At 34.3% G+C, this 91,010-nt stretch carries 74 protein-coding genes, 1 tRNA gene and 1 riboswitch; of the genes, 42 read left to right on the forward strand and 33 right to left on the reverse strand.

Features of this window, described 5'->3' with window-relative positions:
* The first annotated feature begins 677 nt into the window (after positions 1 to 677).
* The 4 genes from RT228_RS11105 (at position 678) to RT228_RS11120 (ending at position 5,007) form a co-directional block, all read left to right on the forward strand.
* Positions 678 to 1,661 (forward strand): DUF6266 family protein, encoded by a 984-nt coding sequence (locus RT228_RS11105; protein WP_071306873.1) that lies wholly within the window; start codon positions 678 to 680, stop codon positions 1,659 to 1,661.
* A gap of 287 nt (positions 1,662 to 1,948) precedes the next feature.
* Positions 1,949 to 3,799, forward strand: a complete 1,851-nt coding sequence (locus RT228_RS11110; RefSeq protein WP_006261796.1) for a SusC/RagA family TonB-linked outer membrane protein — start codon at positions 1,949 to 1,951, stop codon at positions 3,797 to 3,799.
* A 63-nt stretch (positions 3,800 to 3,862) separates the two neighbouring features.
* Positions 3,863 to 4,129 carry a transposase gene (locus RT228_RS11115; RefSeq protein WP_006261795.1) on the forward strand — a complete coding sequence of 89 codons (267 nt, stop codon included), beginning with the start codon at positions 3,863 to 3,865 and terminating at the stop codon, positions 4,127 to 4,129.
* Positions 4,130 to 4,161: 32 nt separating this feature from the next.
* Entirely contained in the window at positions 4,162 to 5,007 is an 846-nt protein-coding gene (locus tag RT228_RS11120) for an IS3 family transposase (RefSeq protein WP_230456762.1), read from the forward strand.
* On the opposite strand, the gene RT228_RS11125 is transcribed toward RT228_RS11120, so the two are convergent.
* Entirely contained in the window at positions 4,993 to 5,238 is a 246-nt protein-coding gene (locus tag RT228_RS11125; protein ID WP_286418791.1) for a hypothetical protein, read from the reverse strand. The genes RT228_RS11120 and RT228_RS11125 overlap by 15 nt on opposite strands.
* A 234-nt stretch (positions 5,239 to 5,472) precedes the next feature.
* Here RT228_RS11125 and RT228_RS11130 point away from each other — a divergent pair, with 234 nt between their 5' ends.
* On the forward strand, positions 5,473 to 5,862 hold the full coding sequence (locus RT228_RS11130; RefSeq protein ID WP_006261792.1) for a hypothetical protein: 390 nt from the start codon (positions 5,473 to 5,475) through the stop codon (positions 5,860 to 5,862).
* A gap of 212 nt (positions 5,863 to 6,074) precedes the next feature.
* Complete coding sequence (locus RT228_RS11135; protein ID WP_230456745.1) at positions 6,075 to 6,293, forward strand: hypothetical protein; 219 nt, start codon at positions 6,075 to 6,077, stop codon at positions 6,291 to 6,293.
* A gap of 113 nt (positions 6,294 to 6,406) precedes the next feature.
* On the opposite strand, the gene RT228_RS11140 is transcribed toward RT228_RS11135, so the two are convergent.
* Together RT228_RS11140 and RT228_RS11145 are read right to left on the reverse strand one after the other, a co-directional pair.
* The gene (locus tag RT228_RS11140) at positions 6,407 to 6,955 is read right to left on the reverse strand and encodes a YbhB/YbcL family Raf kinase inhibitor-like protein (RefSeq protein WP_006261791.1); all 549 of its coding nucleotides are present in this window, start codon (positions 6,953 to 6,955) and stop codon (positions 6,407 to 6,409) included.
* An 88-nt stretch (positions 6,956 to 7,043) separates the two neighbouring features.
* Entirely contained in the window at positions 7,044 to 7,880 is an 837-nt protein-coding gene (locus tag RT228_RS11145) for a helix-turn-helix domain-containing protein (protein WP_006258662.1), read from the reverse strand.
* A gap of 409 nt (positions 7,881 to 8,289) precedes the next feature.
* Here RT228_RS11145 and argS point away from each other — a divergent pair, with 409 nt between their 5' ends.
* The 4 genes from argS (at position 8,290) to RT228_RS11165 (ending at position 14,674) form a co-directional block, all read left to right on the forward strand.
* Complete coding sequence (gene argS / locus RT228_RS11150) at positions 8,290 to 10,068, forward strand: arginine--tRNA ligase (protein ID WP_006258661.1); 1,779 nt, start codon at positions 8,290 to 8,292, stop codon at positions 10,066 to 10,068.
* Between the two features lie 62 nt (positions 10,069 to 10,130).
* The gene (locus RT228_RS11155) at positions 10,131 to 11,591 is read left to right on the forward strand and encodes a membrane protein (RefSeq protein WP_006261790.1); all 1,461 of its coding nucleotides are present in this window, start codon (positions 10,131 to 10,133) and stop codon (positions 11,589 to 11,591) included.
* Positions 11,578 to 13,008: a LysM peptidoglycan-binding domain-containing protein gene (locus RT228_RS11160; RefSeq protein ID WP_006261789.1), complete on the forward strand. Its 1,431-nt coding sequence runs from the start codon at positions 11,578 to 11,580 to the stop codon at positions 13,006 to 13,008. Before RT228_RS11155 ends, RT228_RS11160 begins: the two co-directional genes overlap by 14 nt.
* Before the next feature lie 4 nt (positions 13,009 to 13,012).
* The gene (locus tag RT228_RS11165; RefSeq protein WP_006261788.1) at positions 13,013 to 14,674 is read left to right on the forward strand and encodes an MBOAT family O-acyltransferase; all 1,662 of its coding nucleotides are present in this window, start codon (positions 13,013 to 13,015) and stop codon (positions 14,672 to 14,674) included.
* A 71-nt stretch (positions 14,675 to 14,745) separates the two neighbouring features.
* Here the strand turns inward: RT228_RS11165 and RT228_RS11170 are convergent, their stop codons facing one another.
* Both RT228_RS11170 and RT228_RS11175 read right to left on the reverse strand, forming a co-directional pair.
* Complete coding sequence (locus RT228_RS11170) at positions 14,746 to 15,219, reverse strand: DUF4265 domain-containing protein (protein ID WP_006258657.1); 474 nt, start codon at positions 15,217 to 15,219, stop codon at positions 14,746 to 14,748.
* 119 nt (positions 15,220 to 15,338) lie between these two features.
* On the reverse strand, positions 15,339 to 16,310 hold the full coding sequence (locus RT228_RS11175; protein ID WP_006261787.1) for an SMP-30/gluconolactonase/LRE family protein: 972 nt from the start codon (positions 16,308 to 16,310) through the stop codon (positions 15,339 to 15,341).
* A 252-nt stretch (positions 16,311 to 16,562) separates the two neighbouring features.
* Between RT228_RS11175 and RT228_RS11180 the strand changes: the two genes are divergently transcribed.
* Complete coding sequence (locus RT228_RS11180; protein WP_006261786.1) at positions 16,563 to 17,684, forward strand: SPFH domain-containing protein; 1,122 nt, start codon at positions 16,563 to 16,565, stop codon at positions 17,682 to 17,684.
* A gap of 105 nt (positions 17,685 to 17,789) precedes the next feature.
* Complete coding sequence (locus RT228_RS11185; RefSeq protein WP_006261785.1) at positions 17,790 to 18,878, forward strand: hypothetical protein; 1,089 nt, start codon at positions 17,790 to 17,792, stop codon at positions 18,876 to 18,878.
* Positions 18,879 to 18,999: 121 nt separating this feature from the next.
* Here RT228_RS11185 and RT228_RS11190 read toward each other — a convergent pair whose 3' ends face one another.
* The 7 genes from RT228_RS11190 to RT228_RS11220 all read right to left on the reverse strand — a co-directional run bounded on the left by RT228_RS11190 (position 19,000) and on the right by RT228_RS11220 (position 28,747).
* Positions 19,000 to 19,491, reverse strand: coding sequence for a hypothetical protein (locus tag RT228_RS11190; protein WP_006258652.1), 492 nt, complete (start codon positions 19,489 to 19,491; stop codon positions 19,000 to 19,002).
* 187 nt (positions 19,492 to 19,678) lie between these two features.
* Positions 19,679 to 23,350, reverse strand: a complete 3,672-nt coding sequence (gene purL, locus RT228_RS11195) for a phosphoribosylformylglycinamidine synthase (protein WP_006261784.1) — start codon at positions 23,348 to 23,350, stop codon at positions 19,679 to 19,681.
* Between the two features lie 149 nt (positions 23,351 to 23,499).
* Positions 23,500 to 24,264, reverse strand: coding sequence for a glycosyltransferase family 2 protein (locus RT228_RS11200; RefSeq protein WP_006258650.1), 765 nt, complete (start codon positions 24,262 to 24,264; stop codon positions 23,500 to 23,502).
* A gap of 55 nt (positions 24,265 to 24,319) precedes the next feature.
* A complete protein-coding gene (locus RT228_RS11205; protein WP_006258649.1) occupies positions 24,320 to 25,063 on the reverse strand; it encodes a glycosyltransferase family 2 protein in 744 nt (247 codons plus the stop codon).
* Positions 25,064 to 25,113: 50 nt separating this feature from the next.
* Positions 25,114 to 26,982 carry an LTA synthase family protein gene (locus RT228_RS11210; RefSeq protein WP_006261783.1) on the reverse strand — a complete coding sequence of 623 codons (1,869 nt, stop codon included), beginning with the start codon at positions 26,980 to 26,982 and terminating at the stop codon, positions 25,114 to 25,116.
* A 78-nt stretch (positions 26,983 to 27,060) separates the two neighbouring features.
* Positions 27,061 to 27,876, reverse strand: coding sequence for a 2,3,4,5-tetrahydropyridine-2,6-dicarboxylate N-succinyltransferase (locus tag RT228_RS11215; RefSeq protein WP_006258647.1), 816 nt, complete (start codon positions 27,874 to 27,876; stop codon positions 27,061 to 27,063).
* Positions 27,877 to 27,907: 31 nt separating this feature from the next.
* Positions 27,908 to 28,747: an NAD(P)-dependent oxidoreductase gene (locus RT228_RS11220; protein ID WP_006258646.1), complete on the reverse strand. Its 840-nt coding sequence runs from the start codon at positions 28,745 to 28,747 to the stop codon at positions 27,908 to 27,910.
* A gap of 197 nt (positions 28,748 to 28,944) precedes the next feature.
* Between RT228_RS11220 and RT228_RS11225 the strand changes: the two genes are divergently transcribed.
* The 4 genes from RT228_RS11225 (at position 28,945) to RT228_RS11240 (ending at position 36,562) form a co-directional block, all read left to right on the forward strand.
* Entirely contained in the window at positions 28,945 to 29,808 is an 864-nt protein-coding gene (locus RT228_RS11225) for a helix-turn-helix domain-containing protein (protein ID WP_006258645.1), read from the forward strand.
* Between the two features lie 997 nt (positions 29,809 to 30,805).
* Entirely contained in the window at positions 30,806 to 31,927 is a 1,122-nt protein-coding gene (locus tag RT228_RS11230; RefSeq protein WP_006258644.1) for an efflux RND transporter periplasmic adaptor subunit, read from the forward strand.
* Positions 31,928 to 31,941: 14 nt separating this feature from the next.
* The gene (locus tag RT228_RS11235) at positions 31,942 to 35,076 is read left to right on the forward strand and encodes an efflux RND transporter permease subunit (RefSeq protein ID WP_006258643.1); all 3,135 of its coding nucleotides are present in this window, start codon (positions 31,942 to 31,944) and stop codon (positions 35,074 to 35,076) included.
* A gap of 94 nt (positions 35,077 to 35,170) precedes the next feature.
* Positions 35,171 to 36,562 (forward strand): TolC family protein, encoded by a 1,392-nt coding sequence (locus RT228_RS11240; protein WP_006258642.1) that lies wholly within the window; start codon positions 35,171 to 35,173, stop codon positions 36,560 to 36,562.
* Between the two features lie 276 nt (positions 36,563 to 36,838).
* Here the strand turns inward: RT228_RS11240 and RT228_RS11245 are convergent, their stop codons facing one another.
* Complete coding sequence (locus tag RT228_RS11245) at positions 36,839 to 37,300, reverse strand: Lrp/AsnC family transcriptional regulator (RefSeq protein ID WP_006258641.1); 462 nt, start codon at positions 37,298 to 37,300, stop codon at positions 36,839 to 36,841.
* Between the two features lie 162 nt (positions 37,301 to 37,462).
* A riboswitch (cobalamin riboswitch) is annotated at positions 37,463 to 37,650 on the forward strand.
* A 177-nt stretch (positions 37,651 to 37,827) separates the two neighbouring features.
* Between RT228_RS11245 and metE the strand changes: the two genes are divergently transcribed.
* Positions 37,828 to 40,137 carry a 5-methyltetrahydropteroyltriglutamate--homocysteine S-methyltransferase gene (metE, locus tag RT228_RS11250; RefSeq protein WP_006261782.1) on the forward strand — a complete coding sequence of 770 codons (2,310 nt, stop codon included), beginning with the start codon at positions 37,828 to 37,830 and terminating at the stop codon, positions 40,135 to 40,137.
* A gap of 49 nt (positions 40,138 to 40,186) precedes the next feature.
* Here metE and RT228_RS11255 read toward each other — a convergent pair whose 3' ends face one another.
* Positions 40,187 to 40,798, reverse strand: a complete 612-nt coding sequence (locus RT228_RS11255) for a hypothetical protein (RefSeq protein WP_016648903.1) — start codon at positions 40,796 to 40,798, stop codon at positions 40,187 to 40,189.
* A 122-nt stretch (positions 40,799 to 40,920) separates the two neighbouring features.
* Positions 40,921 to 41,754, reverse strand: coding sequence for a helix-turn-helix domain-containing protein (locus RT228_RS11260; protein ID WP_006258638.1), 834 nt, complete (start codon positions 41,752 to 41,754; stop codon positions 40,921 to 40,923).
* A gap of 79 nt (positions 41,755 to 41,833) precedes the next feature.
* Here RT228_RS11260 and RT228_RS11265 point away from each other — a divergent pair, with 79 nt between their 5' ends.
* From RT228_RS11265 to RT228_RS11285, 5 genes are all read left to right on the forward strand, one after another.
* Entirely contained in the window at positions 41,834 to 42,784 is a 951-nt protein-coding gene (locus RT228_RS11265) for an NADP-dependent oxidoreductase (RefSeq protein ID WP_006258637.1), read from the forward strand.
* Between the two features lie 210 nt (positions 42,785 to 42,994).
* The gene (locus RT228_RS11270; RefSeq protein WP_006258636.1) at positions 42,995 to 45,550 is read left to right on the forward strand and encodes a WG repeat-containing protein; all 2,556 of its coding nucleotides are present in this window, start codon (positions 42,995 to 42,997) and stop codon (positions 45,548 to 45,550) included.
* Between the two features lie 249 nt (positions 45,551 to 45,799).
* Positions 45,800 to 46,222: an HPP family protein gene (locus tag RT228_RS11275; protein ID WP_006258635.1), complete on the forward strand. Its 423-nt coding sequence runs from the start codon at positions 45,800 to 45,802 to the stop codon at positions 46,220 to 46,222.
* Between the two features lie 352 nt (positions 46,223 to 46,574).
* Positions 46,575 to 46,775: a hypothetical protein gene (locus RT228_RS11280; protein ID WP_029988608.1), complete on the forward strand. Its 201-nt coding sequence runs from the start codon at positions 46,575 to 46,577 to the stop codon at positions 46,773 to 46,775.
* 218 nt (positions 46,776 to 46,993) lie between these two features.
* Positions 46,994 to 47,194, forward strand: coding sequence for a hypothetical protein (locus RT228_RS11285; RefSeq protein WP_006258632.1), 201 nt, complete (start codon positions 46,994 to 46,996; stop codon positions 47,192 to 47,194).
* A 67-nt stretch (positions 47,195 to 47,261) separates the two neighbouring features.
* Here the strand turns inward: RT228_RS11285 and RT228_RS11290 are convergent, their stop codons facing one another.
* The gene (locus RT228_RS11290) at positions 47,262 to 48,188 is read right to left on the reverse strand and encodes a bestrophin family protein (RefSeq protein ID WP_006258631.1); all 927 of its coding nucleotides are present in this window, start codon (positions 48,186 to 48,188) and stop codon (positions 47,262 to 47,264) included.
* A gap of 520 nt (positions 48,189 to 48,708) precedes the next feature.
* Here RT228_RS11290 and nhaC point away from each other — a divergent pair.
* The 10 genes from nhaC to RT228_RS11340 all read left to right on the forward strand — a co-directional run bounded on the left by nhaC (position 48,709) and on the right by RT228_RS11340 (position 58,914).
* Positions 48,709 to 50,163: a Na+/H+ antiporter NhaC gene (gene nhaC, locus RT228_RS11295; protein ID WP_006258629.1), complete on the forward strand. Its 1,455-nt coding sequence runs from the start codon at positions 48,709 to 48,711 to the stop codon at positions 50,161 to 50,163.
* 575 nt (positions 50,164 to 50,738) lie between these two features.
* Positions 50,739 to 51,377: a peroxiredoxin gene (locus tag RT228_RS11300; RefSeq protein ID WP_006258628.1), complete on the forward strand. Its 639-nt coding sequence runs from the start codon at positions 50,739 to 50,741 to the stop codon at positions 51,375 to 51,377.
* 37 nt (positions 51,378 to 51,414) lie between these two features.
* Positions 51,415 to 51,723: a thioredoxin family protein gene (locus tag RT228_RS11305; protein ID WP_006258627.1), complete on the forward strand. Its 309-nt coding sequence runs from the start codon at positions 51,415 to 51,417 to the stop codon at positions 51,721 to 51,723.
* Between the two features lie 20 nt (positions 51,724 to 51,743).
* A complete protein-coding gene (locus RT228_RS11310; RefSeq protein ID WP_006258626.1) occupies positions 51,744 to 52,001 on the forward strand; it encodes a DUF6952 family protein in 258 nt (85 codons plus the stop codon).
* 221 nt (positions 52,002 to 52,222) lie between these two features.
* On the forward strand, positions 52,223 to 52,723 hold the full coding sequence (gene tpx / locus RT228_RS11315) for a thiol peroxidase (RefSeq protein WP_006258625.1): 501 nt from the start codon (positions 52,223 to 52,225) through the stop codon (positions 52,721 to 52,723).
* A gap of 110 nt (positions 52,724 to 52,833) precedes the next feature.
* Positions 52,834 to 55,344, forward strand: a complete 2,511-nt coding sequence (locus RT228_RS11320) for a DNA translocase FtsK (protein WP_006258624.1) — start codon at positions 52,834 to 52,836, stop codon at positions 55,342 to 55,344.
* A gap of 9 nt (positions 55,345 to 55,353) precedes the next feature.
* Complete coding sequence (locus tag RT228_RS11325; protein WP_006258623.1) at positions 55,354 to 55,992, forward strand: LolA family protein; 639 nt, start codon at positions 55,354 to 55,356, stop codon at positions 55,990 to 55,992.
* Positions 55,993 to 56,000: 8 nt separating this feature from the next.
* Positions 56,001 to 57,461, forward strand: coding sequence for an LptF/LptG family permease (locus RT228_RS11330; RefSeq protein ID WP_006258622.1), 1,461 nt, complete (start codon positions 56,001 to 56,003; stop codon positions 57,459 to 57,461).
* A 25-nt stretch (positions 57,462 to 57,486) separates the two neighbouring features.
* A complete protein-coding gene (gene ribB, locus RT228_RS11335; protein ID WP_313138675.1) occupies positions 57,487 to 58,620 on the forward strand; it encodes a 3,4-dihydroxy-2-butanone-4-phosphate synthase in 1,134 nt (377 codons plus the stop codon).
* A gap of 209 nt (positions 58,621 to 58,829) precedes the next feature.
* Positions 58,830 to 58,914 (forward strand) — tRNA-Ser (locus RT228_RS11340).
* A gap of 83 nt (positions 58,915 to 58,997) precedes the next feature.
* On the opposite strand, the gene RT228_RS11345 is transcribed toward RT228_RS11340, so the two are convergent.
* Positions 58,998 to 59,837 (reverse strand): tyrosine-type recombinase/integrase, encoded by an 840-nt coding sequence (locus tag RT228_RS11345; protein WP_253114210.1) that lies wholly within the window; start codon positions 59,835 to 59,837, stop codon positions 58,998 to 59,000.
* 322 nt (positions 59,838 to 60,159) lie between these two features.
* On the opposite strand from RT228_RS11345, the gene lnu(H) reads away from it, so the two are divergent.
* The 3 genes from lnu(H) (at position 60,160) to RT228_RS11360 (ending at position 63,348) form a co-directional block, all read left to right on the forward strand.
* Positions 60,160 to 60,930, forward strand: coding sequence for a lincosamide nucleotidyltransferase Lnu(H) (lnu(H), locus tag RT228_RS11350; RefSeq protein WP_313138676.1), 771 nt, complete (start codon positions 60,160 to 60,162; stop codon positions 60,928 to 60,930).
* 215 nt (positions 60,931 to 61,145) lie between these two features.
* Positions 61,146 to 62,312, forward strand: coding sequence for a tetracycline-inactivating monooxygenase Tet(X2) (locus RT228_RS11355; protein ID WP_008651082.1), 1,167 nt, complete (start codon positions 61,146 to 61,148; stop codon positions 62,310 to 62,312).
* A 175-nt stretch (positions 62,313 to 62,487) separates the two neighbouring features.
* Positions 62,488 to 63,348 (forward strand): AadS family aminoglycoside 6-adenylyltransferase, encoded by an 861-nt coding sequence (locus RT228_RS11360; protein WP_025069680.1) that lies wholly within the window; start codon positions 62,488 to 62,490, stop codon positions 63,346 to 63,348.
* Between the two features lie 238 nt (positions 63,349 to 63,586).
* Here RT228_RS11360 and RT228_RS11365 read toward each other — a convergent pair whose 3' ends face one another.
* Complete coding sequence (locus RT228_RS11365) at positions 63,587 to 64,684, reverse strand: IS91 family transposase (protein WP_313138677.1); 1,098 nt, start codon at positions 64,682 to 64,684, stop codon at positions 63,587 to 63,589.
* The gene (locus RT228_RS11370) at positions 64,663 to 65,565 is read right to left on the reverse strand and encodes a tyrosine-type recombinase/integrase (protein WP_073028679.1); all 903 of its coding nucleotides are present in this window, start codon (positions 65,563 to 65,565) and stop codon (positions 64,663 to 64,665) included. The genes RT228_RS11365 and RT228_RS11370 overlap by 22 nt, the downstream gene beginning before the upstream one ends.
* Positions 65,566 to 65,853: 288 nt before the next feature.
* Here RT228_RS11370 and RT228_RS11375 point away from each other — a divergent pair, with 288 nt between their 5' ends.
* The gene (locus tag RT228_RS11375) at positions 65,854 to 66,519 is read left to right on the forward strand and encodes a hypothetical protein (protein WP_313138678.1); all 666 of its coding nucleotides are present in this window, start codon (positions 65,854 to 65,856) and stop codon (positions 66,517 to 66,519) included.
* Between the two features lie 236 nt (positions 66,520 to 66,755).
* Here the strand turns inward: RT228_RS11375 and RT228_RS11380 are convergent, their stop codons facing one another.
* From RT228_RS11380 to RT228_RS11425, 10 genes are all read right to left on the reverse strand, one after another.
* A complete protein-coding gene (locus RT228_RS11380; RefSeq protein ID WP_313138677.1) occupies positions 66,756 to 67,853 on the reverse strand; it encodes an IS91 family transposase in 1,098 nt (365 codons plus the stop codon).
* Entirely contained in the window at positions 67,832 to 68,734 is a 903-nt protein-coding gene (locus RT228_RS11385; RefSeq protein ID WP_073028679.1) for a tyrosine-type recombinase/integrase, read from the reverse strand. The genes RT228_RS11380 and RT228_RS11385 overlap by 22 nt, the downstream gene beginning before the upstream one ends.
* Positions 68,735 to 69,083: 349 nt before the next feature.
* Complete coding sequence (locus RT228_RS11390) at positions 69,084 to 69,572, reverse strand: hypothetical protein (protein ID WP_253114194.1); 489 nt, start codon at positions 69,570 to 69,572, stop codon at positions 69,084 to 69,086.
* Between the two features lie 3 nt (positions 69,573 to 69,575).
* Positions 69,576 to 70,490 (reverse strand): relaxase/mobilization nuclease domain-containing protein, encoded by a 915-nt coding sequence (locus RT228_RS11395; RefSeq protein ID WP_253114191.1) that lies wholly within the window; start codon positions 70,488 to 70,490, stop codon positions 69,576 to 69,578.
* A complete protein-coding gene (locus RT228_RS11400) occupies positions 70,487 to 70,786 on the reverse strand; it encodes a plasmid mobilization protein (RefSeq protein WP_313138679.1) in 300 nt (99 codons plus the stop codon). Before RT228_RS11400 ends, RT228_RS11395 begins: the two co-directional genes overlap by 4 nt.
* Before the next feature lie 95 nt (positions 70,787 to 70,881).
* Positions 70,882 to 71,835, reverse strand: coding sequence for a toprim domain-containing protein (locus tag RT228_RS11405; protein ID WP_036496816.1), 954 nt, complete (start codon positions 71,833 to 71,835; stop codon positions 70,882 to 70,884).
* A gap of 218 nt (positions 71,836 to 72,053) precedes the next feature.
* On the reverse strand, positions 72,054 to 73,289 hold the full coding sequence (locus RT228_RS11410; protein WP_313138680.1) for a DUF5906 domain-containing protein: 1,236 nt from the start codon (positions 73,287 to 73,289) through the stop codon (positions 72,054 to 72,056).
* A gap of 96 nt (positions 73,290 to 73,385) precedes the next feature.
* Positions 73,386 to 73,685 carry a DUF3853 family protein gene (locus tag RT228_RS11415; protein WP_006260872.1) on the reverse strand — a complete coding sequence of 100 codons (300 nt, stop codon included), beginning with the start codon at positions 73,683 to 73,685 and terminating at the stop codon, positions 73,386 to 73,388.
* A 214-nt stretch (positions 73,686 to 73,899) separates the two neighbouring features.
* Positions 73,900 to 74,802 (reverse strand): hypothetical protein, encoded by a 903-nt coding sequence (locus RT228_RS11420; RefSeq protein ID WP_286397900.1) that lies wholly within the window; start codon positions 74,800 to 74,802, stop codon positions 73,900 to 73,902.
* Positions 74,799 to 76,070, reverse strand: a complete 1,272-nt coding sequence (locus tag RT228_RS11425; protein ID WP_313138681.1) for a tyrosine-type recombinase/integrase — start codon at positions 76,068 to 76,070, stop codon at positions 74,799 to 74,801. The genes RT228_RS11420 and RT228_RS11425 overlap by 4 nt, the downstream gene beginning before the upstream one ends.
* Before the next feature lie 512 nt (positions 76,071 to 76,582).
* On the opposite strand from RT228_RS11425, the gene RT228_RS11430 reads away from it, so the two are divergent.
* Positions 76,583 to 77,650, forward strand: coding sequence for a 2,3-butanediol dehydrogenase (locus tag RT228_RS11430; protein WP_006258620.1), 1,068 nt, complete (start codon positions 76,583 to 76,585; stop codon positions 77,648 to 77,650).
* Between the two features lie 400 nt (positions 77,651 to 78,050).
* Here the strand turns inward: RT228_RS11430 and RT228_RS11435 are convergent, their stop codons facing one another.
* Both RT228_RS11435 and RT228_RS11440 read right to left on the reverse strand, forming a co-directional pair.
* Complete coding sequence (locus RT228_RS11435; RefSeq protein ID WP_006258619.1) at positions 78,051 to 79,046, reverse strand: IS110 family transposase; 996 nt, start codon at positions 79,044 to 79,046, stop codon at positions 78,051 to 78,053.
* 244 nt (positions 79,047 to 79,290) lie between these two features.
* Positions 79,291 to 80,058, reverse strand: coding sequence for an XRE family transcriptional regulator (locus RT228_RS11440; RefSeq protein ID WP_006258618.1), 768 nt, complete (start codon positions 80,056 to 80,058; stop codon positions 79,291 to 79,293).
* Between RT228_RS11440 and dinB the strand changes: the two genes are divergently transcribed.
* Both dinB and RT228_RS11450 read left to right on the forward strand, forming a co-directional pair.
* Positions 80,059 to 81,300, forward strand: coding sequence for a DNA polymerase IV (gene dinB / locus RT228_RS11445; protein WP_006258617.1), 1,242 nt, complete (start codon positions 80,059 to 80,061; stop codon positions 81,298 to 81,300).
* Positions 81,301 to 81,890: 590 nt separating this feature from the next.
* The gene (locus RT228_RS11450; RefSeq protein WP_006258616.1) at positions 81,891 to 84,947 is read left to right on the forward strand and encodes a DNA polymerase III subunit alpha; all 3,057 of its coding nucleotides are present in this window, start codon (positions 81,891 to 81,893) and stop codon (positions 84,945 to 84,947) included.
* 55 nt (positions 84,948 to 85,002) lie between these two features.
* Here RT228_RS11450 and RT228_RS11455 read toward each other — a convergent pair whose 3' ends face one another.
* Positions 85,003 to 86,313: a DEAD/DEAH box helicase gene (locus RT228_RS11455; protein ID WP_006258615.1), complete on the reverse strand. Its 1,311-nt coding sequence runs from the start codon at positions 86,311 to 86,313 to the stop codon at positions 85,003 to 85,005.
* A gap of 136 nt (positions 86,314 to 86,449) precedes the next feature.
* Positions 86,450 to 87,007, reverse strand: coding sequence for a hypothetical protein (locus tag RT228_RS11460; RefSeq protein ID WP_006258614.1), 558 nt, complete (start codon positions 87,005 to 87,007; stop codon positions 86,450 to 86,452).
* Between the two features lie 787 nt (positions 87,008 to 87,794).
* On the opposite strand from RT228_RS11460, the gene lgt reads away from it, so the two are divergent.
* From lgt to RT228_RS11475, 3 genes are all read left to right on the forward strand, one after another.
* Positions 87,795 to 88,655 (forward strand): prolipoprotein diacylglyceryl transferase, encoded by an 861-nt coding sequence (gene lgt, locus RT228_RS11465; protein WP_006258613.1) that lies wholly within the window; start codon positions 87,795 to 87,797, stop codon positions 88,653 to 88,655.
* 24 nt (positions 88,656 to 88,679) lie between these two features.
* Complete coding sequence (locus RT228_RS11470; RefSeq protein ID WP_006258612.1) at positions 88,680 to 89,408, forward strand: GNAT family N-acetyltransferase; 729 nt, start codon at positions 88,680 to 88,682, stop codon at positions 89,406 to 89,408.
* A gap of 376 nt (positions 89,409 to 89,784) precedes the next feature.
* On the forward strand, positions 89,785 to 91,010 hold a 1,226-nt coding region (locus RT228_RS11475), incomplete at its 3' end, for a hypothetical protein (protein WP_313138682.1).

A 91,010-nucleotide genomic window follows, 5' to 3' on the forward strand; every position in this document is an offset into this window, starting at 1 on the left:
TCATAGCACAAAGATATTATTTTACACTTTCCTCCCCAACTTTTAACGTTGATCCAAAATATAGACTCCCTTTTTTATTATTATCTTCTTCGTAGAGCTATATAGCCTTCAGAAATAGCTTTTCTATATCCTTTTTTAATAGCTATTCTATTGATATTGTCTTTTGTATGAGAGAAAGGTAAAAAACTACTACACTTTTTTTGTACCTCTTTTTTGTTTATTGAATTGTTTTTCAATGCTATACGTTTTTTAGTGTTGATGTTTTGTTTCACATATACATTGTTCTACCCCTTGATAAGTCTGTGTTTTCCTTTATTCCCTCGACAATCCGTGGAGTATAGTCCATAAATAGTGGATTAGAGAATTAGTAGTCGACGAATACTTCTTGTATTGATAGAGTGTTGTTCTAGAAGTAAAAGTGTAGCTAGTGTTAGCATGAATATTAATCTGTCGAAAAGAATTATTTGTTAATTGTTATTTCGAAAGTTTATTGAGGTTTATACATGATAAATAGTGTAGATCCTTTTTTAAAAGCTATTTGATTAGTTAAATAGTTGTGTCTCTGTTTTTTATATCTTGTGATAAGAAAAATAGAGAGAAGATAACTAGAGAAAGGTTGAAGACAATTGTAATTAGCCTTGACAAACTAATAATATCACAACTAAACAGTATTAATCATGGCTGAGATAAAAGATGGAATATTAGGAGGTGTACATGGTACAGTGGGCACAGTAGTAGGATTTATGTGGAGAGGGCGTTATTTTATACGTTCTAAGCCTCGTAAGTCTCATAAACTAGCTACAGAGGCTCAAGTACTTCAACGAAGTAAACTAGGGGTAGTATCTAGCTTTGTGAGTAAGTTTAAAGACTTTATAAATGAGCATTACCCACAGGCTTTATTGAATAATAAAATGGCGACAGGAAAAGAGCAATTGATCTCTATGCTGATGAAAGAGGGAATCGTTAATGTAGAAGGTGAGCCATGTATTGATATCGCTAAGGTACTAGTGTCGATAGGACCATTGCCTCCTGCTGTAATTAAGAAAATAAACCAACTTAAGACTGGACGTATAAAGGTACAATGGGATAATAGTATCACAAATGTACTGACGAAGAACACGGATAGATTATCTATTATAGCCTATAGCGAATCGTTAGATTTAGTAGCAGAGATAAGTGCGATCGCAAAGAGGGAGGATAGGTATGTTCACTTTGATTTACCTAAGGAGTGGAAAGAAGGGAAGGTTCATTTCTGGAGTGTGTGGAAATCAGCAGATGATAGAGTAATCAGCACAAGTGCGTATCACGGGATAACACAGATAGGAGGGGATAGTGAGCAGCACACTGAGGAAGGAGAACTACAAGCAGGTAACAGGGAACAGGAGGTAGAGAATGAAGAGCTAGTAGCTGAGAAAAGAGAGGTGATAAAGCTAAGTGTGTCTACTAAAAGAGAAGATGTAAAAGAGAAAGAACCACTAGATATAGAACAGCATAAAGAGCCTGAGAAAGTTGGGCTAATAGAGAATACATCTAAGAAGAAGTGGGCTCCACCTGGCTTCTATGGAAGTGAGAAGAGCAGGGATAAAGAAGTAGTACCTCTAGGTGAAAACGCAGCTCGATCTGTATTAGAAGCGATGCCTCCATCGCAGGATTCTGATTAGGATTTTTTGTATCAATACTAATAGAAATATTATCTATTGTTGATAGATAATACACAGTAAATATTGTATAAATAAACTTATATAATGTTGGTGTTCTTACATTAAAATTAATAAATGTTGATTAGTTTTTATAGTATGCTACTCTATATGAAGTAGTTTATTTAGTTGTTTTTTTTGTGAAATGTTTCATTTATTGTAGTATATGTGATTTATTGTTTGAATTATGATATTAATGAAGTTTTAACTGTGTTAATTTTGGCAAAATGATATTCTTAAATTAATGTTGTATGAAACTTAAAAATTACTTAACGTTTGTAGTCTTTATGATACTAGGTGTAATGTATAGTCAGACAAGAAATATTGTTACAGGAAGTGTTAAAGATATTAATGGAGTTCCTTTAATAGGGGCTAGTGTCATCGTAGAAGGTACTAATCAAGGAACGATTACCGATGAGCAAGGTCTTTTTTCTATTAATATTATAGGGGGGGATACGCTAATAATTAGTTATGTATTCTATGAAACAAAATCAGTAAAGATTGATGCTAATTCAAAGTATGATATCGTATTACATCAATTAAATGAAACTTTAGAAGATATTGTAGTAGTTGCTTATGGTTCATCTACAAAAGAGTCTTTAACGGGATCTTTATCCTATGTAACTAGTTCAGATATTGAAAAACGCCCTAATACAAATGTATTAAATGCATTAGTAGGTGCTGCACCAGGCGTACGCATTAATAATAGTTCAGGTCAGCCAGGTTCTGAACCCTCAATAAGAATTAGAGGTTTTTCATCATTAACTAATAATGAACCATTAATAGTCCTTGATGGAATAGTATACGTAGGACCTGTTGGAAATATTAATCCGTTAGATGTAGAAAGTGTTACAGTTTTAAAAGACGCCTCTGCTACGACACTATATGGGAATCGTGCATCAAATGGAGTAATCTTGATAAACACAAAAAAAGCTTCTAAGGGACAAGGTTTTTTAGGCGTTGGTTTTAAACAAGGGCTTTTTTATCGTTCTCAATTAGAATATGATAAATTAGATCCAGATGGATTTATGGAGACAATGTGGAAAGGGTATCGCAATTCTTTAGTAAGCAACGGAAACTCTTTAGCTGATGCGAATAGACTTGCAACAAAAAATTTGATTCCAGATGTATTAGGAATGAATATTTATAACTTATCTAATGAGCAGTTGTTCGATTCTAATGGGCGTTTAATGTCCAACGCATCTGTTTTGCCTGGTTATAGGTCAGATTTGGACTGGTATAAACCTGTAGAAAGAGTAGGGACTTATCAAGATTTAAATTTGAATGCAAGGATTTCTAATGAAAATGGTGGAGCTTATTTTTCGACAGGTTTTTTAAATAACGAAGGATATTTTAAGGGTAGTGATTATAAAAGATTTACTACACGTATTAATGCTGATTACAATGTAAATGAATTTGTTAAGATAGGAACTAATGTATCAGGTTCACATCAAATAACTAATTCTAATGTTTTTAATCCAGTACATGTAGCTTCAAATATGGCTCCGATTTATCCAATCTATTTGCACAATCCTGATACTGGCGATTTTATTTATGATGAGTTAGGAGATAAGATTTTTGATTTAGGAGATAAGACACGTAAATCTCAAAGATTTAGGAATATGGTTTTAGAGAATAAGTTAGATGTTAATGAAAGTATTTCAACAACACTTAATTCACAGATTTATACTGATATTAATTTTTTAAATGATTTTACTTTTTCTATAAAAGGAAGTTTAGCTCTAGGCTATAATGATATAAGAAATTATAGAAATAGTGTAGGGGGAATCGGAAAGAGAACTAATGGGGAGTCGGGTAGAAATAGTAGTAGAAATAAAACCTATAGTTTTCAACAACTCCTTAATTGGAAAAAAGATTTTGGTAATCACAATTTTGATGTGATGTTAGGACATGAGAATTTTAATACAGACGCAGGTACTTTATATGGAGTTAAAAGTGACGAGACTTTTAAAGGGCTTATCGAATGGTCTAATTTTAATAAATTAGAAATAGCAAATGAGAGATTAACTAAATATAGAACAGAGGGATGTTTTTTTAGAGGAAAGTATAATTATAAAAATAAGTACTTTATAGAAGTGTAGGCTTCCCTAAAAATCGGACAGTTGTTAATTCGAAATTATTAACTTTAAACAAAACTGTCAAATATGAAAACAAGTAATTTTAGTGAGAGTCAAATAATTAAAGCTCTCAAAGAAAATGAACAAGGAAGATCAGTAAGTGAAATTTCTCGAGAATTAGGAATTGACAAGAGCACGTTTTACTATTGGAGAAAGAAGTATGGTGGAATGGAAAAACAAGAGCTGAAACGTTTAAAAGAACTTGAAGAAGAGAATCGCAAGCTCAAACAGATGTATGCTGATGTTAGTTTAGACAATAAAATGCTCAAAGATATTCTGTCAAAAAAGTTCTAAGCTCAGCAGATAAAATAGAAAGGGTAAAGTATCTGTTAGAGCAATATAAGTTATCCATTGTTCGTATTTGTTCATTAGTTGGACTATGCCGATCAATGTGGTATTACCAAAGTAAAAAAGATGATACAGAAGTCATTGATAAACTAAGTGAATTAGCAGAACAATACCCTACTCGTGGCTTTGATGAGTACTATCATAAGATACGCAGAGAAGGACTTATATGGAACAGAAAAAGAGTTCTACGCGTTTATCGCTTAATGAAACTAAGTCTAAGAAGAAAACATAAGAAACGTTTAATAACAAGAGTTAAACAGCCTTTAGAAACGCCAAAAGTGCTCAATGAGTGTTGGAGTATGGACTTTATGAGTGACTTACTTACAGATGGCAGAAAAGTAAGAGTTTTTAATGTATTAGACGACTGTAATAGAGAAGCAATAGCTATTGAAGCTGGATTAAGCTATCCTGCAAGAGCAGTAATAGAAACATTAGAAAACCTAAAACAAGAAATAGGTACTCCAAAGTACATTAGATGTGATAACGGTCCTGAATTTATCTCTAAAACCTTTGTAAATTGGTGTGAGAAGAATTTTATAGAAATTAAATATACCCAGCCTGGCAAACCAATGCAGAATGGATATATAGAACGTTTTAATCGATTTTTTAGAGAGGATATATTAGATGCTTTTTACTTCAATGATATCTACCAGTTACAAAGATTGGCTGATAAATGGAGAGAGGATTACAATTTTAACCATCCTCATAAAGCATTAGGAAATAAATCTCCTAAAGAATATAAGCCCAGATTTGATGAAGAATTTAAATTCTTCATCAAATCTGAACATAATAAGAATTATTTATCGAATTTAGAGGTGTCCTAAAATGGGGAAGCCTACATCATCTAATTCAGTAAAAGGATTTTCTAAAGTTACTTTACCATTTAAAACCTCTCCAGTTACAAGAACTTTTTTGTCCTTTATTCCAATAGGGTGTGTAAAGATTTCCACTTTTGTATGATCAGGTACTCCCTCTGCAATTACTTCAATTGTATTCTTTTTTTGGCATGAGATTAATATGGTCATTACCAAAAGTAATAGACTGATTTTTTTCATAATTGTATTGATATATGTTAGTTAAAGGATTAAAAGTACTAATTTGATAGATTGTAAGATTAGCGATGTTTGATTCTATTTAGCATTAATTGGTTTTATTTGATATTTGAAATATTTGTGTTGTTTCTTAGTTTACTCTTATTATTAATTAAATATGATGTTGGTATTTAGTTTTATTTACTTGTATTTAGTATTTCTAATGAATTATGTTATTTTTGTTTATAATATTAAATTATGAAAAACCTGTATTTATATCTATTATTACTGATTGGGATGCCTTGGGTATATGGGCAGGCTGTTCTGTCTAAGCCTAGTTTTGCTAGTTCTGCTTCTATCGTTTATCTCAATAGTAATCCCAGAATGTATTTAGAGGATTCTCAGGTGAGATTTTTTACTAGTTTTAGAGCTAAGCATACTTCTGCTAAGACTAATAGGTATGAAGAGAAATATGAGTTAGAAGAACTGATGTACAATAAATATCGTTTATTAAACAGGAATATTAAGTTTAATAACGGAGTAGCTGTGGATGTGTCTCCAGATAAGGGGTATGTAAGAGAGTACGATCAGGATTTAACCTTTTTACAGAACCTATTTCTTGATCTTCTTATCGGAATATTGCCCTAATTGTGTGTTAATATAATTACATTATGGGTAAAGTATGTTTTTATTTGTTGATTTTACTAGGAATACCCTGTATGTATGGATAGTCAGCCCTATCTACTATTCACTTTGCGAGTCCTGCATCTATAATATACTTAGAGGGAAGTCCTGAAGTTTATTTAATAAATGCAGATGTGAGGTTCTATGCGAATTTTAAGGTTAAACAGAAGTCATCTGTGAGGGATAGATACGAAGAGATGTATAGTGTAAGAAGATCTATGATGGATAAGGAGCTAGAGGAAGAAGAGAAGGTGTATGTGAGAGTTCCTGCTAAACGAGCATTCAATAAAGAGATGACAGGTTGGTTAGATAAAAAAGAAAGAGCAGATGTAGTTCGCAAAGGCTTTGAAAAAACTGTAGGTAGAGTATTAGCTAGGGTGATGGGAGGAAGATAAGATGGTATGTTGGTAGATAAAATAATTAGTTAGTATATGGACTCTGTAATAAAAAAATAAGCAAAGCGACTTCTGGTGTATCAGGAGTCGCTTTGCTTATTTATAAATATGTATTATCGTTTATAGTACGCTATAATACTCGCTTTTGCGATGGTGTTTGCCCATAAGTTAAAACCTACAATGGCAGGAGTAGTATTTCCATCTAGTCCTAGTTTATCCGTTTTAAGGGCATGTACTGTTATGATGTATTGGTGATATCCATGATCTACAGGAGGACATGGTCCACCAAAACCTTTTATTCCATAATCTGTAAGGCTCTGTATAGCACCTTTAGGTAATAGAGGAGAGTTGACTTTTCCTGCATCAGTTACTAGTTCGTTTATATTGCTAGGAATATCAAAGACTACCCAATGCCAAAAACCACTTCCCGTAGGTGCATCTGGATCATACATCGTGATGGCAAAGCTCTTGGTATCTTTAGGAGCATTGTGCCAAAATAACTGAGGAGATTGATTCTCTCCATCGCATCCAAAACCATTAAATTCGTGTTGTTTAGTTGTTTCTCCACCTAGATCTTTACTAGATAATGTAAAGGTGTTCTGTCCAAAAACACTAGTCGATAGTGTTAGTACTAGCCCGATTATAAAATTTGCAGCTTTCATTGTGTTATGATTAAATGTTTAGGGCAAATTTATAGTAAGGTCTATAGTAGGAGTTAGCGGGATTGGGTCAAAAAATGTTGCTAGAAGCTCATTGTTTTTGACTTTGTTTAGGTGTGATATTATACTTGGATTTATACGCTTGTATAAAGCTAGATACATTCTCATAACCTACCTTTAGATAGATTTCTGATGCAGTAGTTGTATGCTGTGTAAGTAGGGTATGTGCATATTCTAATCTTCTGTTTTGAAACCATCTGCTAGGAGAATCACCATAGTGTTTTTCAAATTCTCGTTTGAAAGTAGATACGCTCATATTGCACAGAAAGGCTAGCTCAGATAGAGTGAGCTTGTTTAAGATGTTCTTTTCTATTGTCTGTGTGAACTTTAAACTTTTATTATTGTTGTTAGTTATAAAGGATTGAAGAAATGCTGTTCCATTGACCTCAGTGAGGTATAGCATGATCTCTTCTAGTTTTATATTTAGTAATCTCTTTTGAATAGAAAGGGAGAGTTTAGCTATATCCATTAGACTTTCTACAAAGTGCTTACTGAAGTTATCGTAGTTAAAAGTATGGATAGAGTGAGTACTTTTATTTTCTACTAGTTCTATATTGTATTTAGAGATAAAGTTAAGTATCAATTCATTGTCAAAGAACAAGAGAATACTTCTGTAATTAGCAGTGTTAGATAGTTTTTCGGTCATTAAACAATGACCAGCTTTCATTAGGATGAATTTGGAGTTATCTAGTGCTTCAAAAGAGTTGTCAGACCATACTTCCTTTGTTCCTTCAACTAAAAAACTAAAAGTGTTTTGATTTAAAATTACTTGTTGTTTAGAGATCTCCTGTTTAGTATGATAATCAAATATAGTTATCTGTTCAGTGACGTCAGTGATGAAGTCGTTGGGAAGAAGGATGCTTTTCATACTATCAGTTTTAGGCTATGTAGGTCTTTTTATTTCACTATTATAAATAGGATTTAATAGGTAGGGTAAATGTAGTGAAATAAGCGAAGTGAAAAGAGGTTGAATAGTCAAGGAGAATGTAATTGTATTTATGAGGACTTTTTATTTAAGCAGTAGTGAGGAGATTGGTGTTACTTTATGAATATTGTAAGCAGAATTTTGATAAGGATGTGAGATGCTTTAACAATTTTTTGTTTGTTTTAAAGGAGATAAAGAGGTTGTTTTTTAAGATAAAATATTGTATTTTAGATAGTTGTTTTTAAGAGGAGATTGGTAATAAATTCTAAAGGAAATGTTTAAATTCCTTCTATACTCTTCTTTAAATGAAGAAATATAAATTATCTTTGCTCCTTTAATTAAATTAATCAAAATGACATTAAATCAGATTTTAACTCCGCAGATAGAGAAGGCGATTCAACAATTATACGGTGCTACTGTAGATAAAGTTGAGTATCAGGCGACAAGAAAAGAGTTTGAGGGTGATATTACTGTAGTTATCTTTCCTTTTCTAAGACAGATAAAAGGAAACCCAGTAGAAATCGGTACTAAGATAGGTGAGTACTTAGTAGAGCATACTTCTGTAATAGAACGGTTTAATGTAGTAAAAGGATTTTTAAATTTAGTCGTTTCAGATAGTTACTATATCGATTTCTTTAATGCTACACGCAAAGAAGAACACTTCGGATATGTGACACCTACACCTGGTGATAAGTCAGTGTTAGTAGAATATTCTTCTCCTAATACAAATAAACCTCTTCACTTAGGTCACGTTAGAAATAACTTATTAGGATATTCGGTAGCTGAGATATTAAAGGCTTCTGGTAAAAAAGTTTATAAAACACAGATCATTAACGATAGAGGTATCCATATCTGTAAGTCTATGTTGGCTTGGCAAAAGTATGGTAATGGAGAGACTCCTGAGTCTACTGGACTTAAGGGAGATAAATTAGTAGGAAACTACTATGTGAAGTTTGACGTGGAGTACAAGAGCCAAATCAAAGAATTAATGGCTCAAGGTATGTCTGAAGACGAAGCTAAGAAAGAAGCTCCAATCATTAAAGAAGCAAAACAGATGCTTGTAGATTGGGAACATAATAAACCTGAGGTTATTGAATTGTGGAAAACAATGAACCAATGGGTCTATGATGGTTTTGCGGTATCGTATAAAAACTTAGGAGTAGACTTCGATAAAGTATACTACGAGAGCAATACTTATTTATTAGGTAAAGATGAGGTAGAGAAAGGTCTAGAGCAGGGAGTATTCTTCAAAAAAGAGGATAACTCTGTATGGATAGACTTATCAGAGGAAGGATTAGACGAGAAGTTGGTACTTCGTGGAGACGGTACTTCTGTATATATGACACAGGATATCGGTACTGCTATACAGCGTGTGAATGATTTCGGCGATGTAGGTGGTATGGTGTATACTGTAGGTAACGAACAAGATTATCACTTTAAGGTTCTATTTTTAATACTTAAACGTCTTGGTTTTGACTGGGCTGAGAGTTTATATCATTTATCTTATGGAATGGTAGAGTTGCCATCAGGTAAGATGAAGAGTAGAGAGGGAACTGTAGTAGATGCAGATGAACTAATCCAAGAAATGACTGACACAGCTAAGTCTATCTCAGAAGAATTAGGTAAACTAGAAGGGTACTCTGAAGAAGAGCGTACTCAACTATTTACTACAATAGGCTTAGGTGCATTAAAATACTTTATCCTAAAAGTAGACCCTCGTAAAGGAATGATGTTTAACCCTAAAGAATCAGTTGATTTTGCAGGGAATACAGGGCCGTTTATTCAATATACATATGCTCGTATCCAATCTATCTTAAGAAAGGCAGACTTCGATTATACATCAGAAATAAAAGGAATCACATTAGATCCTAAAGAGAAAGAATTATTAAAGTTATTAGAGGAGTTCCCTGTAGTGATTCAGGATGCTGCTCGTACACATAGCCCTGCTCTTATAGCTAATTATGTATATGAATTAGTAAGAGAGTATAACTCTTTTTATCAAACGGTATCTATTCTAGGAGAAGAAGATGCTGTATTAAAAGCGTTTAGAGTACAATTGTCAGAAAAAGTAGGAATGGTGATTAAGGATGCGTTCTCATTATTGGGAATCGCTGTACCAGACCGAATGTAATCTTATATTTTTTTGTGAAAGTAGAGAAATCATACCTATACCAGTCACTTGCCATTATAGTAATGGCAAGTGGCTTTTTTTTATTCTTTAAAGGAAATTTGCCTAAAAAGTTATTTAGTGAAGAAGCTCTTCCTACGAGTAATATTGTAGTGGATAGTCTGATGTTAGAAGCACTAGAAGGCATAGAAAAAGAGAAGCTAGTAACTAAAGATAGTCTAAAGACTGAAAAAACAGGAATAGATGATGAGAATGTAATCATCGTTCCAGAAGATGTGTTTACTAGTGATGAAGAATCTAGTTCTTTTAAAGGAATGGCGTATCTGGAGAATTTCTTTGCTAAACTATATGCTCTAGAACAACAAAAAGGGGGACGTGTTCGTATCGCTTACTATGGAGATTCGATGACTGATGGAGACTTAATCGTGCAAGATCTGCGTAAGAATTATCAGAGTAAATATGGGGGTATGGGAGTAGGTTATGTGCCTATTATGTCTGAATCCGCACAGTCTAGATTATCTGTTATCCATAAGTATTCGAATAACTTCAAGATGCAGTCTTATCTAAACGTCAAAAAACCTCAGAAGCCTTTTGGGGTATCAGGACAGGTGTATTTCGTGAAAGATACAGTTAAATCTACTTGGGTGAGTTATACAGCAGGTAAGATGCAAAATATGACAATGCTTTATAATCCAACACTTTATTATGGAAGTTCTAATAATAAAAGAGGAGAAGTAGCAGTTATTATTAATAAGGATACTATTGTCAAGAAATTAAGTGTCAGTTCAGAATTAAATAAACTGAAGATAGCTGATGGTAATATTAAAGATGTTAAACTACTATTTAAACATGCTGATTCTATTCCAATATATGGTGTAGACTTTAGTGCAGGCGGTGGAGTGCAGGTTGATAACTTTTCTAGTAGAGGTAATTCAGGATTGCCACTATCGTTGTTTAAAGTGAGTTTAATGCAGAAGTATCAAAAGAATTTAGATTATAGTCTAATCGTATTACACTATGGTGCTAATGTTTTAAATTACGGATCTCTAGATTACTCATGGTATACGAAGAAGATGGGGGATGTAGTGAAACATTTAAAACAATGTTTTCCTAATGCTAGTATTCTAGTAATATCTACTGCGGATAAATCATCTAAAGTAGAAGGTGTGATGAAGACAGATGCTGCTGTAGAACCACTGATGAAGGCACAGAGAAAATATGCTATGGAAGCTCATGCTGGATTCTTTAACCTATACGAGGCTATGGGAGGAAATGGTTCTATGGTCAAATGGGTAGAAGAGGTACCTGCAAAAGCGAATAAAGATTATACACACTTTAATCATAGAGGAGCTTCTGATATCTCAGGTAAGATCTTCGCTAGATTAGAAGAGGGGTATACAGATTATAAAAAGAAACACGCAGGACAAGTGCCTGTTAAGAAAGTAGATTCTCTTCAGCAACCAGATAAAGAAACTGTTGTAAGAGAAGATAGTTCTAAACAAAAAATAGAAAATGAAAAGGAATAAAATTGCTGTTTTTGTTGTAGGTATTTTATTTCATATTGGTTCTTTTGCTCAGGTTAATTCACTTCTTACTAATGAGTTTAGTGATGAAGAGGTAGAAAATGTGAATGAAGAAGGAATAGGAAATAAGATCTATTACGCAGAACAATTAAAAACTTTCTTTGAGAAAGTTCAGAAGATGACTCGTTCTAAGGAAGGGAAGATAAACATTGTTCATATAGGTGATTCTCATATTCAAGCTGATTTTTTTAGTGGAAGAATGAGATCTTTACTTCAAGATAGATTTGGAAATGGAGGATTGGGATTTGCCTTTCCTTATAAATTAGCTAAGACTAATGGTAACTCTCTTGTTAGGTATTCTTCTAATGCAGAATGGAGTAGTTACAGAAACATATTTCCAGTAAAAGATGCACAAGTAGGATTAAGTGGAATAGCGCTGTCTACAAATAATAGTAATGCTGTCATAGAGCTTAGTGTACGTGATGCTTCATATGGTTTTTCTCGCATGAAAGTTTTTACACCTTCTAATAAAAAGGAGTTTAATGTAGGAACGGCTAGTCAAAAAGTTTTCTTAGAATCAACTGCCCCTAAGAAGATTTCTCATCAGATTAAAAGAGGAGAGTCTCTAGGAGCTATCGCTAATAAGTATAATACTACTATTACTGAGATTAAGAAAGCGAATAATATGAAGACGAATACCATTCATGCGGGTAAGAGGCTTAGTATTCCTACTAAGCAGAGGGAATCTGTAGTGGTGTCTAATAATATGTTTAATGAGCTATCAGGGGAGAAGAATGACGTATTCTATACCTTTGAGTTAGGAGAAGAGCTAGACCGTATCTATTTCTACTCTAATCAACAGGCTGAAGCGTATGACCTAAATGGTGTAGTATTAGAGAATGATAAACCTGGAATACTATATCATACAATAGGTGTGAATGGGGCGAGGTTCTCTGATTATACTAAATACGATTTGTTCTTTAAGCAACTTAGAGGATTAGAGCCAGACTTAGTAATTGTATCTATGGGAACTAATGAGTCCTTTGATAGAATGAGTGGAAGAGATTTTCAAGAGCAAGTCAATATGTTCTTAGCTAAGGTAAAGAAAGTAGCACCTCATGCAAGTGTGTTATTGACTACACCTCCACCATCTTATTTCTCTAAAGATAAGCCTAATACTGTAGCAGCAGAATTATCTAATGAATTAATCATTAATGGAATAGATGGGAAGTATGCTATCTGGGATTTATATTATAATCTAGGAGCAACGCTAGGTTTGCCTAGTTTAAGAGAGAACGGAATGCTATCAAAAGATCTTGTGCACTATACCGTGAAAGGGTATGAATATACAGGAGATTTATTCTATGAGGCTCTTATCGATGCTTATAACCAATTTGTCAAACAAAATAGTGCTTTTTAATTAAATGAGTCTATTTAATATTGAAATACCAAGTATAACTATTGATCAAGTAATCAATTGGTTTACTTTTAATCCTAAAGAGCCTTTGTTGTTTAACTCAGGTTTGTTTTTAGGGATATTTATTGTGTTTTACCTCTTCTATATCTTGATGAGAAAAACCTTCCACATTCGTTTATTGTATGTGACCTTATTCTCTCTATTCTTTTATTATAAGTCTAGTGGAATGTATTTTATTATCTTGATAGGATCCTCTTTAATGGATTACTATTTTGCTAATATTATTAATCATACCTTGAATGCAGCGAAGAAGAAACTACTCTTAACGATTAGTATTGTTGTAAACTTAGGGTTACTAGGTTACTTTAAGTACACAAACTTCTTTTTAGATGGAGTTAATTTCTTTGCGAATACGAAGTTGCATTTAGATGATATTATACTACCTGTAGGGATCTCTTTCTTTACGTTCCAATCTATTAGTTATATTATAGAGATTTATAGAAAAGAGATAGAGCCAACGAAGAACTTTTTAGATTATTTATTCTTTATTTCGTTCTTTCCACAGTTGGTTGCGGGGCCTATCGTTCGTGCAAAAGACTTCTTGCCACAGATATATAAGAATATTTATGTGTCTAGAGATTATGTGAATGAAGGGTTGTTATTAATCATCGGAGGGTTATTGAAGAAAGCAGTTATTTCTGATTATATCTCTATTAACTTCGTAGATCGTGTATTCGATGCTCCGAATAGTTATACAGCATTTGAAAATCTAATGGCATCTTATGGGTACGCTATTCAGATTTATTGTGACTTCTCAGGATATTCAGACATGGCTATTGGTATAGCATTGTTGATGGGATATAGATTGCCAGTTAACTTTGATGTACCTTATCAGTCTATGTCTATTACAGAATTCTGGAGAAGATGGCATATATCGCTTTCTACTTGGTTAAAAGATTTCTTGTACATATCAGTAGGAGGAAATAGAAAAGGAAGTTTCGGAGGATATTTCTTTCCAGGATTATTCTTTGCAGGTATCTTAGGATGGGGGATTTACTATATGAATGAAAGTATTATTCCATTAATTCTAGCTGTAGCATCTATTGTTGTTTTCGGCCTAACCTTCTTGTTAGCAAAAGACAAAAAGAAAAATATGTATACTAACTTTAACCTATTAACGACTATGTTATTAGGAGGGTTATGGCATGGAGCTAGTTTGCGTTTTATTGTGTGGGGAGCCTTACACGGTATTGCTTTAGCGATACATAAGATTATCATGGAGCTGTTTCCTAGAGCAAAAGGAGTTAAACCTCACTTATTATGGAGAATTTTCTCTATATTCTTAACCTTTAACTTTGTAACGTTTTGTTGGATATTCTTTAGAGCGACCTCTTTTGATACCGCATTAAATGTTATCAATAATATTGCAAGTATAGAGTTTGATTGGGAAGCTTGGACTACTATTGCTATGGGGTATAAAAATGCGTTTATGTTGATCGGTATTGGATTCGTATGGCATTATATACCTAAGTCATGGATGGCAGTGCCTCATCAGATGTTTAATGTTGCGCCAATGTTTGTAAAGGCAGTAGTACTTGGCTTTGTGTTTTGGATTGTTTATGCAACTGCTACAGCAGGACCACAACCATTTATTTATTTCCAATTCTAAAAGTATTTGATTTAAGATAAAAAAAGCCCGATTCTAATGAGTCGGGCTTTTTTGTATTATTATAATAAAGATTATTTCTGTCTTAAATCAGCACTGTGTTTAGGAGACAATAGAGGTTCTGCGAATTCTATTACTTTTTCTTCTTCTAATGCTCCTAAGATAGCATATACATTTCGATAGTCGGTTTTGCTAGGAATGTTAATCACGAAGTATTGCTCACTACACACTTCTATTTCTGTACCTGCATAAAGGATTTCATTGTATAGATCTTCTCTGTTATATTTTTCTTTTTGAACGATAACTTGCACAGTAGAGTTCCCTGAAGCAGTATCTACATATCGATACGTAAGTGTGTTTTCTGTTTCGTCAAATTCTGCATAGATAATATCATCACATGAAAAATCAGGTCCATAAAAAGGAATATTATCAACTTGGTATAACCCTTTTTCTTTATCTATGGTCTTTCCCCAAAAAGTCTCGACCGTATTTTCTTCTAAGACATCACTATAATATCTAACTAAGATTTGTTGATATTGCTCTTCCATTGTGTATTAATATTTGTTCTATTTGTTTTAATCATTGAATAGATACATTATATGTTTCTATTCGATGTCAAAGATAATGCAAACTGTAAAATATAATACCAAAACAGTTGTTTTTGTGCTTAGTTTCGCAATTTAAGTTTGAGTAGTTTAGTATTAGTTGTGATATATAAGGTCTTAAAGTCATCTGAGAATACACAATTAGTAGCTAATTCTGAGAAGTGTACACGAGCGGTTAGTTCAAGGTCTTTATTGAATATCCATAAACCATTAGGCCCTGCAGTAAATATATTGCCAAATCGATCTACTTCAATGCCTCTAGGTTTATCTTCTATTTCACTGATGAATGGTGTGTAATCAAATACTTTAGGTGTGTCTGATTGTATTTTGCTTTTATTTAAGTTATACTGATATAGATAGTCTTTCTTTTGGTCTGAATAGGTGATATAGAGAAGTTTATTATCAATAGATAAAGTTATTCCTTGTGGTGTTAAATCACTTTGAAAGAGCAATTCTAGTTTGTTTTTGTTTGTTATTCTATATAAACCGTAAGTAGTAGTTTTTTTCTGTTTTGATTTACTTTCTGTAAGAATTGTATCCGTAAAATAGATATTACCAGAGTTATCTTCTGTAAAGTGAGAAGGATTGATTAATTTGATTTTTTGAGGGTTATTGATCCAAGAGGTGAAGTTAAACTTTGGTTCTCTAATAATGGCACTCATTTTAGCTATTTTATCTTCTCCATAAAGGAAAAGAGTAATCTCTCCTTGGTTATTAAAGTGTAAAGCACTTGAGTTTAGGTCTCCATTCTTTGTGTTTTGACCTATAAAATCGATGGCTTCTAAGTAAGTTCTAGGCTCGTTATAATGTTCTTTCCAATAGTGTATTTTCTTATTGGGGAAGTCTGTAAAGAGCAATAAGTTTTCTGCTTGAATCCACAAAGGTGAATCAGCATATTGAAAACCTTTAGCGATTACTTCTATGTATGCGTTGTCATCAAATACTAATTGTGCTATAGGATTGATGATTTCAATTTTGCCTATACGTTTACCACTTTTAGTATTAGTGTTATTATGTTTAAGATTCTTATTCATAATGAGTTAATTGATAATTATAGAGATAAATATAGTAAAAAATGTAATATAAGGTCTTGTGATAATAAATTTAAATACAGTCTTTTTGCTGTATAGATATTATATCTTTTTCAAAATATAGATAAATACAAATTCTAAAGTATTGTTATATGAATAAGTGATTTCGTTTTTTAAAGAATACTTTGTGATAATTATAGGATAAAATCTGTTACATTTACTTAGATATAACTACTAATAAGAAAAAGAAAAGATATGAACTTGTTTAAAAAATTAGCAGGAGAATTCATTGATATCATTGAGTTCTTAGACCCAACTCAGAATACTATAGTACACCGTTTTGAGCGTTATCAAAACGAGATAAAGAATAATGCAAAGTTAGTTGTTCGCGAAGGACAAATGGCTGTGTTTATTAATGAGGGGCAGCTAGCAGATGTTTTTAGTCCTGGTACACATACCTTAAATACACAAAACTTACCTATCCTAGCAACTTTAAAAGGATGGAAATACGGATTTAATAGCCCATTTAAGGCAGAGGTTTATTTTGTAAGTACAAAGACTTTTATCGATCAACGTTGGGGAACTAAGAATCCAATTATTCTAAATGACAATCGTTTTGGAATGATAGAGGTGCGTTCTTTTGGTACGTATACATTTAAAATAGCAGATCCAGGTAAGTTTATTAAAGAAATAGTAGGTACATCAGGAACTTTTACAACAGATCAAATCAATGATCAGTTGAGAAGTGCTATTGTTACTCGTTTTACGGATTCTATTGGTGAAGCTAATTTACCTATTGAGACGTATGCTGCAAACTTAAATGAACTTTCTACTGCGATTTTCGCGTATATGAAAGACGATTTCGAAGTTTATGGTATGGATGTTACGAAGTTCTTAATTGAGAACGTATCGATGCCTGAAGAGATTAAGAAAGAGATCTTTGAGTTGAGTAGATTGAATCATGTTGATTTGAATAAGTTGATGCAGATGAAAGCAGCTAAAGCGATGGAGGCAGCAGCTAATAATCCATCAGGTGTTGCTGGAGCAGGAGTAGGTATGGGAGCAGGATTCGCTATGGCGAATCAGTTTGGACAAGCAATGGCGCAAGGACAAACTACTACACAGCAACAACAACCTGCGGCAAATACACCGCCACCAATACCTGGTACTATAGCTGTAAGTTATTTTGTGGCTGTGAACGGGCAACAAGCAGGGCCTTTTGATTTAGAAGGATTAAAGCAGATGGCAACTAATGGCCAATTGCAAAGAGATACTTTAGTATGGAAGAACGGAATGGGGAATTGGGAGAAAGCAGGCGACCAAAGCGATTTAAGTGCTGTATGGGCACAAACACCTCCACCATTACCAAATATGTAATACGATAAACAAAGGTGCTTCAGAGGCTTTAAATCTTCTTCAGCACCTTTTTTGTACAGGATTAGAATAAAGAGAAAGTTAATAGCTATTTAATTAGAATAAGAAGTGTCGTCAGGAGAAGAGATAAAATTAAATACATCAGAAGCTACACCATGTAGCTCATGTGGTGGGGCAATGACCTATAAGCCAAGTGCTCAAGCATTAGTATGTGAGTATTGTGGTACTGTAAAGGAAATAGAGCAGGGGACAAAAGATTTGAATGAGCATGATTTCGCCAGTTTTATGGAGAGTTATGAAAAAGAGAGCTTTAGTACTACGAAGGTTGTAGAATGCAGTAGTTGTCATGCTACTTCTACCGTAGATGAGAACCTGAAGTCGATGGCATGCCCTTATTGTGCAAATCCTTTAGTAGAACAAGATATACACGAAGAACGATATATTAAGCCGGAGTATGTATCTCCTTTTGCTGTAGATAGGAATCAAGTGTCAGGTATATTACAGAAGTGGATAAAAGATTTATGGTTTGCCCCTAATAAAATACAGAGAGGGATATTCTCTGCGGATAATCTAAGAGGAGTATATGTACCTTTTTGGACCTATGATATGCAAACTCATACTGATTATAGAGGGGAGCGTGGAGATGTCTATTATGTGACAGTAGGTAGTGGAGATAATAAAAGAAGAGAACGTAGAGTTTCGTGGTCAAGAGTAAGTGGTAGAGTCTCTAACTTCTATGATGATATCTTAGTGACAGGAAGTAAAACACTGAAGATGGATTTACTTAATTCTATCTCTACAGGTTGGGATCCTAAAGGCGTACAAAAGATAAAACCAGATTATTTAAGTGGGTTTATTACAGAGAAATACCAAGTAGATTTAAAAGAAGGATATGATAAGGCCAGAGATATCGTCTATCAATATGAAAGAGAAAGTGTAAGAAGAAATATAGGGGGAGATGAACAGCGTATACATAATATGAATACAGATCTGTCCGATATTACTTTTAAGCATATTCTTTTGCCTTTATATGTAAGTTCTTTTTCTTATGGCAATAAGCAGTATACTTTTTATGTCAATGGAGTAACGGGTAGAATCACAGGTGAACGACCTTATAGTACATGGAAGATTGCTTTTGCATGCTTTATTGGTTTACTCATACTTATCTTTCTTGTTTATTTATTTAAAGATGCATAGGTATGAACGCAAAACAGCGGAACCGATGATGAAGCCTGATAAAGCAAGAGTTTTTAGATATACTTCTTATGAATTTGTAAAGAAGAAATAAAATAACAAAGCCTCCTAATGGGAGGCTTTGTTATCTTTTAAAAGTATATTTTATGGTTTGTGTGCCTTTAGGGTAATCTAAACTAAGAGTTATTTCTTCTTTATTTACTTTTTCTACTAAATGCATTTTATAATGGTAGAAATTTGAAATTTCTATTTTTTTAAATGTACTTGTAGATTGTGAAGGAACCATGACAAGTAAATCTCGTTCAACTACTTTGTAACTTAGTTTGTCTGTTGTTTCATTACAATTTCCTGCTTGATTTGTAGAAGATATTTTTCGATTAACTTCTTCTTTGTTAAAAGTCCATTTTTCAGTTGAACATTTTTTTTTCTTTGTGTAATCAATACTTAGAATAACTTTTCCTTTATTATCAAGAAATTCCTTTTTTTCGATTGTCCATTCTTTTATAATTTCCTCTTTAAAATTAGCTACTTCGTAAGGGACATTATCATCGCTAGAACATGCTGTAAAATTATAACTTGTAATAGCTATAATTATAAGTACTACAATTTTTTTCATAATAGTTTCTTTAGTTGGTTAAGAGACTAAAGGTATAGTAAAGCATATTTTTTTAAATATACAATTCAAATTGTTTAACTCAAATTATGTATTAAATCAAAGAGTGTAATGTTTTTTAAATTTATTATATACTAAAGAAGGGCTGTCTATTTAAGACAGCCCTTCTTGTTATTTATAAGCCATTTGATTATTTAGCGTTGTTTTCTTCAATCCACTTGCGTGCATTAACGAATGCTTCCATCCAAGGAGAAACTTCATCTTTTCTTCCTTCTGGATAGTTAGCCCAGTGCCATTGGAATAATGAACGCTCGATATGAGGCATCATTACTAAATGGCGTCCTGTAGTATCACACATCATCGCTGTGTTAAAGTCAGAACCATTAGGGTTAGCAGGGTAAGCATCATAAGCGTACTTCGCTACGATATTGTATTGATCTTCTGTCTCAGGTAAGTTGAATTTACCTTCACCGTGAGAGATCCACACTCCTAATGTACTTCCAGCTAAAGTAGAAAGCATGATAGAGTTGTTTTCTTGGATTGTTACAGATGTAAAGTTACTCTCGTGTTTTTGAGAGTCATTGTGTTGCATCTTACCATGTACTTTGTGTTCAGGGTTGATTAATTCTAACTCCATAAACAACTGACATCCATTACAGATACCTACAGATAAAGTATCTTGACGAGCAAAGAAGTTTTTCAGTGCTGTATTCGCTTTCTCGTTGTACATAAATGCACCAGCCCATCCTTTAGCGGATCCTAATACGTCAGAGTTAGAGAATCCACCTACAGCTCCGATAAATTGGATGTCTTCTAATGTTTCTCTTCCTGAGATAAGGTCAGTCATGTGAACGTCTTTTACATCAAAACCAGCTAAGAACATAGCATTAGCAACCTCTCTTTCAGAGTTACTACCTTTCTCACGGATAATAGCCGCTTTAGGTCTTGGTTTAGAAGCGTCAACTACAGGTTTTTTACCGTCAAACTGAGCAGGGAAGCTGAAGTTTAAAGGCTGTACTTTATAGTTGTTATAACGATCTGTTGCTTTGTTGTTTTTCGTTTGTTTTTGGTCTAATAAGTAAGACGTTTTAGCCCAAGTATCTCTGATAGCAGGCACGCTAAATGTAAAGTGATCTGCGCCATTAGTGAATGATACTTGTTCATCTGTAGTTACAGTACCTATCTTAGTAGCGATAACACCTTTAGTAGCTAAAGCTTGTTCTAAAGTAGCATCGTCTTTTGCTTGAACGATAAGTGCGATGTTCTCGTTGAATAACGCTTTTACAGTATCTTTTTCGTTAAGAGCATTTAAGTCATACTTAGCTCCTAAGTTTACATCTGCAAACGTCATTTCTAAAAGAGAAGTAACTAAACCTCCACTTCCGATATCGTGTCCAGCAGCGATTTGCTCATTCGCTACTAATTCTTGAATAGCATTAAATGCATTCTTAAAGTAAGTAGCATCAGTGATAGTAGGAACTTCTTGACCGATTTTGTTTAATACTTGTGCAAAAGAAGAACCTCCTAATTTGAAGCTATCTTTAGACAAGTTGATATAGTAAATAGAACCAGCATTTTTCTTTAAAGTAGGTTCTACTATTTTCGTAATATCAGTACAGTTAGCCGCTGCAGAGATAATAACCGTACCAGGAGCGATTACTTCATCATTTGGGTACTTCTGCTTCATCGATAAAGAATCTTTCCCTGTAGGGATATTGATTCCTAATTCGATAGCGAAGTCTGAACAAGCTTTTACGGCTTTGTATAGACGAGCATCTTCTCCAGCATTGTTACATGCCCACATCCAGTTAGCAGATAAAGAAACGTTCTTGATACCTTCTTTTAGCGGAGCCCAAACGATATTAGATAAAGCCTCTGCGATAGCGTTTCTACTACCTGCAGCAGGATCTATGATTGCTACGATAGGAGCGTGTCCTACAGTAGTAGCGATACCTTCTTTACCTTTGTAGTCAAGTGCCATAGCACCTAAATTGTTTAATGGCAATTGTAATGGACCAGTACATTGTTGTTTAGCCACACGACCACCAACACAACGGTCTACTTTATTTGTTAACCAATCTTTAGAAGCTACAGCCTCTAATTGTAATAATTGGTTTAAGTATTCTTCTACTTTGTTTACAGAGTAATCTAAATCAGCATATACACGGTTGATAGTTTTATCATCCATGATTGTTTTAGGAGAACTACCGAACATATCTTCGATAGCGAAGTCCATTGGTTTATCACCTTTAGTTTTAGACTCTATCGTAAAGCGGTGATCATTTGTAATCTCACCTACAGTGTACATCGGAGCACGTTCTCTCTCAGCAATCTTCGCTAAAGTATCGATGTCTTTTTGACCAATAACTAATCCCATTCTTTCTTGAGACTCATTACCAATAATTTCTTTAGCAGATAGAGTAGGGTCACCTACTGGTAAAGCATCTAAGTTGATGTTTCCACCTGTTTCTTCTACTAACTCAGAAAGACAGTTTAAGTGTCCACCCGCACCGTGATCGTGAATAGATACGATAGGGTTGTGTTCAGCTTCTACCATCGCACGGATAGCATTAGCAGCACGTTTTTGCATCTCAGGGTTAGAACGTTGGATGGCATTTAACTCAATACCTGAACCAAAAGCACCTGTATTAGCAGAAGATACTGCTGCACCTCCCATACCGATTCTGTAGTTCTCACCACCTAAGATTACCACTTGGTCACCTTCAGATGGCTTGTGTTTTAATGCTTGGTCAAGTTTACCATATCCAATACCTCCAGCTTGCATAATCACCTTGTCAAATCCAAGTTTACGAGCGTCTTCTTCATGTTCGAATGTAAGGATAGAACCTGTGATTAATGGTTGTCCAAATTTGTTACCAAAGTCAGAAGCACCATTAGAAGCTTTGATTAAGATATCAATAGGAGTTTGGTATAACCACGCTCTTTCGTCCATCGCTTGTTCCCAAGGGCGGTTTTCTTCTAAGCGAGAGTATGATGTCATATAGATAGCAGTACCTGCTAATGGCAATGAACCTTGTCCACCAGCTAAACGGTCGCGAATCTCTCCTCCTGATCCAGTAGCAGCACCGTTAAAAGGCTCTACTGTAGTAGGGAAGTTATGCGTTTCTGCTTTTAATGAGATCACAGAGTCAAACTCAGTCTCTGCGTAGAAGTCAGGCTTGTCTGCTGATTTAGGAGCAAACTGGGTTACCTTAGGACCTTTTATGAAAGCAACGTTATCTTTATAAGCCGAAACAATATCATTAGGATTTGTCTCAGATGTTTTTCTAATTAATTTGAATAGGGAAGTAGGTTGTTCTTCTCCATCAATGATGAATGTACCATTAAATATCTTGTGACGACAGTGCTCAGAGTTAACTTGAGAGAATCCGAATACTTCAGAGTCAGTTAACTTACGTCCAAGTTTAGTAGATAATTCATTTAGGTAAGTAATTTCTTCTTCATTTAAAGCTAAACCTTCTTGTGCATTGTATTTAGCGATGTCTTCAATGTAGTTAATTGCTTCAGGAGCAATGTTGATAGTAAAGATGTCTTGGTGAAGTGCATCAAACTCTTGTAGTAACATAGGGTCAAATGCGTCACTGTCTTCAGCTTTTACAAACTCTTCAATACGGATAATTCCATTGATCCCCATATTTTGAGTAATCTCTACTGCATTCGTACTCCATGGAGTAACCATCGTAGCGCGTGGACCGACAAATTTAGCATTGATTGTTTTCTCGTTAATGTGCTTGGCATTGCCAAATAACCAATTTAACTTTTGGATATCTTCATTAGATAAGTTGTTCTCCACTTGTACAGTGTAGAACTTTCTCGAAGGGTTTTCGAAGAAATGAATCATTACGTTAAGAATATTTAGTTGTTGTTGTAATGCACAAAAATAGACTAAAAAAACAAGATTTTAAAACTTAATATTTTACTCTTAATTTTTAATTCAATAAACTCATTTTAACAAAGAAAGATTATAGACAACTCTATAATCTTTCTTTGTTATGATTTGATATCATTTCTTAACATCCATAGTTTTACATATCTAAGGAAGGTTGCGTAACTGTTTAAAACAGATAATATTAATCCTGGTACACCATCTCTAAATCCTTGTTGAATAAAATAGTGTTTTAAGAATCTAAACGCTGGTTTAAGAATAAAATGATATAGAGTTAATTTACCTGTTCGTTTATTATAATCCTCTGCTTGTAGAGTTGCATATTGATTAAGTTTTTGAATATGAATGTCAAATCCTCTATATGTATTATGATATAGTTTATTTTTTAAAAAGCCTATAGTGCCATCTACGACTAAGTTCTCATGAACATAGTTTTTATATGAACATTTGTGCTTATTAAATAGACGGATAACTTTGTCTTTCTGATATCCAGAATAATGTATAAGTTGATTAAAGAAGTAGTTCGATCTATATACCCAATAAGCTTCGTGATTATTTATGTTATCGTTATTTATCAGGACTTGTATCTCTTGTTTAAGGTCTTCTGTTAATTGTTCATCTGCATCTAATAATAATATCCAATCATTTTTAGCATGAGGTATAGCATAATTCTTTTGATTCGAGAAGTTGTCAAATTTGCGTTGTATAACTTTTGCCCCTAAGCCTTCAGCAATGCTTACAGTATTATCTTGACTATAAGAATCTATAACTATAATTTCACTTACAATGTCTTTAGCAGATAAAATACACTGTTTAATCTTGTCTTCTTCATTTTTAGTCGGGATTAAAAGAGTCAATTTATTGATCATTGTAATAATTTAAATGATGAATGTATTTAGTAATAGTAACAGAATAAAAGCTGCTTTATTGCTTATGCAAGTTAATTAATTTAGTATATTTCATAAAAGAAAAGAAAGATTGAATTAGAGCAAATGCAAGACCATCTATTCCATTAAAAATTCCTTTTTTAAAGAAATAACATCTAATGAAGGCTACAATACCGTTTAAAATAGGTTTAAACGAAGAAACTTTTTTGCCTTCATCAAAAAGTTGTTGAGCAGCCCAAGTAGAGTATTGATTTTTTTTGTCTATAACTTGTTTATAAGAGCTCCATCCATAGTGTAAAATATGGACGTTGATGCTCTTTTCATTTGTTGCTATAATATGTTGGTGAGCCATATGATCTGAAGGATAGGCTGTTTTTTTATTAAAAAAGCGAATCTTTGAATCAGGATACCACCCAGAGAAGTTAATTAACTTATTTCCTAAAAAGTTTTTGACTCTGAATTTATAAGCATCATAAGTATTATTCTCATAAGATTTTTTCGAAATGAAAGTTAATGCATCTTGATCCAAAAATTCATCAGCATCTAAGTTCATAATCCAATCGTTTTTACAATATTGTAATCCATAAGTTCGCTGGGGACCGTCGCCTAGGTATGCTTGAGAATAAACTTTAGCTCCTTTATTTTTAGCTATTTCCACTGTTTTATCTGTACTATTTGAATCTATAATGATTACTTCTTCACAATATTGAAATAATGAATCCAAACATTTTCCAATGTTTTTTTCTTCGTTAAATGTTATTACAAGTCCACTAATTGCCATGATCTATTTGTTCTCTAAAGATAATTGTTAAATGTAAGGTTATTATAATATTATTTCACAGTCAATTGATTGTTTTTAACTCTAGAATTAAAGGACTGTATATATGCTTTGATGAATTTTTCCATCTCTTCTCTTTTTGCAGCCTCTGTATTCATCAGGTTTTGCTTTAGTAGAGGATCTTTTTTCCAGTTGTATAGACCTAAGGTTTTCTTCCCGTCAAAAGCTAAGTAATAATCTCCTTTTTCATAGTTATAGATATTATCTAAGTAGTTTACTACAAAGTCTTGATCAGATTTATAAGATTTACCATAAGTAATAATCTTAGTATTAATCTGTAGATAGTCCAGTAAACTTGGTAGGATATCGATCTGTTGGAAGTTCTTCTCTACTTTTTCAGTTGTTATACTTGGGTCATTAGGAGCAAAGAACAAGATAGGAATACGGAATTTACCTACATTCGTTTTCCATTCATCTTCTATAGGTTCTGCACAGGTATGGTCTGCAGTAATAATAAAAATAGTATTGTTATACCACTCTTTATTTTTTGCAGTTTCGAAGAACTTTTTAAGAGAATAATCAGCATAGGCGATTGATTCGTGGATGTCTGCTTCTCCTTTAGGGAATTTACCTTTATACTTCTCAGGGATAGTATATGGGTTATGTGACGAAATTGTGAATAGAGTAGTAAAAAAAGGTTTCTTGAATCGGTCTAATTGTTTGATATAGAACTGTAAAAACTCTTCATCAAATACACCCCAAGTTCCGTCAAATGCATCAGGGCCTTCGTATTCATTCTTTCCATAATATTCATCAAAACCTGCTACATTAGCATATTGATCGAAGTTTTGACTACCGTTGAACGCACCATGGAAGAACGCAGTGTGATATCCATTTTCTTTTAATATTTTAGGTAGTGTATATACGTCGTTTAATGCATAGCTAGACGAAATAAACGTTCTATTCATTAAGCTAGGAATACTAGAGATAGACGATGGTACAGCATCGATAGATACTTTACCATTAGCGAATGCATTTTCGAAGAAATGACTATTCTGCGCTAGCGAATCCATAAATGGAGTCAATCCTCTATGCATCGTTTCTCTACCGAAACTTTCAACGATTAACAAGACAACATTCTTTTTATTAATACTGTCATATTTGAACTCTTGTACAGGATTAAATACCTGGTCTAGTTCAGCTTCAGTATAGAAGTTTACCTCTTCTAAGTTTTCGTTTCTTCCCATTGTTTTTAATACAGAGAATGGAGTGTTTAAGACTAGAGCTGTATTTTTTAATCCTCCATATTGAGATGCATCTACTAGACGAATAGGTTTGCGTTGTAATCCCCCACGACCTAATACTAGCATGATTCCTATTACTAATACCATCACGACAGTATCTTTAATATTGAATTTACTGCTTTTGATTTTGTAATCTATCTTTCTGTATATCAACCAGAATATTACGAAGGATAAGAACATATAGACTGGTATCCACCAGTAGTCTACAATGAAATTCTTTAATAATCCTGGTAATTCTTGTTCCATACCAGAGGCAGTGATAAAGGCATAAGAACTACGTCTACTGATAAATCTAAAGTATTCGTAGTCTACAAAGTTTAGACATAGTATGAATATATTCACTAAGTAGAAACTGTAAAATAAGAACTGTTGATATCCTTTGTTATTTTGAAATTTACCAGGGAATAAGTGTAATAAGGCGAATGCCATATTAATAAATCCTAGTGCCGCTAAGTCAAATCGAACACCCCCAAGAAATATATTTAAATCCCAAGGATCTAATAAGTGTGAATTGTAAAAATAGAAACCTACTCTACATACTTGATAAAAGAAGAAGATTAAAAGAAATCTTTTAAAGAATAGGATACAATTTTGAGAAAATAATTTACTCATAATCAATAATAAAAACTTTTTTTAATAAATAAAAACAGAGCACAAAAGTACTCTGTTTTATGATAGTAATGGTATATTTAGTATTTATACAGCTACATTATATTCTCTTAAAGCATCGTTTAGAGATGTTTTAAGATCTGTAGATGGTTTTCTCTGTCCGATGATTAACGCACAAGGTACTTGGAACTCACCAGCAGGGAATTGTTTTGTATACGAACCAGGTATCACTACAGAGCGCTCCGGTACATATCCTTTTATTTCTTTAGGAGTATCTCCTGTTACATCTATAATTTTAGTAGACGCTGTTAGTACTACATTAGCACCTAATACAGCTTCTTTCCCTACGCGAACACCTTCTACTACGATACAACGCGATCCGATGAATGCATTGTCCTCAATAATAACAGGCGCAGCCTGTAGAGGTTCTAGTACTCCTCCGATACCTACACCACCTGATAAGTGAACATGTTTACCTATCTGAGCACAAGATCCAACAGTAGCCCATGTATCTACCATCGTTCCTTCATCTACATAAGCACCTATATTCACATAAGAAGGCATAAGGATAACACCTGATGAGATATAAGCTCCATGACGAGCCACAGCATTAGGTACTACTCTGATTCCCTTCTCAGCATAATTCTTCTTTAGAGGCATTTTATCGTGGTATTCGAAGATACCAGCTTCTAAAGTTTCCATCTTTTGAATAGGGAAGTATAGCACTACTGCCTTCTTTACCCATTCATTGATTTGCCATTCTGTTCCCTTAGGTTCAGCTACACGCAATTTACCACTGTCAATCAGCTCTATAACTTCACGAATAGTATTTTGAGTGTTTTGATCTTGTAATAGTGAGCGGTCGTCCCACGCCTTTTCGATTACTTCTTGTAAGTGCGTCATCTGTATTAGATTGAGGTTTGTTAATATATAATTATTGAATGGCTTTGATTACCGCCATTAAGTCTTGTTCGGCTAATCCTTGTTCACTAGCCTTTGCATACGCTTGTTCAGCAGCTTGTGTCAGTGCAGTATTCCATCCTGCATCTTGTGCTAGGCGAATGTCCTTTAGCATAAACTTTAGTGGAAATGCAGCAGGATAGTTATCATCTAGGATAGCAGGGGTCTTTATCTTACTCATACCAGAGCCACATGCACTATTATTTACGATAGCAGTCATCATCTCTCTATTTATTCCATTCTGTTCTGCGAATAGTACAGTCTCTGCTAGTCCTTGTACTACTACAGACATATAGTAGTTAATTGCTAGTTTAGCTTTGCTACCACTACCTGCCGTTCCTAAGTAATAATGGCTTTTACCCATTACTTCAAAAAGAGGTTCGCAAGTCAAGTGATCTTCTAGATCACCACCTACTAAGAATAAGAGTGTACCATCTATCGCAGGTTTTACACTTCCTGATACAGGAGCATCTAGATAGAAAGCCTCTTTCTCTTGTACTTGTTGATATAGTTTTTCAGCTAATGTAGGCGATATTGTACTACTGTTAACGAATGTTTTTCCCTTTAGATCCGTAGTGAGAATTTGTTCGAAAGTACTTACTACTATTTTATCATCAGGCAGTGTTAGAAAGATAATATCTGTCTTAGCGATAAAGTCTGTAAGATCTTCTATAGGAGTAGCCCCTTCAGCGATAAGTGGAGAAGTTTTAGCACTGTCTCTTCTATAGAAGTTTAGTTTATAACCTGCCTTTAAAAGATTGTGCGCCATAGGGGTTCCCATATTTCCTAATCCTATCCATCCTATTTTTTTCATATCTTTTATTTTTTGTGTTGAGGTTATTTTAATGATAAAGCAAATATAACGATATTTTTTTTTGAGAGTCGTTTCTCATGCTATGGAGTTACAGATTTTATACAAATAAATGTAGTGAGGCAATGAGGTACAAGAAGTATCAAAAAACGAAATTATTCTAAATAACTTTCTATTTTTGCCTATCAGCTAGACTAGAAATGAAGAATATTAAATGGGAAACCTTAGATCGCTTAAAGAATAGTTTCAAAGAATTAGAGACTCAGGAGCACTATATCTATATGCCATTTATTAATCTAGCATACTATCCGGCAGAGCCATATCGGTCTAATTATTATGGAATAGGGCTTTTAGAGGAAGGAGAGATTACCTTCTATATCGATCTTACAGAGTATACTATCAAGGGACCTGCCATTATTTTTGCAGATACTACATCAATTAAGAGATGGGACAAGACTCGTCGTACTTATGAGATGATGACAATCTTATTCTCAGAAGATTTCTTACAAGATAAGTTAGTAGAGAATAATGTACTCGCTTCTTTTTCGGATTTATCTAGTCTAGGAGGTTGTGTTACACAGTTAGATTCTAAGGAGTTTGAGAGTTTTAAAACCATGTTTAAGGTCATAGATCTCTATCATAATTCAACCAACTCTTTTCATACAGAGGTCATCAGAGGAGTAATCTACAGTATGATTAACGAAGTAGCGTATCTGTATGAGAAATATGGTAATGTGACCAAAAGTTTACATAAACTAGCTCTCAAGTTTAGAGAGGCGGTAGGTAAGCACTGTAAAGAACACAGAAGTGTACAGTACTACGCTGACTATCTCCATGTACATCCTAAATATCTAAGTCAAGTAATCTCATCAGAAACGGGACTGACTGCTAGTGAGTGGATCCAAAATCAAGTAGTCTTAGAAGCTAAAATCTTACTACAAGACCAAAACCTCTCTATAGGAATCATCGCAGAGATACTTCACTTCAGCGATCAGAGCACCTTTGGCAAATACTTTAAAAAGTATAGCAGTATTAGTCCTAGTGCTTATCGTCACAGTTTATAAGAGGAATTACTTATAAGAGCGTTATCATCTTTTTATTGATAATAGTATTACTTTTTTATAGCGTATCCCATTCTTGTTATAAGAGATAAGAATGCATTGCCAATTAATAGAAGTCCATTGCCTTCTTTTCTCTAGTTCTCCATTTTGTTAACCTATTTATTGAATATTGTGAATGATCATTAAGTGATTCATAATTGAGCACTGTGTTTTTCTCCAAACGAAATGATTGGAAAATAATGGGAGAATAAAAGAAGCATCCCTCGACAAAGACCATCTTAGCTCCATCATTTTCGAGGTATTCTCCATGTATTGTCGAAGGAATTAGGATGAATGCTAGATTATATAAGGGATGGTAGGGGATAGTACTTCATTGAATAAAAAACGAAATAGATAGTAATGTGTTGATTACTATATTGTTGGTTGTTTTTGCTGTTTAAAAAAAGTGAATCTCTTTTTTACTATTTATGGCTAGAATTAGCCTAATAGAGTGCTTTTTAGAAAAAATAGAGCTTAAAAAAGTGTTTTATTGCTATAAATAGGTAGTAATAAGTAGATGATTTTAAAAAAGTGTTTCCCATTTTTTAAGAACTATAAATAGAAGGGATAAGTGGCTGAAACTTACTTATTGGCTAAAATTAACTTATTTAGAACGATTATAGTTAAATGTTTGAAATCCGACATTTTGAACATCTATACCGTGTTATAGTGCTTGTGTGCTAGTGCTCATTGATGGAATTTTGCCTCATGTTAATAGTAGCCTAATGGCTGTGTATTATATTCTTTTATAAGCTAGGGCATAGTGCGGTAGGGAAGAGAAATAATGTGTTTTGTACTTAAGGGAGATACTTCTTGATTTCTATAATCTTACCTTTTGACTAAAAAATCTACTTTTTACCCCTTTACCTCATTTTGTTTAGATAATACATTTGCTACATGTTTAAATAGAAATAGTGCTACTACTTAACGCAATAGTTCAATCAATAATAAATAGTTAAAGATGAAAAAAACATCTACTTTTTTAGGTCTTACTACAATCGCCTTATTATGGGCATGTCAAGATAAAAAGCAAGAAGGAGAATGGGGAGGAGACAGTCAAGTCGAGCAGTATCCTGTACTTTCAATAAAAGCGGAGCAAGCTAATTTATTTACAGATTATCCAGTGGTGTTACAAGGGATAAAAGATGTAGAATTGCGTCCAAAAATTGATGGTTTCGTTGAGGCAATCTATGTGGATGAAGGGCAAACAGTCAAAAAAGGGCAACCCTTATTCAAAATCTACGCTCCACAATATCACGAAGAGAGTGTGGCAGCGGTGGCTTCGATAAAAAATGCAGAGGCAGAGTTAAACAACGCTCGTATGCATGTAGCTAAAGCTAAACCACTAGTGAGTGAAGGTATTATCAGTAACTATGAGTTAGAGTCTGCAGAGTATGCATTAAGAAGTAAAGAAGCACAACTAGCACAAGCTAAAGCTAACTTAAATAGTGCACAGGCTAATGTGGGATATACTCAGGTGGTAGCTCCCTTTGATGGAGTTATAGGATTAATCCCTTATAAAGTGGGAGCACTGGTAAGTAGCGCTTCACCAGAGCCTCTAACTACAGTATCTGAGATAGGAAGTATCAATGCTTATTTCTCTATGAATGAAAAAGAGTTTATCGACTTTATGCAAAAAGGAGGAGAACAAACTCTAGAACAGAGACTCGCGAGTATGCCTGAAGTATCTCTTTTATTAGCGAATGGAAGTGAATACAATCAGAAAGGGAAAATAAATACAGTGAGTGGACAAGTAGACCCTCGTACTGGAAGTGTGAACTTTAGAGCTGTGTTTACTAATCCACAGGGAATATTGAGAAGTGGAAATAGTGCTACCATTCGTGTACACGAGAGTGTAAGCGAAGCTATTCTAGTTCCTCAGAAGGCGACTTTTGAAGTGCAAGGGAAGCGTTTTATTTATGTGGCTAATGCAGAGGGTGTAGTGACTAGCACAGAAATTTCGGTTATGGAGAAGGTGCCTTCGAGTCAATACTTCGTAGTGACAAGTGGGTTAAAACCTGGAGACAAAATCGTAAGTGCAGATATAGGAGGACTACGTGAAGGAATGAAGATTAAAATGTAATAGAGAATAGCATTATGTTGAAAAGATTTATAGAAAACCCAGTGTTATCTACCGTGATATCTATCATTATAGTAATACTAGGGTTGTTAGGACTATTCTCATTACCTATCACACAGTATCCTGAGATAGCACCGCCTACAGTACAGGTGACTGCTAACTACCAAGGGGCAAATGCTGAGGCGGTAATGAAGAGTGTAATTATTCCATTAGAAGAACAGATTAATGGAGTAGAGAATATGGCGTATATGAACTCAAAGGCGAGTAATGATGGTTCGGCTGTTATTACCATTACTTTTACACAAGGAGCAGATGCTGACATGGCAGCTGTGAACGTGCAGAACCGTGTGAGCCAAGCCATGAGTCAATTGCCAGAAGAGGTAATAAAACAAGGGGTGACTACAACCAAGAGATTGAGTAGTGAGATATTCAGTTTCTTAATGTATAGCTCTGATAGTAGATATGATCAGGCATTCTTAGAGAACTATGCTCGTATCAATATTCTACCTAAGATCAAGCGTATCAATGGAGTAGGGGATGCCTCTATCTATGGAGGGCGTGAGTACAGTATGCGTATCTGGTTAAAGCCAAATGCAATGGCTTCTTACGGACTTACACCAAGTGATATCGTACAAGCGTTACAAGAGCAAAACGTAGAGGCAGCACCAGGTAAGGTAGGAGAGAATAGCAGACAGAGTTTTCAGTATGCTTTAAAATACACAGGTCGATTAGAAACGCCAGAAGAGTTCGGAGATATTATTATCCGTTCTAATGGTACAGGTAAGATATTGCGTCTAAGTGATGTGGCAGAGATAGACTTAGGAGCCTACTCGTATGCGATGACCATGACTGCTTATAAACAGCACGGTACTTATATCGCGGTAAATCAGGTGGCAGGGTCTAATGCCCATGAGATTATTAAGCAATGTGAAGAATTATTAAAAGAAGCAGAAAAAGACTTGCCTGCGGGGGCGAAATTCGAAGTATATGCGAATTCTAATGATTTCTTATTAGCCTCTATTGATAAATTGATAGCGACTTTAATAGAAGCATTTGTATTAGTGTTCATAGTAGTATTAGTGTTCTTACAGGATTGGCGTTCTACTTTGATACCAGCTATAGCGGTACCAGTAGCTATCGTAGGTACGTTCTTTTTCTTGAATCTATTTGGCTTCTCTATTAACTTGTTGACTCTTTTTGCTCTAGTACTGTCCATCGGTATTGTGGTGGACGATGCCATCATCGTAGTAGAGGCAGTACATGCCAAACTATATGAAGGAGCAGAGACAGCGAAGAAGGCTACAGTGAGTGCCATGAGTGAGTTGACTACTGCTATTATTTCGATTACGTTAGTGATGTCAGCTGTATTCGTACCCGTTACATTTATCGAAGGATCTGTAGGGGTGTTTTATAAAGAATTTGGTATCACATTAGCTGTCGCTATTTTGATTTCGGCTATTAATGCCTTGACACTGAGTCCTGCGCTATGTGCTATTATGTTGAAACCTGAGTCAGGTATACACGAGGAGAAAAGAGGTTTTGTCAATAGATTTAAATCTGCTTTTAATAGTTCATTTGACAGAATGACTAATCGCTATGTAGGTGTATTGGGCTTCTTGAATAAGAATAAATGGTTGTCGTTAGGAAGTATCGTTGTATTTGGTGCCTTGTTTGTATTCTTAACGAAAACGACACCAACGGGATTTGTTCCTAATGAGGATAGTGCTTCTATCTATGGTAATATTATCTTAGCTCCTTCTACTTCTCTTGAAGAGACTGAGCGTATCTCTAACGAGATAGATAGTATCGCGATGAGTATACCTGAGGTAAAGTTCACTTCACGACTAGCAGGTATGGACTTCTTCAGTGGGAATGGTAGTTCGTATGCTGTAGAGTTCATTAAGTTAAAACACTGGAAAGATCGCCCAAATCCAGAACAAAATATTCACAGTGTAGTAGGACAGTTATTTGCTAAGACAGCGCATATTAAGGATGCTAATGTGGTATTCTTTGCAGCACCTACACTACAAGGATTTGGTAACAGTTCAGGATTCGAAGTACAGTTACAAGATAAGACTGGTGGAGATTATAAGAAGTTTGAAGAAATAATAGGAGGATTCTTAGGAGCGTTAAATCAACGTCCTGAGATTATGTATGCCACTTCGTCTTTTAATACGAACTTCCCACAGTATGAAGTGTCTGTCAATGTAGCAAAAGCAAAAGAGGCAGGGGTAGGGGTAACAGAGATTCTGACTACACTACAAGGGTATTTAGGAGGTATTTATGCAACGAACTTTAACCGCTTCGGTAAGCAGTATAAGGTGATGATACAAGCAGATCCTAATTTCCGTGAGAATAAAGAGGCTATCGATAAACTATATGTGAAGAATGAGCAAGGAGTAATGTCTCCTATCACAGCCTTCATTGATCTGAAGAAAGTGTACAGTCCAGAGTTCTTGACGCGCTTTAATTTGTTTAACTCAGCTTTCGTGAATGGTAGCCCTAATCCAGGTTTTAGTTCTGGAGATGCTATACGTGCGATAGAAGAAGTAGCAGCACAGACTTTACCACAAGGGTATGGTTTTGAGTATTCAGGATTGTCTAGAGAAGAGAGCGGTAGTGGTAATCAGACTGTTATTATTTTTGTGCTGTCTATCTTATTCGTTTACTTCTTATTAAGTGCTCAGTTTAAGAGTTATATACTTCCATTGGCAGTGTTGTTCTCTTTACCGATAGGATTAGCAGGAGCTTTTATCTTCGCTAAGCTATTCGGAATAGAAAATAATATATTCTTACAGATTAGTTTGATTATGTTGATTGGTTTATTAGCGAAGAATGCTATTCTGATTGTAGAGTTTGCGCTACAGAGACGACAGTCAGGTCAGACTATTGCAGCGGCTGCTATAGAAGGAGCGCGTATTCGTCTAAGACCTATTCTGATGACTTCGTTTGCTTTCATATTTGGATTATTACCACTGATGATGGCGACAGGAGCAGGAGCATTGAGTAATAAATCAATTGGTACAGCTGCGGTAGGAGGAATGTTGATTGGTACGCTGATCGGGGTATTAGTTATTCCTTCATTATTTGTTGTGTTCCAGGCGTTACAAGAGAAAATAAGTGGAGCTCCTGTATTAGAAGAACAAGAGTAAGTGTAATTATAAAGTGAGAAATGTATAAGTGTATCTAAGGGTGCACTTATACGTTACACAATGACTTAAGTCAATGCGATAAATCAGAAGAATCATGAAATGGACATATAAAATATATATAGGTGCTCTGGCTATGGGGATGTTGGCCTCATGCCAATCCACACAGAGTTATCAGCACTTAGATATTGCTGCAAAAGAGCTTTATCGAAATACCCAAGAAGGGGACACATTAAGTATAGGCATGATGCCTTGGCAAACTTTGTTTAAAGATGCAAAGCTACAAGAGCTAATAACAGAAGGAATAGAAAATAACTTAGACCTAAAGATAGGGATAGAAAGGCTACATGCTTCAGAGGCGTTATTAAAACAATCTAAAGCTGCGTTCTTACCTGACTTAAGTATAGGTGGAGGAGTGAAAAGATCAAGATTATCTTATCCTCAGGGGTTTGGTTTTGTAAAGAATGCGACACAGTATGATGTATTCGCTAATACTTCTTGGGAGATAGATGTATGGGGAAAATTAGCGAGTAGTAAGCGTGCTGCTTACTATAGAATGCTTCAGTCTGATGCAGGACAAAAGGCTGTGCAGACTCAGATAGTCGCTCAGATAGCAGATTATTATTACCAATTATTGGCGTTAGATCAACAACAAACTATTATCGAAAAGACGATAGTGAATAGAAAAGTAGATGTTGAAACAATGCAAAAGTTGAAGGAGTCAAGTGTAGTAACAGGTGCGGCTGTGGTACAGAGTGAAGCTAACTACTATGACGCTGAGGCTACACTACCTGGTGTGAAACGCCAAATCAGAGAAGTAGAAAATGCATTGAATGTTCTATTAGGGAAACCTGTAGGTACAATAGATAGAGCTAACTTAACTGTACAAGAACTACCAATAGAACCAAGTATAGGGATACCTGCACATCTATTAAAGAATAGGCCTGATGTGATGGCAGCTGAGTATGAGTTGGCAGCGTATTTTGAAGATGTGAATGCGGCTAAGAGAGCATTCTACCCTTCATTAAATATCACAGGAGGAGCGGGATTCTCTAGTTATGAGTTTAAAGATTGGTTTACTTCTACAGGATTGTTTGCTAATATAGCAGGGGGCTTATTACAGCCTATCTTTAATAAAAGACAAAACAAAACGAGGTTAGAGATAGCGAAAGCGAGTTATCAAGAGAAAGCGTACAACTTTCAAAAAACTATGTTAGTAGCAGGGCAAGAGGTCTCTGATGCACTATATGCTTATGAGATGGCAGGAGAGCAACTGACTATGAGACAACAACAAGTGGATAAGTTAGCCTTAGCTGTTGATTATACAAAGAAGTTATTAGTGTATCATTCATCAACGAATTATACAGATGTATTGACTTCAGAACAAGCACACCTTTATGCACAATTAGCACATAGTAATGATCAGCTATTAGAATGGCAAGCCATTATTAAGCTTTATAAAGCATTAGGAGGAGGTTGGAGAGAATAATTTTTTCCATTTATATATAGAGTAATGAAAGTGATACTATAGGGAGAACAATCTTTATAGTAGATTATTAATTACTTGACTCAATCTGTTCGTCGGCATTTTACTTTTAGATAGTTAATCATCGTGCTAATTTGGAAACTATTTATAAAACTGGATTATGTCAATAGATTGAGTCTTTCTAGACAAATAATCTTTGTCGATTTTTTACTACTTTTTAATTGAGAGAGCCACATCGTGAGATGTGGCTTTTTTGTTTTAATTGATTTCTTTTAATATTTAAAAAGAAATGTTGTGAGTGTTCTTAATTTCTCTCATCACAAAAGAACTATGTGTACTTCCTATACTATCTACCATGGCTAATTTATTAAATACAAAGTCTTGGTAATGCTTCATATCATTAGCATATACTTTTAGGATAAAGTCAAAATCTCCTGATATATTATAACATTCAACAACTTCATCTATAAGCATAATATCTTCAACAAACTTGTTATTGATAAGGCGCTCATGTTGTTTAAGTTTAATATTACAGAATACAATAAAGCCTTTATTTAGCTTTTCAGCATCTATTAAAGCGATATATTTCTTTATAAAGCCTTCTTTTTCTAGTCGTTTTATTCTTTCAAAAACTGGAGTAGCAGATAGGTTTACTTGTTGAGCAATCTCTTTTGTAGTCAGATTAGAGTTGTCACATAGTATTCGAAGTAGTTTTAAATCTGTCTCGTCTAGGTTATGCATTAGAATAATATTTTGTTTTAGTGGTACCAAATGTAGTGATAATAGAATTAAAATCTGTTTAAATTATTATTATGGTTATTTGTTCTTAATTGTTGAATATGTAATGTGTTTATATTCTTCAATTGTATCTTTGTTTAGAATTAATGAATTGTTCTTAAAATACTTCATCAGGCGAAAATAGGTTTTACTTAACTGTAGATTAAAAGGGAATCGTGTGAGAATCACGAACTGTCGCGCAACTGTAAGTAACATTGAATATACTAGTCATATTATGCTCACTGATATAAAATCGGGAAGGGCGATTAGTGTAGTTATAAGTCAGGAGACCTGCCATTTTTGAATTGACAATGCTTTCGCGGTAAAGAGCTATAGTCAGGTTTGATGCTATGATGTGCTGTTTCTATGTTATATAGAAGTAGTATTGTATAGCTATTCCTTATCTATTAGAGTTTCCCCACTACCGCGTAATGCATTAGGAAGAGAGAACTTTTTAAGTGATTAATTAACCATTTTAAAAAGTTGTGAAAATGCAAACACAAGTATTAGGCTATCCGCGTATTGGTGGCCAAAGAGAGCTGAAAAAAGCAAATGAACAGTATTGGGCTGAGAAAATTGAAAGAGAAGAGTTAGAGCAGGTTGCGCAAGCTATTCGTCATCAAAATTGGCAATTACAAAAGACAGCAGGTATTACATTAATTCCTTCTAATGACTTTTCATTTTATGATCAGGTATTGGATTGGAGTTTAACCTTAGGAGCTATTCCTAAAAGGTATCAGCCTCTCCGTACAAATGAAGGTCTGTCTTTACTAGATTTATACTTCGCGATGGCTAGAGGGTATCAAAAAGGTGGATTTGATATTACTGCTATGGAAATGACAAAATGGTTTGATACTAACTATCACTATATCGTACCGGAGTTTTATAAAGGACAGCAGTTTGAATTAACTTCACTAAAGGTAGTAGAGGAATATAAAGAAGCAAAGAAGATTGGTATAGAGACTAAGCCCGTTATCTTAAGTCTTGTTTCTTATTTGCTATTAGGTAAGGCAAAAGAACAAGATTTCAATGTATTAAGCTTAGTAGATAGTTTGTTACCTGTATATCTTGAAATAATAAAACGTCTGACAGATGAAGGAGTTCAATACATTCAAATTGATGAACCTTTTCTAGTGCTTGACTTGACAGAAGAACAGAAAAAAGCAATCACATCGTTTTACAATATTATACAATCTTCTTTTCCAGATCTTAAGGTAATTGTAGCTACTTACTTTGGAGGATTAGAAGATAATGCTTCGTTGGCATTGGCATTACCAGTAGAAGTATTGCATATTGATCTAGTGCGTAATGAAGAGCAGCTAGAAGAGATACTTAATAAGGCTCCGTCTAGTTTAAAGTTGTCACTAGGTGTAGTGGATGGTCGTAATATTTGGAAGAACGATTATGAACAATCATTAACATTGATAGATAAAGCTATTGAGCGAAGAGGGAAAGAGAAAATCATCATAGCGACATCGTGTTCATTACTTCACAGCCCTATTGATTTAGAAGGAGAAGTGAAATTAACAACAGAAATCAAGCAATGGCTCGCTTTTGCTAAACAAAAGGTTCAGGAAGTAGTAGATTTAGCTAAGTTAGCGAGTGTTGCAGATAGAGAGGGGGTATCAGCTTATCAAGAGAATAAAATAGCTCAACACGATAAACGTACATCTACGCTTATACATCATGAAGCAGTAAAAAGACGCGTACAAGGAATTACAGAGCAAGATGCACAAAGAAAAGCTCCGTTTAGTACGAGACAACCCTTACAACATAAAGCATTAGACCTGCCTTTATTTCCAACGACAACAATAGGTTCGTTCCCACAGACGAAAGAAGTAAGACAGTGGAGAGCTAAGTTTAAAAAGGGAGAGCTTACAGCACAGCAGTATGAAGATTTATTAAAACAAGAGACGGCTAGAGCTATACAATGGCAAGAAGAAATCGGTCTAGATGTATTAGTACATGGAGAATTTGAACGCAATGATATGGTGGAGTACTTCGGAGAACAATTAGAAGGATTTACATTTACTCAGAATGGTTGGGTACAGAGTTATGGAAGTAGATGTGTGAAACCTCCTGTTATTTATGGAGATGTGTATCGCAGTAAGCCATTAACGGTATTCTGGTCTGCTTATGCACAATCATTGACTAAGCAAAAGGTAAAAGGAATGTTGACAGGTCCAGTGACGATATTACAGTGGTCCTTTGTACGAAATGATATTCCTAGGTCTGAGACCTGTACTCAAATAGCTTTAGCAATTAGAGATGAAGTAGTAGATTTAGAAAGTGCTAATATTGAAATCATCCAGATTGATGAACCTGCAATAAGAGAAGGCTTACCATTGCGTAAAGCAGCCTGGGATAGTTATTTGGATTGGGCTGTTAGAGCATTTAGAATTTCTGCTTCAGGAGTGAAGAATGAGACACAGATTCATACTCATATGTGTTATTCTGAGTTTAACGATATTATACAGCATATTGCAGCTATGGATGCAGATGTGATTACGATAGAGTGTTCTCGTTCACAGATGGATTTATTAGATGCTTTTGCAGCATTTAAATACCCAAATGAGATTGGACCAGGAGTATATGATATTCACTCTCCACGTGTACCTACAGAAGAAGAAATGTTGTATCTAATTAAAAAGGCAGAAAACTATATACCAACAAAACAATTATGGGTAAACCCTGACTGTGGATTAAAAACGCGTCATTGGGAAGAGACTGAAAAAGCGCTTATAGCGATGGTGAATGTCTCTAAAAAACTGAGAGAAGAAAGTTTAGTAGAAGCTATTTAATAGAATAAGGCTCTTGTTGATCAACAAGAGCCTTATTCTATTATTTTAGTTAGAAAGATAGACGAATGATTCTATCTAATTTATCCTTGTCTATATGAGGAGAGAATTCATTGTATAATTCATGCTTAAGTAGTGATACGATAGCAAAGAAATCTGAAGTAAGCGTTAAGTAGTATTGTTCTACTTTTTCTATTGATTGGTTTTCTGCTATTTTGATCTGATGACTTTCAGTCATTAGATTACCTACGTGAACTAAGATTTTATCAAAAGTCTCTGCTGAGGTATGCATTTGAAGAAAACCAAACTCAAAGATCAGATCGTGTAGGTTATTCACTTCTTTCTCTATTTTCTTACCTGTAGATAAGTGTGGACTAAGTGATTCTCGTTGTAAGATCGTGTTTAGCTGAGTCAAGAATTGAAAGAAAACTTCTTGTTTCTTTTCAAATACTAATAAGTGACGTTCTCTAGACTCTTCACTTTTAGTTTGTCCTTGTAATAAGAGAACAGTAATAATAGCTGTAATTACAACTCCTAATAATGTACCAAAGAACTGACCAGGAAGAGAAGCTAGCTCAAATATTTCAAAAGTTATGGCTACGATAAAGAAGATAATTGTACTTGTGATAATACCTACTCTTGGCCAATTGATTTTGTTTTTCATAAAGTCTTTTTTAAAAAAGCGTTGTAATGGTTTGATGAATAATAGCATAGCCTTTTTTAAGAGATAGAAAAAGGAAAAGCTTATTCAGAATGAAATTACAACTATTTCTGATATAAAAAAGATTATCTTTTTTGATGTGTCTTTCTATAAGCCGACATACTCATACTTTCATGTTTCTTAAAGAATTTGTTAGCATGACTCTCATCTGTAAACGTAAATTCAGAAGCTATCTCACCTATTCTAAGATCGCTAAATAATAGACGTTGCTTAATAAGTTTTAGTCGATAAGTAGTGATGTACTGCTGCATAGTTTCTCCGCATTGATTAAAAAAATAATTACCTATATAAGACGGTGCTAGACCAAATTCTTGTCCTATAACCTGTGCTGTTAATCGTTTGAGGTCATAGATGTTCTGTTGTATGTAACTTATGATGTCTAATACCTTTTGTTCTTTAGTGGTTAAGTTTTCAGGAATATAGTTCATTAGATTACGCGTAGCTATAATCATAATAGCATTGATATACTGACGTTGTAAATCGCAATTACAGGTTTTAGTATTTTGGATACTGAGTATAAGGCATTCTACTATTTTGTGAATGATATGTTTGTCTTCCTCATCTGTTATAATAGAAGTAGGTAGATGCGTAGCATAGTACAGCACGCATTCTAAGTGATTAATATTAGCAGCATTGTATTGCTTGATGTATTCATCATTCACGCGAATAACGACAAACTCTGATTGAGCTGTTAGGTCAAAAGAGTGTTTGTCTTCTGGAGTGATTAGATATAGGTCACCCATAGTTATTTTGCTTTTATTGCCATTTACAGTGTGTGTTCCTTCTCCTGAAATCACAAATACAAACTCAAAAAAATTGAATTGTCTGTTCTGTAGAGGACAAGAATCTACCTTCTCATAAAAGACCTCAAAGGGTTGATATATATTTTCTCTTGCCATGTATATACTGTTATTTGATTAAAATGTACCTGTATGATGGTGTTTAATCAGTTTATTTTTGTGTAAAAGTAATAATTATATGAAAGCAATTGTGTTAAATGAATTTGGAGGAGTAGAGAATCTTCAAATCAGAGAGGTAGAGATGCCTTTTATAAATAAAGATGAAGTATTAGTAAAAGTGAAAGCACTTAGTATTAATCCAGTGGATGCTTTGACTAGAGCTGGTACAGTAGGGATGTCTAAAGTAGTAGAGCAGTTTACTCCTATTATTTTAGGATGGGACTTTTCAGGTGTAATAGAAGCAATAGGAGATCACGTACAAGAGTTTAAAGTAGACGATGCTGTTTTTGGTATGGTAAACTTTCCAGGGCACGGCAGGGCTTATGCAGAATATATTGCTGTGCCCGTTAATCAGATCGCTTTAAAACCTAGTAATATTACTTATGAAGAAGCAGCTGCGTCTACCTTAGCAGCTTTGACTGCATGGCAGGCTTTTGATAGTTATGGTAAACTAAGACCTAATGATAAGGTACTAATACATGCCGCATCTGGAGGAGTAGGGCATTATGCAGTGCAGATTGCTAAGCATTTAGGGGCTTATGTGATAGGAACATCTTCATTGAAGAATAAAGACTTTGTTTTAAACTTAGGAGCTGATGAGTATATTGATTATAGAAGTGTGAAGTTTGAGGAAGTAGTGTCAGATATAGATTTTGTCTTAGAGGCAGTAGGTGGAGACAATTTTCAGAAATCAGTAAAGGTACTTAAGCAGTTCGGTACTCTTGTAGCTTTGCCATCAGGATATACAAAGAAAGATGAAGCATTGTTTAATGAAAAACAGTTACACGGAAGTTGTTTTATGAGTGTGTATTCGAGTGGAAGAGATATGAAAATCATAGCTGATCTCTTAGAAAAAGGTATTGTAAAAGCTCATATTAGTCGTGTTTTTGACTTTGAAGACATGGATAAAGCACATTTATATATAGAAAGTGGGAATACTGTAGGAAAGGTAGTTGTGTGTATTTCTTAAAATAAATATAATAATCAAACATAAAAGATGGTATAAATATAAAGTATATCATCTTTTTTTGTTTTTATATGTTTTGTTATTTAGTGTTTTGTGTGGTTATATTGTTGTTTTTTAAGTGTAATAATTAAATAATGTTAATTTTTTATATGTTTGGATTGATGAATTTGTTTGATTCTCCTTGTTAACTATTCAAATAATCGTTAAACGTTTATGAAAAAAATAACCTTACTTATATTAATTGGCTTCTTGTCATTTTCTTGTAGCAATGATGACAATAACAAGAATGATAAACCTAAAGAAGAGAAACCAGATTATCAACCTAAAATACTAATCCCTTTTGAAGAGCGTGGTTTATGGGGGTTCAGAGACCCACAGGCTAATGTTGTGGTAGTGGTACCTCAGTATGAAGCTGTAAAAGATTTTGACCAACATAAAATAGCTAGAGTAAAAAAGAGTAAGCTTTGGGGAATAATAGATATGCTGGGCAAACCTGTAATAGCTCCTACTTATAACGATATTAAAGATTTTAGTATACAGGGATATGCGACTGTAGTGAGATTAGAAAAAAGTGGAGTGATTAATACTAAGGGAGAAGAGAAGATAGAACCTTTGTATGATGAGATTACAGGCTACTATGATAAGCAGTATGTAAAGGTGATGATAGAGCAGAAGTATGGTATTATAGACAAGGATTGGAAATTAGCAATCAAACCTTCTTATACTAAGATTCGCGATTTTGGAACAGAAGGAGTGAATGCAGATCACATCATCGTAGAGCAGAATACAAAGAGAGGATTGATTAATAAGAATTGGAAAGTATTAGCGAATGCTAAGTATGACAGTATTACCAAATTTGATACTAGAGGTATAGCGATGTTAATCGACTCGTTAAAGATGGGGATGATTAACACGGAAGGAAAGATTCTAGAGCCTAAGTACGATGAGATTAAAGAGTCTAATGATGAGGTAGAAGTTACTTATAAAGTAGTTTTAAAAGAGAAATGGGGGCTGTTAAATAAAGATTGGAAAGAAATTATAGCACCTCGTTTTGAGGCAGACTTTAAGATATTTGAGTTTGATAAATCAGGTTATGCCAGATTACATGTAGGGGAGAAGTGGGGATTCATTGATAAGAATCACAAGGTAATCTTAGAGCCTATATATGATGAGATCACAGAATTCGACGAACAAGGTTTTGCACGTATTAAAGTAGGAGAGAAGTGGGGAGTGATTAACAGAGAGTTTAAGGTATTATTAGCTCCAGAATATGATAATATAACCGTGTTTAACGCTGAGGGCTTTGCGCGTGTCAATCAGAATGGTAAATGGGGAGTGATTAATAAACAATGGAAAGTAGTGCTACCTGTGATGTATGATAATATCGGAACTTTACTACCTTATGATATGACAATCTTAACACTAGACAGTAAACTAGGGTTAGCGAATAAGAATTGGGAAGTTGTATTACCTGTGGACTATAAGGATATCAATGTGACAGAAGACCAAGGTACTGTGAGAATCTACAATGATATACCAGGTATAGAAAGAGCTGTAGGGTTATTCCATCTAAAAACGTATAAACGTTTAGAACCAACCTATGAGCGAATAGATAATTATAACTCTTTTGGATATGCATTAGTACAGAAGAATGAGATATCTAAGAATCTTATAGATAAAAACTTCGAAGAGCGATTAGATACTTATTATACAGAGATATATCCATTTAATGAAGCTGGAGTGTTTAAAGTACTTAAGGCTCCTTATTTAGGCATATTTGACTCTAGAATGAATATGTTGGTAGAACCGACTAAATATACAGATATAGAAGAGTTCGCAGAGGATAATCATGCAGTAGTGTCTTTTGGCAATAAGAGCGGGTTAATTAATAGACAGTGGAAAGAAGTTCTAGCTGTAGAATATGATGAGGTATCTACGCCAGACAAAGAGAGTAATAGAAAGCTTACTATCCACACTTCTTCAGTGACAATGTATAATGTTTTTAATCAGAACGGAAAGATCTTAGAGGATAACTATAAAGAGATAAAGTTTGACTATGCAAACAAAGTCATTTTGTTAAAAGGGATGAATGATTTACATGGTTTTGCATCTGTTAATCTTGTACATATCACTTCTCCTGTTTATGAGAACGAGCTAGACTTCACCAATGCTCTAGTAGCTAGGATGAAACAGAATGGGGTATGGGGACTGATTAATAAACAGGGCATCATTGTTATAAACCCGATGTACGATCGTATCAGTGAGTTTAATAATGAAGGATATGCCTATTTAGTAAAAGGAGGTTTATACGGATTTGTGAATCATGTAGGGCTTACGACTGTGCATGCCAAATATGAAATACCAGATTATGCTTTGACAAAAGACAAGTTAGCAAAGGTGAGAGCGAATGGACTATTGACTATTGTTAATTATGAGAATGGGATAGAGTTATTTAAACCAGGTCAGTATACAGATGTAGATAACTTATTTAAAGGCTACGCTACATATTTAGAGAAAGGTAAGTGGGGCATAGCGGATAAGTTACAAAAGGTAGTATCAGTAGCGAAATATGATAAGGTAGAGCGCTTCACTAAAGATAATACAGCGCGAATTAGGCTGAATAACTATGTAGGATTTATGAATGATAAAGGGGTAATCGTATTAGAACCGACTACATACAGTCATATAGGAGAGTTTAAAGATGGTAAAACTACTGCGATAAAGAATGGAGTAGCAGTAGTTATTGATATAAATGGAAAGGAAATATAGGTTTGTATAAAAAGCACTTTTGTAGAGATACAGAAGTGCTTTTTTATGGTAAAGAAGGCAGGATATAAGCTATAAAGAATGAAAATGAAGATATTCCTTTTTAAATAATGAAGATATTGTCTAATTACTTGAAAAATAGAATTAATCCATTGGCAGTTAATTTGTTATATTCCTATAAGTATCGTAAATTTAAAGTAATAAAAAGGTGACCTTTTTATATGTGTATTGTCTAACTAAAATCTGATTGTTATGAAACAAAAGGTTCCAGTTGAAGAGATTATGACTAAAGAGCTCATCACTCTTACTTTATCCGATAGTTTATATGATGCAGAGAGATTGTTTAAAAAACATAAAATAAGACACATCCCTATCGTTAAGGGGGATAAATTAATAGGAGTGCTAAGTTATTCTGATTTGATTAAAATCAGTTATGTCGATGTGGTCGAGGATGAGTCAGAAGACATGCCTTCTGTAGTCTATGACTTATATTCTATAGAACAACTAATGGCTAAAGTAGTGGTAAGTGCCTTACCTACAGCAACAGTAAAAGAGGTAACAGAAATACTGTCAAAGCAGAGCTATCACTCTATACCGATAGTTGATCAGCTAGGACATTTAAAAGGAATAGTGACTACTACGGATTTATTGAAGTACTTCTTAAAACAGTATTAGTGTCATAAAGATAAGATAGGTGTGACTCTATCAGGATAATATAAAGCAGGATAAATCGGTCGAAAAGAATTTATCTTAATATCTAAATGAACTTTATTCATCATTAGTTATGAATAGAGTTCATTTTTTTATACCCCCAATTTGTTTGGAAATACACATTTTGTGAATTTATAGGGTAACATGATGTTTTTATATAATACTTACAGATGTTTGTTGATACTATTTTATATATTAAGATATAAAAGTTTATTTAATGTATAAATGCTTAAAATAATAATAAAATGTTATTTATTTTTGTGTTTTAATACGGTAAGTGCTAATTTAGCTCATGTGTTACAATAGTATTACAAATATGAAAAGAAGAACAATGTTTGATTTTGCCAAAACGATATTAGAGAATGTAAGTTTTGATCCAAAGTTATTTTATAAGGAATTGCAAAAAGCAATTCAGAATTTATTACCATACGATTTAGATCAGTTAAAACAGTGGGTTAGCGGTTATGTTCAGGAAAAACCAGAACTACATCAATCCTTAGAATTACTGAACGCATAAGATAAAAGCACTTCCATAGGAGATGCTTTTTTTATAAGATCAACTCATTGCAGAAAATGAAATTATTGAAATATTTATTTAATAAAATTCAGTCAATTTATTCAAATTATGAGAATCAGATATTAATTGCTAAAATTGTATTAAAGTCTGAGGGAAAAACGGGAAATACTTTTCAAAATGACTATGTTTACTATGTAGTAAGATAAAAAATTACAGATATGAAAACACGTTTAATGTTTGATTTCGCAAAAACTATACTTGAGAATGTAAGTTTTGATCCAAAGTTATTTTACAAAGAACTTCATAAAGCTATTAATCAATTATTGCCTTATGATGTAGATCGCTTAACGAAATGGGTGAATGGTTATGTTCTAGAAAAACCAGAACTTCAAGAATCTTTAAATTTAATTAACGCTTAATTATAACTAAAAAGCACTTCATTCGAAGTGCTTTTTTTATGAGCGTTAGTGATGTACTTTCGATACATTATGTAACGATATAGTTCTTATCAGGTGTCATCAGCTCTGGTAGAGGCATTTCCGATATTTCACTTAGAGAATAAGCTATATTAGCACACATCTGATCTAGAGCAAGGTCGTTTTCTTCTTCTCCGAATGGCTCTGCTATCTCTGCTACTACAGCGTCTAGTGCGATAAAGGTATACGCTACGAAGGTCACAAAGAAGGGCATAGTCCAGACAATAAGATCAATTAATCCAAACGGAAGTATAAAGCAGTACACATAGACTGTCCTGTGTAGAATAACAAAGTATACAAACGGAATTTTAGTATGTACGATACGTTCACATGCACCTAATACTATGGATAGTTCATCGATATTCTTGTCTATCCTAGCTTGTGTGATAGTATCTAGTCTACCTGCACGCTGCTGTGTAGCTATCCATTTCGTTAATTCATTAAGAATATACGCAGGTTTAAATTTCTTAGTCAGCATTTCTTGATATACCTCTTCTTTCAGGTACTGACGTATCTCTTCATAGTCTGTCTTTTCTCTCAGTTGTTTATTTAAGAGATAGCAGAAAGCAATAATAAGTTTGATCCCCTCTTGTTTTTCCTTTTTAGAGAACGAAGGGCTTTCGTCTATATAGTTTTGAATCTGAAAAGCAAGCGATCTAGAGTGTATCACTAGGCTTCCCCATTGTTTCCTTCCTTCCCAGAAGCGATCATAAGCCGCATTATTACAAAATCCTAAGAATATCGCTAGCGAAATACCTACTAAGGCAAACGCTCCTACATTAAGTGGGATTATTACATCAGGGAATAGGTAATGAGCAAAATAGACAATCCAAGAGAATATAAAGATAGCCAGTAGCGTTGGAAATATTTTTTTAAGGACAGACCCCTTCCATATAAAAAGCATTTGTATGATATGCTTTTTGTGTCTTACTATCATATTGTTGAGTTTTGATATAAGAGCAAAGTTAGTTTGGGATTCAGTCTTAGACAAATAATCCTTGTGAAATTAATAAAAGCAATCGTTAAAAAATAGAATAATGGACTGACTATAAGGTTTGTGTAAAATAATATTGTTGTAATTAAGGGGTGAGGTACCTATACTTTAGAGGTATAAAAAAAGCTACTTATTGTAGATAAGTAGCTTAATATGATGTCCTCTAAAAACATCAAAACAACAATATTTTATATCTAAATGTATCTCTTCTTTAGAGATAGTACATAAAGATTGCATATAAATTGCTTTATATGTATGTAGTAAATATAGAAAAAAGTTTTGTTTTTAACAATTTTTTTGAACCTTTAATTGGATTTATTGGTATTCTTTTTTATAATAAACTATGAATCAGTAAAGTAAAATATGATTTTTTAATAGTTATATTGTATTATGTCTTATTTTGCATAAGATATAACTGTAAAATCGTTACTTTCGCATCAAAATAAATTTAAGATTTAAGTAAATGAGTAGTAAACACGACAAAGTAGAGAAGCCAATCACGTTATTTCAATCGCTAATTCCTGTTGTTATTTTAGTAGGATTATTAGCTATTAATGTGTTTGTATTCCGGGATGACGCCTTGTCTGGTACGAATCAGTTTATCTTATTAATAGGTGGTTCTATTGCTACTGTTGTGGGTATCTTTAATCATGTAAGTTACGATAAGGTGATCACGCAGATTATTAATAATGTTAGAGATACCTCTAGTGCTATCTTTATTTTATTATTAGTAGGAGCCTTATCGGGTACTTGGCTTTTAAGCGGGATTATACCTAGTATGATTTATTACGGGTTACAGATTTTACATCCCGCTATTTATCTACCAGCCTGTCTGATCATTACTTCTATTATATCTATAGCTACAGGTAGTTCATGGACTACATCTGCTACAGTAGGGATAGCGTTAGTAGGGATAGGTAATGCGATAGGGATGCCTATAGGGATGATAGGAGGAGCTGTGATATCAGGAGCTTATTTTGGAGATAAGTTATCCCCATTATCTGATACGACTAACCTTGCTCCAGTGATGGCAGGTACAGACTTATTTACCCATATCAGATATATGCTGTACACTACAGTACCTACTTATATCGTTACGTTAGTGCTGTTCTCTGTGTTAGGGGTATTATATGGTCATGGAGGAGATGTAGATACATCAGTGACTTTACAGGCTATAGCAGATACATTTAATATCACACCTATTTTATTTATAGTACCAGTATTTGTAGTTTTTTTGATCGTTAAGAAAGTACAGCCTATAGCAGCATTATTGATAGGAACACTATTAGGAGGAGTATTTGCACTGATTTTCCAGCCAGACATCGTAGTCGCAGTATCAGGTGGAGATACATTTAATTTTTATAATGCGTATAAAGGTGTTATGCTAGCACTGACTACAGATATCAGAATCTTGTCGCCATTAGAGAGCCTGAACGGCTTGTTTGAAGCAGGAGGGATGGCAAGTATGTTGAATACGGTTTGGTTGATTTTATGTGCTATGTTTTTTGGTGGAGCGATGGAAGCTATTGGAGCATTACAGAAGATCTCGATGGCACTGTTGAATATTGCTAATAATGTATTCGGGTTATTTGCAAGTACAGTAGCTAGTTGTTTAGCGATTAATGTGATGACATCAGATCAGTATCTATCTATCGTGGTACCAGGTAAGATGTTTTCTGACGCTTATAAGGCAAAAGGATTAGCACCAGAGAATCTGAGCCGTACATTAGAAGACTCAGGGACTGTGACATCAGTATTGATCCCTTGGAATACTTGTGGAGCATATCATTCAGGAGTATTGGGGATACCTACGATGACCTATCTACCGTATGCATTTTTTAATTATTTGAGTCCATTTGTGACCTTGTTATATGCAGCATTTAATTATAAAATTAGAAAGATAGTGAATAAGGCATAAGACATACCTTATATATTATAGAGAAAAGGGGCGATAAACTTAGGTAGTACTAAGCTTATCGCCTTTTTTCATTGCTTATTTTTTGATTCATTTTTGGAGTGGTCGACTTGTGATGGGAAGGTTATCGCATAGTGGTCGCATACTTTTAGCCCTTTTTTATGCGACCACTATGCGATAAGTATCCGATAAGTATGCGATCACTTCTGTAAAAATGAATAAAAGATGAGAAAATTAAAGACTTGGATGATGAGGTGGAAATTATTTTGTTATAGAGAAGCTAGGGAAGAAAGTGATGCAGAATAAATATACAGATCTATAAAGGAGCTGATATACTATAGATTATAATAATATTTAGGTTTATTAATATTATTATAACATGCTAAGATTTCCTAGTTCTATATAAAATGACTATCTTTAGACATGTCTAAACTAATCAATAGACAATGCAATGTAAGTATAGATTTTATTTATGTTAGAATAAAAAACAATAATCAAGATTAATAGATTATCGTATTTACTAGCCTTACATTTGTAAAAGAAATCAAGAAGGATTATTAACTTTAAAATAAATTATTATGTCTTTAGTAGGTAAAAAATTTCCAAACATCACAGTAGACGCAATGTCTGAAATGGGAGATGATTTAAGAATCAACATTTTCGAAGAAGCAACAAAGAACAATAAAAAAGTATTATTATTCTGGTACCCAAAAGACTTTACATTCGTATGTCCTACAGAATTACACGCTTTCCAAGCAGCTTTACCAGAGTTTGAAAAAAGAAACACTATGGTGATTGGGGCTTCATGTGATACTAACGAAGTACACTTCGCTTGGTTAAACACAGCAAAAGACAATGGTGGAATCGAAGGAGTTACTTACCCAATTATCGCAGATACTCAAAGAAACTTATCATCAGTATTAGGAATCTTAGATGTAGAAAACGAAGTATATAATGAAGAATTAGATTCAGTTCAAATCGAAGGATCTAACGTTACATATAGAGCTACTTACTTAATCGATGAGACTGGAAAAATTTTCCACGAATCAGTAAACGATATGCCATTAGGAAGAAACGTAAATGAGTACATCAGATTAATCGATGCTTACGCTCACGTACAAACTCATGGTGAAGTATGTCCAGCTAACTGGGAAGAAGGAAAAGATGCAATGAATGCTGACAGAAAAGGTGTAGCTGAATACTTAAGCAAACACTAAGAAATAAACCAGGTTACTAACCCAAAATTTAAAAAAAATGCTTTTAGAACTAGATAAAGATAATTTACAAGAAATTGTAAATTCAAATGAAAAAGTGGTTGTTCAATATGCTGCATCTTGGTGTGGTAATTGTAGAATTATGAAGCCTAAATTCAAAAAATTGGCTACAGAGAAAGAAAACATGACATTTGTAATTGCAGATGCTGAGAACTTCCCTGAGTCAAGAAAATTGGCTGATGTAAGCAATTTACCAACTTTTGCTACATTCGTAAACGGTAAGTTAGTTAACCAAACTCAGACAAATAAAACTGAGGTGTTACACGAATTAGTAAACGAAATTGTATAATTTCATAAATCTGATATAGAATGAAATTACCAGTGATAAGACAGTTATCTCAATTCATTGCAGATAACGACCAAGATTATATTATAGAAACGCTAGAAGTGTTAGAAAACCTAACAGAAGTGCCTTCTCTTAAGGATGAGGAACTAGATGTGATCGGTGAACTTATTTCTAATATGTATGGGGCTCTAGAGGTTCAGAAACTTGTAAAAGAAGGAGCTACCCAAAAAGAAGCGTTGAATACCTTTATGCAAAGAGTTTTAGGATCGATAGATAAATAAAACTCTCTTTATAAAATTTTTAAGGACTGTACTCTTAGTACAGTCCTTTTTTTGTTTTTAGGGTTAAATAAGACTGTAGTCCAATTCTAGAAGACTGCATACGAGAGCTTCATTGATTATATATTTATTACATTTAGGTTTTGCTAATATATCTATCAGTATTTAGCATTATATTCTATCGAATTTTACTTATTTTTGTGTAACCTAAAAAATAAAACAATATGGCGACTGTAACATTAAAAGGTAATGCTATCCAAACTATCGGAACATTACCAGGATTAAATACAAAAGCTCCTGAATTCAATTTAGTAGGAGGAGATTTAGCTGATAAAACATTAGCAAACTATAAGGGAAAAAGAGTAATCTTAAACATCTTCCCTAGTGTGGATACACCTACATGTGCTACTTCTGTAAGACATTTTAACCAAGATGCTTCTAAACTAGAGAATACAGTAGTATTATGTGTTTCAAGAGATTTACCTTTTGCACAAGGGCGTTTCTGTGGAGCTGAGGGTATTGCGAATGTAGAGATGTTGTCTGATTTTAGAGACGGACAATTTGGAAAAGATTATGGGGTGCTGTTTACAGACGGACCTTTAAAAGGATTGTTGTCTAGATCTATTGTTATCTTAAACGAAGAAGGTACAGTAATCTATACAGAACAAGTGGCTGAAACAGCTGATGAACCAAATTATGAAAAAGCTATCGCTGCTTTAAAATAAGGGTTTTATATACATAGACTGCTAGTATATTGAATGATTTACTAGCAGTCTATTGTTATAAAAAGAATTAGGTTGAAAACAATATAGCCATATTGTCAATAAAAAAGGAAATGGAAAAAGAAAATACAACAAAAAAGAAAACTACAAAATCAACGAGTACGGCCAAACGATTTGATACAACGATACATATCAATAGCCGATTCTTAATCACTATACTGTTAATCATCAGTGGTATCGCACTAACGTTGAGTTTTATATCCTATTTAATCACAGGGATAGAAGATCAGAGTAATTTAGAATTATTAGGAGATAGACAGGCTGAGGTGGCTAACTGGTTAGGTAAACTAGGGGCATATCTAGCTCACCTATTTGTATATCAAGGCTTCGGAGTAGCGTCTTTCTTTTTTGCAAAGTTATTAGTTCATTCAGGTATTTATGCCTTTTTCACTATACCAGCTAGAAGAATCAAGAAAGTGATTTTCTGGGACTTGTTCTCAATGTTATTGCTATCTGTTTTCTTAGGTTTTTTCTGGAGCAGTAATCCTCTTTTAGGAGGGACAGTAGGATATGAGTTAAATCTGTACTTTGTAGATTATCTAGGTACAGCTGGTACGGTATTGTTATTGTTATTCTTTGCGATTGCTTTTGCGCTGTTTAGATTTAAATTATCACCTACTTCTATTCGTCAAGGATTAGAAGGGTTACCAGCGTTCTTTAAGAAGTTTAAAAAGAAACATATAGAGACTCCTGCTGACTTCGATAATAATGGACAAGCAAATCAGGTAAATGCAGAACCTGTAGCAGTAGCGAATAAGGAGGTAGAAGCACCGTCTGCTAAGCAGGAAACACCTGTTAAAGAAGAAGACTTTAGTATCTATGAGCAACCAGAGTCTCCTAAGTCTGCTATAGTAGAACCAAAGAATATTAAACCGACGATAGAACATAGCTCTGAGTTAGTATTAGATCATAAAAATCCAAAGCCAAACGTAGAGAAGGTAGAATCTGTGACTGCTAAGGAAGCAGGTGCTAATGACTTCGTTATTGAAGAAATAAAAGACGAAGGAAGTTTAGAAGAGAATCTAGCGGCTAGATTGGTTCAAGACTTTGGAGAGTTTGATCCTACATTAGAGTTGTCTAATTATCAGTTTCCTTCTATTGAATTATTGAAAGAATACAGTGGTTCTGGAATTACGATTAATCAAGAAGAATTAGAAGAGAATAAGAATAGAATCGTAGACACCCTGCGTAACTATAAGATCGATATTGCTCAGATTAAGGCTACTGTAGGACCTACTGTTACACTATATGAGATCGTGCCAGAGGCAGGTATTCGTATTTCGAAGATTAAGAACTTAGAAGATGATATTGCTCTTTCTTTATCTGCATTAGGTATCCGTATTATTGCACCCATACCAGGTAGAGGAACGATAGGTATCGAAGTACCTAATAACAGTCCTTCTATTGTGTCCATGAGAAGTGTGATAGCTTCTCCTAAATTCCAAAGTGCTGAAATGGAGTTACCAGTGGCACTTGGTAAGACGATTTCGAATGAGACCTTCGTAGTAGATTTAGCAAAAATGCCTCACCTTCTGATGGCAGGGGCTACAGGACAAGGTAAGTCTGTAGGACTGAACGCTCTATTGACATCGCTTCTGTATAAAAAGCACCCAGCCGAAGTGAAGTTCGTATTAGTTGACCCAAAGAAAGTAGAATTAACTTTATTTAATAAAATAGAACGACATTATTTAGCTAAATTGCCTAATTCGGAAGATGCTATTATAACAGATAATACGAAAGTTATTAATACGCTGAATTCTCTGTGTATAGAGATGGATAACCGTTATACGCTACTAAAAGATGCAATGGTTAGAAACATCAAGGAATACAACGAGAAATTCAAACAGCGCAAGTTAAATCCTGAGAATGGACACCGCTTCTTGCCTTATATCGTATTAGTAGTGGATGAGTTTGCAGATTTGATTATGACAGCAGGTAAGGAGGTAGAGACGCCTATCGCACGTTTAGCTCAGTTGGCTCGTGCTATTGGTATTCACTTAATTATCGCTACACAGAGACCATCTGTAAACGTTATTACTGGTATTATTAAAGCGAACTTCCCAGCACGTGTAGCTTTTAGAGTTACTTCTAAAATAGACTCTCGTACGATCTTAGATCAGCAGGGTGCAGATCAGTTAATCGGTAGAGGGGATATGTTGTACACACAAGGAAATGATTTGGTACGTGTACAGTGTGCTTTTGTAGATACTCCAGAGGTAGAAAAACTAACAGAGTACATAGGGGCACAAAAGGCTTATCCAGAGGCTTATATATTACCAGAATATGTAGGTGAGGAGGGAGCTAGTAATTTAGATGTGGATATTAGTGAGAGAGATCCTCTGTTTAAAGACGCTGCAGCTATCATCGTTACAGCACAGCAAGGGTCAGCTTCATTGTTACAAAGAAAGTTAAAACTAGGTTATAATCGTGCAGGTAGATTAATTGATCAGTTAGAGGCTGCCGGTATTGTAGGGCCTTTCGAAGGAAGTAAGGCACGTACAGTGAATATACCAGATTTGATGGCTTTAGATCAGTTTTTTGATAATGAAGAAAACAACAATTAAAGAAATAGAATGAGAAAGATTATTGCACTTATAGGAATAGTACTATTTGCTTTTTCAGCAAATGCACAGAGTAGTCAACGAGCTAAGAATTATTTGTTAGAAGTAACGAAGAAGATAAATGGGTATGAGAATATCTCAATCGACTTTTCTTTTAATCAAAAAGGGGCTAATAAAGACTTCGATGGCAAAGGACATCTGGATCTAAAGAAAGACCTTTATAACCTGACATTTATGGGAATAAAGAAGATATATGATGGCAAGAAGATATATACTATCTCGGATGAAGATGAAGAGGTGACAGTCTCTAAGTTTAATGAGAAAAATGCAGATGGAATATTGCCTTCTCAGATGCTGACTTTCTTTAATCAAGGATATACATTTCAGTGGGATATTCTACAGAATGTAGATGGGAAGAAAGTACAGTATATAAAACTAATACCTACGGATAAAAAATCTGTTATAAAAGAGGTATATCTAGGGATAGATACGGCAACGAAAGATATCTATAACAAGATTCAAGTAAATAAAGACGGTTCTAAATCAACACTGACGGTTAATTCTTTTAAAACAAATCAGTCAATGTCGAAAAATCATTTTACCTTTACACAGTCGTTGTACCCTAATTATTACATCAACAATATAGATTAAAGATTTAAGTGAAATTACTTGACCGTTATATTTTAAAAAGCTTTATATCGACGCTGCTAACAGTGTTCGCTATTTTATACTTTATTTTTATCCTACAAGGGGTGTGGTTATTCATCTCAGAATTAGCAGGAAAGGATCTTGATTTGATCGTGATTGTTCAGTTCTTACTGTTCTATTCACCTAAGATGGTACCCTTGGTATTGCCCTTGTCAGTGCTATTAGCATCTATTATGACCTTTGGTAGCTTTGCAGAGAACTATGAGTTCGCAGCGATGAAGGCATCAGGAATCTCTCTTCAGAGAGCGATGCGTCCATTGTCTATATTCATATTTATATTAGCAGGAGTATCATTTTGGTTTGCGAATGATGTTATTCCAAAGGCGGAATATCGTTTTTTAAATCTTCGAAAAGAAATTATTCAAACAAAACCAGCTATGGCAATAGCCGCTGGGCAGTTTAATGATTTAGGACAGGTCAACATTAAGGTAGATAATAAGACTGGAGATAAAGGTCAGTATTTAGATAATGTAACGATGCATGTCAAGTCTAGTTCTGGATATGAAAATAAGACGGTGATTAGATCAGTAAATGGAGAACTAGAAACAGAAGAAACGTCTAATATCTTAAAGCTTCACTTATTCGATGGTAACTACTATGATGATGTAGTAGCGAAGAACTATGAAGAACAGAAGAAAGAGCCGTTTATCAAAACTTCTTTTGAAAAATATACGATGAATATTGATTTGAGTAGTTTTCAAGATGAGGGGAAAGATGAGGATAAGATTACCAATACGTATGGTATGCTGAATATAAAGGAGCTAAACTATACGATAGACTCTCTTCAACGATCTATGAATGTAGAGAAAGCATCTAATACAGATAACCTAACTTTGAGATTAGGAAATCTGTTGTCTATGGAACGACAACCTTCTAGTAATGATACTATTGCAAAAATAGAAATAGCGGATGCTGACTTAATAAAGGATTTTTCTTATGATAATCAGAGTAGAATCTTACAGTCAGCGATAGATTATACGAATAACATTAGCTTTAATACAGAGAGTAATGACCTTTCTATATTAAATCAAGTAAAGAAGATAAATGATCACTGGTTAGCTCTATACGAGAAGTTTGTGATTGCCTTTTCGTGTTTCCTGATGTTCTATATTGGAGCACCATTGGGAGCTATTATTCGAAAAGGGGGGATTGGTTTGCCAATTGTATTTGCAGTAGGTATCTTTATTACTTATCACTTTATAAATACTTTTGGAAGAAAGATGGCTCAGGAGGATGGAATTATCCCATTCTTTGGAGGGTGGATAGGATCTTTAGTTCTTACTCCATTGGCTATATATTTAACGTATAAGGCTACAAGGGATAATGGAGATGTTAGCTTTAGTCTATCGTTAGATACATTTAAAGATTTATTTGTTGCTTTAAAATCAAAAAGACAACAAAAAAAGAAATAATACAAAACAACAAAATACAACTATAATGTCACATAATCACATTCAATTAAACACTATCGAGGAAGCTATTGAAGATATCAAAGCAGGAAAAGTAATCATAGTGGTAGATGATGAGGATCGTGAAAACGAAGGCGATTTTATCGCTGCTGCAGAAATGGTTACTCCAGAGATGATCAATTTTATGGCCACTCATGGACGTGGACTTATTTGTGCTCCCCTTACTAAAGAGAGATGTCAAGAATTAGACTTGCATCCGATGGTAACTAATAATACTGTACTTCACCAGACAGCATTTACAGTATCTATAGACTTAAAAGGACATGGATGTACGACAGGTATCTCTGTATATGACCGTGCTAAGACAATAGAATCATTGGTAAAAGAAGAGACTACAGGAGAAGATCTTGGTCGTCCAGGACATATCTTCCCATTGATTGCTAAAGAGGGTGGTGTACTGAGAAGAACAGGGCATACTGAGGCTGCAGTTGATATCTCAAGACTGGCAGGGTTTAAACCAGCAGGTATCTTAGTAGAGATTTTAAATGAAGATGGTTCTATGGCTAGACTACCACAGTTAATGGATGTAGCGAAGAAATGGGACTTAAAAATTATATCTATTGAAGCTCTTGTGGCTTATCGTATGAAGCACGATAGCTTAATCGAAAAGAAAGAAGACTTCGAATTAGAAACTAAATATGGCACTTTTAGATTAAGAGCGTATCAACAGAATACAAATGGACAAGTGCATATCGCTTTGACTAAAGGAGATTGGAATGCTGATGAGGCTGTTTTAACACGTATTAATTCAACGATCGGTAATAATGATATCTTAGATGCCTTAAGTGGTAAATTAAGCATTCGTATGGAGAATACGTTTGCTAAGATTAACGAAGGGGATAAAGGAACGATCTTATTTATTAATCAAGAAGATCACAATGCAAGTCTTTTAAATAGATTAGCTGTACTTAAAAACTCTGGAGCGAAGTTAGATCTTGATACACCTAAGTTATCTGGAGATGAAAAAGACTTCGGTATCGGAGCGCAGATATTACATGACTTAAATATTTCTAAGATTAAGTTGTTGTCTAATTCTGCTCAAGGCAAAAGAGTAGGGATGACAGGATATGGTTTAGAAATCACTGAATATATCAATTACTAATAGTATAATTAGTTTTTAGAGTTAGAATAAGAAGGTCTTGATAAGTTTTTTACTTATTAAGACCTTTTTTTATTCTTTATAAATATTTCATGCCGAGAGAGTTAGTTTTATTACTAAAAAAAAAGTGTGTTTTTTAGTATATATTTTTTTGCAGAATTGAAGGAAGTGTCTATATTTGCACTCGCAATACGGAAGTAATGCAGACCACTGGAGAAATGGCAGAGTGGTCGAATGCGGCGGTCTTGAAAACCGTTGACTGTAACAGGTCCGGGGGTTCGAATCCCTCTTTCTCCGCAATAAACACTGGTAATTAATCAGTTAAAAGATAAACACCCAATTTTACACCCAAAAATGTAAAGTTGGGTTTTTTATTTAGGTTATAAAAAATCTAATGGACTTGGTGTCGATTTCTTATCTACATCTGTAATATGAGTGTAAATCATGGTTGTTCTAATATCACTATGCCCTAATAATTCTTGTACAACCCGAATGTCAATTCCGCTTTTTATTAAATGTGTGGCGTATGAATGACGCAAAGTATGCACACTGCCTTTTGTTGCAATATTGGCTTTTTTCATTGACTTTTTCAAAACTAACTGAACACTTCTTTCGCTGTATTGCTCATCATTAGTTCCTTCAAATAAAAATATTTTGGGTTTATATTCAATATAATATTCTCGCAACAAACTTAATAACTTATCAGGTAAAGATACTAACCTATCTTTATTCCCTTTGCTTTGTTGTATTAATAGTAAATTACTGTCGGATTTTACATCGGTTAGTTTAAGATTTATTAACTCACTTAAGCGTAATCCACAACTGTAAATAGTGGTAAGAATTGCTTTATGCTTTAAATTTTCTGTAGCATTTAATATTTTTCTCACTTCTTCTTGAGAAAAGAAAGTAGGCAGTTGGGTTGATTTTCGTTTAGGATATAAATAATTTAACTCTATCGATTGATTATTGACCAACTCATAAATCTTCTTAATTGCCCCAACTAAAGAGCGTTGATAAGATGCACTAATATTGTCTTGAAATACTTTTTCATTAATAAAACCCTCTATTTCAGCAATAGGTATTTCGTTGAGCGTACGATATTTATTCATATACTCTAAGAATATTTGTGCATAACCACAATACGATTTTATGGTATTATTGGCATAGCGTTGCACTTGCAATCGGTCGTGTAAGGTTTTTAATATTGTTTCGCTATCCATACTTAAATAAATCTAATTTAACCTATTTTGTTTCGCTATCCACAAAAAATAACTTACTAAGTATCTAATTTACAAAAAAGTAATTATATTAGCAACAGATTTTACGAAATGCGCATATAGGTGTTATTTTACGAAACTACACCGTGTTTTATTTCGTGAAATAACAATGTTAGCGGTAATTTTACCAAACAGAATGTTGAACATAAAAAAATATAATCCGATGAAGCTATAAGTAACTTTCCAAAATATATAAACTCAAACTTTTTCATTGCTTTCAAAAAGTAATGGAATTTTATATTATCAATTTATAAAATTAGAAAAAATGACACAGTTACAAATGATTGACAAAACAAAATCTATAGCTCAACAAGACGAAAATGTTTCCGCTGTTTTTATGTATGGTTCATTTACCAAAAACGAAGGAGACAAATATTCTGACATCGAATTTTACATCTTCTTGAAAAATAAAGAAAATTTCTCAGCGGAAAAATGGGTAAATCTAATCCATCCAGTGGCTTTATATTTTACAAACGAATATGGAAGCGAAGTGGCTATTTTTGAGAATATGGTCAGAGGAGAATTCCATTTTTTAAAAACGGAGGATATTGAAATCATCAAATCCTGGGACGGAATTGTTGCATTTAGCGATTTTGACCAGATGAACCTAATCGACAAAGACGGACTTTTAACGAAAACGCTTAATCAAATCGGAACGAAATCGCCCGAAAGAATAACAAAAGAAAATATTTTGTGGTTAAGCCAATCATTACTGAATGTTGTACTGACAACAAGCAACTTGATTAAACGAGAAGAATTTGCTCACGCTCATCACAGTTTATCAAATGTGCAGAAATACTTGCTTTGGCTTATAAGAGCAAGAACAAGCAAAACGCAACATTGGGAAAGTCCGACTAAAAGTCTCGAAAAGGACATTGACACGATTTGGTATTCAGCGTATAAAAAAGTAACATCAGATTTAAATCCCAAAAACATCGTTTTGGCTTTTGAGAACTCATTAAATTTATCGGAAAAACTATTTGATGAACTAAATATTGAACCCAAACTGAAAGAAATCCTACACAAAATAAGATAAAAAAACTACCGCCAACATCGGTTTTGCAAAAGAGCGGGTTAAGTGCAAAGTTCGACATTTATGCTTTCAATCCGCAAAACCATTTTTTATTTGCTTTTAAACTATAAATTAGCAAATAGAAAAAATGGTTTTGCTAACATTAGTGCATAATTGAAAGTTTAGTCTTTCTAATCCGCTCCTTCGCAAAGCCGCAAAACGTTATGTGCCATTTTTGAATGACAATGCGAATAGATACAGACAAACAAATGAATTTACTTAGTGATAAGAACGTTGCAATAATTGGTGGTGGACCCGTTGGACTGACTATGGCAAAATTATTACAGCAAAACGGCATAGACGTTTCAGTTTACGAAAGAGACAACGACCGAGAGGCAAGAATTTTTGGTGGAACCCTTGACCTACACAAAGGTTCAGGTCAGGAAGCAATGAAAAAAGCGGGATTGTTACAAACTTATTATGACTTAGCCTTACCAATGGGTGTAAATATTGCTGATGAAAAAGGCAATATTTTATCCACAAAAAATGTAAAGCCCGAAAATCGATTTGACAATCCTGAAATAAACAGAAATGACTTAAGGGCTATCTTGTTGAATAGTTTAGAAAACGACACGGTTATTTGGGATAGAAAACTTGTTATGCTTGAACCTGGTAAGAAGAAGTGGACACTAACTTTTGAGAATAAACCGAGTGAAACAGCAGATTTGGTTATTCTTGCCAATGGCGGGATGTCCAAGGTAAGAAAATTTGTTACCGACACGGAAGTTGAAGAAACAGGTACTTTCAATATACAAGCCGATATTCATCAACCAGAGATAAACTGTCCTGGATTTTTTCAGCTATGCAATGGAAACCGGCTAATGGCATCTCACCAAGGTAATTTATTATTTGCTAACCCCAATAATAATGGTGCATTGCATTTTGGAATAAGTTTTAAAACACCTGATGAATGGAAAAACCAAACGCAGGTAGATTTTCAAAACAGAAATAGTGTCGTTGATTTTCTTCTGAAAGAATTTTCCGATTGGGACGAACGCTACAAAGAATTGATTCATACGACGTTGTCATTTGTAGGATTGGCTACACGGATATTTCCTTTAGAAAAGCCTTGGAAAAGCAAGCGCCCATTACCCATAACAATGATTGGGGATGCCGCACATTTGATGCCGCCTTTTGCAGGGCAGGGAGTAAATAGTGGGTTGGTGGATGCCTTGATATTGTCTGATAATCTAGCCGATGGAAAATTTAATAGCATTGAAGAGGCTGTTAAAAATTATGAACAGCAAATGTTTATCTATGGCAAAGAAGCACAAGAAGAATCAACTCAAAACGAAATTGAAATGTTTAAACCCGACTTTACGTTTCAGCAATTGTTAAATGTATAAAATGGAATAAAACGGCACATAACAAACAAATTGGCAATAGAGCCGGTGAAGTACTTCTATTGAACTTTTGTGCAATGTTGAAGATTAGTAATTCTATTCAACATTTGTGCTAAAAGTCGGCTCCATCGCCAATTTGCCAAACGTTGTACGACATAGTAAAACCCACCTCGTAAAAATGAAAGTTCGTGACGAAAAACTAAAAGCAATAATTGATTGGTCTAAAAATAACCGAGACATAAGAGCAGTATTATTGACAAGTTCACTTGTAAATCCATTAGCACCTGTTGACGATTTTAGCGACTTAGACATTGAACTTATATTCGAAAATAACGCCAAATATATTTCAGACAATACTTGGACAGAAAATTTTGGAAATCCAATTGCAATGGTTGAAGAAGACGAAACCTATTTCGAAGGTAAACACGCTATGAAAATGGTTTTATATGCTGACTATGTCAAAGTAGATTTCAAATTATACAGCAAACCCGAATTTTTACTTGACGCAAAAAAAAATGAATTACACGAAGATTGGGATATTGGCTATAAAGTTTTGGTGGATAAAGAAGGGCTAACAAATAGTCTAAAAAAGCCTACTCACCAGATTTTTATAATAAAAAAACCTACAGAAAAAAAATTCAAACAAGTTTTAAATGACTTTTGGTGGGACATTGCTCATACCGCAAAATGTATTATTAGGGATGACTTGTTTTATACAAAGTTTATGACTGAAAATAATATCCGAACAGACTATTTAATCCCTTTAATCGAATGGTACATTTCAAGCGAACATAATTGGAATATTACAACCAATAAATACGGCAGACTTTTTAAAAAATACCTGACTACCGATTTGTGGGAAACAATAGAACAAACATTTTCAGGAAGTAAAAAAAATGATAATTGGGATGCTTTATTTGCAATGGCTGATTTAGTTTCAAAAATTGGAACTGAATTATCGAAAAAACTAAATTATGATTATCCCAAAAAATTAGAAAAAGACATACGAAAATATTTGGACGAATTAAAAACTAAATAAATAACTACGTCGTACAATAACTAAGCTTTCGTCTTGCCCGGAGGGCACGAGATGAAAGCCCGTTGAACGGAACCGTAGGAAGCTTAATACGTATTATGGAGTTTTCGAAGTATGACTTTAAGATATACCAGCAGTAATTTTAGGATTACTGCTTTTTTTATGGTTAAAGTTGTGCTGTTTCAATTGTTTTTTGGTGTTTTTTGGAACAATTAAACACAAGTTCCCTAACCCGTAAAACCTAATTCACAGAAGCAATTGTGTTTTCGATAAGATATGCTTTTGGCGGACCTCTTTGCCCAAAAACATGTAACGTAACCAAATTACCAACTTTGCAACAATAACATTTTCGATGTTGTGTTTTAGGTTCAACTATCGGTCGAATGATATTTAAATCTTCTTGTAATTGTTGCAATTTACCCCGTTTCCAACTGCTACTTAAAATACCGTAATGCCTAATTCGAACAAAGCGTTTAGGCAGAATATGTAAACTAAAGCGGCGGGCAAATTCTTCGTTTTTTAATGTTAATTGCTTGGTTTTACTGTGGTCTTTATAATCTTTGTAATGAATGGTAACCTCTTGATGAGTTACGTTTTTAATCCGATGGTTGCTAATAGCCACCTTGTGCGTATATCTCCCTAAATATTCAATGACTTGTTTGGGACCACCAAAAGGGCGCTTGGCATAAACCACCCAATCCTTTTCAAACAAACTTTGCAAGACTTGAGCATCTGCCAATTTTTCTTTGCGCAACAAGGCTACATATTTGGCACGAAAAACCTTACTCAAGGCTTTTACTGCAAACAAGTATTTATCGGTTTTTATCTTTCGTTTCCACTTACCATTTGCATCAATTCCTCCACCTGGAACAATACAATGTAGATGCGGATGCAAACTCAAATTTTGTCCCCAAGTATGTAAAACAGCAATCATACCCAATTGCAAACCGTCGGTTTTACCAAATTGAGAAAGCGTTGCCCAAACCGAATCAAACAAGATTTTATAAATCAATTGTGGTTGATGAATCGCCAAACCATTAAGCGAATCTGGAATAGTAAAAACCACATGATAATACGAACAGGGCAATAAATCATGTTCGCGCGCCTGAATCCATTCTTCTCGTTTATGACCTTGGCATTTCGGGCAATGCCTGTTGCGACAACTGTTGTAACTGATGTTGATGTTTCCACAGGTATCACACGCATCTACATGTCCGCCCAAAGCAGCAGTTCGGCATAAAGTCAGTGCTCGGAGTGTTTTCTCCTGATGAACCGTGAAGTTTTGATGGGATAAATCAACTTTTCTCAGCACATCAGCTACTTCCCATTGCGGCTGCATAGCGCAAAAACGGTATCAATTGGACTGTGTATTTTTTGGTTTTCGAGCTGACAAACATGTAAATATTCCATCGTAGTTTCGATGCGTTCATGCCCCATCAATTTCTGAACTTGCAGAATATTTACACCATCTTCCAATAAATGGGTCGCATAGCTGTGGCGCAGCGTGTGTGTATGCACATCTTTTAAAATGCCTGCTTTTTTACAAACCGATTGAATCGCCCATTGAACCCCGCGTTGGCTGTATCGAGAATCAAATCCTTTGGTATCTTTGGTATTACCCGTAAATAAAAATGTGGTGGGATGTTCGACTGAAATATATTTTTTAATCCCTCGAATGATATGATCAGAAAGCGGAACATAACGATCCTTCTTCCCTTTACTTTGAACGATATGAAGGAGTTTCCGATCAAAATCTAAATGCTTTAATTCGATGTTTCTCACTTCCATACAACGAAGTCCACAACTGTAAATCAAACCAATTAAAATGCGATGTTTAAGTAAATCGGCATGTTGAAGCAATTTCCAAATCTCATCTCGACTAAGAATTACGGGAAGTTTTTTTTCTTTAGGAATGGAAGGTAAATGAAGATAATCGTACGGAAGATTTTCGGTTTTTAATAGAAACCTTAGTCCGTAAACCGTGTGTTTAAAATACGATTGAGAAGGAGAATTCGACCGTTGTTGTAGTTCAAAAAGATAGTCTTTAACTTGTTCGGGATCTAATTCGGTAGGTAAACAGCCAAAATGAAGTGCCATTGCAGCCACATGGCGGGAATAATTATCAAAAGTGCGTTTACTTCTACCTAAAATGGAAATATTTCGTTCGAAACGTTGCAGAAGTTCAGAGAAACCATTAATTTCACTACAAGCGCGATTCAAATATTTGTTCGCTCTTAATTCCTCCGGAGATTTTTTTTAGTTACCATAATTTTGAATTTTTAATACCCTAAATATATGGTTTCTAGTAGAAAAGCTACCGAAGGTTTAGTTCAACAAGGTATTGCCAAAAGCGGGGCTGAACGACTTCGATTGGACATTTGTGCAAGGTTCAACATTCGTCCTTCGTTTGAACTTTTGCGCTAAAAATCCCCGCCTTCGGCAATACCCAAACCGTTAGCTGTAACCTTTTCAAAAATGACATTTAGAATAAAATACAAATTACTATTTATGGGACTTTTTAGTTTATTGTCAAATTTTGGTTTCTCACAAGACACCAAAATTTCTGAACAATTAGAAAAAATAGGATATTTTAATTTAATTGATGATGACAACAAAAAAGCATTTTTAAAACAGAAAATAGACTTTGATTATAATGATGATTCAAATCAATATATAGGAAAAGGATGGGTTACTTTTCCAAATGATTATTACATTTCGGATGTTTATAAGCAAGAAGAATATAAAAATAGTTCTTCAACTTCTGATTTTAGAGCATTTGAAGTTTGGGCAAGTAGTTTGTTTAGAGGCGAATTTGTTGACTACTTAAAATCAGCAAAAGTAGTTTTTGAGAAAAACAATTTAAAATTAGATTGGAAAGATGAAATATTTGATGAGAATAGTAAGGAAAAAATACATCATAGAATTACAGTAAATGACGTTGAGTATGTTATTTTTTCTGGACAAGTTACCAGAGATAATATTGGTCAAGTGATGTACACATATCTTAACTCTTTTAGAAATATCTTAAATAAATCTATAGAGCAACAAAACAAGGATTATAAGGTAATTCTAATTACTCAACCTGAGCATGTTATGTTTGTTGTGTTGAGCAATGACATGTTGAAAAAATTCAAAGAAATAATCTCTAAATCAAAAAATAAAATTGAAGAATAATAAGGCTACAGCTAATAACTAAGCTTTCGTCTTGCCCGGAGGGCACGAGATGAAAGCCCGTTGAACGGAACCGTAGGAAGCTTAATACGTATTATGGAGTTTTCGAAGTATGACTTTAAGATATACCAGCAGTAATTTTAGGATTACTGCTTTTTTTATGGTTAAAGTTGTGCTGTTTCAATTGTTTTTTGGTGTTTTTTGGAACAATTAAACACAAGTTCCCTAACCCGTAAAACCTAATTCACAGAAGCAATTGTGTTTTCGATAAGATATGCTTTTGGCGGACCTCTTTGCCCAAAAACATGTAACGTAACCAAATTACCAACTTTGCAACAATAACATTTTCGATGTTGTGTTTTAGGTTCAACTATCGGTCGAATGATATTTAAATCTTCTTGTAATTGTTGCAATTTACCCCGTTTCCAACTGCTACTTAAAATACCGTAATGCCTAATTCGAACAAAGCGTTTAGGCAGAATATGTAAACTAAAGCGGCGGGCAAATTCTTCGTTTTTTAATGTTAATTGCTTGGTTTTACTGTGGTCTTTATAATCTTTGTAATGAATGGTAACCTCTTGATGAGTTACGTTTTTAATCCGATGGTTGCTAATAGCCACCTTGTGCGTATATCTCCCTAAATATTCAATGACTTGTTTGGGACCACCAAAAGGGCGCTTGGCATAAACCACCCAATCCTTTTCAAACAAACTTTGCAAGACTTGAGCATCTGCCAATTTTTCTTTGCGCAACAAGGCTACATATTTGGCACGAAAAACCTTACTCAAGGCTTTTACTGCAAACAAGTATTTATCGGTTTTTATCTTTCGTTTCCACTTACCATTTGCATCAATTCCTCCACCTGGAACAATACAATGTAGATGCGGATGCAAACTCAAATTTTGTCCCCAAGTATGTAAAACAGCAATCATACCCAATTGCAAACCGTCGGTTTTACCAAATTGAGAAAGCGTTGCCCAAACCGAATCAAACAAGATTTTATAAATCAATTGTGGTTGATGAATCGCCAAACCATTAAGCGAATCTGGAATAGTAAAAACCACATGATAATACGAACAGGGCAATAAATCATGTTCGCGCGCCTGAATCCATTCTTCTCGTTTATGACCTTGGCATTTCGGGCAATGCCTGTTGCGACAACTGTTGTAACTGATGTTGATGTTTCCACAGGTATCACACGCATCTACATGTCCGCCCAAAGCAGCAGTTCGGCATAAAGTCAGTGCTCGGAGTGTTTTCTCCTGATGAACCGTGAAGTTTTGATGGGATAAATCAACTTTTCTCAGCACATCAGCTACTTCCCATTGCGGCTGCATAGCGCAAAAACGGTATCAATTGGACTGTGTATTTTTTGGTTTTCGAGCTGACAAACATGTAAATATTCCATCGTAGTTTCGATGCGTTCATGCCCCATCAATTTCTGAACTTGCAGAATATTTACACCATCTTCCAATAAATGGGTCGCATAGCTGTGGCGCAGCGTGTGTGTATGCACATCTTTTAAAATGCCTGCTTTTTTACAAACCGATTGAATCGCCCATTGAACCCCGCGTTGGCTGTATCGAGAATCAAATCCTTTGGTATCTTTGGTATTACCCGTAAATAAAAATGTGGTGGGATGTTCGACTGAAATATATTTTTTAATCCCTCGAATGATATGATCAGAAAGCGGAACATAACGATCCTTCTTCCCTTTACTTTGAACGATATGAAGGAGTTTCCGATCAAAATCTAAATGCTTTAATTCGATGTTTCTCACTTCCATACAACGAAGTCCACAACTGTAAATCAAACCAATTAAAATGCGATGTTTAAGTAAATCGGCATGTTGAAGCAATTTCCAAATCTCATCTCGACTAAGAATTACGGGAAGTTTTTTTTCTTTAGGAATGGAAGGTAAATGAAGATAATCGTACGGAAGATTTTCGGTTTTTAATAGAAACCTTAGTCCGTAAACCGTGTGTTTAAAATACGATTGAGAAGGAGAATTCGACCGTTGTTGTAGTTCAAAAAGATAGTCTTTAACTTGTTCGGGATCTAATTCGGTAGGTAAACAGCCAAAATGAAGTGCCATTGCAGCCACATGGCGGGAATAATTATCAAAAGTGCGTTTACTTCTACCTAAAATGGAAATATTTCGTTCGAAACGTTGCAGAAGTTCAGAGAAACCATTAATTTCACTACAAGCGCGATTCAAATATTTGTTCGCTCTTAATTCCTCCGGAGATTTTTTTTAGTTACCATAATTTTGAATTTTTAATACCCTAAATATATGGTTTCTAGTAGAAAAGCTACCGAAGGTTTAGTTCAACAACGGCTATGCGCCAGGCGGGAAAACGTTCTTCGGTTGATAGATTACGGATGCGAGAAATGAGCGTTTTCAAAAGAACAATTCCGGGTAAAAGCCCCGCCCGGCGCATAGCCGCGGAACGTTAGTAAATCTTTTAAAATATTGTGAACCTATTCCAACAAAGTTATTCCATAAAATTTTGAGCCTTCAAAGCTCTAAAAATTTTACGGAAATAACTTTGATAAACACTTTTCAATTATTGCTTTTGACTCCACTCTTTGAAAGATTTAGCTGTCCTTGGATTTTTGATAAAAAACTGATTTACATTTTCTAATTGATTTATTAATTGCCCCTTTTCTTTTTCTAAACGCTCATACTCCGATTTCTCAATAGTATTCTTAGATGCTATGAACATTGAAAAGCCCGTTATTAAAAAAAGAACGACATTCATTCCTATCAAGTATAATAGTCTTTTAGAGCTAACTGCTTTATAAACTTTTAAAAGCTCTTCATTGTTTTTTGATATCTCTCGATAAAACTCTTCAAAGCCGTTCTGTAAACGTTGTCGTTGTTCTTTTTCTATCTGTCGGAGTTCAGCAACATTTACAGTTACTTTGATATTACTCAATTCTTTGATTGTATCTAAATGTTTTTTTTCACTTTGCTTTATCGTTTGTTCTAAATGTATGACTTGCTGAAGTAATATTTCAGTCATCTCCGTGAGTTTAGGTTGATTCTTTGCCATTGTTTATCTTTTTAATGTTCTTCGTTTGCGTTTTTTCTGTTCATCGTCTTCATCGTTACCGCCAAACTGTAAAGCAGATAACAAACTAAATAACACTGATGTATCTGTTTTCCAATTTTGCATTTGTGGTTCAGATGATTCTTGATTAGTTAATAGTTTGTGTACTTCATCCTTAGGCTCCGTACTTGTTGTATTTTTAAATAAGTCATTCAACTTCATATTTCGGTCAATTTCACTTGCTTTTAAGTTTGTTCCTGTTGGTAAATGAATAAAGCGATACCCTTGAATATTTCCCTGATTATTAATCGTAGGTTTAAGCTCAATCTCTTTTTCCAACATTAAGTAAGTGTACTGTTGTAAATCTTTCGGCTTCTGTCTTAAAACTTCCCTGTGAGCTGTTTTAATAGCATTTTTAGCTATTAAGTTTGTGTTGTTGGCTCTTTGCTTCTTGTTCTCATTTTCTTGTCTTATAGAAGTCCATCCGTATTTAAGAGCTATTTCGTGAGCTATTCTTTGAGCTTCAAACCCAATGTAATTATCTTTTAATGCCTTTCCGTTTTCATCTATGCGATTGGCGATGATGTGAATATGCTTGTGCTCTTTTTCTGTATGAACAAAAGCAATGTATTGAGCTTTGGTGGGATCGATTTGTAAACCAAGTAAAAATTCAACTGCCAATGCCCTTAAATCTCTATCAATCATCTTTTTACTATCTGCAATTGTTGGAGATATAACAGCTGATATGGTGTTGTTTTTACATCTGCTATTTTGATTTTGTAATATCTGCATGGTTTGAAACATATCTTTCGGAGTATCCCCCGAAAGATTGTTTCTCAATAGTTCATATCCTTTATTCGGATTGATTACATAGTTAAACAGAGCTGTACCTCCAACACAAGACTTTGCCATACCTATCATTTTAATTTTTTTAAATGTTCTCGAATTAGTCTTGCTGTTTCAATGGTATTTTCTTTAACTCCTGTAACATCGCCTATCTTAAAAAGATTGCCTATTCTTCTAAAATTATCTGCGTATTTATTTAGTAGCTTGTAAACTTCTACTTCGTCAGGAGTTAATTTATAGGCTAAAGAATAGTTGAGTGCGGTGTTTCGAATGTACTCCGAAACGCTACAACCTACTTTTTCTGCTTTGTTTTTTATGATTAGAGCTTCTGTAAGAGTAACTCTAAATTCTATCTTCTTTGTTTTTTTCATCGTCTTACCCATTTTGCGACCTTCGGGAGAAAAACGAGTGGTCTTTGGCTGTCAAATTTCCAATTTGTAAGGACAAAGACACATCTCGATAATTCTTACGTCAAATCATTGCGGTTAATAGTTAGTAAATAATCATTCAAATCTTTGTGATTCTCGTACAGTTTTCGTCCATCAACAACGTTTGTATAGGTCTGAGCTACTTTTTGAAAGGCACTTTCTCCAGCTTTATCATTGTCGAAACAACAAATAATACTTTCATACTTTAATTCTTTGTACAAAGTATTATTGATACTTTTATCCATTTGTACATTGATACATTTATACAATTCCCCATTTGTACATTTGTACAAATAATTATTTGGTGTTTTAATTATTGTATTATTCAACATTGATACGGAATTAAGAATCAAATAATCATATTGCTTTTCTGCATTTGGATAAAGGGTTAAAAAGCTGATGTAATCACTCCAAGATTCAAACAAGACAATATGTTTACTTTTGTTATCAAAGTAGGTTACTGCCTTTTTTCCAAGACACATTTTTATATACACGTTTCTTAGTTCGAAACCATTTATGGTGGTATTGGGAAAACCAACAGCGTAATATGATTTGTTGTTTAGAGTATAGTGTACTTCCTTACAATAAGTTTGAGCCATTTTAAGGCTAAGATTACGCTCAGTGATATATTGTATCAAGTTTGGATGTGTTAATGGCTTAATCGCTTGAATTGTATATGTTGGTTCTTGAATAATGTTAGAACTCACAATAATTGGCTGATGAAAAGAAAAAGAATCGTTTTTGAGCAATTCTAAAGCTGATTTAATATCGCAATTATTGTACTTCATCACAAAATCAAGTGTTGTTCCACCAAAACCAGCAGAATGGTCATAAAACACGTTTTTATCAATATTCACTTTAAATGATGCTGTTTTTTCAGTTCTAAATGGACTGAGATACCACCAATCAACTCTCATTATTTTGGTTGGGGTATGACCTAACTTTTTAAGTAAGTCTGTTAGGCTAATTTGTTTAGCTGATTCACAATTCATACGTTTTGAAATAGTCGGGTTAAAAATCTGTTTTTTTTGATGCAATGATGCAGAAAGGTGTTAATCAATTGTATTTCAATAAAATACTCTGCATCACTCTTGCATCACTGCATCAAACTCATTTTGTTTCTTGCATCACTCTTGCATCAAACTTGATGTGTTTTTAGTTTGATGCAGACTTTGATGCAGTGTAACTTATTAATAAACAACAGTTTAATCTATTCTTGCATCATTGCATCAAATATTTTATAGAATAAATCTTTTTTAATGATGTAGTAACGTCCTCTACGTTCTATTTTAACAAATTCTCCATGAGATAAAAGCTCTATTCCTTGATAAGATTTTGTGTTATTTTGTGGTTCGAAATCCCATTTCTTTAAAATCTTTCTTATTTCACTAGCAGATATAATTAGTTTTGGGTTTGTCTTGCGTAATAACAAGAGTAAATCATTGGGAGCTACGCAAATTTCATCCTCGTCAACCTTTTCGAAGCACAGGTTTAAAAGTTCTAAAACTGAAATCTCTATTTTGTTTTTACTAATTAGCTTTAAAAGAGAAGCTGTAAGTATCTGTTTAGGTGTAAACCACATTCGGGTTTGTTGCGTGGTGTAATAAGGTCGTAGAAGTAAGTATTTGATAAAATAAGGAACTTCACTTGTTAGCTTCTTGATAAAGTGAACGTCTTCTGATTCAATAGGTTTAATCTTTCGAATCCAAAAACGTATTTCTTCTTCGTCTATTTGAATGAAATCATCCTCATTGTTAGAGCAAAGAATAAACTTGGCGAAAAACTCTATTTCCTGTCTGTCTTTTCCCTTTGCTTCAACTTTGTCTTTGTCAGTAGTAGAAAGGTACTTTAAACGCTCTGTAATCTCTTTCTTATCAAAGAATACTTCGTCTATGGCAACTAATAACATACTTGCCCAATCAGCGTTAAATTGAGAACCAAAAGAATCTCCTTTGATATAAGTCATATTGAGTCCAAAGATATTTTTAAGCCATTTAATAAAAGAGCTTTTTCCTGTTGCACGTTCTTTACTAACAAGGCACAATATTGGTAAGGTTTGCGTTGGCTTCTCATACAATAGCTTTAGATAGTCTAAACCATATTCGTATTGTTCACTTCCGAATATGTGCTTTACAAAGTGTAGTGAGTTTGGAATCAATTGTTCTAATTCATTTAAGTTAAAATCTTCTTCTATTGGTTTCATATTTAATTCATTATAGGTATTAAAAAAGTTTTCTACGATTGGTTGATAGTTAAGATGGTCTGGAATACAACAAAAGCCATCTAATTTTAAGACGTTCTCTAAGTAGGACTTTCCGTGATCTGATACAATCGTTTCACGAGTCCAACGCACCATTACTTTAACTTTATCACCTGATATCAAAGGTTTTTCGATGATTTTAAAGTAAGCAGTTCCTACTCGGATATAGGGTATATCTAAGCTCATATTTACTTGTGTTTTAATAATCCTTATCTTTATACGATAAGAGTTGAGTTATACTTTAATTGGATATTAAGGGACGATTTGCACAAGTTGTCCCTTTTATTTTTTAGCGAATAGTTCTAATGCCAAGTCAGCATCGACTATAATTTTTCTACCTCTTTGGATAATCGCTTTTTTGATATGACCTTCTTTCTTGATTTTATTAGCAGTGGTAATACTGCACCCAAGTAGGTCTGCTATACCACGTATTCCGTAAACATAACGCTTTGTAGATTGTTGCGTTTCTTGCGAAGTATTGAGTTCTTTAAAATCCTTTATAGATACTGTTTGTAATAACTGTAATAGTTCTTCTCCTGTCATTTGCCAAACTGGCTTTTCTTTTAATTCGCTTATATACATAGTTTTAGTTTTTAAATTATACGATTTTGTGATGTTCGAACAATTCAAAACTATCTGTAAATTTCTGTGGAAATGTGTGGAATTTGATAAAAAAACAAAACGCATATAATTAATAATGAATTAGTTATATGCGTTTGGTTATTTGTTTTTGAGGAAATCAAAAATAAAAGACTTTAAAAACTCTTTAATGAACTTAAAAGGATTAAAACAATAATTAAATTTCTTCTGAAGGTTTATAAAAGCGTTTCGAAATTGTCAATGCAGACTTTAGTTTTAATTTCAACACAATGAAGTCAATCACTTTATCTCTAACATCTTTTTCTATATCCTTCATCATTTCATATAGTGGTGGTTGAGCAAATTTTGTTATGTATTTAAACGTTGAATCAAATCGAGCTTTAGGCTCTCTTAAATTAAATATTAAATAAAAATCTTCAAATGCTAAATCATCTTCCTTAAAACATTTTAATTCTAAAGCAGAGTTATAAAGTTTAAGTACATCTTTGATCTCAAATAAATCAGATTCTAAACGAAGTCTATCTTCAGGGTAATACACATAAATATCTTCTTTAACTATTAAAAGGTAATCTCGTATTTTGTGATAATAGTTTTGAATTAGATGCACATTATCCTGTGTATAGGTATCTCTTTCTGCTAAAACCCTATAAAGTTCTTTCTCCCAATACTTTTTATCTTCATCAAATTCACATTGTGATACCCAGATAGGTTTTTCTTTTTCCTGTATTTCTTTTAAATCCTGTCGCGCAATTAAGATTTTGTTCTCAAACATTTTAGGAAGTAGTACTTTATCATATAAATGAATAAAATCAAAATGAGTTATTAACTCGTCTTTATCATCAATAAGCTTATTAATAACTTCAATCTGCTTTAGTATATTCAGAAATACTTTTTTAGATAAACTCTCTGCTTGTCCTGTTATTAAAAGAGCATCAATATCAAGTTTTGTTAAATCGCTAAATGCTTTAGCATAACTCTCCTGTCGAATACATTGATATGTGTTCTGTTGTAAGGAATCAGTATCTAATAAATTTGATAGTTCTTTTAGTATTTTTAAATACTCATTTAAGTGTTTCAAAAGAGGATTATCTAAACTCATATCATATCAAATTTAGTCATTGCATTCGCTTTAATCGTATCAGCTACATCAATATAAGGTTTCATTGATTTGTAGTCTGAATGTCCTGTCCATTTCATTACAACCTGTACAGGTATCCCCAATGATAAAGCGGTACAGATAAATGTTCTTCGCCCTACGTGAGTGCTTAAATGTTCGTATTTGGGTTTTACTTCATCTATTCTTTCATTGCCTACATAGTAGGTTTCTCTAATCGGTTCGTTAATCTCTGCTAACTCTCCAAGTTCTTTTATGTAGTCATTCATCTTTTGATTAGAAATAACAGGTAGAGCCTTTCCTTTTTCAAAAGGTACATCTTTGTACTTCTTTAATATTGCTCTGCTGTGTTTGTTTAATTCTACTCTTAAAGGGTCATTTGTCTTTTTAGTAACAAACTCAATAGCATCATTTTTAATATCGTGTCTTGTTAGGCTAAAAGCATCTGAATAGCGAAGTCCTGTGTAACAACAGAAAAGCAATACATCACGTACACGTTCTAAGTATGACTTAGTGCCTAAATCCGTTGATTTAATCTGTTCGATTTCCTCTTGGGTTAAGAAGATTATCTTTTTAGAGGTTTCTTTTAGCTTTGGTTTAAAGTCTTCAAAATTATAGGCAATTGTATAATTGTTGTTTTTACACCACTTCAAAAACCACTTTACAAAACTAATCTGCTTTTCGATGGTACTATTACGCATCTGCTTTTCAATACGTAGAAATGAAACGTAGTCTAATAAGGTCTTTTCATTAATATCAGTAAACTGAAAGTTGCTTTTGAAAGAAAAAAGATGTGAACGAACAGTATTAAACTTGGTGTAAGTAGCAGTTGTCCAATCGTTGCGTTTTCCGCTGTTCTTTACAAACTCGTCAAAAGCCGTAAACAGGTTCTTTTCTGTCGCTGATATGGTTTGTTTATCCGAGTAGCGTTTTATTTCATCTTTTAAGAGTTCAAAAGAAGGTACTTCGTTTTTCAATTCATACTCTTTAAAGATTCTATCTATTGTAGTAGATAGCTCCTGTATTGCTGTATTGATTTCGGAAGAGCTTTGTTTTAGCTTATTGGTACACCCATTGCGTACCTTTTCTTTTGCTTCATCCCATTTAGAAGCATCAATGCGGTAGCCTGTAAAGAGTTCTACACGACCACCATTATATACCACTCTTGCACGAATTGGAACGTTCTCTGTGATTAATACACCGTCCTTTTTTCTCTTTTCAATAGCAATAGTTATCTTTCTTTTTATAGTCATAGTTATTTGTAATAGCACCCAAATATACACCCAATTTTAATACTATCATATACTATTTTATGGTATTTAACCGACTTAATAAAAACATAACTATCAATAAATCAAAATAATAGTGTTTTACGGTATTCTATTTGTATATAGGTTATATTCCCTCTTTCTCCGCTGAAAAGCCCGATAACACTCGTTATCGGGCTTTTTTTATGCCCTTGAGCACCTAGTTTGCACCTTTCTTTAAAAAGTTCGTAAAAGCAATTATTCTAATCTCAATCTAACCTTATTTCAATAATCGTTTTCTTATAAAAACACTCCTCTCTTTTACGTTAAAATTTAAACATAGATACTTAACAAACTACATTATCTCTTTCATTTTAGAAGTTATCATTCTAAAACACTTGCAGTCTTAAAATGATAACACAATATTGATTAATAATTAACAACCAAAGCTTCGCGGGAAACGAATATTCTCTAGTTTTCTCAGTATATTTGAGTGAAACATAAAAAAGAATATTATTATGAGCACAATGAAAGCAGCACGCTGGTATGCAGCCAAAGATATTAGAGTAGAACAAACAGAAATCCCTACTCCAGCTAAAGGACAGGTAAAAGTAGCAGTTCAATATGCTGGTATCTGTGGATCAGACTTACACGAATATGTACACGGGCCTCAATTAATTCCATTAGACAAACCTTATCCATTAAATGGTCATCAGGGTGTAACTACTTTAGGACATGAGTTCTCAGGTATCGTTGAAGAATTAGGTGAAGGTGTAAAAAATATTAAAGTAGGGGATCGTGTAGTAATTGAGCCTATCTATAAAAACTTCGATAGTCCATTCGTAGCTTCTGGAGAATACAACTTAGGAGAACACTTAGGTTTCATCGGATTAGCAGGTAATGGAGGATTTGCAAAATACGTAGTGGTTGAAGATTATATGATTCACAAAATTCCTGATACGATGTCTTTTGAACAAGGTGCTTTAGTAGAGCCTGCTGCAGTAGCTGTATACTCAGTACTACAGAGTGGTCTAAAAGTAGGACAGACAGTATTAGTATCTGGTGCAGGACCTATCGGGTTACTATGTGCTCAAGCAGCTTTAGCAGCTGGTGCGTCTACTGTGATCGTTACAGATGTAGCAGAGAAACGCTTAGAGAAAGCAAAAGAAATCGGAGCTACTCATGTATTCAATGCTATGGAAGCTGATCTTCCTGCTAAGATTAAAGCCTTGACTGGTGGTCTAGGAGTTAATGTATTCTTAGATTGTGCTGGAGTACAAGCTTCTTATAATACAGGTATTGCTTCTACTCGTAATGGAGGTACTGCTGTATTAGTTGCTTTATTCGGAAAACCAGTTCAACACGATGCTTTAGATCAAGTATTAAGAGAGATCACTGTAAAAGGGGTTATCGCTTATAGAAATATCTTCCCTGAAGTAATTAACTTAATCGACTCTGGTCGTATGGAGGTAGAAAAATTAGTGACAAATAAAATTGGTTTAGACGAGATTGTAACAAATGGTTTTGAAGCCTTAGTAAGCAATCCAGAACAAGTTAAAATCCTTATTGATATCAATAGAGCATAACTTTTAATTAGGAGTTATAAATTAGGAATTAGGAATGCTTTCCCTTCGGGAATTAGGATTCTATTAATAAATACAAAAGCCATTACTTAAAAACAAGTAATGGCTTTTTTGATGGGTTTAACACTTATGATTTTATCTGCCAGATATACATACCTATGCTGAAGTCATAAATTCCTAATTCTCAATTCCTAATTAATGAGTGTTGCAAGCAACATTTTTAATTCTTTTATTAATGCCTAAAAGGCAAGCCTCGTAATTCGATTACTATGATAAAAGCAAATCATTATTAATATATTTTACACCTTATTTTTGAGAATAACTCAATAAAACAAGGCATATCTAACCTGAGGATTATATCCGTATTATCCTCTATTTTTGTTTCTAATTCAATGTATGATGTTTATGCTACTTGTCGTACCTCATAAGCTTTTTTATTCCTAACACAAGAACATATACGCTGTACAAGCTTGTTTCTAACATTGTTTAAAACAAGCATCTTATGCTTACCTTCTCCAACTTTCCTCTCGTAATAAGCCCTTATCTCTGGGTCCCATCTAACAGCTGATAAAGCACAGAGATGTAAAAGTTTTTTAAGCTTTTTATTAGCCATAAAGTGTACTTTAGCTTTGCCTCTTACACTTTTACCTGAAGTATATTCAAAAGGGACAACACCACAATAAGATGCTAATTGTCGAGAGTCTTCAAATGATGTAAACGCATTGGTATAACATATTAAAAACATCGCTGTAATATCTCCAACACCTCTTACAGAAATCACACAATCAAATATCTCAGATACCTCTTGATTTTCTCTAATAAGAGTATTTAACTGTTCTTCAATCACCTTTATAGCGTTCTCTAAAGCCTTGATAATAGCCTTATCATTTTTAGACAAAACCTTGTACAGTTCATCATTAAACCCCTTAAATTCGTTGGTTCTTACTTCTATAGCTGTCTTATGAGCTATACTCATCTCTCGCTGTCCCAATAGAGCCTGAATCTTATTCAATACAGCCTTTGATGCTTTAAAGAGCTTCGCTTCTTCTTGATTTTTCTTAGCATACAATGCTATCCTTTTAGAATCTATCTTGTCATTCTTTCCTCTTTGTATTCCACTACTTCTTATAATTCTATAAGCCATTTCTACCCATAGATTACAATTCTTTGAAAGCAAAATATCTACTAAAATATTTTTATAAATACCTGTATGCTCCATACATATCAATGTTTCCTCTACACAACATCCTTCGCTTTTCATCCACTTCATAAATTGATCAACTCCCGTTTTAGTGTTTTCAAACTGATTGTGTTTACAAGAATTAGCATCTACATAAATAGCTACATCAAAATAATCTTTGGAAATATCTATTCCGATAAATTGTGTAAATTTGTCCATATGATAATTATTTAAGGCAACCTGTTACTAAAATATCATCTAAACCTTAATACTAGACCTCGACGTCTTAATTACTAGTCTGATACTCTTTAGTAAAATCAACAAAGTCCTACTCGAATTTTAGGGCGTTATCCTTGTAATTCGTCTGGTTCACTTTGTTGATTAGGTTGTTTTATTTATTCTCTACAATATTATCATATTCTCAGTTAGCAAATCTAAAGGTAATTCGTAATTTCTTAGTGGCTTATTTCACTTTCTTAATCACTTCTCCTAGCATATGTCTAATTTCTTGGAACATTGCCTTAGTATCTGGTTCTCCTAGGTCTTCTGGTTTAAACTCTTCTGTAGCGATACTACTCGCATATTCCCATATTTCTAATACATCATACGCTTTAATGCGATAAGGCTCGTAAAAGGTATTGTCTGAGTGTAGTTCTAACGTCTCATCATCTATGCGATATACACGTTTATAAACCACCCCTTCATTTGCTGTAATGATGATATATGTATGTCCGTTTCGGATATAATCTAGACGCTCGATATAACTACCGATGATAAAAGAACCTTCCTGATGTGGAGGCATAGAATCCCCTTCTATAGGAAAGGCTCTATACTTCCCTTCTTTTAGGAATGGAAGAGAGATCTGGTCTAGGTTCTGAATAAACTCTGGATCTGCATACCCTGTCAAATATCCTGCTCTCGCTTTATGAGGAATAATCTCAATAAAGTTATTGCCATGAGGATCTACCATAATAGGCAATAGAATACGGTTGTCCTCAAGCTTTAGTAAATCTTGCATGGGAACTTTGCGCAAATCAACAGAAATCATCAAGTCCACACTGACATGAAAGAAACGAGAAATACGCAATAATACTTCTAAAGGTGGCTCAGAGGCTCCTTCTTCATACTTTGAATAACGTGCACGAGTTATCATTAACTCATCTGCTACTTTCTGCTGAGACATGATCTTCTGAGCACGTAGATACCTTATATTATCTGATAAAAACGACATTTGCTATTATTTATAGCATCAAATATACGTATTATTGCTAATATAGATAGTAATTTCGTACAAGATTTTTTAATTATTTCTATTATGGAAAGGGCGATTGCACATTTAGATTTAGACACTTTCTTTGTGTCTTGTGAGCGTTTAGTAGATTCTTCTCTAAATGGGCTACCTATCATTATCGGTGGAGGAGATCGCGGAGTCGTCTCTAGTTGTTCATATGAAGCAAGGCAATTCGGGGTGAGGTCTGCCATGCCTATTCGTATGGCTACTCGTTTATGTCCACAAGCCATCGTCCGAAAAGGAGATATGCAGTTATACTCTAAGATGTCTCATCTCGTTACGGATATTATTACAGAGAAAGCTCCCGTTATGGAAAAGGCGAGTATAGATGAGTTTTACTTAGATCTAACAGGAATGGACAAATTCTTTGGATCAGCACTTTGGATCAAAGAATTGACGCAAACGATACAACACGAATCTGGATTACCCTTAAGTTATGCTTTATCTATTAATAAAACAGTCTCTAAAATAGGGACAGGAGAGGCTAAGCCTAAAGGAGCTCTCAATATTACAACACCTGAAGTACAGCCCTTCCTCAATCCACTGTCTATCCGCAAAATCCCTATGTTAGGAGAAGTTAGTTATACGCTACTCTCTCGCATTGGTATTCGGAATATACAGACGCTATCTGAAATGCCACATCAAATACTCCAAAAGTTATTGGGTAAAAATGGTATAGACTTATGGAAAAAAGCTAATGGCATTGACCTCACACCTGTAGAGCCCTATAGAGAGCGAAAGTCTATTTCGTCCGAACACACTTTTGACCAAGATACCATAGACATCCCTATGCTCAAATCTATCTTTACAGGTATGGTGGAGAAACTGGCTTATCAACTGCGTTCCGAAGAATGGCTTACTTCTATCATTACTGTGAAAATACGCTATACGAACTTTGATACAGAGACCAAACAAACTCGGATAGCTTATACATCAGCAGATCATACGCTTATTAAATTAGTCCATGAGTTATTTGATAAAGTATTCCAAAGAAGAATGCGTCTTCGCCTTATAGGTGTTCAGTTTAGTGGGCTGGTACGAGGAACATACCAAATGAACTTATTCGAAGATACAGAAGAGATGATGGCGCTCTATCAGGCAATGGATAAAATGAAGAAACGCTATGGTGTAGATGCTGTAGCAAGGTGTTCTGGGGCTTTCTTGAAAATGAAGAAAGAATGAGACCCTTCGGGGAATTAAAAATTAGGAATTAAGAATTAGGAATATTGCCTGCGGCATTCAGTATGCATATCATGTTCTATCGACACATAATCGTAGGGACGATTACATACTTCCGACAGCGTAGCCACAATGTATAACACGTCCTATCGGCACCCAACCGTAGGGACATATTACATACGTCTGACAACGTAATCACAATGTATATCACGTTCCATCGGCACACAACCGTAGGGACGTATTACATACGTCCGACAACGTAACCACAATGTATATCACGTCCTATCGACACCCAATCGTAGGGACGATTATTAAGAATTAGGAATTTTTGGCTAGGCTATGATGTACTTATGTGACGTGATAAACTGACAATTGATATGATAAACTAAACTATCTGATTTCACAAAACATCTAAGCAGTGTCTTCTTATCGTCTTGATTTATGGCGATATACAACATTGTATTTACGTTTTGGGGCGTATAGTAATCGCCTTTACTGTGTGTTGATGTAGTGTGGTATGCGCTGTGTGTATCATCTGTTGCCAAAGGCAGTGATTCCTAATTCCTAATTTAAATTCATAATTAAATAAAAACATGTTATTAAACTGTCATTCATATTATAGCTTGCGCTATGGGACTATTCCTATACAGCGTCTTGTAGAATTAGGTAAACAATATCATATTAGTACAATGGCGCTGACTGATATCAATAATCTAAGTGGTGTATATGAGTTTATTACAGCTTGTAAAGAGACCGCTATCAAACCAATAATAGGTACTGAAATCAGAACTGAGGATAAATTACACTATATTCTCATTGCTAAAAATGAAGAAGGCTTTAGTGAAATAGGTCAGTTCTTGACGGATATAAATGAAGAGATTATTACAGTATCTTCTACTGCTCCAGACTTTCAAAACTGTTTTGTGATTTATCCATTCTCAACTGTGGTTCCTACTCTAAAAGAGTGGGAATATATTGGAGTACAAAATAATCAACTTTCTCTACTCTATGCAGAGAAGTGGAGATCATTAATGGATAAGCTAGTTGTCCTGCATACAGTCAATCATTTGAATGAAGAAGAATATAAACTACACTGTATTCTACATGCAATAGATAAGAATACTCTACTCTCTAAATTAATAGAGAAAGACTGCGCTTCTCCTCAAGATAGTTTTAAATCTGAAGAACAAATCATAGCAGAGTTTAAGGATTATCCTGAGCTGATAGAGAACACTCAAAGACTAATGAGTGAGTGCAATTATTCTTTTTCTTTTAAAGTTCCTAGAAATAAAAAACACTATACTGAAGATAAGGTTAGTGACTTGAATTTATTACAACAACTAGCCTATGAAGGGATGGTCAAAATATATGGAGAAGATCATACTCTTGCCCAAGAAAGATTAGCTAAAGAACTCAGCGTAATAGATCAACTTAACTTTGAGGGGTATTTTCTGATTACCTGGGACATTATTCAGTATAGCAATAGTCAAGGCTATATGCATATCGGACGGGGTAGTGGTGCCAATAGTATAGTGGGCTATTGCCTAGGTATTACTAATGTATGTCCTTTAGAACTAGACTTGTACTTCGAGCGTTTTTTAAATCAGAATAGAAAGTCTCCTCCTGATTTTGATATTGATTGGTCTTGGAATCAACGGGATGATATCCTTCAATACATCTTTACGCGATATGGAAAAGAGCACGTGGCGTTCTGTGGTGCAGTATCTACTTTTAAATATCGTTCTATTATTAGAGAAATAGGAAAGGTGTACGGGCTATCTAAGAACGAATTAGACACACTAACGCGTAATCCTATAGAAGACCACGAAACGAACAGTATCGTGCTTCTAATCCATCAATACGGACAATTGTTAGAAGGTTTTCCTAATCAGCGTACAATGCATGCTTGTGGTATTTTGATTTCGGAGGATCCTATTACTCGCTATACCGCATTAGACTTTCCTCCTAAGGGATTTCCTGTGGTACAGTTTGATATGCATACTGCTGAAGATATTGGTTTTGATAAATTTGATATCCTTAGCCAACGAGGCATTGGGCATATAGATGAAGCTACTGAACTCATTCTTCAAAATCAAGGAATAGAAGTTGATATTCGAAATATTGCTTTATCTAAAGATGAAGAGCTGTGTAACCAACAGTTAAAAATAGGTAATACGATTGGCTGTTTTTATATAGAAAGTCCTGCTATGCGTGGATTATTAAGAAGGTTGCAATGTGATAATTACAAAATACTAGTAGCAGCTTCTTCTATTATACGCCCTGGGGTAGCACAGAGTGGGATGATGCAAGAATATATCTATCGCCATAACCACCCTAATCAATTTGAATACTTTCATCCTGTATTTAAAGAACAATTAGGCGAAACCTATGGCATCATGGTCTATCAAGAAGATGTGATCAAAATAGCGTTACACTACGGCGGACTACCTGCTGCTGATGGAGATATTCTGCGCAGGGCAATGAGTGGCAAAAGCCGTTCTCTAGCAGGGTTACAGGCTGTGAAAGACAGGTTCTTTGAGCATTGTGATCTTAAAGGACATCCTAGGGCACTTAGTGAAGAAATATACAGACAGATAGAGTCATTCGCAGGGTATTCTTTTTGTAAAGCACACTCTGCCTCTTATGCCATAGAAAGTTATCAAAGTCTATATCTTAAAACTTACTATCCATTAGAATTTATCACTGCGGTTATCAATAACGAAGGAGGGTTCTATCGCACAGAAGTTTATATACACGAAGCAGCGATGTCAGGTGCTCATGTATTGCCACCTTGTATTAATGCTAGTGAATTGCAGACTACTTTAATAGGTAAAGAGCTATTCTTAGGGTTAAAACTCATAGAAGGATTAAATATAGAGTTGCTTAAAGCTATTTTAAAAGAGAGAAAAGCCAATGGTAGATATGAATCTCTCTATGACTTTATACAACGTATTTCTATAGCGATGGACTCTTTACAGAAGTTAATATTCATCGGTGCTTTTCAATCCTTTGGCAAACAAAAGAATGAGTTATTGATTCAGGCAAAACTACTGTTGAGTAAAAAGGAGCCAACTCCTACACTTACTTTATTACAAGAACCTATACAGGAATACACTTTTCCGACCTTAACGCGCTCTGTATACGAAGACGCATTTGATGAGTTAGAGTTGTTGGGCTTTCCTATTTCTTGTATGCCTTTTGATTTATTAAAAACGAAGTTCAGAGGAGATGTAATGGTCTGTGATTTAATACACCATCATAAGAAAACAGTAAGAATGCTCGGTTACTTAATTGCTCGTAAGCACGTACCTACTTCTAAAGGGAGTATGTACTTCGGTACTTGGATAGATGCCAATGGACAGTATTTTGACACGGTACACTTCCCTGATAGCTTAGAGGAATATCCTTTCGTAGGAGGTGGTTGTTATTTGTTATTAGGAACGGTGGAGGTAGAATATCACTTTCCCAATGTACAGATTCTAAAAATGGCGAGATTGCCTTTTATGGCTGATCCTCGTTATCACTATGAGGATGAACACTATCAGACTACAGAGTCTAAGGTAAGAGAAGATGTGAGTCTTACTCATCGCCAGCCTTATCCTAAAGCTTCTGAAATCAATCTACCGCGTCATAGAATGAAGTTTAAATAAGAAAAGCCTTGATACAAGATATGTACCAAGGCTTTCATTGTATATATTAGCTAAATTAGTCTCTAGCTATCTCTATCTTTACTCTCTTATTTTTAAGTCTTGTATCTACTAGTGCAGTCAGTAGAGCCTTAACTTTCTTTGTATTCACTGCTACGAAAGCCTGTGTATCACGTACATCTATCATTCCTATATCTTCTTTAGTTAATCCTCCTGTCTTGATTAAATAGCCTACTATATCCCCTTTGTTGACTTTATCTTTTTTACCAGCACTGATATAGATTGTTTTAAAATCTGTTTTATTGTCGATAGTATAGCTTCCATCAAGGTCTTCTATCGGCATATCAGGGTTGATAAACTCGATATTCTCTTCTTTAGTAATCATCACATAGGCTTTACCTGATGCCTTCATACGTGCAGTACGTCCATTCCTATGAATAAAAGCATCTTCTTTCTGTGGTATCTGATAGTGAATCACATGACCAATCTCAGGGATATCAAGTCCTCTAGCTGCTAAGTCTGTTGCGATAAGAATATGTGCACTTTTATTTCTAAACTTCATGATAGCACGCTCCCTATCTTCTTGTAACATTCCTCCGTGAAAAGCACTATTCGCAACTCCTTTTTTAGTCAATGTTTCACTAATACGAGCTACGGCATCACGGTGATTACAGAAGATAAGAATAGTGTCCTTACCTATCTTACCAATAAGCTTAATCACAGTCTCTAACTTCTCTTCTGCAGTAGAAATAACCTGACTAAAAGTTAGGTCTGGCATTACCTCTGTTTTCTTTAAGAAGTGAATACGCTCAGGATCTACTATACCTGTAAACTCAGGAATCTTCTTTAAAGCAGTAGCAGATGTAAGCATTCTGAAAGAGATATTATCAAACGAATTGATAATATAATCCATATCAGTCTGGAAGCCCATCTCTAGAGCTTTATCAAACTCATCTACTACATAGCTAGTCACAGTCTCTGTGTTAAAAGAAAACTCTTCTACGTGAAAAGCCACTCGACCTGGTGTACCCACTAATACTGTTGGTGGTGTGCTAAAATTCTTTATTTCTGTTTTAGTAGAATGCCCTCCATAACAAGAGTTAATCTTAAAAGGTGTTCCCATCTTCTTAAATACAGTCTCTATCTGTAGAGCAAGTTCTCTAGTTGGTACTAGTATAACTGCCTGTACTCCTTTGATAGCAGGGTCTAATCGTTCTAACAAAGGCATTAAGAATGCAACTGTCTTACCTGATCCTGTAGGGGAAAGAAGGATAATATTTGGGTTCTTCTGAGCTGCACTAAATGCTTTGGTTTGCATTTCATTTAATGCCTCAATATTTAAGTTTTTAAGTATCTCTGCTTTATTCATGGAGCAAAGGTAGTTTTTCTAATTCACTTTATTATTCTCTAGTTATTTAATTTTATCTAATAAAAGTAGAAGCGTAATACTGTCAATAACTCTATAAGCGATATTAAAAAAAGAATAATTAAACTCTATTATAAAATTAATCTAAGTTTTCAAAATCGCTTAAAATCCCAAGTATTTCAGCATCATTTAAACTTGAATTTTCTATTCGATCGATTAGCTCTGGTTTAGAAGCAGTAGCCTCAAGAAGTTTTTTTCTTTTACTATTAAAAAGACCCATATTATATCTCTTATTATCTTGATCAACTAAATAATCAAAATATTGAATAGATCTATCCATCATATGTTGGCTAAGAAATTTATACCATTTTATTTTTTTTCCATCAAATACAAGGCGTTGCAAAACATCTCCACCATTTACATAAATTTTTTCCACTCCTTTTAAATCAATAAACTGTAATTTCTTTACATCACTAGCTTTTAATTTGACTGTTTTTTTCCCATTGCTATCTAAAAGAACTAATCTCCTATAAAAAGATGCTTCATCGATTAACTTTCTATCAAACAGATTTCTTTCTATCCTAAGTTGTGAATAAATAGTGTCATTATTATTTCTAATAATCATAACATCCACAGACTTCTGTCCAAAACAAAGTGTAGAAAATAGAACTAGCAATAAGCAAAAAATATTTCTCATAATAATCTTTAGATTACTTACATTATAATATCCAAATATATAGAAAAAAACAAGCTGGTTTTAAGATGGAAACATAAATATGAGTCCGAATAATAATAAAATGTTGTAATTATATAAGCAATAAAATAAAAAAAGTAATACAAATATTTGAATAATAGAATATTCAAATATCATGATTAAAAAAAGTACGTAAAAGACCTATTTCTTATCTGTCTTTATTCATAAACTAAGGCTAGTTTTGTATTGATTTGCTAGGAGATTGCTTGAGGGTTTCTTGCACCTTTCTTCGACAAAGACGCCTCCTGGGCAAGAAAAGCCCTAGAAATCTCCTAGGAATCTCCTAAGAAGTGCAAGCTAAGTATTTTGTTTCTTGTTTCGTATATTCATAATATCAGTCTAAGATAGTATCAAGATGGGCCTATGCATACAGTTTTTTTAATCGCAAGGAGGTCATAAAATAAGACGATATATTCTCATTAAATAAGTATAATATTCTTCTATCTTAGAAAGTATCATTGTATCATCTATAAAAGGTAATCTGAGATTATGGGATGATATCTACTCCTATGATGATAGTAGTAATGTGGCTGCAGTGCTATTATTCTCTTTTATTGGATGAGGATTCGCAGGGTGAGGAGGTTTTAAGTACCATAGATGTTCCCGTGTTAGCAGATGTATAAATGAGTACCCAAATAGTAAATCGCGCTAACAAAATAACAAAATATTATATCTCTAGGTTATTATAAATGCAGTACTTTGTACCCTTGTTAATAATTAAACTAAATAGATGAGTTTAGCTGCTGTGCTATGGGATGCCAATCCCGAAATGATTAAAATAGGTGCTGTACCTGTGCGTTATTATGGAGTTCTTTTTGCCTTGGGGATTATCCTAGGCTATAAGATTGTGAGTTATGTTTTTCAGAAAGAGCGCATTCCGCAGGCGTATTTAGACAAACTGTTATTATATATTATCGTAGGTACAGTATTAGGAGCTAGGTTAGGACACTGTTTATTTTATGAGTTTGATTACTATATGCAGCACCCCTTAGAGATTATTATCCCTTTCGCTAAGGTCGATGGAGTGTATGAGTATGTAGGGTTTATGGGGTTAGCTAGTCATGGAGGAGCTATCGGAGTACTGCTAGCGATCTATCTATACTGTCGTAAGTATAAGATAGGAGCATTTTGGATTTTGGATAGAATAGCCTTAGGAGTACCGATAGCAGGAGCATTTATTCGCTTTGGTAACTTTATGAATTCAGAGATCTATGGCAAGCCGACGAGTGGGAGTTGGGGAGTTATATTTGCTCATGATGATATGATTCCACGTCACCCTACTCAGCTATACGAAGCCTTTGGGTATATATTGACAGGAGTGATCTTGTGGTTTTTATACCGCAGTCAGAAGGTAAGGAATAATGGAGTGATCTTTTCTTATTTTTTAATTCTGATGTTCCTGACTAGATTTGTGTTAGAGTTCTTTAAAGAGAATCAGGTAGCCTTCGAACAAGATATGATGTTGAATATGGGGCAGTGGTTAAGTGTTCCGTTTATATTAATAGGAGTATTGATGTTAGTGTTTCAGGATAAGTTGAGAGGGATAAGTCATTATGACTCTCGTGCTCTGATAGGGACAACGATAAAGTAATAAGGTATAAGAAGTATATAGATCATGGGCGAATTTGTAGAAGAAGTACATACTTACTGGAGATCTCAGATGGTGCAGGGAAGTATTATTCATCTAGATGAGGTGTTTACATTAGTGTCTAATCCAGCCTTAGATGAGCTGTATAAAGTCATGATTTTAGAAATGACGAATAAGCATACCATGGCTGTAGTCACCCCAATGGTAGCAGAAGCATTAAAGCTAAGGGAATTAGAGGAGTACTCTATCCATACTCTTAGAGAGGCTATCTCTACCTGTAAGTTAGAATTGCACTCACCAGATTATATTTATTATCTATTAGATAATAGAGTCTCTCAGCTTAGTGATATCACAGAAGGGATAGTGATCAGAGCTTTGTCTATAGAAACGGATAAAGAGGCGTTTAGAAAGTTCGAATCTGTATGCTCAGAAGAAGATCTCGATGGAGCTTATGTTTCTTTAAAGCATTGGATCGTATATGGCGCCTTCGATGGAGATCGGCTAGTAGGCGCTGTGAGTGTGTATCCATGGGAAGAAACTAAGCTAGCAGATATAGGAGTGATAACGGATGATGCCTATAGAGGTAGGGGGATTGCGACACGTTTAGTTCAGGCTATTTGTCTAGAGGTGATTGATAGAGGGCATGTACCTCAGTATAGATGCCAGACAGATAATGATACTTCTATAGCTTTAGCTAAGGCAGTAGGTTTCACCCTATTCGGACAATGGGAAGCCATAGTCGCAGATGAAGAATAAGTAGATAATATACTAGGATAATAAGATTCCCTCAGTAGCATGTGTTACTGAGGGATTTTTTTTGTGGTATAGTGATTCGGATTAGTTGGCTTTCTAGTAGAGAGGAGTTATTTATTTATTATTAGGAATATCTGGTATTTTATTGCATTAAAGCAATAGTTCTTTTTTGATTACTGAGATAATTTTTGGTTTTAAGGAGAATGTAGGCGTGTTTTTTTAGCGTAAAGGATTAAATGGTATTAATTATTTTGTCTTTTATTGTTAAATGTGTTAATATTTTTATTAGTTTTGTTTTATGTTAAGATAATTTGTATTTGTTATGGGTTGTTTTTAACTGTTTTTGTTTGTGAAAATATTGTGAAATAAAAAGAATACTATGAAAAAGAAATTACTATTTGCTGGTGTAGCATTTATGGCACTGAGTACGATGCAAGCTCAAGATGGTATTGGTATTGGTAAATCAATTATACCTGATGGGACAGCAGTGTTAGATGTAGGATCAGATACTAAAGGTGTTTTAATCCCACGTGTTTTTTTAACAGGTGAGAAAGATATTACTACTATTAAAGGGGGGATATATCCTGAGAGTTTATTAGTGTACCACAAGGCAAAACTTCCAACAGATGTATTGAAATCTGGATTCTATTTTTGGGATGGAACACTTTGGAGAGCTTTGATGTCTAAATCGAGTGAGCATTTATCTGAAACATTAACAAAATTATCCGTTAAACAAGAGGCAGGAGAAACTGTTTTAGTGTATAAAGCAGAGGATGGAAAAGATACTGAAATAGAAATATCTAAAGAATTACAATCAAGTACAAATTTTGAGACTTGGATTAAAGACTTAGTTACTAGTGCAGCAACTAAAGTTAAGGTTGAAGAAGGAACAGGAATTAAAGTTGATGAGGCACCTCCAGTAAATGGACAAATTACATATACAGTTAATGCTGACCCTTCAGGTATCACTTTAGGAGGAGATGTGTCAGGAAAGGCGGATAGTACAAGCGTAGATAAGATTAAAGGAGTAGAAGTAGCTAAAGCAAATCCTGCAACAGATAAAGACCTTGCACTTGTTTATGATGGAACTAAATGGACTCCAGGAAAACCTAAAGTAGATGGAAATAATATCACTGATAAGAAAGAACTGAAGGTATTAGATGGTATTAGTATTACTAATGGGACAGCTTCTGTGTTGAATGATGTTACTATTGGTATAGGTGATAATAGTGTTATGCCTATTAAAATATCAGCTGAAGATAAAGCTAATCAAGTTTTAGTTACAAGTGATGATGGAACAAAAGCGGAGTGGGTACCTCAAAGTAATATTAAACCAGCAGGAACTAAGTTAAGTGGTGATGCTTCTATTGAAGTAACAGATGGAGATTTAGCATTAGTAAATGCAGCATCAATAAAAGTAAAAGCTCTAGGTATTGAAGAAGGACATATTGCTAATAATGCAGTATCAAAAGAAAAGATAAAGGGAGAAGGTAATGATAAAGTATTAACTACTAATGCTACAGGTGGAGTAGAGTGGGCACTTAAAAGTGATATTAAACCAGCAGGAACTAAGTTAAGTGGTGATGCTTCTATTGAAGTAACAGA

The sequence above is a fragment of the Myroides sp. genome (assembly GCF_032073645.1).
In the GTDB taxonomy this organism is placed as follows: domain Bacteria; phylum Bacteroidota; class Bacteroidia; order Flavobacteriales; family Flavobacteriaceae; genus Flavobacterium; species Flavobacterium odoratimimum.

Bases quoted from the DNA above. Each gene is read 5' to 3' on its own strand.
- RT228_RS11105 (WP_071306873.1), top strand. From the start codon at position 678: ATGGCTGAGATAAAAGATGGAATATTAGGAGGTGTACATGGTACAGTG.
- RT228_RS11110 (WP_006261796.1), top strand. From the start codon at position 1,949: ATGAAACTTAAAAATTACTTAACGTTTGTAGTCTTTATGATACTAGGT.
- RT228_RS11115 (WP_006261795.1), top strand. From the start codon at position 3,863: ATGAAAACAAGTAATTTTAGTGAGAGTCAAATAATTAAAGCTCTCAAA.
- RT228_RS11125 (WP_286418791.1), bottom strand. From the start codon at position 5,238: ATGAAAAAAATCAGTCTATTACTTTTGGTAATGACCATATTAATCTCA.
- RT228_RS11130 (WP_006261792.1), top strand. From the start codon at position 5,473: ATGAAAAACCTGTATTTATATCTATTATTACTGATTGGGATGCCTTGG.
- RT228_RS11140 (WP_006261791.1), bottom strand. From the start codon at position 6,955: ATGAAAGCTGCAAATTTTATAATCGGGCTAGTACTAACACTATCGACT.
- RT228_RS11145 (WP_006258662.1), bottom strand. From the start codon at position 7,880: ATGAAAAGCATCCTTCTTCCCAACGACTTCATCACTGACGTCACTGAA.
- argS (WP_006258661.1), top strand. From the start codon at position 8,290: ATGACATTAAATCAGATTTTAACTCCGCAGATAGAGAAGGCGATTCAA.
- RT228_RS11155 (WP_006261790.1), top strand. From the start codon at position 10,131: ATGGCAAGTGGCTTTTTTTTATTCTTTAAAGGAAATTTGCCTAAAAAG.
- RT228_RS11160 (WP_006261789.1), top strand. From the start codon at position 11,578: ATGAAAAGGAATAAAATTGCTGTTTTTGTTGTAGGTATTTTATTTCAT.
- RT228_RS11165 (WP_006261788.1), top strand. From the start codon at position 13,013: ATGAGTCTATTTAATATTGAAATACCAAGTATAACTATTGATCAAGTA.
- RT228_RS11170 (WP_006258657.1), bottom strand. From the start codon at position 15,219: ATGGAAGAGCAATATCAACAAATCTTAGTTAGATATTATAGTGATGTC.
- RT228_RS11175 (WP_006261787.1), bottom strand. From the start codon at position 16,310: ATGAATAAGAATCTTAAACATAATAACACTAATACTAAAAGTGGTAAA.
- RT228_RS11180 (WP_006261786.1), top strand. From the start codon at position 16,563: ATGAACTTGTTTAAAAAATTAGCAGGAGAATTCATTGATATCATTGAG.
- RT228_RS11190 (WP_006258652.1), bottom strand. From the start codon at position 19,491: ATGAAAAAAATTGTAGTACTTATAATTATAGCTATTACAAGTTATAAT.
- purL (WP_006261784.1), bottom strand. From the start codon at position 23,350: ATGATTCATTTCTTCGAAAACCCTTCGAGAAAGTTCTACACTGTACAA.
- RT228_RS11200 (WP_006258650.1), bottom strand. From the start codon at position 24,264: ATGATCAATAAATTGACTCTTTTAATCCCGACTAAAAATGAAGAAGAC.
- RT228_RS11205 (WP_006258649.1), bottom strand. From the start codon at position 25,063: ATGGCAATTAGTGGACTTGTAATAACATTTAACGAAGAAAAAAACATT.
- RT228_RS11215 (WP_006258647.1), bottom strand. From the start codon at position 27,876: ATGACGCACTTACAAGAAGTAATCGAAAAGGCGTGGGACGACCGCTCA.
- RT228_RS11220 (WP_006258646.1), bottom strand. From the start codon at position 28,747: ATGAAAAAAATAGGATGGATAGGATTAGGAAATATGGGAACCCCTATG.
- RT228_RS11225 (WP_006258645.1), top strand. From the start codon at position 28,945: ATGAAGAATATTAAATGGGAAACCTTAGATCGCTTAAAGAATAGTTTC.
- RT228_RS11230 (WP_006258644.1), top strand. From the start codon at position 30,806: ATGAAAAAAACATCTACTTTTTTAGGTCTTACTACAATCGCCTTATTA.
- RT228_RS11235 (WP_006258643.1), top strand. From the start codon at position 31,942: ATGTTGAAAAGATTTATAGAAAACCCAGTGTTATCTACCGTGATATCT.
- RT228_RS11240 (WP_006258642.1), top strand. From the start codon at position 35,171: ATGAAATGGACATATAAAATATATATAGGTGCTCTGGCTATGGGGATG.
- RT228_RS11245 (WP_006258641.1), bottom strand. From the start codon at position 37,300: ATGCATAACCTAGACGAGACAGATTTAAAACTACTTCGAATACTATGT.
- metE (WP_006261782.1), top strand. From the start codon at position 37,828: ATGCAAACACAAGTATTAGGCTATCCGCGTATTGGTGGCCAAAGAGAG.
- RT228_RS11255 (WP_016648903.1), bottom strand. From the start codon at position 40,798: ATGAAAAACAAAATCAATTGGCCAAGAGTAGGTATTATCACAAGTACA.
- RT228_RS11260 (WP_006258638.1), bottom strand. From the start codon at position 41,754: ATGGCAAGAGAAAATATATATCAACCCTTTGAGGTCTTTTATGAGAAG.
- RT228_RS11265 (WP_006258637.1), top strand. From the start codon at position 41,834: ATGAAAGCAATTGTGTTAAATGAATTTGGAGGAGTAGAGAATCTTCAA.
- RT228_RS11270 (WP_006258636.1), top strand. From the start codon at position 42,995: ATGAAAAAAATAACCTTACTTATATTAATTGGCTTCTTGTCATTTTCT.
- RT228_RS11275 (WP_006258635.1), top strand. From the start codon at position 45,800: ATGAAACAAAAGGTTCCAGTTGAAGAGATTATGACTAAAGAGCTCATC.
- RT228_RS11280 (WP_029988608.1), top strand. From the start codon at position 46,575: ATGAAAAGAAGAACAATGTTTGATTTTGCCAAAACGATATTAGAGAAT.
- RT228_RS11285 (WP_006258632.1), top strand. From the start codon at position 46,994: ATGAAAACACGTTTAATGTTTGATTTCGCAAAAACTATACTTGAGAAT.
- RT228_RS11290 (WP_006258631.1), bottom strand. From the start codon at position 48,188: ATGATAGTAAGACACAAAAAGCATATCATACAAATGCTTTTTATATGG.
- nhaC (WP_006258629.1), top strand. From the start codon at position 48,709: ATGAGTAGTAAACACGACAAAGTAGAGAAGCCAATCACGTTATTTCAA.
- RT228_RS11300 (WP_006258628.1), top strand. From the start codon at position 50,739: ATGTCTTTAGTAGGTAAAAAATTTCCAAACATCACAGTAGACGCAATG.
- RT228_RS11305 (WP_006258627.1), top strand. From the start codon at position 51,415: ATGCTTTTAGAACTAGATAAAGATAATTTACAAGAAATTGTAAATTCA.
- RT228_RS11310 (WP_006258626.1), top strand. From the start codon at position 51,744: ATGAAATTACCAGTGATAAGACAGTTATCTCAATTCATTGCAGATAAC.
- tpx (WP_006258625.1), top strand. From the start codon at position 52,223: ATGGCGACTGTAACATTAAAAGGTAATGCTATCCAAACTATCGGAACA.
- RT228_RS11320 (WP_006258624.1), top strand. From the start codon at position 52,834: ATGGAAAAAGAAAATACAACAAAAAAGAAAACTACAAAATCAACGAGT.
- RT228_RS11325 (WP_006258623.1), top strand. From the start codon at position 55,354: ATGAGAAAGATTATTGCACTTATAGGAATAGTACTATTTGCTTTTTCA.
- ribB (WP_313138675.1), top strand. From the start codon at position 57,487: ATGTCACATAATCACATTCAATTAAACACTATCGAGGAAGCTATTGAA.
- RT228_RS11345 (WP_253114210.1), bottom strand. From the start codon at position 59,837: ATGGATAGCGAAACAATATTAAAAACCTTACACGACCGATTGCAAGTG.
- RT228_RS11355 (WP_008651082.1), top strand. From the start codon at position 61,146: ATGACAATGCGAATAGATACAGACAAACAAATGAATTTACTTAGTGAT.
- RT228_RS11360 (WP_025069680.1), top strand. From the start codon at position 62,488: ATGAAAGTTCGTGACGAAAAACTAAAAGCAATAATTGATTGGTCTAAA.
- RT228_RS11365 (WP_313138677.1), bottom strand. From the start codon at position 64,684: ATGCAGCCGCAATGGGAAGTAGCTGATGTGCTGAGAAAAGTTGATTTA.
- RT228_RS11375 (WP_313138678.1), top strand. From the start codon at position 65,854: ATGGGACTTTTTAGTTTATTGTCAAATTTTGGTTTCTCACAAGACACC.
- RT228_RS11380 (WP_313138677.1), bottom strand. From the start codon at position 67,853: ATGCAGCCGCAATGGGAAGTAGCTGATGTGCTGAGAAAAGTTGATTTA.
- RT228_RS11390 (WP_253114194.1), bottom strand. From the start codon at position 69,572: ATGGCAAAGAATCAACCTAAACTCACGGAGATGACTGAAATATTACTT.
- RT228_RS11395 (WP_253114191.1), bottom strand. From the start codon at position 70,490: ATGATAGGTATGGCAAAGTCTTGTGTTGGAGGTACAGCTCTGTTTAAC.
- RT228_RS11400 (WP_313138679.1), bottom strand. From the start codon at position 70,786: ATGAAAAAAACAAAGAAGATAGAATTTAGAGTTACTCTTACAGAAGCT.
- RT228_RS11405 (WP_036496816.1), bottom strand. From the start codon at position 71,835: ATGAATTGTGAATCAGCTAAACAAATTAGCCTAACAGACTTACTTAAA.
- RT228_RS11410 (WP_313138680.1), bottom strand. From the start codon at position 73,289: ATGAGCTTAGATATACCCTATATCCGAGTAGGAACTGCTTACTTTAAA.
- RT228_RS11415 (WP_006260872.1), bottom strand. From the start codon at position 73,685: ATGTATATAAGCGAATTAAAAGAAAAGCCAGTTTGGCAAATGACAGGA.
- RT228_RS11420 (WP_286397900.1), bottom strand. From the start codon at position 74,802: ATGAGTTTAGATAATCCTCTTTTGAAACACTTAAATGAGTATTTAAAA.
- RT228_RS11425 (WP_313138681.1), bottom strand. From the start codon at position 76,070: ATGACTATAAAAAGAAAGATAACTATTGCTATTGAAAAGAGAAAAAAG.
- RT228_RS11430 (WP_006258620.1), top strand. From the start codon at position 76,583: ATGAGCACAATGAAAGCAGCACGCTGGTATGCAGCCAAAGATATTAGA.
- RT228_RS11435 (WP_006258619.1), bottom strand. From the start codon at position 79,046: ATGGACAAATTTACACAATTTATCGGAATAGATATTTCCAAAGATTAT.
- RT228_RS11440 (WP_006258618.1), bottom strand. From the start codon at position 80,058: ATGTCGTTTTTATCAGATAATATAAGGTATCTACGTGCTCAGAAGATC.
- RT228_RS11450 (WP_006258616.1), top strand. From the start codon at position 81,891: ATGTTATTAAACTGTCATTCATATTATAGCTTGCGCTATGGGACTATT.
- RT228_RS11455 (WP_006258615.1), bottom strand. From the start codon at position 86,313: ATGAATAAAGCAGAGATACTTAAAAACTTAAATATTGAGGCATTAAAT.
- RT228_RS11460 (WP_006258614.1), bottom strand. From the start codon at position 87,007: ATGAGAAATATTTTTTGCTTATTGCTAGTTCTATTTTCTACACTTTGT.
- lgt (WP_006258613.1), top strand. From the start codon at position 87,795: ATGAGTTTAGCTGCTGTGCTATGGGATGCCAATCCCGAAATGATTAAA.
- RT228_RS11470 (WP_006258612.1), top strand. From the start codon at position 88,680: ATGGGCGAATTTGTAGAAGAAGTACATACTTACTGGAGATCTCAGATG.